Genomic DNA, 97,025 nt, shown 5'->3' on the forward strand with positions numbered 1-97,025 from the left:
AGGGATCGCGACGCAAATGTGTCCGACCCGACGCCGCTGATCTGGAAATACAGGCCCGAATAGGGCTCGATGAAGCGCTGGTCGGCGGGTGGGCGGTTGAAGCGCACTTCGCCATCCGGCCCGATCTCCGACGCAGCGATCATGGAGTTCAGAACAAACACCAGTTGCTTGTCGAAATTGTCCACGATCGACCGCGACAGGACGCGATCGAGGGCGAAACCGCCGAGCAGCAGCAAGGCCGCGATCCACGCCGCAGCGACGACGATCATGCGCCGGGTGAGCGAACGCGGCCGTTGCACCCGCGACGCGCGCCCGGCGGTCGGCTGAACGTCAGCCGCCGCCGTCACCGGGGCGGCGTGCTCGTTCAACGGCCGGGATCCTCCAGGCTGTAGCCGAGGCCGCGAATGGTGGTGATGACGTCGGCGCCAAGCTTCTTGCGGATGCGGGTCACGAACACTTCGATGGTATTCGAGTCACGATCGAAATCCTGATCGTAGATGTGCTCGATAAGCTCGGTCCGGCTGACCACCTTGCCCTTGTGGTGCATCAGGTAGGACAGCAGCTTATATTCCTGCGCCGTGAGCTTCACCGGCTCGCCGTTCAGAGTGACCTTGCCCGAACGCGTGTCGAGCCGGACGTCGCCGGCATTCATCTCCGTCGAAGCATTGCCGGAGGCGCGGCGGATCAGCGCGCGGAGGCGCGCGATCAGCTCCTCAGTCTGGAACGGCTTGGCCAGGTAATCGTCCGCGCCGGCGTCCAACCCGGCCACCTTGTCGGACCAGCTGTCGCGCGCCGTCAGCACCAACACGGGCACCTTCATGCCCTCCTTACGCCAGCGGTCGAGCACGGTCAGGCCGTCCACCTCGGGCAGGCCGAGATCGAGGATGATCGAGTCGTAGCTTTCGGTCGAGCCGAGATAATGGCCGTCCTCGCCGTCGGTCGCGAGGTCGACCGCATAGCCGGCGCCTTCCAGGGTGGCGCGCAACTGGCGCCCGAGATTGGGCTCGTCCTCTACGATCAAGACCCGCATATCACCTCTTCTCCCGGCAGGCTGAGCACATGAATGGCCCAACCAGCGCCGCCTGTGATGGTTTCATTGCGGGCGCGCAAGGAGGCAAGGGCCCGTCAGCGGGACTGCCCGAGAACCGCGCCGGTGCGTGCGTCGACGTCCACCCAGATCACCTCGCCGGCGCGCATGAACTTGAGCCGGTAGCGCCCGGAACCGGCGTCGAGCTCTGGTCCCAGATAGTCGGCTCCGCGCATCCGTGGCACGATCAGCCCTTCGATCGTGCGAAGCGAAAGGAAGCGACCTTCCTGCGTTCCTTTCCACGCGCTCATCTGCTCGCGCTCACGCGGGCGTGCGTCGCCCGGGGAGGCGAGCAGGGCGGGGCCGAACGCGGCGAGGAAGAGGAGGATACGCATGGGAATTACGTCTTTCTTGCAACTTGCCCCGGTTCGTAGCCAAGCGGCTTTGAATAGGCCATGAATGTGGCAGGAGGTCCCGCTTCCGGGCGGAGCGGTTGAGCCAAGGCACGGAAAAGGAACGGGGGATGCCAGGAGTCAAGAGCGCAGCACTGGGGATTGCGATTGCCGGCGCCGTGTTGGCCGCCGCTCTCCCCGTTCGCGCCGCCGATCCGCCGCGGGGAATGGAGCCGGTGCCCGCCCGCCGCGCGGACGAAGGCGGCGGGCCTTACCCCAAGCTGGTGATCAGAGGCGCGACCCTGATCGACGGCAGTGGCGCGCCGCCGCGCGGACCCGTCGACATCGTGGTGGAAGGCAATCGCATCGCCGAGATTCGGGGCGCGGGAACCCCTGGGCTGCCGCTCCGGCCCGACCGCGAACCGCGCGGCGCCGCTCGCGAAATCGATGCGACCGGCATGTATGTGCTACCCGGCTTCATCGACACGCACGGCCACAATGGCGATCCGGCCAAGGCGTCCCAGCCGAGCTACGGCTACAAGCTATGGCTCGCGCATGGCGTGACCAGCGTTCGCGGCGTCTCGCTCTATTTCGGCCCGAACAATCCCGCTCTGTCGGACAAGCGGCGAAGCGCCGACAACAGCATCGTCGCCCCGCGCCTGTTCGCTTATTCGGTGCTGGGGGATGCCTGGAGTGGCGGCGATGTCGATACGCCGGAACAGGCCAGGGCGTGGGTCCGCTGGGCCGCCAAGGCCGGCTATGACGGCGTAAAGTTCTTCAACGACAAGCCGCGCGACGTCACCGCCGCGGCGATCGACGAGGCCCGAAAGCAGAAGCTCGGCACGGTGGCCCATCTCGGGCAGAGCGGGGTCGCCGAAGTCAACGCCCGCATCGCAGGCGAGCTCGGCCTCGGCACCGTGACGCACTTTTATGGCCATTTCGAAAGCCTGCTGAAGGACAGCCGCCTGCCCAATTACCCGGCCGGCTACAACATGACCGACGAGCAGGACCGGTTCGCCGAAATCGCCAACTTCACGGGCCAGATCGTGGAGCCGGGCGGTCCGGAATGGCGCGCCTATTTGGAAGGCCAGCTCGCCCGCGGCGTGATCTTCGATCCCACCTTCAACATCTATTCCGCCTCGCGCGATCTGATGCGCGCGCGCAACGCCGACTGGCACGATCGCTATACCCTGCCGTCGCTGTACGACTTCTATCGGCCGAGCCGGGTTAATCACGGCTCCTACTGGTATGATTGGACGACCGCCAAGGAGATCGCATGGCGGCGCTTCTACGGGCCGTACATGCGGCTGATGAACGATTACAAGAATATGGGCGGGCGCGTCACGACCGGCTCGGACCCCGGCTATATCTACCAGACCTGGGGCTTCGCTTATGTTCAGGAACTGGAGATGCTGCAGGAAGCGGGCTTCACACCGCTGGAGGTGGTGCAGGCGGCGACCACCAATGGCGCTCACGCAATCTACGAGCCCAAGGGCGTCGAGCCGCCGATCGGCATCGTTCGCAAGGGCATGCTCGCCGACCTGGTGATCGTCCCGGAGAACCCGCTGCACAACTTCAAGACCCTGTTCGGGACCGGCTTCGAGCGGCTCGGCAGGGACGGCAAGGTCGAGCGTGTGGGCGGCGTGCGTTACACGATCAAGGACGGCATCGTTTATGATCCCAAGGCGCTGCTGGCGGACGCAGCCGCGATGGTGGAGGCGCAGAAGCGGGAGCGGGGACCGGCTCAGCCCTGAGTGAACAGCGCGTCCGACATGAAATGCCGCCGGCACACTGCTACGTAGCGTTCGTTGCCGCCGATCTCGGTCTGCTCGCCTTGCCGCACCGGCTTGCCAGCCGCGTCCAGCCGCATGTTCATTGTGGCCTTGCGGCCGCAGGCGCAGATCGCCTTGATCTCGGACAGGATGTCGGCGAGCGCGAGCAGCCATTTGCTGCCTTCGAACAGATTGGCCTGGAAATCGGTACGCAAGCCGTAGGCGAGCACCGGCACGCCGATCCCGTCGCAGATGGCGGCAAGCTGGAACACCTGATCGCGGCTGAGGAACTGGGCTTCGTCGATCAGCACGCAGGCGAGGCGGCCGCGTTCGTGCTCGCCTTCCACTTGCGCGCGCAAGTCGGTGTCCGGCCCGTACAGGTGGGCCTCGGCTTCCAGCCCGATGCGCGACGCCACCCGGCCCTCGCCGTATCGGTCGTCGATCGCGGCCGTCCACAGCATCGTGCGCATGCCGCGCTCGCGATAATTGAAGTCCGCCTGGAGCAGCAGGGTCGATTTACCGGCGTTCATCGAGGCGTAGTAGAAATAGAGCTTGGCCATCTCGGCTCCCTCCCACGGCGAGCGCGCCGCTTCAATGACCTGTCCGTCGCGCCCGATGCAGGGCTGGTCGATGGTGTGCCCCGCCCGTCGACGCACGTTCCGCGTCGGTCGAGACCCGCTGGCGCCGACCCTGACCGGCAGGCAGTGCCGGAGCGTTGAGTTCGCCTTCAGGAATATGCGTCCGATGTCACCACCAGTTCCCACCGACTCCGACGATCCGCGTCACGTCGCCCACGTGTTCGGGGACAGCTTCGCGAGGACCATCCCTGATCCTGATGCCGCCGTTCTCGAACTGCTTTGTGAACAGCTGGACTCCACTACGGTCGAGGACTGGCAGATGCTGTTCGCCCGCACCTACGCCGCGCCCCGCGGAGCGGCTTAGCGAAGCGTTCGCTCGCTATCCTCTTGCGGCCAGGGCAGCACGTGCCGGCCGTCCGGAGCAGCCGTGAAGCTGGTCTGGGTGGGGTAGGCGAGGCGCAGGCCGGCCTCTCCGATGGTGTCGAGCAACTCGGCAATGATCGCCGCGCGCGTGCGGAAGAACAGGTCGTAATCGGGGCTGGTGAAGCGGAGCTCCGCTTCGAAGTCGAGGCTGGAAGGGGCGATCCCGATCAGGCCCGCGCGGACGAAGCCGACATGCTCGTGGCGTTCCGCGGTCGTGCGGACCAGATCGGGCAGCCGAGCGATCACTCCGAGATCGGTCTGATAGACGAATGCAAGCTTCAGCAGGATGCGGCGCTGCGCGATCGCGCTCTGGTTGAGCAGGATCTTGTCGAGCAAGATGGCATTGGAGACCACGATCTCCTCGCCCTCTACCGAGCGGATGCGCGTGCTCTTGAGCCCGATCTGCTCGACATTTCCTGAAAAGGCGTCGAACTTGATCGCCTCGCCGCGGCGAAACGGCTTGTCGAGGATGATGGCGAGCGCGGCGAACAGGTCCTTGAACACGCCCTGCGCGGCAAGGCCGATCGCGACGCCGCCAATGCCCAGGCCTGCGACCAGGCCGGTGACGTTGACGCCGAGATTGTCGAGGATCAGCACCAACGCGATCAGGAACAGGGCGACGCTGACCAGCCCGCGGATAAGGCCGAAAGCGGTTCCGAACGTGCTGGCCTGTTCGGCCTCGCCGATCCGGTGCTGGAGCAGACCGAGGATCAGCGCGCGCGCCCAAACGGCGCCTTGCAGCACGGCCGCGATCGTGAACAGGATGTCGATCGCCCGGTCGATGGTGCGGGGCAGCGTGGTGAGTTCGGCGACCACTTCGATCGCGCACAGGATGATGAACGTAATGCCGGTCTTGGCGAGCACGCGCCCGACCAGGTTGCGCCACTTGAGGTTCTCGCTGCGGCCCCGGACGAGCCGGTGCCCGAACGTGCGCAGACCAAGGAGGAGCCCGGCGACGATTGCGCCGGCCAGCAGCGCATAGAACAGGTCGGCCCCGTTCGCCGCGAACCAGCCCGCGCTCTCGCCCAGCATGCGATCGGTCTTCTGACTGACGTTCATGACCGCGTGATTGTCAGGTGAGGCGGCGCGGTTCAAGCCGCTCCGACGCTCGCCTCCAGCTGCGCTCTCACATCCTCGGCGACCTGCGCGTCCGTCTTGCCTTCCGCCTCGGCCCTGGCCTCCAGCTTCTCCTCTTCCTTCGGCAGCGCCTCCAGAAACTCGATCAGCCCGCGCTCATAGGCGCTGAGATACTTGCCGGCCCGCGGCAGCTTGCGCCCGCCGATCGCGCCGGCGTCCTTGGCCGCCTCGATGATCGCCGGATGGACGTAGCTTTTGCGGCTGATCGCGGGCGTATTGCCGAGCGCTTCGGCGACCGGCTCCATCACCGCCTTGAGCTTGATGCGCGGGTTCTCGGCGGCGCGCTTGGCCATCTGCTCGAACGCGATCACGCTGGCGCCCCAGGTGCGGAAATCCTTGGCAGTGAAGTCGTCGCCCATCGCGTCCTTGATGTACGCGTTGACGTCACCCGACGTGACCGGCTTGATCTCGCCGTCCGGCGTTACGAACTCGAACAGATGCTGGCCGGGAAGGTCCTGGGTACGTTTCGCGATGCGGGCGAGGTTGCGGTCGGTGACGGTCACGACGTGCTTGACGCCGTGCTTGCCCTTGTAGCTGAGCTTCAATTTGCCGCCCTCGACCTTGGCGTGGCGATTGCGAAGGGTGGTCGCCCCGAAGCTCTTGCCGGACTTTACATATTCTTCGCTGCCGACCCGCATGTGCGTCTCGTCGATCAACTTGACGACGGCCGCGAGCACCGTGTCGGCCGCAAGCTTCCGGCCGGTGATGTCTTCCTCGATCTTCTTGCGAAGCTTGGGCAGCGCGTGACCGAATTTGGCCAGCCGCTCATATTTGGCGAGTTCCCGAGTGGCGCGGAAATCGGGATGGTAGCGATATTGCTTGCGTCCCTTGGCATCGAACCCAACGCCTTGAAGATGGCCGTTCGGATCGGCGCAGAACCAGCAGCGCTCGTAAGCCGGCGGCATGCCGAGCTTGTTCAGCCGCTCGATCTCGGCACGGTCGGTGATGCGTTTCCCGTCGGGGCCGTAATAGCCCCAGCCCAGCTTCATCTTCTTGCGGGTGATGCCGGGTGCTGAATCATCGACATAGTTGAGCATGGAGCGCTAATCGCGCGCGCCGCCGCTTCGTTCCGGTCAGGTTTTGGTGAGAGGCCCCGCGCGCCCTGCAAGGCTGTGGCGAGACCCGTAGAGCAGGTAAATGACGAGCCCGACACCCTGCGCCACGAGGAAGTAGAGCTGCGTGGTCTGTGGCAAGCTGTAGAAGAGGTAGGCGCAGCCGAGGATCGCGACCAGCCCCACCACCCAGGGCAGCGGCGTGCGGAATGTGCGGGGCGCGTCGGGCGCGCGGCGGCGCATGATGAGCATGCAGAGGGCGACGGCGATGAAGGCGGTGAGGGTGCCGGCATTGGCGAGCGCGGCGAGTTCGTCGAGCGGGATCAGCCCGGCGAGGATCGCGACCAGCACGGCCGTGAACAGCGTGATGCGCACCGGCGAGCCGCGGTCCGACACTTTGGCAAGGCTGCGCGGCAGCAGCCCGTCGCGCGCCATTACGAAGAAGATGCGGCTCTGCCCATAGAAGAAGGCGAGGATCACCGTTGGCAGCGCGATCACGGCGGAGGCGGCGAGGTAGGTCGCGGCGCCGGGCTGGTCCAGCTGGCGCAGGATGAGCGCAAGCGGCTCGGGGCTGTTGGCGAAGCGCTGGTAGCTGACTGCCCCGATCGCGGCGGCCGCGACCGCCATGTAGATCAGCACACAGGCGAGCATGGAGCCGACGATCCCGATCGAAAGATCGCGGGCCGGGTTCTTCGCCTCCTCGGCGGCGGTGGCGATCGCGTCGAAGCCGTAAAAGGCGAAAAAGATGATCGCCGCCGCGGCCATCACTCCGACCTCTGCGCCGGGCGCGCCTGAGGCAGGGAAGCCGAACGGCATGAACGGCTGGAAGTTGGCGGGATTGAAGTACTGGAAGGCGATGAACACGAACACGACCAGCGCCGCAATCTTCACCAGCACCAGCACCGCGTTCAGAGTGGCGCTCTCCTTCGTGCCGAAGATCAGCAGGCCGGCGACCACGGCGATGATGAAGATGGCCGGCAGGTTGACGATTCCGCCCAGCGCAGGACCCTGCATCAGCTCCAGCGGCACACCGAGCGAAGCCTGCAGCAAAGGTGCCGCATAGCCCGACCATCCGACCGCGACCGCGCTTACCACCAGGCTGTATTCCAGGATCAGGCTCCAGCCGACGATCCAGGCGAGCAGTTCGCCGATCACGACATAAGTGTAGGTGTAGGCGCTTCCCGACGCCGGGATCATTGTCGCCATCTCGGCATAAGCGAGCGCGGCTGCCGCGCAGATGATGCCGGCAATGGCGAAAGAGAGGATTACCGACGGCCCGGCCTTGGCGGCGCCGACGCCGATCAGCGTCAGGATGCCGGTGCCGACGATCGCTCCCACCCCGAGCGCGACGAGGTGCGGCCAGGACAGGGTCTTCCGCAGCCGGTGCTCAGCCGGCATGTCCTCGTGCGCAACAACCGTCTTGCGTGCATTCCAATGTTTCACGTCGGCGCCGCTCCCATCGTTTTTCCGCATCATGGCGCGGGGCCATGGGCGCGTCGAGACAATCCTTGCGGCCGCAGCGGCGCGGGCGCATGCTGGCGCCCATGTCTGCCGAGCGGATCGCGAAATGCGCGTGCGGGGCGGTGCAGGTCGCCTGCAAGGGCGAGCCGGCCCGCGTGTCGGTCTGCCATTGCCTCGATTGCCAGCGCCGGACCGGGAGCGCCTTTTCCTACAATGCGACGTTCGCGGCCGAACAGGTCCGGATGGCGGGAAAAGTGAACAGTTTCACGCAGCTGGGCGACGAGGGGCGCTGGGGCCGCCACTCATTCTGCCCAAGCTGCGGGCGCACGGCCTATTACGAGATCGAGGTGCGGCCGGGCATGGTGACCGTGCCGGTGGGCAATTTCGCCGATCCCGATTTCCCGCCTCCAACCGTATCCGTCTATGGCGAGCGGCGGCACCGCTGGGTCGGCATCAACACCGATCAGCCGATCGAGGAGGCTTGAGCGACGCGCAAGGGCGGCTCCGGCGAGGAGTCACCCCTTTGGGCGCAGCGTCGCTCAGCGCCCGAGCGCGATTGTCGTCGGGGCCGGTTGCCGAGCCGAAGCCGTGGCCCGCTCGACCTGCGCCTGGGCAAGGCCGCGTGCCTCGACGCTACAGCGCCGGATTGCGTTGGCGCCGGCCAGGTCGACCGTCGACGCATCTCCGCATGCCGTGTTCACGGCTTGCCGGATGCGCCCGTCGAGCTTCGCCCGGTCGGACGCGCGGCTGAGATCGAGATCGGCGATCTGCACGCGTTCTTTCGCCTGCTCGGCGGGGCCCGCGGCGAGAGCCGGAGTGACAAACAGAAGCGAGCCGACAAGCCCGAAAGTTGAGGACGTCTTCATCTCGGATACTCCTTGAAGATGGGACGTCAGCGCTGGCGTGCCCTTCAGATACACCGGCAGATCAGTTTCAACTAACAACGATATTGCGCACCTATTCTGCAGAAGTGCAGAATGCGGCGTGGCTCGGGGGAGGGTAGAAGCGGCGCCTATGTTCGACTGGAACGACCTTCGCGCATTTCTCGCGGTTGCGGAAACCGGAAGCACGCTCGCCGCCGGCCGCGCTCTGCGGGTCAGCCAGACCACGGTAGCGCGCCGGATCGCAGCGCTCGAGCAAGCGCTCGGCCTGGTGCTGTTCGAGCGCAGGCAGGCCGGATATCTTCTGACGCCCGGGGGCGAGGCGCTGCTGCCCCGCGCAGAGGCGGTCAAGGCAGCGGCGGGCGTGTTCGCCGATGCAGTGTCGGGCCAGGCCCGCGAGAGTGGCGGAACGGTGCGCCTGACCACCCACGATATCTACACGCTCACAATCCTGCCGCCGATCCTTCGCGGTCTGCACGAGGCGCATCCCGGCATTCGCATCGAACTCGACAGCAGCGAGCAGATCCGGGATCTGGCCTCTGGTTTCGCCGATGTGGCGCTCCGCAGTACCCTCCAGGCCAAGGGGGCGGCCTGGTGGGGCGCCGCGTCGCACCCGATCCATGGACGGTCTTTTGCAGCCGCGACTATGCCGCCCGCCGCGGGGTTCCCCGGTGCCGCTCCGACCTACGCGCGCACGACCTGATCGGCGGCGGCGGTCCCGGAGTTGGCCCGCTTTATCAGGCCTGGCTGCGCAAGAATGACCTGGAGAACGCGGTGATTCTCGAGCAAGGCTCGGTCACCGGGCTCTTGGCGAGCGTGCGCTCGGGTCTAGGCATCGCCGTGCTGCCGAGCTTCGTCGCGCGCCAGGAGCCGGACCTCGTCCAGTGCTTGCCTCACGACGAAGAGGATGGAGTCGAACTCTGGCTGCTCACGCACGAACGGATGCGCCACACGCCCCGCGTCCGCATCGTCCTCGACTTCCTGTATGAGCGCCTGCGGTCGCTCGCCGCCAAAGCCCCGCCGCTGAACGGCACAAGGGCCGGCGGACGGTCCCAGACCGCTTAGCCTTCCTGCAGGCGGATCAGCCCCGCTTGCGTCGCGCGAAAGCCGCATCGGCGGTAAAGCGGCTCGAGATGCGGCTCGTAATCGACATGGAGCCAGGTCAGCCCGCGCGCTTTCGTCTGCGCAACAGCCGCTTCGATGAGGCGGGTGGCGATGCCCTGGCGCCGGTGGTCCGGGTGAACGCTGGTATCGAGCAGAAAACCGTGCTCGCCGCCGTCCCACGCGACGTTCAGGAACCCGATCAGCCGATCTTCAAAGTAGGCGCAGACATGAAGAAGGCTCCGCGCCAGCACCGCGTCGAAGTTGAAGCCGGGCGGTTGGCCCCATGTCGCGATCCAGAGTTGCTCCAGCTCCGCATCGGCCGGGAACGGGCTCAGCCGTATCCGCTCCACTAATAATCCTTCGACACGCGCACGTTGACGCCCTGCCGGCCCGCCGTGCTGATGCTCGACAGCAAAGAAAGCCAGCGCGTGATCTGATATTCGATGCGGGTGGCGGAATAGCCGCGGCCGTCGGTGATCACCTCGACATAGACCTGACGGCCGAGATATTTCCCGGCCGCGATCGAGGTGCCCTGGCCGGTGGCGATGTCGGCGGGGAGGACGCGCAAGCGATCGAGCCCGACCGCGCTGCGCACGCGGTTGATCGGGTCCAGATACCCGCCCGTGTCGTTGAGCGAGGCGACGGCGGCGGCGAGCTGCAGCGCCTCGGGTGCGGACAGGTTGGTGATCGAGGTGCCGAACAGGAGACGGCTGAGCAGCTCGTCCTGGGGAAGGGCAGGCGTGCTGGTGAACGCGATCTCGGGCTTCTGCCCGCGCCCGGTGACGCGGATCTGCGCGTTGAGGCCCTGGATGCCGCCCTCAGCGACGATGTCCAGGATCGGATTGGGCGGGCTCTCCCCCGCGAAGCGGATCGTCCCGCGTTCGAGGTCGAAACGGCGGCCGGCAAAGTCGTAGCTGCCGCGGACGAGCTCGGCACGGCCGGTGATCGAGGGCGCGGTCACCAGGCCGCCGATGCGCAGGTCCGTGCCCCATTCGCTGGTGATGCCGAGGCCCGTCACCGAGAGACGCGCGCTAGACTGTAACCCCAGGTCTAGGCGCCAAGGCTCGGCCCGGCGCGGCGCGGGCGCGTCGTCCTCGCGCCGATTAAGCTCGCGGACGGGCAGCCGCAGCACCTGCGCCGCCGCCGTCGCGCTGCCGAGCTTGAAGCTGCCGCTGTCGAGCCGGAGATTGCCGGATATGACCCCGCTGCCTCCGCCTGCGCGGATGCGCAGCGGACCGCTCACCTGCGCCTTGAGGTCGTCGCGGTCGATCAGCTGCGCGGCGCGGGTGTCGATGATCAGGTCCATGCCGAGGCCGCGCGCGGCGGAGAGGTCGAATGCGCCGCGCCCCGAGACGGCCCCGCCGCGCTTGGTCGCACCCACAAAGCGATCGATAACCAGCTGTGAGCCGCCGAACCGCCCCTGCGCGGCGAGGTTCTCGACGACGGTGCCGGTCACCGGGCTTTCCAACCTTGCGCGCTCCGTCCTTAGCGACCCCCGTATCTGGGGGTCGTTGAGCGTGCCGCGCGCGTCGGCGCCGACCGCGACCGGGCCGCTGAAGTCGATCAGCTCGAGGCCGGTCAGCCGCCACAGGGTGTCCGCCGGGCCATTGTAGCGAAGTTGAGCGAAGAGCGGCGCTCTCGCGAGCCGGTCGGCCAGGCTGCCGCTGACGCCGATCGGCGCAAGGCGCGCCTGTGCGCGGCCGATCGTGCGGCCTTCGCTGACCGCGATCGCCCGCATCGCGGCGTTGCCGCCGATCATGCGGGCATTGACCCCGATATCCACGGGACGGGAGGAGAGAACGAGGCCGGAGCGGCTGAGCCCGCGCACCCGGACGTTGGCCTCGCCGGCCGGCTGCGCCCCGTCAGCCTGGCGATAGCTAAGCGTGCCCGAAGCCACGCCTCCGAGCGCCAGCCGCGGATAGAAGATGTCGAGCACCGACAGCGGCATCGCGGCGAGGCGGCTGTCGAACTCGGTGCGGTTCGGGGCGAACAGTCCGCCGACCGTGGCACTGCCGCCGGCGAAGGCGAGCGAAGCGGGGGCGAGCCGCCAGCCCGCGCCCTCGCGGGTGAGGAGGGCAGGGGCGGTGAGCCGGATCGGGCGGCGGTCGACGGTGCCGGAGCCGCTCAGGCGCACGCGGTCCGGCGTTACCTCGGCCACCGTCCGGAAGGCGAAGTCGCGGACGCGATTGCCGGCGAGATTGGCGCGGACCTGGCCCACGCCGCCGCGCATGCTGGCCTGCGCGTCGATCCGGGCGAGGGTAAGGCCGGCGGTGCTGAGGTCCCGGGCCGAAAGCGTGCCCTCGATCGAAGTCGCGCCTGGATTGAGCAGCATTACGCCGTCGAGCTTGCCGCTCCGGATCGCGATCGCGGGCGGGCCGGTCAGACGGGCGTTATCGGCAACAAGGTGCGCCTCGATCCGCTGGATCGTGCCGACGGGCGAGAAGAGAAGAGGTCCACTGAAGCCCGATCCGGCCAGATCGAGCCGGCCCGTGAATCCGCCCGAATCCGATCGCAGCGTGCCCGTCGCGTTCACGCCGGAGACGTTGAGGTTGGCGACCTGGATCAGGGCGGCCGCGCCGCGCGGGAGCAGGATCGCGCCGCGGGTGGTGAACGGCCCCAGCTTCGATCCGCCCGCCGCGCGATAAGCGAAACCGCCCGCCGTCGGATCGAGCTCGAGCAGTACGTTCGCGAGGCCGATCGCCGGGTTCGGCCTTTGCAGCCGGATCGCCATGCGCGGCCGTTCGATGCGCCCGTCGAGCCGCATCGCGAACGGGCCGTACTGGCCCTGTCTTCCGGATCCTTCGAAGAAGAAGGTGCCGTCCACCCGGCGGAAACCCGTTCCGGCGATGCGGATATTGGGCGCGACAAGGCGCAGGTTGGAGAAGCGAACGACCTTGTCGTTGCCGCGCACGAGGTCGGTCTCGATCTGCGGCAGACCGCCTGCCAGCCCGGCGAGGAAGCGGTTGTCGAACCTGCGCACCCAAGCCCGCCCGCGCCCGGTCACCAAGGTGCCGCGTCCGCTCGGATGGCGCACGACCTTGAGCTCCGTCAGGACATCGACCAGGCCAAGGCCTGGGATGAGGTAGCGGGTCAGCCCGCCCGACAGGATCACGTCGAAACGGCCATCAACGAGATCGACGAACAGGCTCGCCTTCCCGTTGAGCTTGTCGGAGGTGACGACGAGGCCGTCCCCCGTCAGCTGCCTGGGGGTGAGCTTGAGCGATCCCTGCACGCGCAAATTGGCGAGGATGCCGCCGGCGACATCGCCGACGCCGGTGACGCGCTGGGCCGTAAGCAGCAGCGGGACGGTGACGGGGGCCTTCGACCAGCGTCCGCGCCCTTCGGCGCGCACGCCTTCGAAGCCGGTGCGCTCGAACGCGACCCGTTGCGAGGTCAGGCGATAAGCGAAGCCGAACCGGTCGAAGCCGCCGTCGAGCAGCATCGTCAGCCGCACCTTCTCGCCCGTCATGTCCGGGAACAAGGCCGGCGGGCGGAGCAGGTCGAGCCCGATCGCGATCTTCCGGAACAGGCTGCGGCCAAGATCGACCGCGCCGCGCGCCTCGGCCTTGAGCGAGGGGGAGCGCAGCGACAGGCGGCCGTGGAGCACGCGATCGGCGAAGGTCGCTTCCGAGCGCACCTGCACGATCGGCGCGGTCAGCCGGGCTTTCTTGCCGGTCCAGAACTGGGCCGGAGCGATAGCGCCGGACAGGGTGTAGCGCCCATCGCTCGCGCGCAGCTGGAGGTTGGCGGTGCGTTTCCCCGAAAGGTTGAGGGCGCCGGTGCCGGCCCAAGCACGCCAGCTGCCTTCCCCTTGCACCTGCAGCGCCACGGCGCGGCGGCTGCCGAACAGGGCGGGCACGACACCGCCTTCCGGGCTGGCGAGCCTCAGGTCGATGTCGAAGCGGTTCCGGTCTGGCTCGGCATCAAGCAGCAGGGCCAGGCGATCGCCGCCACCCGTGACCGCCGCGTTCAGTCTCACCAGCGCACGGCCCGAGCGAATGTCCGCCTCGCCTTGCACCCGCGCGATGCGCCGTTGCCCGATCAGGCCCGGCTCCAGCCGGAGCTGTGCGATCTCGAGCCGGCCGATGCGAATGTCGAAGTCCGGGAGGATCGGCCGCGGCTCCCTGCTCGGCCGCAGCTTCGGCGCGCGGTGCAGCACGACGAGTTCGGACGAGAACCGGTCGATGACGAGTTTCTTGTTCAGCCACGCGCGCGGCTGCCAGTCGAGATCTATCGTCGGGCTGTGCGCAAACAGCCCCTGCGGGTCCGAAAGGCGCACGTCGCGCAGCCGCGTCCCGCCCCAGATCGATCCCTCGATCCGGCCGATCCGGATGCGAAGCCCGGAGGAAGGCGCCTGGTTGGCGATCCGCTCGGCGATGAAGCGGTGTCCCGCGTCGGTATCCAGATAAGCGACGAACCCCGCCGCCGCGATCAGCGCCAGCAGCAAGAGACCAAGCAGCGCCTTGAAAACACGCCCCGGCCAGCGCCTGCGCCGGATCGGCCCCGCCGCTTCCGTTTCGCTTTCGAAGCGGCCGGGCGTTTCGTCGTTCAAAGCCCTCTCCCCTGCGGGGAGAGGGTTGGGTGAGGGGGCTCGGCGATAGTGAGTGTTCTCGGATTCAGAACCCACTCGCCCCAGCCCTCTCCCCCCAGGGGAGAGGGAGCAAAGGAGCGCCGCTCCGACATTTCAGAAGGCCTGCCCCAGCGAAACATAGACCGCCACGCGCGGATCGCCGCTGCGCCGGCTCAAGGGCGTGCCGACATCCACTCGGATCGGGCCGAAGTTGCTGTGATAGCGAACGCCGATACCGGCCCCGAAGCGCAGTTCGTCGAGGCGGGGCAGGGGGGATGTGTAGATGTTGCCCGCATCGATGAAGGGCACCACTCCGAACGGCCCGCCGATCCGGACCCGCGCCTCCAAGGCAAACTCCGCCAGGCTGCGCCCGCCGATCGGATCGTCGAACACCGGATCGCGGGGGCCAAGCCGCTGGAAGCCGTAGCCGCGCACCGATCCGCCACCACCTGCATAGAAGCGCCGGGATGGTGCGATCCGGTCCCGGTCCGCGCCGAAGATGGTGCCAAGCCGGGCGCGGGCGGCGATCGTCACGGTGTCGCTGACGGGCTGATAGAAGCTGCCGTCGATCTGCGCCCTTGTATAGCCGAAGGTGCCGCTCTGCAGCGACAATTCGGGCGAGACGCGGCCCGCCAGCCGGTAGCCGCGGGTCGGATCGAGCAGGTCGTTGGAGCCGTCATAGCTGAGCGTCGCCGGCACCGCCGCGATGAAGAAGGTGCGCCGCCGTGTCATTGCGAGGTCGATGTTCACGTCCCGCTCGTCGGACGCGAGGAGATCCGCGCCGAGGCTCCAGGTCCATCTTTTCTGCCAGATGATGTTGGTCTGCCGCTCGATCCCGACGCCGACCAGGAAGGTGCGGGCATCGAAAGCGTCGCGATCGATGTTGCTGGCCGCGACATTGGCGGTCAGCACCTGGTCGCGCTTGCGGAAGTTGTTCCGCCGCAGGGAGACTCCGAGCAGTTGCTCCTCGGTGCCCAGTACACCGCGGACGCGGACCGCGCCCTCCGGGGGGAGCAGGTTGCGATGCTCCCAGCTGAGCTCGACTCGCGCTCCCTCGCCAGTGCCGTAGCCTGCCTCTCCGGCGACGGTGCGCATCGGCGCGGGCTCGAGTCCGACCGCGATGTCGACCACTTCGCTGCCCGGCCGTGCGACCGGCCGCAGGTTGACCACCGACACGAGCCCGGTTGCGACCAGCGCGCGGCGCAGATCCTCCAGCCGCGGGGTTTGGAAGCGCTCGCCGGGATCGAAGCGAGCGATGGTCTGGATGTGCTCGGCGCTGAACAGCGGGCGGCCTTCGACGATGATCCGGCCGAACTGGCGGGCGCCGTTCGGCTGCACGGGCAGGACCAGGCGCGCCGTCCGCGCCTGGTGATCGACGACGATGTCGAGCGCGCCGACATCGGCGAAGGCGAAGCCGCGCTGGCCAAGCTGGGCCCTCAGCGCCGCTTCGCCCGCAGTGACGGCGGCGGCGTTGACCGGCGCGCCCGCTTCGATGCCGAAGCTGCGGCGCAGGATCGTCGCTTCGGACCCTGCGCCATCGAGGCCCGGCAGGCTGACTTCCGCGAAACGGTAGAGCGGCCCGGGTTGCGCCTGGAGCTGGACCTGGACGGCGTTGCCCCCGGCTGTGCCCGAGACCTCCGTCGTCACCTGCGCGTCATAATAGCCGTAGGCGCGGAGCAGTTCGGCGAGCAGGTCGGCGTCCTGGCGGGCGCGCCGGTCGATCTGGGCGGCATTGGCGGGATCGTCGCGATTGGCCTGCAAGGTGGAGAGCGTGTTGAACTGGGCGAGAAGGTCGCCGCTCCCGACCGATTCGAGCCCGGTCAGCGCAACCGTGTAGCTGCGTTCCGCGCCGGCATCGGCGATCGTGGTCGTGGGCGTGTCGGCGATCGCCTCGCCTTCCTGCTGCTCCATGTCGGGCCAGGCCACGCCAAGGTCGGGCAGCGGATCGAGCGGCGCCGATGGGTCGAGTTCCGGCAGCGGCGGCAGCGGTCGCGAGGGATCGAGCGGCTCGTCAACCTGGTCGAGCTCCGCCTCTTGCGCGCGCGCGTCCTCCGGCCAGAGAAAAAAGGCAGCGGCAGCCAACGCGGCGACCATAGGGGCACTCCGCAAAGTCGTACTTTGCGGAGTGGGCCCACGAGGTTCCCGCAATGTGATAATTTGCGGGGGGCACCGAGGCCGCCCGCCCGCGACTTGCAACATCCTGCCAAGTTACCCGCCCGACATTTACCACGCCAGAACAGATTGGCGGCAGGTTCGATCGAACAGCAGGTTAGTGCACTGATCCACTCGGCTCGTCGGACCTCAGCATCTCGATCGTCCGCTCGATCTGCCGCCAGCGGCAGAAATGGATGACGTTCCCCACCGAGCGGCTGTGGCTGGCGCGTGAGGCCGCCTCGATCAGCGCATGTTCGCCGAAGCGGGACATCAACTCGGTTGCCTCTTCCAGGCCCGCCCGATCGACATGGACATGATTGTGCAAGAACACGACTCCCTTCCCCTTGGCCGCGCGTCTTAGGCCCGGGCCGGTTGTCGATTTGCCCCAAGCTTAATCTGAATCGCGCATTCACCAGAGCGGTGGCGAGAGCGGCGCGAAGCTGGCATGGCGCCGGTCATGAAGGCGCCCGCACCCAAAGCCCGCCAGGCGGGAGGCATCCTGCTCGCTCTCGGCCTAATGCTGGGAGCGGTGACCGGGGTTGTCCTGGGTCAGCCCAGCGCCGGCCTTCTGATCGGCGGAGGTATCGGCGCCGCGCTCGCGTTCCTGCTCTGGTGGCGAGATCGCTGAACCACTCTCGATTGCCATCGCGTCAGATGCTCGGGCGCAAGAACCTCGAATCACGCAATCCGCTTGCCCGCCCATAGCACCCGGCCGACGATGTCGATCGAGGCGGGATCGCAGTCGGGCCAGCTTGGATAAGCGGGATTGTCGCTCGTGATCGACAGCCGCGCCGAACCGGGGTGTCGGCAGAGGCGCTTGACGAGGAGAGCGCCGTCGCGCCGCAGCACGTAGACGCCGTCGCGCAGTCGTCCGGCGCCGTCGGCATGGTCAACCAAAATCTCGTCGCCATTGCCGAGCAACGGCGCCATCGAATCGCCCCGCACCTCAATCAAAGACAGCTCGCCGCTCCCGCCGATCCGGCGGAGCCAGCGCGGATCGAAGGCGACATGGCCGCGCGACCGTTCGCCGGATTCGAGCGCACCCGGGCCGGCCGAGGCCTCGACATCCAGCCGGGGTACCGGGATTGTGTCGCCTGCCGCAGCCGCAGCCGGGCCGCCCAGCAGCGCCTCGTCGATCCCGAAATAGCGGGCGAGCACGCGCCGGTCCGCCTCCGCGAGTCGCTTGGGCGTTCCGCGCTTCACGAATTGCTGAACATAAGCCGCGTTACGCCCGATCAGGCGGGAGAGACCCGCATAATCCTCCCGTCGCTCACGGATCAGCCCCTCGAGGACGGCGCGCGGATCGGCTTCGGCCATGAGTGCTCCTACCGATAGGAAAAATCCTAGACAAGTAGGAAATCTCCGGCAACTCGGAACATAGCACGAACAATCGAGTCGAACAGGAGACCTGACATGCAGTTGCTTCGCCGCATCGAGCGGTATCTGAAAGCGAGCGGCACGGCCGCGACGCGCTTCGGCCGGGAAGCCGTGCGCGATCCGCGCCTGGTGCACGATCTGCGCCGCGGTCGCGAGCCCGCGGCGATCTGCGCGCGAGTCGCGGCCTATATCGACGGGCGGCAGCAAGCCGATCGGGTGCAGCCGTGAACGCGCCCGGACGCGATGCCACCAAGGCTCTGCTGCGCGCGCTGCGCTCAGCGTTCGACCCAGTGAACTTCATGAACGTCGAACGCGTCCAGAGCCGGGAATGGGCCAGCATTACCTTCACCGGCGCGCGTCACGAGGTCACGATCCGCTTGGACGGAAACGGCGCGGAAGCCGCCGCCGATCGATTTGCCGAAGGGCTCGAAATGGCCGAGTTCCGTCTGCGAGGCCACATCCTCGCCGACATCGTCCTGACCGCACGGGAGAAGACAGAGGCAGGGGTACGCCTCCACCTTGAGGCGCTAACAGTAGAAGATGGATGATAGGCGACCGCGCGGCTAAGGCGGTGTCGACCCGCCATGAACATCCCACGCTCCCTTTCGCTGCTCGCCGTCGCTTCCCTGCTCGCAAGTTGCGGCGGGCCCGCTCAGCCAGGCGACTACCAGCCCGAGATCCAGGCCGAGGAACGCGAGCTCGGCGCAGAGCAGCATCCGCAGCTGCTGGCACAGTTCGGCGGAGCCTATTCCGCGTCGGAGGCGCGCTATGTCGCCACACTCGGCGAGCGGCTGGCCGTTGCGGCCGGGCTCGAAGGCCAGTGCACCTTCACTCTGGTCAACAGCGATGTGGTCAACGCTTTCGCGGTTCCCGGCTGCTACATCTATGTCACGCGAGGCCTGATGGGCATCGTCAACAGCGAGGCGGAACTGGCCTCCGTGCTCGGCCATGAGCTCGGCCACATCGTCGGCGATCACAGCGAGCGCCAGCAGAAGCGCGGTATTTGGCGGGAACTGGGCGTGCTCGCCGTGGGGCTGGTCACCGGTTCTGAGCGGCTGACGGAAGTGGCCGCCCGCGCCGCGGGGCTGTTCAGCCTGCGCTACTCCCGCCGGCAGGAATATGAAGCCGACGATCTCGGCATCCGTTACCTGCGCGCAATCGGCTACGATCCTTTCGCCGCGGCCGACATGCTGGGCGCGCTCGGTCGCCACGAGCGGTTCATGACAACGACCAGCGGCCGCGATGAAGCCAGGGGCGTTCCCGAATGGGCGCGCACGCACCCGCTGACGGAGAACAGGGTCGAGCGGCTCCGCGGCGCCGCGGCCGCCACCGGCCTCCGCGAGGATGCGCTGCCAGAGAACGAGGTCGGCTACCTTCGCGAGGTCGACGGGCTGCTTTACGGCGACGACCCGCAGCAGGGCTTCGTGCTCGGCCGCCGCTTCGCCCATCCCGTGATGCGGATCGGATTCGAGGCCCCGCCCGGTTTCACGCTCACCAACAGCCCACAGGCGATCCTGATCGATGGCCCCGACGGTGTGCGTGGTCAGTTCGGCGGCGGCGCGCTCGGCCCCGACGGGCTGGACGGCTATGCGGCCCGGGTCATCCAACAATTGCTGGGCAACGCGCCCGCCGAGGTCGGCACGGCCGAGCGAGTGAATGTGAACGGCGTTCCTGCGATCGTCGTGCCGGCGCGCGTTGCCGGGCGGCAGGGCTCGGTCGACTTGTCGCTCGCCGCCTATGCGGGTCCGGGTGGCGGCGCTTACCACTTCATCATGGTGTCAGGGCCGGGCTCCGCCGGCGCGGAGGCGTTGGGCGCGCTGTTCAACTCGTTTCGCCTGCTCTCGCCCGAGCAGGTGGCCGGCCTTCGGCCAAGGGTGATCCGCGTCGTGCCGGTCCGCCTCGGCGACACGCCGGAGGTCTTCGCCCGCCGGATGGCGAGCGATCACCAGCTCGAGCAGTTCCTGGAGCTGAACGGCCTCGCCGCCGGCCAGGCGCTCCGGCCCGGCTCGGCGGTCAAGATCATCTCGTACCTGTAGCTTAGCTGCGCTTGGACATCCGGGTGAGATCGTCCAGCGCCGTGCGCAGCCGGTCGTCCGCGCCGCGATTGCCGCGGGGTCTCGCGGAGCGCCCGTCGCGCTTGCGGCGGATCAGCCCGCCTTCCAGCCGCGTGGACAGCTGGTCGAGGCTCGGCTCCGGTGAGTTCGCCACGTCCTCGACCCTCTCGGCTTCCGCTTGCTGCGCCCAGAAAGGCAGGATGGCGTGGGCGTCCGGAGCGGGGCTTGCATCGATGTCCTCGATCTGCTCGCTCTCGGGATATTCTTCGGCTTGCGCCGCAACGCCTTCGGGCAACCAGAAAGGCACGTCCGTCGACTCGGCCTCGATCACCGACTCATGTGCCTCGGCCGTTTCCGGCTCGCTTTCCTCCGCCTCGTCGAGGAGCAGCTCCTCCTCTTCGGCTTCGACAACTTCGCTCGGCGCCTGCAGGAAGCTTGGGGCAGGGCGCTCCCACTCCGCTTCGAAGTCGACATTCTCGACGACCGACACGTCGATCGGTTCGCCGCGTTCGTCGCTGGGCACGGAGTCGAGCGGGATGCCGAAGTCGGTCGCTGCCCGGAGCGGGTGGCGCGCTGGAGCATCCGGGTGCGCGTCGGCCCGACGCAGCCGGGGCGGCTCGTTCGAGAATTCTTCTGCAAGCGGTTTGCGCGCTGCCGGCGCCTTCCCGAGCGCGCGGAGCAGCAACCAGACGAGGCCGAACGCGGCAAGCGCGGCGACCGCTACGAAGCCGAGCCGCGCGGTCTCCCCAAGCGGCGGCTGAGCGGCCGGAACCAGGCTCGGCAGTCCGGTTGCGCCGACCAGCCGTTCGAACAGGTTCGCAGGCATCGCGAAGGCAAAGAAGCCTACGGACCCCCCCGCCAGCGCCGCCATCGGCACATCGAGTGCGCTGCCGCGAGTCTTGGCAGGAGGTGTTTTCGTGTTTTCAGCCATGGATCAGCGCCTTGCCGGTCATTTTTTGGTAAGCCGGGGCGTAACGGGAAATGTTTGACGACCAGTTACGTTCGCGCTCGACGAACCGCCGCGCCACGTCGCGGCGAGCCTCCCAGCCCGCCCGATCGGCGAAGAGGCGGTCGAGCGCGTCGGCCAGCGCGGCCGGATCGCTTGGCGGGAACAGAGTGCCGGTTACGCCGTCCTCGATCAGCTCGCGGTGGCCGCCGACGTCCGACGCGGCCACGAGCTTGCGCTGTGCCATGGCTTCGAGCGGTTTCAACGGGGTCACCAGCTCGGTCAGCCGTATCGCTTTGCGCGGATAAGCGAGTACGTCCATCAGGCTGTAGTAGCGTTCGACCTCCTGGTGCGGCACCCGCCCGATGAAGTGAATGCGCGAAGCCGCCGGTGAACCCGCCGCCTGGAGCTTGAGCTTCTCTTCCATCGGCCCTCCGCCGACCAGGAGCAGGTGAGCAGCCGGTCGCCGCTCAAGGAACAGCGGCATCGCGGCGATCAGGTCGTCCAGCCCCTCATAATCGTAAAAGGAGCCGATGAAGCCGACAACGTCCGCACCGGCCAGGCCAAGTCTCTCGGCGAACGCCAAATCGGGTGCCGGCGGACTTCCGAAAAGGCCGAGATCGACGCCGTTGGGGGAAACGATGATCTTCTCCGCTGGGATCCCGCGCTGAACCAGGTCGTGCCGAAGTCCCTCGCAGATGACCGCGACGGCGTCGGCCCGGCGCGCCGCATAGGTCTCCAGAGCGCGGGTGAGGTGGTAGCGGGGCGAGCCTTCGCTCCCAGTGCCGTTCCCCACCGCCGCATCCTCCCAGAATGCACGAATCTCGTAGAGCAGAGGGAGCCGGTGGCGGCTTGCCACAGGCAACGCCGCGAGCGCATTCAGCACCGGCGAGTGGGCGTGCAGCTGATCCGGCCGCCATTCCCGCACGAGCTGGTCGAGTCGTTTCTCCAGCGCCTTGATTTCCCGCCATTCGCGGAGCGGCGAGGGCCCGCCAGCCGGCTTTGGGGTGCGGAAGAAGCGGATGCCGTCCACATCTTCCGGGTTGAGCCCATCGTGGCTGTGGCGGACGCCGGTGAGGCAGGCCACCTCCCACCCGCGGGCGAGTTGGGCCTTGACGATGGCGCGGGTGCGGAAGGTGTAGCCGCTGTGCATCGGCAGGCTGTGATCGAGAATGTGTAGGATGCGCATGCGGCATGCTCTGCCACGGCAGCCTTAACGCCCCGTCAACCGGCCCGCTGTACAAGCGCCTCTGCGTGACCAGTAACGTCATTGCGAGCGTAGCGAAGCAATCCGGTGAGGTGACTGGCTCCGGATTGCTTCGTTCCCGCAGTTGCGCCTGGGAAGCGCCGGCTGCGCATCGTCGTCGGCTGCTCGGGCGCGCGGGAGCTTCGGACGCATGATCGACAATTTTGCGCTTGGGCTGACTCACGGGCTGCTGCTCCTCACCGCTTGGCGGCTGCTGTCCCGCCCCGATCTCGACGACTCCTCTGCGGCGGAACCAGCTCCAGCGCCCAAGCCGGAGCGCGGTTTCGGCCTGAAACAGGCGAAGCCGGACTAGATGCGCGACCTCGCGTTCATCGGTTTCCTGCTTGCGCTGATCGGGCTCGGGCTGAAGCGCCCGTTCCTGCTCGTGCTGGCTTACGCCTATGTCGACATCGTCGCGCCGCAGCGGCTCAGCTACTATCTGCTGAACGCGGTCCCGGTCTCGATGATCATGGCGGGGCTGGCGATCGTCGGCTGGCTCCTCGCCGACCACAAAAAGGGGCTGAAGTTCACCTTCCGCCAGGGGCTGATGATCCTGCTTCTGCTCCACGCCGGCGCCACCACCTGGTATGCCGACTTCCACCTCGATGCGATGGGGAAGTGGGACTGGGTGTGGAAGGCGATGGTCTGGGCGATCTTCCTTCCGCTCACCCTCCGGACGAAGCTGCGGATCGAGGCTTATCTGCTGTTCATCACGCTTTCGGCCGCGGCGATCATCATTGTCGGCGGGATCAAGACGGCCGTCTCCGGCGGCGGTTACGGCGCGCTCAACCTGATGGTCGACAACAATAGCGGGCTGTATGAAGGCAGCATCATCTCCACGGTATCGATTGCGCTGATTCCTGTGATCCTGTGGCTGGCGCGGTTCGGCACGATCTTCCCGCGCGACTGGCGCGTCCGCCTGTTCGCCTACAATCTGGTCTTCGCCTGCCTCCTGATACCGGTCGGCACATCGGCGCGGACCGGGCTGATCTGCATCGCCGCACTCGGCATCCTGATGCTTCGGGATGCTAAGAACCGGTTCGGCTACATGGCAGTGGTTGCGATCGGGCTGGCGATCGCCGTGCCGATGTTGCCCGAGCGCTTCACCGACCGGATGAACACGATCCAGACCTACAAGGCGGATAGCTCAGCTTCTACACGCATCGCCGTGTGGAAGTGGACCTGGGACTATGCCCAGGGAAGGCCGCTCGGGGGCGGCTTTGAAGCCTACAAGCAGAACAAGCTGCGGATGGACCTGGTCTCGACGCAGACCACCGGCTCCGTCGAGGTAGTCCGGACGGACGTAGTCGAGGACAAGGCTCGCGCCTACCATTCGAGCTATTTCGAGATGCTCGGCGAACAGGGCTTCCCCGGGCTCATCCTGTTCCTGCTGATCCACGTGATCGGCCTGACCCGCATGGAAGTGCTCCGCCGGCGGTTCCGCCACGCGGAAGGCGAGGAGGCGTGGATATCCCCGCTCGCCACCGCGCTCCAGCACGCGCAGCTCGTCTACCTGGTCGGGGCGGTGTTCGTCGGCATCGCCTGGCAGCCTGTCATCTACATGCTGCTTGGCGTGCAGATCGGGTTCGACGTGCTTGTCGGTCGCCGCGAGCGGGTGAGAGCGCCATGGGGGCGCAAGCCGGCTGCGCCGCAACCGGCTTGAGCTGAAGTCCGCTTACTCAGGAGCTGTAGTACATATCGTATTCGACCGGGCTGGGCGTCGTCTCCCAGCGCATCTGCTCTTCCCACTTGAGCTCGATATAGGCGTCGATCTGGTCGTCGGAGAACACGTCACCCCTTGTGAGAAAGGCGCGATCGTTCTGTAGCGCGATCAGCGCCTCGCGCAGTGAGCCCGCCACCGTCGGTACGTTGACCAGCTCGGCGGGCGGCAGGTCGTAGAGGTTCTTGTCCATCGCCTCGCCGGGATGGATGCGGTTCTGGATGCCGTCCAACCCCGCCATCACCAGCGCCGAATAGGCCAGGTACGGATTGGCGAGCGCGTCGGGGAAGCGGCACTCGACCCGCTTGGCCTTCTCGCCCGCGCCATATGGGATGCGGCAGGAAGCGGAGCGGTTGCGGCTGGAATAAGCGAGCAGCACCGGCGCTTCGAAGCCCGGCACGAGGCGCTTGTAGCTGTTGGTGGTGGGGTTGGTGAAGGCGTTCACCGCCTTGGCATGGTGGATGATGCCGCCGATGAAGAACAGGGCGGTCTCGCTGAGGCCCGCATAGCCGTTGCCTGCGAAAAGCGGCTTGCCGCCGTTCCAGATCGACAGGTGGGTGTGCATGCCCGATCCGTTGTCGGACTTGATCGGCTTGGGCATGAAGGTCGCCGTCTTGCCGTAGGCGTGGGCGACCATGTGCACGACGTACTTGTAGATCTGCATCCGGTCGGCGGTCTGGGTCAGCGTCCCGTAGGTGAGGCCGAGCTCGTGCTGGCCGGCGGCGACCTCGTGATGGTGCTTGTCCATCGGCAGACCCATCTCGATCATGGTCGAGACCATCTCGCCGCGTATGTCGACTGCGCTGTCGACCGGCGCGACTGGAAAGTAGCCGCCCTTGGCGCGCGGCCGGTGGCCGAGATTGCCGTTTTCGTACTGCCGGCCGGTGTTGGTCGGCAGCTCGATATCGTCGATGCGGAAATAAGAGGTGTTGTAGCCGTCCTCGAAGCGCACGTCGTCGAACATGAAGAACTCGGCTTCGGGGCCGACATAGATGGTGTCGCCGATGCCGGTGTTCTTGACATAAGCCTCGGCCCGCTTCGCGGTGGAGCGCGGATCACGGGCGTAGAGTTCGCCGGAGGCCGGATCGACAATGTCGCAGAACAGGATCAGCATCGGCGTCGCGCTGAACGGATCGACATAAACCGCGTCGAGATCGGGCCGCAGGATCATGTCCGATTCGTTGATCGCCTTCCAGCCTTCGATGGACGAGCCATCGAACATGAAGCCGTCGGTCAGCTGGTCCTCGTCGATCAGGCCGGCCACCATCGACAGATGCTGCCACTTGCCCTTGGGATCGGTAAATCGAAGGTCGACCCACTCGATCTCCTGTTCCTTGATCATGTCGAGGATGGTGTTCGCGTCGTTCGCCACTGTTCGAATCCTTTGATCAGGTGTTGGACAGCGTCATCGGCGGCTTAGGCGCAGGCCGTCCAGAGCCCGCGCGCCGTGGGTGAACATTTCACGTGGGCTGATTTTCAGAATGCGCGGCGCTGGGCCGAAATCAGCATGCGCAGCAGCATCGCAACCGGCCGCGGCACGCCCACCTTGCCTTCCAGCCACAAGCTCACGGCCGACCGGCTCACCCCGATCGCGAAGGCAAGGTCGTTCTGGGTTCGGTAGCCAAGCGTACGCATCGCCGCTCGCAGTTCATCCGGGGACATCGAGGCTTTCAGATCGTCCACCAACCTGCCTTAACCAGAAGTCGGCGGGCGATGCCAATGTCCGCTATTCGCCCCTGCCGGGAGCAACCGACGGTTCGCCGCGTTGGGAGCAATCGAACTTTGGAGATGAAGCAATGAGCGGATCGAGGCGCGACAGTTCGGACGGAACGCGAGGCGGACCGGTGCATGGCCGCGGCGGCAAGTCGGTCGACGACAACAAGAAGAGCGGAGGCGGCCACGGCAAAGGTAGCGGCGGCAACGACAGCAACGCCCATCCGCCCGGCGGCGGCCCAAGCTAATCGGCGCGATCGGCGGGCTTACAGCGCGTCCGAGCCCTGTTCGCCAGTGCGGATGCGGATCGCATCCTCGACAGGGTAGACGAAGATTTTGCCGTCACCGATGCGGCCGGTGCGGGCGGCGTTGGCGATCGCCTCGACCGCACGAGGGGCCAGGCTGTCTTCAACAACCAACTCCAGCTTCACCTTGGGGAGGAAATCGACGACATATTCGGCGCCGCGATAAAGCTCGGTATGCCCCTTCTGGCGGCCAAAGCCCTTGACCTCGGTAACCGTCATTCCAGACACCCCGATGTCATGCAGCGCTTCCTTGACCTCATCCAGCTTGAACGGCTTGATCACGGCTTCGATCTTTTTCACCCGGAACCTCCGTTGAGAAGCTCAAACATAAGGAGCAGGTCGGAGCAGGCAAGCGCGGCAACGTTTCGGCGTCCTCACGCTTCTGCTAAGAAATGCCCTGAAGGAGACGAACATGCGCAAGCTGTTGCTCGGGATCGCGCTATGCGGGCTTGGTGGATGCGCGATGCTGCCGCGTGGCGGCGGTCCGGCTCCGGGCACGGAGCTGATCGGCCGCAGCGCCCGACTTGTCACCAACAACGGCCAGGCGTCCACCTTGCGCTTCGAACCGCGTGGCCGCGTCCGAGCGCTGTTCGGAAAGAACGAAGTGGCGGGCCGCTGGTGGACCGCGAACGAGCGGCTTTGCTTCGAATGGGGTGGTCAGGCGCGCACCCGCGAATGCTGGCCGTATCGAACGCCTTTCCGGCGCGGCCAAGCCCGTGGCGTCACCAGCGATCGCGGTAATCGGGTGCAGGTGACCTTGCTTTAGGCTGCCGGCAGATAGGGCGGCTTGTGCCAGCCTTTTGGACTAAGCGTGAAGATCTCGCACCCGGTGTCCGTGATGCCGATCGAATGCTCGAATTGAGCTGAGAGCGAGCGGTCGCGGGTGACGGCGGTCCAGCCGTCCTCCAGCACCTTGCAGGTAGCCTTGCCGATGTTGATCATCGGCTCCACCGTGAAGAACATTCCGGGCCGAAGCTCGGGTCCGGTGCCGGGCTTGCCGGCGTGTACCACCTCGGGCGCATCGTGGAACAGCTGACCCAGGCCATGGCCGCAGAAGTCGCGAACGACGCTATAACGATTCCGTTCGGCGTGGCTCTGGATCGCGTGGCTGATGTCGCCGAGCATATTGCCCGGCTTGGCCTGCTCGAGGCCCAGCATCAGGCATTCATAGGTGACGTCGACCAGTCGCCGCGCCTTCACAGGGACATCGCCGACCAGATACATGCGGCTCGTGTCGCCGTGCCAGCCATTCAGCACCGGAGTTACGTCGATGTTGACGATATCGCCATCCTTGAGCGGCTTGGGGCCGGGTATTCCGTGGCAGACGACATGATTGATAGAAGTGCAGCTGCTCTTCATGTAGCCGCGATAGCCGAGCGTCGCCGGGTGCGCCCCGGCATCGCTCATCAGCTTGAAGACGAGGTCGTCCAACTCCTGGGTCGTCACCCCGGGCACGACATGAGGCACGAGCGCATCCATGATCTCGGCCGCCAGTCGCCCCGCTGCGCGCATGCCGGCAAAGCCCGCCGGCCCGTGCAGCTTGATCGAGCCGCTTCGATGAGCGGGCGCGGTCGCATCATAGCGGGAAATCGTCTGATACTCGGTCATGGCTGGGCGATATAGCGAGGTCGATCCACGCCAACAACGCCGCGGTACTCAGGCTTCTTCACAACCCGTCGCCGGACCTGACGCAGAAGCTGACTGAAGTTCAGAATGACGCGCCGAAGGAGACTGGGTAGAGCCGCGATCATGACTGACGAACGGATCTGGACGGCCGAACGGATCTGGACGGCTGGCCTGCTGGTGATCGGCGACGAGATCCTGTCCGGGCGCATCCAGGACCGCAATGTCGCGCCGATCGCCACCTGGCTCAACATCCAGGGCATCCGCCTTGCCGAAGTTCGGGTCGTCGCAGACGTGCACGAGCGCATCGTCGCCGCGGTGAACGCGCTTCGTTCCGAGAACGATTATCTGTTCACCACCGGTGGCATCGGGCCGACCCATGACGACATCACCGTCGACGCGATTGCGGCCGCCACCAACGTTGACGTGGAGGTGCACCCGAGGGCGCGGGCGGCGCTGGAGCGCTATTATGAAACGCGCGGCGGGATCACCGAGGCGCGCCTCCGCATGGCCCGTGTGCCGGCGGGGGCAAGCCTGATCGAGAACAAGATGTCTGGGGCGCCCGGGATCCGGCACGGCAACATCTTCATCCTCGCCGGGGTGCCTCACATCGCGGCGCTCATGCTGGACGCGCTTTCCGGCACGATCGAGGGCGGCAAGCCGCTGGTCTCGCGGACAGTAGGCGGCTGGGTGCCGGAAAGCGAGGTCGCCGAATTGCTTCGCGACGCGGAGCGGGCGCATGAGGGCGTCCAGATCGGCAGCTATCCGTTCTTCCGGGAAGGGCGGGTCGGCGCCAATTTCGTCGTTCGCAGCACGGATCAGCCCGTGCTCGATGCCTGCGTCGACGATCTGGTCGCTCGTCTGGAGGCGCAGGGGCTCGATGTGATCCAGGGCGGCGTCTAGGCCATCGGCGGTCGGCGCGCGGGCGAGCATCGGCAGCGCTAGGGTCCGAGGACACGAATACGTCCACAAGCCCGAGAAAGTGCGCCTCTATTTGTCACAAAACGGCCGCGAGCGGTGCCTACTCGGTGATGTGGCGTATGAAGATGGTTGCCTATTATGGCATCGGCGTATCCGCAAAAGCGTAGTCACCTAGCGCATTCTAACTTCTGAGTGCGAAAGCGAGCACCGCCAAAGGAAAACCGGTCTTACGGCCAAGCGAGCGTAGGCCGATCAGTGGGCGGACCCGCATGGTAACAGGAGAGCGGGTGAAGGGAATCGAACCCTCGTCGTAAGCTTGGGAAGCTTCTGCTCTGCCATTGAGCTACACCCGCGCCCTTCCTTGCGCTTGCCACAAGCGAGCCGGGCCGGTCAATCGGGCTTGCTCCCGCCATCGCTTCTCAGCAAAGACGAAGGGCAGAAGTGGAGAAGCGAATGGCGCGGGTATTGCCGGCGGAGGGAGCGTGGGCAGGGCGGCTTGCTTGGCTGGCACTGGCGCTCAGCGTCGGCGCGGTTCTTGCAGCTCTGATCGGCGCTGTCGGAAGCGCGCAGGAGGCGTGGCATTTCCGGGTCGGCTTCGCGGTCCTGCGCTATTCCTTCTTCATCGCCATCGCCGGGGGCGTGCTTGCGGTCGCGGCGATCCTGCTGATGCGCGATCGGCCGCGTCCGCGGCGGCGTTGGGCGATTGTGCTCGCACTGCTCTTCGGGTTCGGCTTCGCCGGCTATGTGGGCAAGCAATATGTCACGGCGCGGACCCTGCCTGCGATCCACGACATCAGCACCGATCTGGAGGATCTGCCCGAATTTCGTGCGCTTCCCGTCAGGGCCGACAATCTCGAGAATGTTCCGGTCGAAGGGAGGCCCGCGCTGGCAGCGATGGAGCCGGAGGAGCGCTGGAAGGCGCTGCACCGCGAGGCCTATGGCGACTTGGAGCCGATCAGCGTACCCTGGAGCGTGCGCGAGACGATCGGGCGCGCCCAGACGGTGGCCGAGAAGAATGGCTGGGAGATCGTCCATTTCGATCCGGCGCGGGGAACGCTGGAGGCGACCGATACGACACTCTTCTTCCGCTTCAAGGATGATGTGGTGATCCGCGCCCGGCCCGATCCGGAGAGGAAGGGGCGAACGCTGGTCGACATGCGCTCGATCTCCCGAATCGGCGGCAGCGATGTCGGGACCAACGCGCGCAGGATTCGCGAATATCTGAAGGATCTGCGGCAGAGCTGATACGCGCGCCGAACCAAGTGCCGCGCCGATTGTTGAACGGTCCCATGACCCGACTTTTCCATGTCTCCGATCTGCATTTCGGCCGCGAGGACCGCCAAGCGGTGCAGTGGTTCGCGGACACCGTGCGCGCCGAGATGCCCGATGCGGTAATCTGCACCGGCGATCTCACCATGCGCGCGCGCAGCCAGGAATTCGAAGCAGCCGCGGCTTATCTAGAAGCGATGCCGGTGCCCGTGACGGTGGAGCCCGGAAACCATGACCTGCCTTACTACAATCCGGTCGACCGCTTCTTTCGTCCTTACCGGCGGTTCGGCCGGGTCGAACGCCTGATCGAACGTCCGCTGGACCTGGAGCACGTCACCATCGTGCCGCTCAAAACCACCGCCCGATTTCAATGGCGGCACAATTGGTCGTGGGGCGTGGTCAGCCGCGGCAGCCTCAGGCGCGCGCTGCAAAGCTTGAGCGAAGCGCCGACGGACAAGCTCAAGATCATCGCATGCCACCACCCGCTGGTCGACAAGGAAGGATTGGAGTCGCAGGGCCGGACCTTGCGGGGCGACGACGCGCTGCAGGCGCTGGCCGAGGCGGGCGCCCATGCGACCTTGTCCGGGCACGTCCACGATCCATTCGATCTCGAGCATCTGATCGCCGGACGGACGATCCGCACCATTGGCGCGGGCACCTTGTCGGAGCGGGTCCGCGCCACGCCGCCGTCCTTCAACGAGCTCAGGATCGATGCGGACCTGACGCTGCATGTCGAGCACCGGATGATGGGAAAGCCCCGTCAGGAGCCCGCCCACCCTGGACCGCGCGCAGGGAAGGCCAGCGCCGCCTGAAGTGCGAAGGGGCAAGCAGGCGTGATATTCGAAGGTACGACCTGTACGCGTGCACGGCGCCGCTCAGCGGGAACTCCGATGACACGTTGTACGCTCGGTGCTCGGATCGAGAACTCGCGCTGCCCATTAGGCTGATCTCGCGAGCCGAAACGGCGTGATCTGAGATCGCGCACGGCCCTCTTTGCTCTCCCGGCGAGCCTCCGGGCCTAGCGGTGCGGGGGGCACAAAGAAAAGGCCCCGGATCTCTCCGGGGCCTCTCGTTCCGTGATCCAGCCGAAAGTACCACTTTCGGCTGATCTCTTTAGCGCTTGGAGAATTGGAAGCTGCGGCGGGCCTTGGCGCGGCCATACTTCTTGCGCTCGACCACGCGCGGGTCGCGGGTCAGGAAGCCCTCGCGCTTTACGGCGGTGCGCAGCGCCGGCTCGTAACGGGCGAGCGCCTGGCTGATGCCGTGGCGGACCGCGCCCGCCTGGCCGCTGAGGCCGCCACCGCTGACCGTCGCAACCACGTCATATTGACCGCGGCGTTCGGCCACGTCGAACACTTGGTTGATGATCAGGCGCAGCGTCGGCCGGGCGAAATAGACTTCCTGGTCGCGCCCATTGACCGTGATCTTGCCGGTGCCGGGCTTCAGCCAGACACGGGCGACCGCGTCCTTGCGGCGGCCGGTGGCATAGGCGCGGCCCTGCTTGTCGAGCTGCTGCTCGCGCAGCACCGCCTGCATCTGGGGACCTTGGGTCGACCGGCCGTCATCCTCGGAGCCGGGGATAGGCCCGGCCGCAGCGGGCGCCGGTGCATCGGAATCCGGCGCATCGGAAGCCGGCGTGGGTGCCGCCGCCGGAGCCTGAGTCAGCGCGGCGAGATCGGAAAGGGACTGGCGATTGTCGGACATTACGCGCCCACCTTGTTCTTGCGGTTCATGGCCGCGACGTCGAGAAGTTCGGGACTCTGGCCGCCATGCGGATGCTCGGCGCCAGCATAAAGGTGCAGCGCGCGCATCTGGTCGCGGCCGAGCGGACCGCGGGGGATCATGCGCTCCACCGCCTTTTCGAGAACGCGCTCGGGGAAGCGGCCGGCCAGCACCTTGTCGGCGGTGACTTCCTTGAGGCCGCCCGCATAGCCGGTGTGCTTGTAATAGGTCTGCTGCTGCAGCTTCTTACCGGTGAAGCGGATCTTCTCGGCGTTGATCACCACGACATGGTCGCCGCAGTCGACATGCGGGGTGAAGCTCGGCTTGTGCTTGCCGCGCAGGATGTTGGCGATGATGGTGGCGACGCGCCCGACCACCAGTCCGTCGGCATCGATCAGATGCCATTTCTTCTCCACCTCGTGCGGCTTGGCCGACTTGGTGGTCTTCATCAGCGCCTTCATGGGGCTCTCGACCTCTTGTGAAATGAACTGCGCCGCCCGATGACGGGGCGGCGCTGCTGACGGGCAAATGACATTCGCTTCCGGGAAAGTCAAGATTTCGGCTGGTTTAACGAGCGGTACTATATTACCTCACGTGGGTTGTTCTCCGTCTCGGTCTTCACCCACTGTTCGAAAGCCGGAAACGTCCGCTCGATCGGCCAAGCGACGGCGGCAGGCACGTCATAGCTGTGAAGTTCGCTCAAACGCTCGATCAGCCGCTCCGCTTGGGCCGTCGACGTCTTGAACAAGGCCGCCACCTCGGTCGCCTGCTCGATCGCTCCTTCCCAATGGTAGATCGAGCGGCAGGGCCCGAGGATGTTGACGCAGGCTGCGAGGCGCCCTTCGACCAGTATGCGGCCGATCCGCTCCGCTTCCTCCATGTCGGGAAAGGTGGCGTAAACGCTGGCGATCCCGCTCATGCGGGGCGCTTGGCGCCGAGGGGATGAGCGGTTGCGATCACCGTCGCGATAAGCAGAGCCGCCATTCCCTGGTGAGCGACGGCGACCGCGAGTTCAACGCCGGTCAGCAGGGTGGCTATGCCAAGCACGATTTGCACGATCACGGCGCCGATCATCAGCAGGGCCGGGGCGCGCACGCCGCCTCCCCATGCGATCCGGGCCAGCACGAAACAGGCCGCGGCAACCAGCAAGGCAAGCCAGCGATGGATGAACTGCACCACGATCGGGTTGTCGGCAAGGTTCACCAGCAATGGCTGGAGCATCGGGGTTGCCGAGGGAAACCATTCCTCGCCCATCTTGGGCCAGCTGTTGAAGGCATAGCCGGCGTCAAGACCGGCGACATAGGCGCCGAACATGATTTGGAGGCCGAGCAGCGAGAGCAGCCATGCCGCGGCGACCGGCAGCTTGACCGGACGCGCATCGGCGTTGCGCTCCAGCCTCAGCAAGTCGAGCGCGGTCCAGATCAGAAGAGCGAAGATCAACAGCGCCAACATCAGATGCACGGCCAAGCGGATGTGGCTAACCTCCGGGCGATCGACGAGCCCGGAGGCGACCATCCACCATCCGATTGCTCCCTGAAGGCCGCCGAGCAGCAGCAGGACGCTGAGCCGCCAGCCATAGCCGGCCGGGATGGCGCGTTTCAGAGCGAACCAGGCGAGCGGGATGGCAAAGGCGAGGCCGATGCCGCGGCCCAGCAGCCGGTGGAGATATTCCCAGAAGAAGATCTCCTTGAACTGGGCGAGCGACATGCCCGCATTGACTTGTCTGTATTCGGGGCTCGCCCGATAAGCCTCGAACTCAGCCTGCCAGTCCTGCTCGTTGAGCGGGGGGATGGCGCCGGAAATGGGCTCCCATCGAACCATCGACAGGCCGGATTCCGTGAGTCGGGTGATCCCGCCCACCACGACCATCAGGAACACCAGCGCCGCCATGAGCAGCAGCCAGTTCGCGATCGCGGCCGGTCGGGGCAGCAGCGCGGAAGGCGCCGCGGGAGTGCGTTGTGCCTGAGAAGCCATCACGGCGGCGATATGGAACCAGGACGCCAGAAATCCAATCGCAACTTTTTGGGCTATGTGATGTTGTAACTTCCCGGATCGCTTCATATAGGGGGTCTATGTTCGCGGGCGCAGTCAGGGTGGGTACGATCGACCGGGTGGGCATTGCCCTTTCCGGCCTGTGCGTCGTGCATTGCCTGACCAGCGCGATCATGCTGGCGGTGCTCGCGTCCGCGGGCGGCATTCTGGTCGATCACCGCATCCATGCGATCGGGCTGGTGCTTGCGATCGTGCTCGGCATGGTGGCGCTCGGACGCGGGATTGTTGAACATGGGTTCATGATGCCGGCTGCGATCGGCGGGCTGGGTCTGGGCGTGATGGCCGGCGCACTGACTTTGCCGCACGACAGCGGCGAGGTTGTTTACACGATTGTTGGCGTTGCGATCCTAGCGCTCGGCCACGATCTCAATCGGCGCGCGGTGGTCTAAGGCGCCGCCGCGCCCGACTGCCTTGTTAACATGCCGTTCAGCGCCTAATTTGGTGGCCATGGGCCATGTTCATCACAATCACGAGGGCGAGGCGCTGACCGTTGCCGCCAAGGCGGGCATGGAAAAAGCAGGCGAGCAGTGGACGACGATGCGCGCCGCCGTGTTCGATGCGCTGGCAAGCTTCAGCCAGCCTGCTTCGGCATATGACATCGCCGAGAAGGTCTCGCAGGCGCAGGGGCGCCGCGTTGCCGCGAACAGCGTCTACCGGATTCTGGACCTGTTCGTCGGGGCGAACCTCGCCCGCCGGGTCGAGAGCGCCAACGCTTATGTCGCTAACGACCATCCCGATTGCCTCCACGACTGCATCTTCCTGATCTGCGATCAGTGCGGGCAGACCACCCATCTCGACGACGACACCCTGGCGGGCGGGGTCAGGGCCGCGGCGCGACAGGCCGGCTTCGCGCCCGATCGTCCGGTGATCGAAGTGCGCGGCCGCTGCGGCGAGTGCGAAGCCGCGTAGGGCCTCGTTCAAGGCGGATTAGATTATATCCGATTTGGACTGAACGATTGGCCCTTTTGGCGGCGGCATTCGGGCCACAACGCACATCCCACGCGGGACGGATCAGCACCTGCCGCGCCGAGCAGTCCCTGGAAAACCACGTCCGTAAGAAAATTGTAACAATCTCCGGCTCTTGCCGGGGAAGGGCGTCGTCAGAGAATTGTCCGTTCTGGACTATTTCGCCCAGCGCTCACGCCGTTAGGGCGGCAAGCTTTCCGCGGGAGCAATCGGGGCGGGCGATCGGCTTGGTATGAGGGGCAATCTGGCGCATGATGAGCTGGCTATGGTCGACTATGCCCGCGCCGCGCGTTTATTGCTTCTGGCCGACAGCCCCCAAACCCGAAACTCAGTGGAGGCCGCTGCCGAACTGGCTTCATGTCGGGTTGTTCCGCTTCCACTGAGCGGCTGGACCGATGGCTCGGACGAGCTTCCGGGCTTCGATGCCGTCTTCCTGAGCATCGACGCTGCCGATGAGGGCGGCGCGGAGCTGCTCTTGGACCGCATCGTCCGTCAGACCGGCGCGCGCACCCGGTGCGTGATCGAGGCTCCTCTGGAACTGATCGACCTGGCTGCGAGCCGGGCATGGGGGCCGGCGGTGCTGCACGTGTCGAACCCGAGCGACGGCGAGCGCGCCGAAGCTGTCGCATGGGCGATCAAGCGCGAGCCGGAGCGGCTGCACGACAGCGGCAGGGGTGCGTCAAGGCTTCAGCAGCTTAGCGAGGAGGCGAGCCGGATCGCGAGCGCGCTGGCTTCGCTCTCGGAGTCCGAGGCGCAGCGCGAGATCGGCCAGGAGCGGCCGATTGACGCCGCTCGCGTACGGGCGATCATCCGGGCGCGGCGATTGCGTGACCAGTTCCTCGGTGCGGACTTGTTCGCCGATCCCGCCTGGGACATGCTGCTGGACCTGATGGCGGCGCGGCTGGAAGGGCAACGCGTTCCCGTGTCGAGCCTGTGCATGGCGGCGGCGGTGCCGCCCACGACGGCGCTTCGCTGGATCAAGGTATTGTCCGAGCAGGGGATATTCGTCCGAACCGCGGACCCGCAGGACGGGCGTCGCATCTACATCGAGTTGGCCGACGAGATCGCGGCCGCTCTGGACGCCTATCTACGGGCCGCACAACGGATTTCGCCGATCATCTTCTGAGCTTGCTCGGCGAGGGCGCAGGTGGCAAGCGGGCCGGGACTCATCGGGCGCTTAGCTCAGTTGGTAGAGCATCTCGTTTACACCGAGAGGGTCGGCGGTTCGAGCCCGTCAGCGCCCACCAATCCCTCAGAGCCATCCGAGCAGGAATAGGATGAGGAGCGTGATTGCCGCGGATAGCGCGATCGAGCCGACGCAGCCCAGGCGGTTGGAAAAGAAGAAGAACAAGCCTGGCCTCCGAACGGTTGTGGCGCCAGATGCAACGGAGGAGGCGGCAGTTGGTGCCCGGAACGGGCGAGCCGGACGGGGGATAGCACTACGATGACAACCGAACTGACGGTGCTCGCCTGGGGCTGCATCCTGGCGATCGTTCACATCTTCGCCGCTGTTCGGGTCAAGACGCGCCAATATGGCACTCGGTGGAACATGGGTGCGCGGGACGAGGAGCTGCCGCCGCCCGAGCCGATCGTCGGGCGCCTTGCCCGCGCGCAGGTCAACTTCTTCGAGACGTTCCCGATCGCAGCGGCCGCCATCCTGCTTGTGTCCATCACGGGGCGCACCGATGGCTGGACGGCGGCCGGGGCGATCCTCTGGCTCGCGATGAGGATTCTTTATTTGCCGGTGTACGCGCTGGGCGTCCCCAAGGTGCGAACCTTGATCTTTCTTCTGAGCGTCGCCGGGATCGGGTTGATCCTGCTGCCCGTGCTGCTGCCCTAGAGGCTGCGGATCAATCGGACTGCCACGGCCGCCCACGCAGGGTCCGCTACGACGAGCTGGCGCTGCCCGCTGCCGAGCGGGAGGACGTGCAGCTTGCCCTCCTCGCGTCCGATCAGCCGGCCGAACAGGAAGCGCCCGGCCGGGCGTGGGAGCAGCACGTCGCGGTTCATCGCGCGTCCGAACTGGTCCGGTCCGAGCCGGGTGAGCCAGATCTCGTCGCCGCTGCGATAATCGCCGATGCCGGAAGCGACATTGATCGCGACCAGTCCCGGCTCCGGCTTGGGCGTAACGACCACGCCGGGCCGGCGCGGGGCATGAGCGCCGTCATGGTCGAGGATGGCCGCGATCGGCACGTCTTCGCGATCGGGCAACTGGACGAGATCGGCCGCCTCCACCCCGAGCGCCCTGGCGATGCGATTGAGCCAGCCCACCGATACGGTGCGCGTGCCGGTCTCAAGCCGTCCGATCGTCTGCGGCGTGGTGGGCGGATCGCAGCGGTCCGCGACGTCCTGCAGGGTCAGCTTCTTGGCGCGGCGCACCTCGCGAATACGCGTGATCATCCGAGTCTCCCTGAACCTGATCGGTTATTTCCTTTCCTACAGCCTGCCCTGAATGGCAAGTGCAAAGCGAATCGAGCGGGGGAGAGATGACGCGCAAGGAACCCAACAGACTGCTGGTCGAGCGGCCGCTGCCGCGCGACGGACAGATGCGCTCAGGGCTGGCAAAGGGCGCGCGGACGCCCCGCTCAGTCACCGTCAACATGGTTGAGTCGCCGTTGGGCTGGCTCAAGTCGCGCGGCCTTGTCACCCAGCGGCAGTTCGATGCCGGCGACCGTTTGCGGGAGGATTGGGAACGCGCGCAACTCAGCCCATCGGTTACGATGCGGTGGGACGCTTCGCCGCTCGGCAGCTCCCGGCAGGCGACCCCGCGTCTGCTCGACCCGACGCAGAGCCAACTCGCTGCAAAGGACCGCTTCGAGAACGCGGTCGCGGCAGTCGGGCCGGGGATGAGCGACATCCTCTGGCGGGTCGTCTGCGCAGGCGAAGGGATGCGCGAAGCCGAGCAAGCGCTCGGCTGGCCGGCGCGGGCCGGTAAGCTCGTGCTCGGCCTTGCGCTCGATCGGCTCGCCGACTTCTACCGGATCGGCTGAGCTACGCCGTTTAATGCGATCTTACGCCGCGAAGGCGTAGGCGGCTTTGCGGTTTCGGCTGTGACTGCCTCCGCCGCTGATCGCGTCCACGAGCGGAAGCGCCGTGGAGCAGAAGCCGCATTCGGCAAGCTGCCGGCCGACATACCAATGCGTGCGGCCGCAGCCGGGGCAATGATTGACCTGGTTGGGCCGATACACGGCATGGTAGCCACGGGAGGCGACTTCGTGCGGGAAGAGAGTGCTGCTGGCGGACGCGGATGACGTGAACATCGACCTTACTCCCTGTTGTGTTCTGGCCGTAACGATCCGTGACTCGGTTTTCTCCACCACGGGAGTCGAGATTTGGCGACTGTGATTCGCAAGCCACAGATCGGCCGCGCAATGGCCTTTTCCGATTGCTGGGCGCGGGTGCGCGGCCTAGGCGTTCGGCCATGGTCGCGGGATCGATCCATGTCGGCGTCGGCGGCTGGGACTATGAGCCCTGGCGCGGAACCTTCTACCCGCCTGGCCTGCCCAAGGCCCGCCAGCTCGAGCATGCCGGGCAAGTTCTGACCGCCACCGAGATCAACGCGACGCACTACAAGCTGCAGAAGCCGGAGACTTTCGAGCGCTGGGCCAAGTCCGTCCCGGACGGCTTCAAATTCGCCGTCAAGGCCTCGCGTTTCTGCACGAACCGCAGGGTGCTGTGTGAAGGCGAAGAAGGGATTGCCCGCTTCTGCGCGCAGGGGCTGACCGCGCTGGGCGACAAGCTCGGCCCGATCCTGTGGCAATTCATGGGAACCAAGAAGTTCGAGCCCGACGACTTCCGGGGCTTTCTCGAGCTCCTGCCGCGGGCCCAGGACGGCGTACCGCTCCGGCACGTGGTCGAGCCGCGCCACGACAGTTTTAAGACGCCGGAGTTCGTCGAAATGGCGCGCGGCGCCGACGTCGGCATCGTGTTCGCCGACAGCGCCGACTACCCGCTGATCGCGGACGGGAGCGGGGGCATCGTTTATGCCCGGCTCCAGCGCTCACGGGCCGAGCTGCCCAACGGCTACTCTGACGAGGAACTCGATCGCTGGGCGGAAACGGCCAAGATCTGGGCAAGGGGCGAGAGCCCACCCGACTTGCCGTACCTCGCCGATCGCGCGCCAGGTGGTCCGCGCGAAGCATACATCTTCTTCATCTCGGGCGCGAAGGAACGCAATCCGCTCGCGGCTCGCACCTTGATCGAGCGGCTATGAACCCGCTCTTCGCCACGCTGCCGACGTCGATCTTCGCGCACACGTCGCAGCTTGCGGCGGAGCATGACGCCGTCAATCTAGGGCAGGGCTTTCCGGATTTCGGCTGGCCTGAGGACGTGGTTGAACGTGCGGCGGCGCTGCTGCGCGAGGGTCCGAACCAATATCCGCCGATGCGGGGGCTGCCGGTGTTGAGAGAAGCCCTGGCGGAACACTATCGCCAGCACCAAGGCGTGGCCTGCGCCGTCGATGACATCACCATCACGTCCGGCGCGACAGAGGCGCTCGCGGCGGCGATCCTTGCGCTGGTCTCTCCGGGTGAGGAGGTCGTGCTCTTTCAGCCGCTCTACGACGCCTACCTGCCGATGGTGCGCCGGGCGGGCGGGATGCCCCGGCTGGTCACCCTGACGCCGCCGGACTGGCGCATCACGGCCGAGGCGCTCGATCGTGCGATCGGGCCGAAGACGCGGCTCCTGATCTTCAACAATCCCCACAATCCAACCGCGCGCATGTTCGACGATGCCGAACTCGCGCTGGTGGCGCAGGCGTGCGTGCGCCACGACCTGATTGCCCTTAGCGACGAGGTTTGGGAGCATGTCGTGTTCGGGGGCCGCGCGCATCGCCCCTTGTCCACGCTGCCCGGCATGGCCGAGCGCACGGTCAAGGTCGGGTCAGCCGGCAAGATTTTCTCGCTGACCGGCTGGAAGGTGGGCTGGATCCTGGCGCCCGCGCAGCTCGCCTCGCCCATCGCCAAGGCGCACCAATATGTCACGTTCGCGACCCCGCCCAATCTTCAGGGGGCCGTCGCCTATGGGCTCGGCAAGGCCAGCGATTACTACCTGGCGATGCGAAGCGCGTTCGAGCATGCCCGGGACGCGATGGTAGGCGCCCTACGCGCCGGCGGCTGGGCGACGCTTGCCGCCGAGGGCACTTATTTCGTCTGCCTGGACCTCGCCGCATCGGGGATAGAAGCCCAGGACGTGACCTTCTGCGAACGAGCCGTCCGTGAGGCGGGCGTCGCCGCGATTCCGGTCTCGGCCTTTTACGACACGGAGGCGTCGTCGAACGTCGTTCGCCTCTGCTTCGCCAAGCAGCCCGGGACCATCGCCGAGGGTGTGGAGCGACTCAGCGCCGCGCGCGACCTCTTCTGATCCCGGGGATCGTGCCGAAGACCCGCTTTCGCGGGGCTCAGGAGTGAACCATAGGGGCGCCATGAATCAGAACTTCAGTTCCCCCGCCGAAGCCGCTGCCCTGCTGGATCGGCTCGGCGTGGCCGCCCCGCAAGGCGATCTCGTCAGCCACTCCCCCGTTGACGGCCGGGCGATCGGGGCGGTGCGTTCCGCCTCCCGCGACGAGGTAGCGGCCGCCGCCGAGCGAGCGCAGCAAGCATTTCTCGCCTGGCGGATCGTGCCGCCGCCCCGCCGCGGCGAGCTGGTCCGGCTTTTCGGCGAGGTTCTGCGCGAAAACAAGCAGGCGCTCGGCGCGCTGGTGAGCCTCGAGGCCGGCAAGATACTCCAGGAGGGGCTCGGCGAGGTCCAGGAGATGATCGACATTTGCGACTTCGCGGTGGGGCTGTCGCGCCAGCTTTACGGCCTGACGATCGCCACCGAGCGGCCAGGCCATCGCATGATGGAGACCTGGCACCCGCTGGGCGTGGTCGGCATCATCTCCGCGTTCAACTTCCCGGTCGCGGTGTGGGCCTGGAATGCGTGTCTCGCCTTCGTCTGCGGCGATGCGGTGGTGTGGAAGCCGTCCGAGAAGACGCCGCTGACGGCGCTCGCCGTGCAGACGCTGTTCGAGCGCGCGGCAGAGCGCTTCGGCGATGCGCCGGCGGATTTGTCGAGTGTCGTCCAGGGCGGCCGCGAGGTCGGCGAGGCGTTGGTCGACCATCGGCTCGTCCTCCTCGTCTCCGCGACCGGCTCGACGCGCATGGGCCGCGAGGTTGCCCCCCGCGTATCCGCGCGGTTCGGCCGGACGTTGCTGGAGCTGGGGGGCAATAACGGCATGATCGTCGCGCCGACGGCCGACCTCGAGCTTGCGGAACGCGCGATCACCTTCGCGGCCGTCGGGACGGCCGGGCAACGCTGCACGACCTTGCGCCGTTTGTTCGTGCATCGCGACCTCTACCACCGGCTGGTGCCGCGCCTCCAGGCGACTTTTTCCGCGGTCACCGTCGGCAATCCGCTCGATGCTGGAACCCTGGTCGGGCCGTTGATCGACGAAGGCGCCTTCGACGCGATGCAGGCGGCGCTGGCTCAGGCACAGGCGGAAGGTGGCCAGGGGAGTGGAGGCGAGCGCCTGCACGCGGAAGCCTTCCCGGACGCCTTTTACGCGCGCCCCGCAATCGTCGAGATGCCGGCGCAGAGCCCCATCACCATGCGGGAGACCTTCGCGCCGATCTTGTACGTGATTACCTATGACGATTTTGGAGCCGTGATTGCCGAGCACAATGCGGCGCCGCAGGGCCTGTCCTCCTCCATCTTCACCAACGATCTGCGGGAGGCCGAGCTGTTCATGGGTCCGGCCGGCTCCGACTGCGGCATCGTCAACGTCAATATCGGGCCGTCGGGCGCCGAGATCGGCGGCGCGTTCGGCGGCGAGAAGGAGACGGGCGGCGGCCGGGAAAGCGGCTCGGACGCGTGGCGGGCCTATATGCGGCGCGCAACCAACACGGTGAACTACAGCCGCGACCTGCCGCTCGCCCAAGGCATCGACTTCAAGATCCGGGGCTGATCACCGGCAGGCCCGCCAACCCCATTCGCCGCGGTCGGCCTGGTCGAAATGGAAGTGGTCGCGGTGCGCAGCGTTGTAGTCGGGGGAAAGCACAGTCGCGAAGAGCGGACAGGCGCCGTCGCGTATCTCGCGGAGGAACGCGGCCTTGTGATCCTGATCCTTCCAGTCGCCCAGCACACTGATCCGGCGCCCGTCCTCCAGCCGAAAGGCTGCGATGTCCAGAGCGTTGGCGGTAGCGTGTTCGCTCCACGGAGCGTCCGAACGGCCCCGCATGCGTCGGCACTCGTAGCTTCCCCAATGCTCGATTCTCTCGACCTTAGTGCCGAGATGGCGGATCGCGGCCGGCTGGACGACGTGCCACTCCCACAAAGCGAGCGCCGCCGCGACCGGGCAGCTGGTGCCGAGATCCGCCGGCGCATATGCCACGTCGAGGGCGCCGCCGGCCCGCAGGCGCACGGCGTTCCGATAGCCGCATTGAGCCCCGTCCGCACGCGCCGGCAGGGCGACGAACCTCACGCCGGCCCGGCGCAGCAAGGCCCGGCACTGCGGCCCTTCGCCGTTCAGCGCAGCGAGCTTGCGCCCGGTAAAGGCGCCGATCGGCTGGGCGAGATCGAGCCTGGTCCAGGGCATGTCCTCCGGATGCTGGCGCGCATATCCGTAGAGCAGCAGGCCCCCAAAGGCGATCAGGCCGAGCAGCAGCAGAATCTTGAACGCGCGAAGCATCTTTTCGCCTGACGTTTGACCGGTTGTTAGGGTTGCCTGCCTAGAGGTCGTTTCCGGTGCCGATCAGCCGGAAAGACCTATGAACACCATTCGCCTCAATGCACGCAGGATCGAGAAGCCGTGGGGGCGGCGCGACATTCCCGCCATCTTCGGTTCCGCGACGCCCGATGGGGAACCGGTCGGCGAGGTCTGGTTCGAGGATCCGCGCGGAGGCCGGCCCGAACTCCTCGTCAAATATCTGTTCACCTCGCAGCCGCTCTCCATCCAGGTTCATCCGGACGCCGCCGCGGCCGACCCGCTGGGTTACCCGAGCGGCAAGGACGAAGCCTGGCTGGTGCTGGATGCGGAACCCGAGGCGAAGATCGGGATCGGCCTGCGCGATGAGACGGACGCGCAAAGTCTCAGGGAAGCGGCGACGGACGGCTCGATCGAGCGGCTGGTCGATTGGCACCCGGTCGCTGCCGGTGACAGCTTCTATTCTCCTGCCGGAACGGTCCACTCGATCGGCGCGGGGCTGAGCCTGATCGAGGTCCAGCAGAATGTGGACGTGACCTTCCGGCTCTACGATTTCGGCCGCGCGCGCGCGCTGCAGCTCGACGCCGCCCTGGCGGTGGCGCAGCCCGGCCCCTACACTCAGCCGCTCCAGCCCTATGTGCTGACGCCGGGGCGGGAAATCCTGGCCGATGGACCCGCTTTCGTGCTCGAGCGCTGGCGCGGCCCCGGCGCGGGGATGCTGCAGGTCCGTCCGGGCAAGCCGCTCTGGCTGGTCGGCGTCGGCCGCGGCGGACGGCTTGACGGCAAGAAGATCGAAGCCGGTTCAGCCTGGCTGGTCGAAGGCAGTGTCGAACTGGTGGCGGAGCCGCGCTCCGACCTGCTGATCGCCTATCCCGGACGAGGTTTGCGCAGCTTCGCCGCCTTCGCCTGGGAGACGCCCTCAGTCCTAGATTTCCGGCGTCGGCGCTTCAGGGACTCGCCGAAGGGCCTCAAGAAAGCGGGGTAGCCGTTGGTGCACTCTAGCGGGATCAGAAGCGCCTGGCCGTTTCCAGCGGCTCGGCGGTAATTGGATAACCGAGGTCCTCCGGGATGCACAACCAGCGGCTTCCCTCGCGTTCCTCAATCCAGGGCACCACCTTGCGCACGGGATGACGAATGGCATCCGCGCTCGCCTCATCCAGCGAACCGAAGCGGGCGAGCCGTTCGAGGTTGCGCCGGGTGGGGAAGATCGCGCGGGCCCTGCCTGCGGATATCTCGTCCAGCACGTCCGCAGCGCCCGCCCAGAGCGTGCGAACGGCCTCCGCCGGGGCGGCGCTCGCCTCCTGACAGTCAGTCGGTGCTTCAGCGAGGAAGAAGAAGGTGTCGAAGCGGCGCGCTTCCTTGAAGTTCGGGCACCAGCGCGCGAAGGGGGTCAGCACATTCAGATCGAATTGCAGCCGGTAGGCTTCGATCAATGCGGAAAAGGGCACCCCCTCGTCCAACTCCTGGCGAACCTGGCTGACAAGCTCGGGCGTGATGGGGCCGGACAGGGCAGGGCACAACCCGGTTTCCTCGATCGTCTCCCGAATGGCTGCCACTCGGGCGGGTGCGTGGTCCAAGCCGTTCCCGATCTTCTCGGCGACAAGCCAATCGTCGGCATCGATCCGGCCCCCCGGAAACACCAGGGCGCCGGCCGCGAACGCCATGTTCGCCGTGCGCTCGATCATCAGCAGCTCGGGCGGGCCCGCGGCGGCGGGGCGCATCAGGACCAGAGTTGCGGCCGGGATTGGCGGATCATCAATCAATCCGCGTCACCTTAGGCTGGCTTGCCAGCCGAAGCCCCGTCAGGGGCGAAGGCTGGTGGAGCTGAGGGGAATCGAACCCCTGACCTCTGCAGTGCGATTGCAGCGCTCTCCCATCTGAGCTACAGCCCCGCGCCTCTTTGGGCGAGGCGCTCAATAGCCGCGCACAGCCGCTTAGGCAATCGCGCTTTTGCCTCTCAGGGCTGGCCGCTCGTGTGCGCGGATCGCGCGACGAAAGGGGGTTCGGCCCCGGAACGAGCGGCTCCGTTTCTTCGTTTCCTTTCCGGATCGCGCGCGCGGGAATTCCGCGCGTCTTCTTGCAGCGAGCCGGTGTGAAAAGGAGAATTTTCATGGGCTACGAACGTGACCGCGACGACCGCTTCCGTGGGCGAGGCGAAGACGAGAACCGATGGCAGGGCAACCGCTACGAACGGGAAGGCGGCAGCTTTGGCAATTGGGGCAGCAACCGGAGCCGCGGCGACTGGGAAGATCGCGACCGCAACAATGCAGGCCGTGGACCGGGCAGCGATGACCGCGGCTTCTTCGAGCGTGCCGGCGAGGGGGTCCGCTCCTGGCTCGGTGGCGACGACGATCGGGGCGGCTCCGGGCGCGATCGCGGACATGATGAGGGCCGCGGCAACTGGAATCACGATCGTGGGCAGGACCGCTCGCGCTTCGAAGGCGCTGGCGGCCAGGGCGGCGGTGGCGGCTATGCGGGCGATCGCCAGGCTTCGGCCGGCGGTGGCGGCGGCGGTGCCGCCGACACGTGGGGCGGCTCGGGCTTTGGCGGGCTCGATGACAATGGCCGGCGTTTCGATCGGATCGATGCAGGCAGCACCGGCACGCAGGGTGCGCATCCCATGTCTTCGCCAGTCGACGCCGGCTACGGCACGGGCGGCGGCATCGGCGCATCCGGCGGGATGGGCGGTGGCAGCTCGGCGCGTTCGGCGGCGATCATCCGCCAGGCCGAGCAACAGCAAGGTGGCCAGTCCGACTATCACGGCCAGCAATATGGCCAGCAGCGCAGCCAGCAATCCGGCTCCGGTCAGCAGTTCGGTTCGGGGGGCGCGCAGCACCATCATGATCACCATTATTCCGAATGGCGTCAGCGGCAGATCGACGAGCTCGACCGCGATTATCACGAGTACCGGCAGGAGCATCAGTCGAAGTTCGAGCAGGAGTTCGGAGGCTGGCGGCAGAAGCGGCAGTCTCAGCGCCAGCTGGTTGGCCGGGTGACCGAGCAGATGGAAGTGCTGGGCTCGGATGGTCAGCGTGTCGGCACGGTGGACAAGGTGGCGGGCGACCGTATCATCCTCACCAAGAATGACGAGAATGCAGGCGGCATGCACCACAGCATTCCCTGCTCCTGGATCGACACGGTCGAGGACCGGGTGACGCTCAGCAAGTCGGCCCAGGAGGCAATGAACGCCTGGACCAACGAGGACCAGAACCGCGCCTTGTTCGAGCGGCCGGACCAGGGCAGCGATGGCCCGCACGTGCTGAACCGCAGCTTCTCCGGCACGTACGAGGAGAAGAAGGACTGAGCTGTTCGGCAGCTTGGAGCGGGAAGGCCCGGCGGGAGACCGCCGGGCCTTTTCTTCATATCGCCAGCTTCCATTTCCTTGTCGTTGCCGCAAAAGGCGGGAGCCCAGTCCGGCTCCGCGCCTTCGAGCTGTCTGGTTCCCGCCTTTCGCGGGGATGACGAGGAGAGATCATGAACAAGACCCGCGCCTGGCATCTCAAGTCCCGCCCGACCGGCATGCCCCACATCGGCAATTTCGAGCTGATGGAGTCGGATCTGCCGCCCCTCGAAGACGGCATGGTGCGCGTTCGCAACGCCTGGCTCTCTGTCGACCCCTATATGCGCGGGCGCATGAACGACGTGAAAAGCTATGTGCCGCCCTTCCAAGTCGGCGCGCCGCTGCAGGGTGGGGCGGTCGGCAAAGTGGTCGAGAGCCGTGCGCCCGATCTGCAGCCCGGCGACACGGTCTTTCACATGCTCGGCTGGCGCGAGGAGGCTGTCGCGCCCGCGGGGGCCTTCAACAAGGTGCCGGCGATGGGAGTGGGCGACGAGCAATGGCTCGGCAATCTGGGCCTCACCGGCGCGACCGCTTATTTCGGTCTACTCCGCACCGCCGACGCGAAGGGGGGCGACGTCGTGTTCGTGTCGGCAGCAGCTGGCGCGGTCGGTTCGGCCGTGGTGCAGATCGCCAAGGTCAAGGGCATGACGGTGATCGGCTCGGCAGGCGGGCCGGAAAAGTGCGCCTGGGTGAAGGAACTCGGCGCCGATGCGGCGGTCGACTACAAGGCCGGGCCGCTCGTAAAGGCGCTTCAGGCGGCCGCTCCGAAAGGCATCGACGTCTACTTCGACAATGTCGGCGGAGACCATCTCGACGCCGCGTTCGCCACCGCGCGCAACAACGCCCGCTTCGCCATCTGCGGCATGATCGACAGCTATAACGGTGGAGAGCCGGCCTCCTTCCGCTACATCATGCGGGTGATCTCGGCGCGGATCAGCATCAAGGGCTTCATCTACACTGACTATATGTCCGAGATGAGCCAGTTCTACGCCGAAATGGGCGGCTGGATCGCGGCCGGTCAGGTGAAAAGCCGTGAGACGGTGAGGGCAGGCTTGGAGGCCACGCCCCAGGCGTTTCTCGACCTGTTCACCGGCGGCAATACGGGCAAGATGCTGGTCAAGTTGTGAGCGCGACCGTGCGCCTGAACGACGGGCGCGAGATGCCGCTGCTCGGGCTCGGCACCTGGCAGCTGCCGGACGAGGACGCGTCCGCTCTGGTCCGCACCGCGATCGAGGCCGGCTATCGGCTGATCGACACCGCGGCCCTGTATCGCAACGAGCGCGGGGTTGGGGAAGGCGTGCTTGGCGCCGAGGGCGTCTGGATCACAACAAAGGTTTGGAATAGCGATCATGGTGCCGACCAGACCCGGCGCGCAGTCCGGGAAAGCCTGGATCGGCTCGGTGTGGGCTCGATCGATCTTTACCTCATCCATTGGCCGGCGCCGCGCGCCAACCGCTTCGTCGAAACCTGGGCGACGCTGCTCGAGATGCGAGACGAGGGCCTGCTCCGCTCGATCGGAGTGTCGAATTTCAACATCGATCATCTCGAGCGGATCGAGCGGGAGACCGGCGTGATCCCCGCGGTAAACCAGATCGAGCTCCATCCCGGTTTCCAGCAGCGCGCGCTCGCCGAATATCACCGCGCCAAGGGCATCGTCACACAAAGCTGGAGTCCGCTCGGGCAGGGCAACCTGCTGCGGGAGCCGCGCATTCTCCATCTGGCGGAGAAGCACCGCGCCGGCGCCGCGCAAGTGATCATCGCCTGGCACATCGCCCAGGGGTTCAGCGCCATCCCGAAATCCGCCAGCCCCGAACGCCTCCGGGCGAACCTCGGCGCGCTGGGGTTGCGGCTGGATGATGAGGACATGGCCGTGCTCGCCGCTATGGATGATCCTCAAGGCCGGGTCGGCCCGGACCCGCTTCACTTCGAATAACTCAGGCGAGCGCCTTTGCGCGCTCGCCGATCGCCCGCAGGTCCTCCACGAAGCGGGCATATTCCTCTTCCTGCCGGTCTTGAACCCTAAGCAGGAAGCTCGGGTGGACGGTGACCCAGGTCTCACCTCCGTCCGCGGCGCGATGCGGCTTGCCCCGCATCGCGCCGATGGTCACCGTCTTGCCGAACAGCGAGCGCGCGGCGGTGGCGCCGAGCGCGACGGTGACGGGCGGCTTGATCAGCACGCGCTCCTGATCGATCCACCAGCGGCAGGCGTCGATCTCCGGCCCGCCCGGCTTGGAATGGATACGCCGCTTGCCGCGCGGCTCGAACTTGAAATGCTTGACCGCGTTGGTGACGTAGGTGGTGGAGCGGTCCACGCCCGCTTCGCCGAGCGCACGGTTGAACAGCTGGCCGGCGGGGCCGATGAAGGGGCGGCCGGCAAGGTCCTCCTGATCGCCCGGCTGCTCGCCGACGAACATGATGTGTGCGTCGAGCGGGCCCTCGCCGAACACGGTCTGGGTGGCTGGGCCGTAGAGCGAGCAGCGCGTGCAGGCCTTGGCGTCGGCGAGCAGCGCTTCCCAAGCGCCGAGCATGTTGCCGCCGGGCTGGAGCGCGCGTTCAGCCTGACGGGCCTCCGCCTCGCCCGCGAGCGCCAGTTCGAGGTCGCGACCGCTTTCCGGGATCGCCTTGCTCCGTGAGCGCTCCACCATCTCCAGCTCCCTGCCTCTCGCACCTGCGATCAACTCCCCAACCAACGCGGTTTCGGGCATGTTTTTCCAGTATTTCTTGGGCATCTCCTTGGTCATGGCCTTGATCTTCAGCCGCGCCGGATTGAAAATGGACGCATAATAAGTCTTCCAGGTCTCCTCGATGGGATCGCCGTCCGGCGCATCGGCGCGGGTCGCGCCCGGGCTCTCGGTCAACCTCTCGCAGTCCCAGTGAATGCAAAGCTCAGGCGTCAGGATCGACCAGCGCATCACGGCGAAGCGACGGACGAAGAAGCCGGCCTCGCGCCGCACGATGTGATTGTCCGGCTCGAACCAGGCGACCATGCGGACGCCGCCGTCGTCTTCGACCTCCCGGAACCGAACAAAGGCATGCATCTTGTGCGCGTCGCGGCGCACCTCCTTCGCCATGCGCTCGAGCCGCTGCACGAGCGGATCGGCGCGGTCCTCCATCGCCTGGCGGTTGTCGCGGATGCGGCAAAGGAGGGCGTAGAGCAGGCCGAAACGTTCCGGCTCGCGGTGGCAGACGACGAGTGCAGCCAAGTCGAGGAAGGGTTTCGGGACGGAGAAGGTGGGCCGCGTTGGCGGCGGCAGCTGTTGCGCGCCTCCGAACAGGCTGCGGATTGCGCCGACCGCCCAGTCCACCTGCGACGGCGGGACATCGGCCAGCGCCAACGCACGCGCCGCCTCGCGCCAGCCGTCCAGATCGTCCTCCGCTTCGAGCCGAACCACGAGCATCAGGCGGCGAACAGCTCCATCTGTTCCACCTTCGGCTTGAGCTGCTGAGCCAGATCGGCGCGGTCTGTCAGCAGGGTCGGGCGCCAGCCGTCGGCGACGATGAACGGACGCACCTTGACGACGGAGACCGTCAGCCGCGCGACATCGTCCAGGCTCAGCCTCCGCCAGCGACGGGAGGTCAGGATGCGGTCCACCGCCTTCACGCCAAGGCCGGGAATGCGGAGCATCAGCTCGCGCGGTGCGCGATTGATGTCGACGGGGAACTGGCCCCGGTGCTTCAGCGCCCAAGCGAGCTTCGGGTCGATGTCGAGCGGGAGCATGCCGCTCTTGTCCGTCGCTTCCGCGACTTCGGCCGGCTTGAAGCCGTAAAATCGCATCAGCCAGTCGGACTGGTAGAGCCGGTGCTCGCGCATCAGCGGCGGCCGCTGGAGCGGCAGAACAGCACTGGCGTCCGGAATGGGAGAGAATGCCGAGTAATAGACGCGGCGGAGCGAGAAGCGGTCGTAGAGCAGGCTCGCCTTGGCGACGATCGCGCTGTCGTTGGCGTCGTCTGCTCCGACGATCATCTGCGTGGATTGGCCCGCGGGCGCGTAGGTCGGGGCGGACTTGAAGCGCTTCTTGGCGTCCTTGCCGTCCTCGATCGCAGCCTTGAGCCCGCCCATCGCGCCTTCGATCTGCTTGCCGTCCTTCTCGGGGGCGAGCCGCTTCAAGCCGGCGTCGGTCGGCAATTCCACATTGATCGAGACGCGATCGGCGTAAAGGCCGGCCTTGTGGACCAGCTCGGGATCGGCATCGGGAATGGTCTTGAGGTGGATATAGCCGCGGAACTCGTGGCCATCGCGCAAGGAGCGCGCCACCTCGACGATCTGCTCCATCGTGTAATTGGACGAGCGAATAATGCCGGAGGAGAGGAACAGGCCTTCAATGTAATTTCGCTTGTAAAAGGCGAGGGTGAGCTCAACCACCTCCTCGGCCGTGAAGCGGGCGCGGCGCACGTTCGAGCTTTTGCGATTTATGCAATAGTGGCAGTCAAAAATGCAGCTGTTTGTCAGCAATATCTTCAATAGCGAGATGCAGCGACCGTCCGGAGCGTAGGCGTGGCAAATGCCCATGCCTTCGGTCGAGCCGATCCCCTTCGCATCCGTGCTGTCGCGCTTGACAGTGCCGGAGGAGGCGCAGGACGCGTCATATTTGGCCGCGTCCGCCAGGATGGCAAGCTTCTGGCGTGTGTCGAGCTGAGCCATCGGTTCTACTTATGTTCGCAGGCGCCGAAAGTCCAGTCAGCGGGCGGAAAGTCCTTGTATCCAAGGCATATGCGCATGAGGTCCGCCCCGGGGAACGGGCTACGCAGTGCGTCCAAGCTTGGCCAGGTTAGGCGCAAAGCTGCAGGACAGCCTTTCCTGTTGGGCGCGGCTTCGGTAGCGGTGAAGCTGAACAGCTACGCCAGGAGAGCCGATGCCCAGCCAAACCGATCGCCCGGCCTCTAACCCCGGACCGAGCCCGTCCGGGCGCGATGGTTTCGAGCGGCGGGTGTTCCGCGCAACCGTGATCGTCCTGGCGACGCTCGCCGCGGCTTACCTGATGTGGACCTTGGTCGATCTGCTGTTGCTGCTCTTCGCCTGCGCGCTGGTGGCGATGATCCTGCTCACGATCACCAACTGGCTTCGTATCCGGACGAGGCTTCCGTTCGCGGTGTCGCTCGGCCTCACGGTCCTTCTGTTGCTGGCGCTGATCGGGGGCGCCTTCGCGTTCTTTGGCACGACCATGCAGACCGAGTTCACCGAACTCGCCACGCGTCTGCCCGCCGCCTGGGCTAATGTGCAGGCGCGGCTCGCGGAATCCCGCATCGGCGCCGCGATCCTGGAGCGGGCGCAAGGGCTTGCGCCGAGTGGCCAAACAATCGTCAACGCCGTCACGACCGCGCTCGCAACCGTGGGCGGGGCGCTGTCCGGACTCGTGCTGGTGCTGATCGGCGGCCTCTACCTTGCAGCCCAGCCGACCCTCTACGCCGGCGGCGTCATGCGCATGATTCCGACCGCGGCGCGCGAGCGGACGGCCGAAACGCTGGATGCGATCAGCGTGTCGCTCAAAAACTGGCTGAAGGGTCAAGCGCTCGGCATGCTGTTTGTGGGCGTCGGAACCGGGCTCGGGCTCTGGCTGGTGGGCGTGCCGGCGGCCTGGGCTATCGGGCTGGTCGCCGGGCTGGCCGAGTTCGTGCCTTATCTTGGCGTGCTGCTGGCCGGAATACCGGCCGTGATCCTCGGCTTCGGGCAGGGTACGGACACCGGTCTGTGGACGATCGGCGTGCTGATCGCGGTGCAGCAGCTCCAGGGCAACCTCGTCATGCCCTTGCTGCAGAACAAGATGGTCGATCTGCCGCCCGCCGTCACCATTTTCGGCATCATCGCGGCAGGCATCCTGTTCGGCGTTCCCGGCGTGCTGCTGGCGACGCCGCTCACCATCGTCGTGTTGGTGCTGATCCGCCGGCTGTATCTCCATGAGGACAAGCACGAAATGCTGGCGAGCGCAGAAACGGCCGCGCCGCCGCCGACGATCGTCGATCCGGATCGGGCAGCAAGCTAAGCCGCGGCTCAGGCCGGCAGCGGCTCGGCGTCCGATTGATCGAAGCGGCGGCCGATGAAGAAGCGGAAGAGCATGAAGGCGACCAGGCCGACGGCGGCGCTTGCGACGTGGAGCAGCCAGAAGGTCGGGGTGTCGAGGCTCGAATAAAGCTGGCCGACTTCCCCGACGATCTTGTTCGCGGCAAAAAAGCCGAGATAGTAGAGGCCGATCACGGTGGCGTTGATCTGCCGCGGCGCGATCTTCGAGAACAGCGCGAGGCTCACCGGCAGGATGCAGGCGAAGCCGATGCTGTTGACCAGGTGGAACATCAGCGGCCAGAACAGGCCGATCTTGCCGTCCCCTTGGGTAAGCGCCGCGATGTAGAGGCACAGTCCTCCCGCGATCGTGAAGAAGCTGCCGATGATCATCTTGCCGAGCTCGTCGGGCTCGCGGCGCTTGGTCCCGTACCATTTGAAGAAGGCGGCGACCGCGACCAGCATCGCAAAGCTTAGAGTTGCATCAATGGTGACCATCCAGCTCGTCGGCAGCGTGGTGCCGAAGAAGGTGAGCTGGAAGTGCTGGTCGGCCCAGATCAGATAGGCGTTGAAGATCTGCTGGTTGGTGAGAAGCGCGATGGCCATGGCCGGGATCAGCAGGACCAGTGCCAGCACGCGCGTTTTCTCGTCGCGGGCGAGTCCCCGCGTGAGAAGGAAGTAGAGCGGCACCAGGGCTGCCAGAGCGACGAAGATGCCGGCGACGAACACCACCCCGATCACGGCGACCACCACGAGGCTGGTCACCGCGATCGTGCCAGCAGTCTTGGCGGGGCCGATCGCTTCGCTTTCGCCCGGTTCCACGGGAAGGTGAGGGCGGCCGGCAAGGAAGATCAGGACGCCGAGCACCATCACGATGCCGGCGGTGCCGAAGCCGTAATGCCAGCCGACCTTCTCGCCGAGCGTGCCGGCGACGAGCGGAGCGGCGATCACGCTGACGTTGATCGCGATGTAGAAGATCTGAAACGCCATCGCGCGGCGCAGATCGTTGCTCCCATAGAGCGCCCCGACCTGGCTCGCAATATTGCCCTTGAACAGGCCGACGCCGATGATCAGCGCCAGCAGGGCGAACAGGAAGGCGCCTTCGAACGCCATCAGGAAATGCCCGATCGACATGACCACCCCGCCGGCGAACAGAGCGATGCGCCGGCCGGCGAAGCGGTCGGCGATGACGCCGCCGAGGATCGGGGTCAGGTAGACGAGCGAGCTGTAGTCGCCGAAAATGGCGGAGGAGAGCGGCTGGCCGCTGAGCCCCTCATAATGCCAGCTGCGCAGCCAATTGAGCCCGACGACCCCGTCCATCCGCTCAGGCACGAGCAGGTACTTGACCATGTAGAGGGTCAGCAGCGTCTGCATCGAATAGTAGGAGAAGCGCTCGCAGGCTTCGATGAAGCTGAGGTAGCCGAGGCCTTTCGGGTGGCCGAGGAAGGCGCGGTCGTTGCCGTCGGCGGCGATGTCGAGTTCAGGCGTGGCTTCTGCGACGGTCATGCGGTTCTCCGGCTGGAGCGGGCAGGTTAGCGGGAAAGTGCCCGCATGCCAGCCCTGCTGTCGGCGGGTCTCAGAAGCCGATTTGTCCGAACGCTGCGGGCTTGGCGCGGACTTCCGCTTCAAGCAGGCGGAGGATCATGGACGGCTCAGCGGCGGAGGTGAAACGCAGCTGGCGAGCGACGACGGCGAAGTCGCCGGGCGTGAGGCCAGCGATTTGGGCAAGCACGGGCGGCGGATCGGGCGCGAAGAAACGAGTCCAGGCGAGCGCCGAACGTTCGGGCCCGAGCGCATCAAGGCTGAGCTTGAACACGAAGCGCCGCATCGCCGCCGGGTCGAGCCGGTGGGGGTGGTTGGTGGCGGCGATGAAGGGGAGGGGATGCTCGTCCATCCAGGTAAGCAGCTCGTTGACCTGCGTCCGCTCCCAGCTGTGCCGCGCGTCGGCGCGGTCGAGGAGCAGCGAGTCGGCTTCGTCGAACAGCAGGACCGCGCCGTCGGCCCGTGCCTCGGCGAACGCGGCGGCGATGTTCGCCTCGGTACCGCCGACCCACTTAGAAAGCAGGTCCGACGTGCGCTTGACGAGCAACGGCCGGTCGAGCCGGTCGGCGAGATGCGCTGCAAGCGCGGTCTTGCCGGTGCCGGGCGGACCCGCCAGCAGCAGCGACATATCGGTTGGAGCGCCCGGGGCGGCGATCCGCGCGACAAGGTCGGGAATGGCGGGATCGCTTTCGAACAGATCAAGGTCGAGCGGCGCGGCCGACCGCATCGCAGGCAGATCGCCGCCGCCGCGCAGCCCGGCGAGCAGCGAACGGGCGACGACCGGCACGTCTTCGGCCTCACCGCCGGCCAATATCGCGGAGCGGATGGCGGCGCGGGCGATGCTGCCGCTCGCCGCTTCCCCAGCGACCAGGGGCTGCAGTTCGACGGCTGCATAAGGCATGGCCGCCTCGGCTGCGATGCGGGCGACGATACGCGCGCGGCTGCGGGCCGAGGGGTGCTTCATCGCGAGCACGTAGCTCATCCGGCGCATATGCGCGGGGTCGACTTCGTCGAGGCTGTTGCTGGTCCAGATCGTCGGGACCGGATTGGCTTCGAGCAGGCGGTTGACAAACAGCTTGGAGCCGGCGCGGTTCTGGCTCGCGCCGGTGCTGGGCGGCGCCAGCAAATCCTCCATCTCATCGAACAGCAGCACCGAGTCGGTGCGGCGGGCGAGCAGGCGGTGGGCGCGCTTCAGCGCATGCAGCCGGTCGAACCGGGTCGGCTCCTCGCCATCCTCGTCGGCCTCACCGACCGCATAGAGCCGGGCTCCGGCGGTTCCCGCGAGTGTGCGGGCGAACTCGGTCTTGCCGGTTCCGGGCGGTCCGTGGATGAGGATGTTGACGCCCTCAGCCTTGTCCGCGAGCGCTCCGGTGAGAAGGCGGCGCAGGAAGCCGAATGGCTCGCGCTGATCGGCGAAGGCCTCGGGCGGGAGGCTCGGCTCCTGCCGGATACCGGCCAACGCCTCGGTGAGTTGGTCCTCGTCGGTGACGCCGCGGTCGAGCAGGCGGTCGAAGCGCCAACTCAGGTCGAGGTCGATCTGGCCGGAGCGGCTGACCTCAATTTCGAGGAGGCCGAGCAAGACGGGCGAACTGCGGCGCACCCGGCCGGCCGCCGCCGATGGCTCCTCTCCAGCAAGGATGCCCGCGAGGAGGAGCAGGTCAGCGTCGGCTTGAACCAGGCGCAGGCGCAGCGCGGCGATGCGCGGTAGCCTTTGGAGCGCGACCGCAGCGCGGAGTAGGGCCGCGTCGAACGGATCGAGCGCGAGCAGCCGCGCCACCGCCTGCGCCGTCGCGAGCAGGCTCGGCTCACCGCCGTCATCGCCAAGTTCGCCCGAAAGGGCTGGCAGTGCGTCCCAGCCTTTCTTCCAGAACTTCTTCGTTTGCGGCAGGTGCGGCCAGAGGTGGCCGCGATGCTCCTCGATCCAGGCGAGCACGCTTTTGGCGGCGCCGCTGGATCCAGGACACAAGCTATGCAGCAGCGGCAGCAATTGCCGCAGCATGGTTTTCTCGCCCATGAGTCACCCGTCTCAGACCGAAGCGCACGCGCGACGGCCAGCATCATCGTCATTGGTGGGATGTCGCGCCGCCGGGTCCGGCCCGGCGGCAAGCGCGACTAACGCTTGGGCGAGGTCCGGACGGAGGCGGGCTCGAGCCCCGATCTGCGTTCGATGTTGAACACGGAAAGTCTCCGTCTCATGGGGCGGAATTGCCGCTGAGGAGCGCGCCTCTATGCGCGCCGGCGGTGCATGTCAAGATCATTGCCGTCCCGACATGAAAAGCCGGCCGGGAAGGCTCCTTCCCGGCCGGATATCGCCGCGGGGGATTGCCAGCCCCGCGGCGACGGGGACGGCTTCTCGATGACGTGGGCGCCGCATCGCCGCCATCGCAAGTCGGCGCAGGCATCGGCTGGTGCGGCGAAGGTGACGGGCGTCGACCAAAGGGACGTCAGGCGCGACGAAGGCGCGGGTCAGGCGCCTTCGTCGTCGAGCGTGAAGCCGATCTTCAGCGTGACCTGGTAGTGCGCGACACGCCCGTTCTCTATGTGGCCGCGCGTTTCCTTGACCTCGAACCAGCCCAAGTTGTGGACCGTCGCCGCCGCGCGTTCGACCGCCTTCTCGATCGCGTCGGAGATGCTGGTCGTGGAACTGCCGACGATTTCGATGATCTTGTAGACATTGTCACTCATGGGCGCGCTTCTCCTGGTCGAACGGAAGGGAGAACGGGGCCGAGCCCAATTCGTTTCAGCCGGGCTTGTGCGGCGCGGCCATGCAATGTCATCTCGCTCCTCAAGGAGAATGAGATGCGCCCGTTCCTGATTGCCCTGCTGCTCGCCTCGGCCGCGCCGGCCGCAGCGGCGCCCGCCGATGATCTCAGGCGGTTGCTAGACGAGCATTATTCCTGGCTGCTGCGCGAAAATCCGGTCGCCGCGACGCGGCTCGGTGTGCGCGATCATGATAGTCGCATCGAAGATATCAGCCCGGCGGCGAGGAACCGGCGGGCGGCGCAAGCCGCGGCCTTCCTGAAGCGGCTCGACGCTATCCCGGCGGCTCAGCTCAGCGCGGCGGACCGGACCAACCACGCCATATTGCGGCGCTCGCTCTCAGAGACGGTAGAGGCCAATCGATACGGCCAGCGCAGCATGCTGTTCACGACCTATTATGGGTGGCACCAGGGCTTTGTCGGGATGGCGACCGGACTGCCGTTCCGCACCGGTGCGGATTACCGCTCCTACCTTCGACGGATCGCACAATATCCGCAGCTCAACGACCAGGCGCTCGCCATCACCAGCGAGGCGGTGCGGGGCGGCTATGTGCTGCCCTGCTCGGTGCTCGGCAATTACGAGAAGAGCATCTCCGGTGTCATCGTGGAGGACGCGGCCAAATCGCGCTTTTACGAACCGTTCACGCGCGCCCGCCCCGCCGATTTGGACGAGCGCGAATGGGCGGCGATGCAGGCCGAGGCGCGCACGACGATCGGCCGGGTGATTAATCCAGCCTACGCCAAGCATGCCGGCTTCTACCGTGCCAACTACCTACCGAAATGCGCCAAGTCCGACAGCATCTCCGCCCAGCAGGGCGGGGCGGACTATTACGCCTTCCGGGTGCGCGAGGAGACCACAACCGATCTGTCGCCGAACCAGATCCACGAGATCGGCATGCGCGAGGCGCGGCGGATCAGGGCGGAAATGGACCGGGTGTCACGCCAGGCGGGGTTCGCCAGCCGCGAGGCGTTCATCCAGGATTTGCGCACCAATCCTGTCCACTATGCCAAGACGCGCGAGGAGCTGCTGGAGGCGACGGCGATCGTCACCAAGACAATTGACGGCAAAATGCCCAGCCTGTTCGGAATGCTGCCGCGGCTGCCCTACGGCCTCCGCGCGATCCCCGCCGAAACAGCGGAAGGAACGACGACCGCTTATTACAGCTCAGGCTCGCCCGAAAGCGGGCTTGCGGGGACTTATTACGTTAATACCTCCAAGCTGAATCAGCGGCCGCTCTGGGAGATACCGGCGCTCAGCCTGCACGAAGCGGTGCCGGGCCACCATCATCAGATCGCGCTTCAGCAGGAGCTCGACTTGCCGCCCTTCCGGCGCAATTTCTCGAGCTTCACGGCCTTCACTGAGGGCTGGGGGCTCTACTCGGAGAGTCTGGGGCAGGAGATGGGCCTGTACGATACGCCGGCCAAGAAGATGGGCCAGCTTTCCTACCAGATGTGGCGGGCGGCGCGGCTGGTGGTGGACACGGGCATTCATTCGAAGGGCTGGGACAAGGCTCGCGCGGTCGCCTTCATGCGCGAATGGACGGCTCTCAGCGAGGCCAACATCGACGCCGAGGTGAACCGCTACATCAGCTGGCCGGGCCAGGCCTTGGGCTACATGATCGGCAACATCCGCATCCGCGAACTGCGCTCGGAGGCGGAGCGGGCGCTCGGGGCGAAATTCGACCTGCGGCGCTTTCACGACGCGGTGCTGCTGCAGGGCTCCGTGCCGCTCGACGTCCTCGAGCAGCAGGTGCGGGAGTGGATCGCGGCGGAGCGGCGGCGGGCGTAGAGGGTATTCGAAATCAAGCTGAACATGTTCCGTCGGCCCGGACTTGATCCGGGCCAGGGCTGTCTGCTGACGGTGGTGCTCGAGGAGGTTAGCCCTGCCCCGGATCAAGTCCCCGGGGCGACGATGACTTGCTAAAGTAATCTGGACCCTAGTTGTTCGGCGTCGTCGCCCCTTGCTGCTTGCCGTCCATGCCGACGCGGCTGCGGTTGATCTGCTGTTGGAGGCAGCCGCTGGCGCCGCCCGGGCCGCTCGGTGAGCAGCTGCCGATGCCGGTTGCGGCGGCTTCGCGGGCCTCCTGATCGCGGCCGAGATTGCTGCGCACGGCGGGCGCTTCGGGATTGCGCGTGGTCTGGGGAATGCGATAGCGCTCGCTCTCGGGTCGGCGGGCGCAGACGACGATCTCGCCTGTCCCTCGCGGGCACGGATCGTTGCCGTAGACGATCACTCGGCGGACTTCCTGGCGCTGGCGATCGGCGCGCGACTGAGCCTCGACCGTGGCCGGGGCAAGCGCCGCCAGCAGGACGAGCGCGGCAGAAATGGTGGAACGCATGTTGCTACTCCGGAACTGTTTCCGGGAAAGCGGACGACGGCGCCGAACGGTTCCGGGCCTATTCCTCGCCTTTGGCGCGGCGCTCGTCTTCCTCGGCCTGTTCGTCGATCTTGCCGAGGCGCTCCTGACGGGCGGCTTCGATCAGACGGTTCCAGCTGACCGCATCACGGCCGCCGCGCTCGGCGCGATAGGCGTTGGCGAGCTCTGCGAAGCAGCCGCTGGCTCCGCCGGGGCCTGAGGGCGAGCAGCTCTGAATGCCGGTGCGGCCGACATAGGACAGTTCGATCGCCTGATTGGCCCAGCTGTTGTTGGCGGGCCGGCCGGTGTCCCGAAGGTTTTCCGGAATGCGATACCGGTCGTCGTCGGGGCGACGGGCGCAGACGGTGATCACCTCGTCCGTGCTGGCCGGGCACGGATCGTCACCATAGACGATCAGCTGGTTGATCTTCGGATCGTTCGGGCCGGCGGCGGTCTGAGCCGAGGCGGGAGCAGCGACAGCGAGCAAGACGACTCCGGCGGCGAAAGCGAGCTTCATGGGTCAGATCCTCTTGGAAAGGGCAATTGCGGCGCGGCAGCCGGCGCGAATGACGGCGGACAGGACAGGATAGCCGAACGTGCTCTCCGCGCCATGTTGGAGCGCGGTGTCGCGATGTTCGAGCTCTTCGGCCTGGAACTCGGCGATGGTGGCGCCGAGGTCAGGCTCGTCGTCGCCGAGCGCGCGGCGCTGCTCGGAATAATGCTTGTCGATCTCGGTCTCGACGGCGGCGGTGCAGGCCATTGCGGCGGCGGGGCCGATCAGGGCGGTCGCCGCGCCGAGCCAGTAGCCGGCGACGTCCCAGAGCGGATGGAGCGCCGTGGGGCGAATGCAGCGCTCGACCATCATCTGGTCGAACGTATCGAGATGCCGTTTCTCCTGCAGCGCCATATGCTCGATCAGGCGGGAGGTGGGGTGACGGGGCCCGAGCACGGCGAGTTGGCCGGCGTAGATGCGGGTGGCGCCATATTCGCCGGCCTGGTCGACGCGGATCATCGAAGGCAGGTCGGCACGGCCGTCGCCGGGCCGCCAACGTGGGGGCGCGGCGCTCATGCCGTCTCCGCTTTGGGTCGCTTCAGGCTCAACCATAGGATCCCCAACGCAGCAGAGATGGAAAGGATCGCGTTCCAGCCGGCCATGGATATGCCGAGGAAGGTGAATTGCACCTGATCGCAGCGGATCAGCGGCGCCGCCATGATGTCGGCGAGCACGTCCGCGCTTGACCCTCCGCCACCCGTCGACGAGCATTGCGTCAGGCCCTCGAAGATGCCGAGTTCGACCCCGGCGTGATAGACGCCGATGAGGCCACTGGTGAGGATCGCGAACGCGGCCAACCACACCATCGAGCGGCCACGATCGGGCGCTCGTCTCATCGCAAGAGCGATTAGCGCGAGTGCAACCGCGACGTAATGCGGCCAGCGCTGCCAGTGACACATCTCGCACGGGTGCAGCCCACCCAGATATTCCGACCCGAGCGCACCGGCGAGCAAAGCTGCGGGCACGAACAGCGCGAGCAGCCTTGCTTTGTCCAAACCCGTCACCCTGGCACCTCCGCCTGCCGCTACTAGCCTATCGGCCGGTGAAGCTGCAAACAGGCTGAACGTGATTCAAGGAGACCCAGGTGGCGCGAGGCCGGGATTGGAAAGCGCTCGGCTGCGCCGGTCTGGTTGGTGCTCTGATCGCGTTTCCGGTAGGGGTGACGGTCTCCCGAAGCGGTTCCGTCCGGGTCCCGAACGCCAGAAGGCGGTCGCTGGGCAGCGCGCACCCGTGTCACGTGACATGTACTCGCCGGCTGTGCTGAACGACCCTTATGTGGTCGATCAGCAGGTCAAGGTCGTGGAGGCGCTGGAGCGAAGCTGCCGCGAGCTGCGCGAGCATTGTGAAGAGGCTCGGGCCGCTCGGCAGCGGATCGAGGAAGTCAGCGACTAACTGCTACCGTAGACGCCCCGGCCGAAGCCGGAGCGTATAACTCAGCGCGAACCCGTCTTGGGCGCACCGCCTGCGGCCGCCTGCTGAACCTTCCCGAGCCGGCCGATCGTCTGCAGCGCGTAGTGGAGCTGGTAGTCGGTGATGCCCTGCTTCTTGAGCTGATCGGCCGTCATCGCGAAGCGCGGATCGGGCTTGCCGTCATCCTGGACGACCGCATCGTCGACCTTGACCTCATTGATCAGGTGACGGCGCAGATCGGCCTCGCGGAACTTGGGTCGCTCCTTGTAGTCGGGGTCGGACAGCTGCGGCACGGCGATGTCCGGGGTGATCCCGCCTTCCTGCACCGACTTGCCGGACGGCGTGAAGTAGCGCGCGGTGGTGAGGCGAAGCGCGGTCTGGTTGGTGAGCGGCAGCAGTGTCTGGACGGAGCCCTTGCCGAAAGTGCGCTCGCCCATCACGATTGCGCGGTGATGCTCCTGGAGCGCACCGGCGACGATTTCGGCGGCCGAAGCGGAGCCCGAGTCGACCAGCACGATCACCGGGAGGCCATGGGCCGCATCGCCCGGACGGGCATAGTAACGCTCGATGTCGCCCTTCTTACGGCCGCGCTGGGAGACAACCTCGCCACGCTCCAGGAACACGTCGGACAGTCCGACAGCCTGGTCGAGCAGCCCGCCGGGATTGGACCGCAGGTCGAGGATATAGCCGAGCGGGCGGCCGCCGAGCGACTTCTCGATCGCCGCCATGGCGGCGATGGTGTTGTCGGTCACACCCTTGTCGAAGCCGTTGACGTTGATGATGCCGATCCGGTCCTTGATCTCCCACTTCACCGTCTTGAGCTCGATGATCGCGCGGGTGAGGGAAACGTCGAACGGCTTGTCTCGGCCGGGGCGGACAACGGTGACCTTGATCGAGGTGCCGGGGCGGCCACGCATTTGCTCGACCGCTTCGTCGAGAGTGCCGCCGTAGAGAAGCTTGCCTTCCAGGTGCGTGAGGTAATCGCCGGCCTTGATACCGGCGCGGTGGGCGGGGGTGTCCTCGGTCGCGGTGATCACCTTGACGGTGCCGTCCTCCATCGTGACCGACAGGCCGAGGCCGCCATACTCGCCTTCGGTGGTCGTCATCAGGCTCTTGAAGCCCTTCTCATCGAGATAGCTGGAATGCGGGTCGAGCGCGTTCAGCATGCCGTCGATCGCGCCGCGCAGCAGGGTCTTGTCGTCGACCTGCTCGACATATTCTGAGCGGACCCGCTCGAACACGGTCATGAACTGTTCCAGCTCGCGATAGGTGCCGACATCGACGGCGGCGAAACCGGCGGTGGCGGCAGGAACGATCGCCACCGCGGTGACCAGGCCGAGCGAGCGGAAGAAATTGGAAGGCATGCGCGAGGGTCCTGTGAAGGAGGGCTGTGCGACGGACACTTATCTTGTTTCTAGCAGCGCGAAAAGCAACCGCGCGTGAATAGACAGACCTTACAACTCTTTCCGGAACGGTCCCATCTGGTCGAGCGCGGCGATGTCCTCGAAGACGGCGCGGCGCTCGGCCTCGAGATAGTGAGCCACCGCGCGGCGAAGCGCGGGATCGGCGAGGTAATGGGCCGAGTAAGTCGGGACGGGGCGGTAGCCGCGGCTGAGCTTGTGGGCGCCCTGCGCGCCGGCTTCCACGCGCTGGAGGCCGTGTGCGATCGCGAAGTCGATCGCCTGGTAGTAGCAGATCTCGAAATGAAGGTTGGGCACTTCGGCGACGGAGCCCCAATAGCGGCCGTAGAGCGCATCGGCACCGATCAGGTTGAGCGCGCCTGCGATCGGCTCGCCATCATGGAGCGCAAACACGAGCAGCAGGCGGTCCGCCATGCGCTCCCCGAGAAGGCTGAAGAAGGCACGGGTGAGATAGGGGCGGCCCCATTTGCGGGCGCCGGTGTCCTGATAGAAGACCCAGAAGGCGTCCCAGTGCCGCTCGCTGATGTCGGCACCCGTGACACGCTCGACCGTCAGGCCGTCGAGCGCGGTCGCCCGCTCCTTGCGGATCGCCTTGCGCTTGCGTGACGAAAGAGTGGCGAGGAATTCGTCGAAGCTCCCGAAGCCCTGATTGTGCCAGTGGAACTGGCTATCGATCCGGATCAGCCACCCCGCCTGCTCGAACAGCGGCACCTCATCTTCGGCGATGAAGGTGGCGTGGGCGGAGGAGAGGCGATTGTTGGCGACCACCTGTTCGGCGGCGGCAATGAGGGCAGGGGATAGGCTCGGGTCGCGGCAGAGCAGGCGGCGGCCGGGCACCGGCGTGAACGGCACCGCGATCTGGAGCTTGGGATAGTAACGCCCACCCGCACGGCCATATGCGTCGGCCCAGGCGTGATCGAACACATATTCACCCTGGCTGTGGCTCTTGACGTAAGCCGGCGCGAGCGCGGCCGGGCGTCCCTTGGGGCCATCGATCAGGATCGGCGCCGGCTGCCAGCCGGTCCGGGCGGTGGCGCTGCCGGATTTCTCGAGCGCGGACAGGAAGGCGTGGGATAGGAACGGGTTGTCCGTTCCCGCGCAGGCATCCCAGGCCGCAGAGTCGATTCGGGACACACCTGCGGCGACGCGCGCCACGACCTCGCGATCACTCACGATGTGAAGATCCCGGACGTGTCATTTACTCCGCTCATCCTGAGGAGCCGCTGAGCGAAGTCGAAGCGGCGTCTCGAAGGACGAACGACAGCGATCCTTCGAGACGGGCCTTCGCCGAGCTCAGTCCCTCCTCAGGATGAGCGAGGTGGAGCTCGTGGATGATCTGGTCGGCATGAAGTCGCGCCTTGGCCTGGTCCGCGGCGCTGCGGCAGGTCCAGGTGAACACCGGCAGGCCCCGCGCGCGTGCGCGGCTGGCGAACGGGGAGGGCAGATCGCGAATGTCGTAGGCGAGGAAGTCGGGCCGGGCGCGCCAGAGCGCAAGGCGGCGGCGCAGTCCCCCGCGGCGCCGCTTGCCGGCTTCGGTGACGACCAGCCCGCTCGTGATGCGGGGGGCGTGGCGGGCGAACCAGCGGCCGACCTCCGGATTGAAGGACATCACGCCAACCGGCCCTAGGTAGCCGTCGAGGGCGCGGAAAGCCGAGAGGCACAGCGCACCGACCTGCGGGTCAGGCGCCTTGACCTCGATCAGCAGCGGCACGCGGCCACGGATCAGGGAGAGGGCGGTGGGGAGATCCGGGATGGTCTCGCCGTCCCCGTCGCGGAGTGGGATGGAGGTGAGTTCGGCCGCAGTGCGGACTGCAATCGGGCCGCGCTCTCCGGTCAGCCGGTCGAGTTCGGCGTCATGGAAGACGATCGCATGTCCGTCGCGGCTGGCGCGAACGTCCAGTTCGACGCCGTGCCCCGCCTCGATCGCCGCCCGGAAGGCGGCGAGGCTGTTCTCCGGCCGGCCGGGCCCGTGCAGGCCGCGATGCGCGAACGGGAGCGGCTTCAGGCCTTCAACCCGCCTCGGGCGTGGAGCCGGGGCGAGCGCCTCGTCAATCCGGCTTGATAGCGACAACCGCATCGATCTCGACCGCGGCGCCGAGCGGAAGCACGGGTACGCCGACCGCGCTGCGGGCGTGGCGGCCGGGTTCGCCGAATACGTCCTGCATCAGCTCGGATGCACCGTTTGCGACCTTGGGCTGATCGGTGAACTGAGGCGCGCTGTTGACGAACACGCCGAGCTTCACGATCCGTTCGACCTTGTCGAGGCTGCCGAGTGCGGCCTTGATCTGGGCCAAGAGCATGATGCCACAGGCACGCGCGGCGGTGACGCCATAGGCAAGATCGCGATCCTCTCCGAGCCGGCCGGTCATCACCGCGCCGGCATCGAACGGCAGCTGGCCGGAGATGTGGAGGAGATTCCCGGCGCGCACCGCGGGCACGTAGGCGGCGACTGGGACGGCGGGTTCAGGAAGGGTGATGCCAATCTCGGCAAGGCGCTCGGTGATGCTCATGGGCGCTGGCGTAAGCACCGCGCGAGAGCTGGGGTCAAGCCTGTGGCGGACCCTGAACGAAGCGGGCGAGGATCCAGTCGGTGGCTGAATCCCAATCGTCGATGCGGACGTGGGCGTGCGGTGCTGGCGGCGTGTGAGCAGCTACGCGCGGCTCTGCGACCATGTGCAGGCGCCACACGTCAGGCGCGTGCTTGGCCACGGATTCGTGATGGACGGGAAGGTCGTCGACGAAGACGGTGGCGCTGGGGCGGAGCTCTTCGATCAACTCGAGCACCGGCCGGCCCTTGCCGCCGCGGTTGCAGAGTACGCGGTGGCGGATGTCGAAGGCTTCGAGCTGCTCGACCCGGCCGGCTTGATATTCGTCGCCGATATTGGTGAGCACGACGATGTCGGCTACCTCGCCTATGCGGGCGAGCGCCTCGGCCGCGCCGGGCACGACATTCTGGCGGTGCATCTCAGTGTCGAAGAAGCCGTCGAGCAGGGGCCAGACCCGCTCGACCCCGACGCGTGCACCGGTCCCCTTGTCCGTCAGCGCATCAGCGAAGCCCGGCGCGGACAGATCGAAACGAATCGCATGCGCTTCGTCGAGCCATTCCGCGAAGTGGCTCACCATGTGCAGCAGCACTTCGTCGCAATCCGAGATGAGGAGAGGACGGCTCATCCTTCGAGCACCCGTCGCGCATCGACCAGCTTCGTTGGGGTGACATCCAGCGCGTCGGCGCAGGCGACGAGGTCCGGCTCGTGCGCTTCGAGGAAGCCCAGTACGGCCGCGAGGAGGGTGGGGTCGTCGAGCCGGGTGCGCAAATCGTCCGGCGTGAGGCCGGTCAGCGCGAGCAGGCGGGCGGCCCGGTCGCCCTCCTGAAGCGTCCAGCCGAGTGCGGAGAGGCCGAGCGCGGCGGCCCGGTCGATTGTTTCGGGATCAGTCATCGCCTAAGGCGGCCCGGTGGGACAAAAAATCCTCGTTGTCGAGGACAACGAACTCAACCTGAAACTCTTTTGCGAGCTGCTCCGCGCCCACGGCTACCAGGCCGAGCCGGTCCGCGACGGCCGCGAGGCAATGGTCCGCGCGCGCGAGTTCAGGCCGGACCTCATAGTGATGGACATCCAGATGCCGCATATCAGCGGGCTGGAGTTGATCGAGCAGATGAAGGGCGATGGGGAGCTGAACCCGGTCCCGATCATGGCGGTCACGGCTTATGCGGCCAAAGGCGACGAGGAGCGGATCCGGGACGCCGGGGCGGAAGGCTATGTGTCGAAGCCGATTTCTGTGATGCGGTTCGTGGAGGCGGTTGCGGCATTGCTCGCGGCGGCGGAAACTCGCCATCTCACTCGCGTGACCCTGGACGAGATCCAGCGTCCATCCTCGACCGAAGGTGAAGGGGAGGTGGACCCCAGATCAAGTCCGGGATGACGGTCCAAATCCTAGCGGCTTCGGCGCGTCACTTGATCTTGGCTTCCTTGAAGTCGACGTGCTTGCGGACGACAGGGTCGTATTTGCGGAAGGTCATCTTCTCGGTGATGTTCCGCGGATTCTTCTTAGTGACGTAGAAGAAGCCCGTGTCGGCGGTCGAGACGAGCTTGATCTTGACGGTAGTCGGCTTGGCCATGTCAGCCTCTGTTCGAACTGGATTGAAACGAGAAAAGCGGCGCCGAACGCCGCTCTTGGGCGCCTCCTGCCGCGCCGAGCGTCCGCTGTCAAGGCGGGCGCGCGTTAACCGGGATGTAACCATCTTGTCCCATGCTGCGGACGGGCGAGAGCGGAGTTTCGGTGATGCGCGCGGAACAGGATGCGATGATGCTGGTGCGGGCCGATCTTTGCGAACGGCTCGAGACGCTGCGAATATTGTCCGGGCGCCAGCTCGGGCGCGACTTCGACGTTGCCGTGGCGGGGGTTCGCCAGCTTGCGGCCGCCTACGGCTTGACGCCGGTGGTGAGGCTTGCCGAAGCGCTGGAGCGGGCCGGCCGCCCCGGCGGGCCGGGCGCATGCCCGCGCGCGCTCTACCTTGATCGCCTGCAGGACGCGATCGGCTGCACCCGACTGGACGAAGCGGCCGGCCAGGCGATGATTGCGTCCGTTTCCGTCCGCTTCGCCTGACGCCCGGCCTGGAGTGGATGCCCTCCTCACCAGCTTCCTGCTCGCTGCACTCGGCGAGTGGGGCGACAAGACGCAGCTGCTCGTGCTGCTGTTCGTCGCTCGTTACGGCAAGCCGCTTCCGGTTCTAGCCGGGGTTGCGGTCGGCGCGCTCGCCAATGCGCTGCTCGCATCGGCGGGAGGCCTGCTCGTCCACGACTTCATCACCTTGCGTGCGATCTCACTGCTTGTCGCGGTGGCTCTGTTTTACGCCGGGGTAGCCGGGCTGATGGGCCGGTCGCGACCCGATGACGCGCCCCAATGGCGCACCGGGCTGTTCCTCACCACCGCGATCTGCTTCTTCCTGACCGAGTTCGGCGACAAGACGCAGTTCCTGACGTTCGCGATCAGCGCCCAATATGGCGTGCTGGTGCTTCCTGCGCTCGGCGCCACACTGGGCGTGCTCGCCGCGTCGGCTCCGGCCGCATTGATGGGCGCGAAGTTCGAGGCGGCACTGCCGGTGAAGGGGATCCGGATCGGCGCCGCGATCCTGTTACTGCTCGCCGCCTTCGTGGTCGCAATCAACGCGCTGCGGCTGGTCTAGCGGGGCCGAGGGTCAGCAGCCACATCTCCGGCTCCGTTCCGAAGCGCAGCGGAATGCCGCTCGTGCCGAGGCCCGCACCGACGACCAATGTCTTTCCGTCCTCCCGGATCAGCCCGCAGGCGTATCGCGTGCCGTACTTCGACATCGTTTTGGGCGGCCCTATCAGCGGCAGCGAGATTTGGCCGCAATGCGTATGCCCGGCCAGCATGAGCGACATGCTAGTCGGCACGTCCGGGAACGGATCGGGGCTGTGGCTGAGGAGCAGCTTGGCGCCGCCCAAGCGCCGTAGCCGGGCCAGGGTCCGCGGCAGGTCGGCGCGACCGGTGAAATCGTCGTCAAGGCCTCCTACCGCGACGGGGCCGATCCGCACGGCGTCGTTGGCGAGGACGGTTACTCCTGCGGTCCGGAGTGCGGCCACAGCGCCGGGCGCGTCGTACCAATGATCGTGATTGCCGAGTACGGCGATGGACCCGAGCCGAGGACGCAATCCGCCCAGCGGCTTCAGCGCCACTGCCATTGTATACGGTCGCTGCCCCAGGCGTTTCTCGCTGATCAGATCGCCCGCGATCAGCACCAGATCGGGTTTCAAGCGATTGATCTGCGCGACGATGCGCTCCAGCCGCTCCGGCGGCATGTCCGGTCCTTGGACGTGAATGTCTGAAATCAGCACGAGCCGGACGGGCGGAATGGCGGCAGGCCAATCGGGCATCGCGATGTCGGCGCGGCGTACGGCAGGGTCGGCGGTCGCAACCGAGTAGCACCAGGCCAGCAACCCGAGCACGAGCAGGAACGCGGCGACAAGGGTTCGGCGGAGCATCGAGGTCCTATTGACCATTCCGCGCCCCGGCGCACGTGGCGCTTCGGTCAAGTCGGCATGCAGAATCGTTGCAGCCGTGGATACCGGAGCCGGTCGGGTCGTTACGGCTGCGATGCGCGACTTCTCGCAATTGCTCGATGCGCTCGTCTACACACGTTCGCGCAACGCGAAGCTCAAGCTGATCGGCGATTATCTGAAGCGGACGCCCGATCCGGACCGCGGCTACGCACTCGCTGCACTGACCGGCGGGCTTGACCTAGCGGCGGTCAAGCCCGCGCAGATTCGGGCGATCACGGAGGAGCGGGTCGATCCGACGCTCTTCTACATGAGCCGCGATTTCGTCGGCGACTTGGCCGAAACCGTCTCGCTGCTCTGGCCCAAGCGGATCGACGAACCGGCGGAGATCGACGACGGCACCTTGCGGATCGGCGCTGTGGTCGAGCGACTGCGCTCGCTCGGCCGCTCGGAAGCCCCGCAGGTGCTCGCTCATATGCTGGATCACCTGGACGCAAGCGGCCGCTATGCTTTGCTGAAGCTCGCGACTGGGGAGCTTCGGATCGGCGTCAGCGCGCGGCTCGCCAAGCTTGCGCTCGCCCAAGCGTTCGAGCTCGACGTCGATGCGGTGGAGGAGGTGTGGCACGGGATCGGGCCGCCCTACCTGTCACTGTTCGCCTGGGCGGAAGGGAGGGGCGAGCAGCCGACTGCAAGCAACGTGCCGGTGTTCCGGCCCTTCATGCTCGCGCACGGCCTGGAGGAGACCCGCGTTTCGCTGGGGGATTATGCGGCGGAATGGAAGTGGGACGGCATTCGCGTCCAGATTGTCGGCATCGGCGGGCAGACGCGCCTCTACAGCCGGGCAGGGGACGATATCACGCGCAGCTTCCCGGAGGTCGCCGAAGCTTTCGGGGGCGAGGGCGTGCTCGACGGCGAACTGCTCGTCAAAGGCGAGTTCCAGGGCGCGGCTGACGCGCATGGCGGAGCGGCCGCCAGCTTCAACGCGCTCCAGCAGCGGCTCGGGCGCAAGGTCGTCAGCGCCAAGACGCTGAGCGACTATCCCGCGTTCGTGCGGCTCTACGATCTGCTGTTCGACGGCCGGGAGGATATCCGCCAGCTGCCCTGGTCCGAGCGGCGCGCCCGGCTCGAGGCGTTGCTGCCGCGGCTCGACCCCGACCGGTTCGACCTTTCGGCTCTGGTGGAGGCGGACAACTTCGAGCAGCTGGAGGAGATGAGGGCCGGCGCTCGCGATGCCTCGATCGAGGGCATGATGCTGAAGCGGCGCGACAGCCCCTATGTCGCCGGCCGCCGGGTCGGGCTCTGGTACAAGTGGAAGCGGGATCCGCTCACCGCCGATTGCGTGATGATGTATGCGCAGCGTGGCAGCGGCAAGCGCTCAAGCTTCTATTCCGACTACACGTTCGGCTGCTGGACGGAGGACGGCGAACTGCTGCCCGTCGGCAAGGCCTATATGGGCTTCACCGACGAAGAGTTGATGTGGCTCGATCGTTATGTGCGCAACCACACGGTGCAGCGCTTCGGGCCGGTGCGCGAGGTCGACAAGACGCTCGTCCTGGAAGTCGCGTTCGACTCGGTTCATGAGAGCAAGCGGCACAAGTCCGGACTGGCGATGCGCTTCCCGCGGATTTCCCGAATCCGCCGGGACAAACCCGCCCATGAGGCGGACCGGATCGAGACCCTGCGGCGAATGGCCTCCTGACCGGCGCCGGGCCGATCAGGAGGAAAAGCCTAGGCCTTGGCGCCAAGCTTGCGGCGGGCGACCAGGGCGGCCGCGGCGGCGCCAAACAGAAGCATCATCGGCGGAGCGGGAACCGGAGTTCCCGGAGGCGGAGGATTGCCGCTGGAGCCGCCGCTCGACGAGGAGGTGCTGCTGCTCGAACTGGTGCTGCTCGAGGTCGAGGTGCTGTTGCCGCCGAAGCTGCTGGAGCCGCTGCTGCCGCTCGATCCGGAGGAGGCGCTGCTCCCCGAACTTCCGCTGCTGCCGCTCCCGCCACTTCCGCCGGAAGACGAGCTGCTGCTCGAGGAGGAACTTGAAGACGAGCTGGAACTGGAGCTGGAGCTGGAGCTGGTCGAGACGTTTCCGCTGGAGCTGGACGTGGTGGACACGTTGCCGCTGGAGGTGGAGCCGCCGCTGGTGGACGTTGATCCGCCGCTGGTGCTGGAGGTAGTCGAAACGCCGCCAGTGGAGGTCGAGGTGCCGCCGCCGCCGGTCGACGTGCTGGTCGACGCGGTGAAGATCGCATTGCCGCCCGCGCCGCCGAAGAAGCCGCCGCTGAAGAAGCCGCCGCCGAAGCCGGGGCCGACGAAGCCGCCGCCGACCACCACCGGAACGCCTCCGCCGCCGCTCACGACGCCGCTGGGCGGCAATGGCGGCGGGGCATAGGCTAAGGGCGGCGCGGGCGGGGCCGGATAGGTGAGCGTCCGGGTGGTCGTGACCGTTTTGCCGGGCTTGACGATGCAGGAGGCTTGTTCGACGCGGGGAACGCGCTTGATCCGCTTCACGGAGACGCGCTTGCTGTCCATCGTGCGCGCCTTGGCCATCTTCACGATCGCGGGCCGGGCAGGCGGGTTTTCCGCCATGTGAATGGCGCCGCCCCCAATGATTGCGCCGCCGACGGTGCAAGCGCACAATTTCGCCAAAGCCATCTTGACCGACATACCGAGCACCCTGTTTTGCCGGAGGCTGGAAGAAGAGATGTTTCCGCCGCCAAGCTTCCTATGTGCTCGCAGCAAATCCTCAAGACGGCTCCGAGTTCAAGCGCGTTAACCATGATCTTAGGGTTAAGAGGCCGGGTTGAGGCCGGTTCGGGAACTTCTGTCCCACATAGGAACAACGCTTGAGCAGCTTTGAACTCAGCTGTCGGAATGCTTGACAGTCAAGGTCCGTGCCCGACCTCTTGCCGACCGTTACTGACCCGTACTGCCGGCCCGAGTCGCACCCGAGGCGACTCGGAACCAAGGGTCCACCCGCCGGGATAAAAATGTCACGTCCGGCTGGAAATCGGGAACCATTTTAAATCGGCTTTTGAATGGCTTGTTCACAGCCCTTGAGATGCGTATAGGCGCCGTGGGGCAAGCGCCGACAAATCCGTCTCCAGAACGGGCGGCGCGGGAAGGTAGCGGACCGGAACGCTTACCGCTGGTCCGCGGATAGGAGCGGAGGGGTTATGGCAACGGCATTAAGCGGAATATTCGAGTCGCATCATAGTTTGATGCGCGGCGGGCCGGTCGAGGCATTCTACCGGCCAAGCGCGAACGAAGAATTCATGAACCCGCTGCAGCTTTCTTATTTCAGGCAGAAGCTGCTCAACTGGAAAGAGGACATCATCCGCGAAGCGCGCGATACGATGGCCCAACTCAAGAGCGGCCCGATCCGTGAGGCGGACCTCACCGATCGCGCCAGCAGCGAGACCGACTGGGCGATCGAACTCAGGACCCGCGACCGCCAGCGCAAGCTCATCGCCAAGATCGACGCGGCGCTGCGCCGCATCGACGAAGGTGAATATGGCTTTTGCGAAGTGACCGGCGAGCCGATTTCGCTCGGGCGGCTCGAAGCGCGCCCGATCGCCACCATGACGGTGGAAGCCCAGGAGCGCCATGAGCGCCAGGAGCGCGTGTCTCGCGACGACTGAGGCGGATGGGAGGCGGCTGATCGGCTCGCCTCTCAGCCTTCCTGCTTCGGCGGCGTCCTGAGTGCGCGGTTCGTTGGCTCCGAGTGGCTGAAGCGACCGCGGCCGATGGCCAGAGATGGGCAAGGGCCGTGCTCGTGTGGCAGGAATGAGAGCCTGTTCCGGACCTGCCCCCGTGATCTGGTCTTTTTCATCTTCGGTTCAGGCCGAGATCGGGATATCTGAGCGATATGGCTGACCCATCCCGAACCCGCCGCCCCGGCCGCAACCTGCTGGCCCGGCTGGCGATGCTGTTGGCCTTGAGCTTCTCCGCGTTGATTCAGCCGGCCGCGGCCCAGTCGATCCTGCGCGATGCCGAGACCGAGGACCTGTTCCGGGACATGTCGCGCCCGCTCATCGAGGCGGCTGGCTTGCGGCCAGAAAATGTCGAGGTCGTGCTGGTCGGTGACAACAGCATCAACGCGTTCGTCGCTGGCGGCCAGATCGTCTACATCCATGCCGGGCTGCTCGCCGCCGCCGACAACGCCAACGAGGTGCAGGGCGTGATCGCCCACGAGCTCGGCCATATCACCGGGGGCCATGTGATCCGCTTCGGAGAGGGCGCAAAGGCCGCGACGGGGATCGTGCTCCTGTCGCTGCTTCTCGGAGCTGCGGCCATGGCGGCGGGGGGCGGCGAAGCGGGCGCCGGCATCATGGCCGCCGGCCAGCAAGCGGCGATGAACAAGTTCCTGGCCTTCAACCGGGTCCAGGAATCTTCGGCCGATCAGGCCGGCGCGAGCTTCCTCAACAAGGCGGGGGTCACCGGCAAAGGTTCGCTGTCCTTCTTCAAGAAACTGCAAAACCAGGAATTCCGCTACGCGATTCCACAGACCGACGATTACCCGCGCACCCACCCGTTGAGCGGCGATCGCATTCAGGCGCTAGAGGAGGTGTACCGCTCTGTTCCTTCCTGGGACAAGGCGCCCGATCCGAAGCTGGAAGAGAGATTCCAGCGGGTGAAGGCGAAGCTGGCAGGTTTCACCGACGATCCCAAGCGGACGCTGGTCAAATATCCCGAAACCGACAAGACCGTGCCGGCGCGCTACGCACGGGCTTATGCCTGGCACAAGAGCGCTTACCCGGATCGCGCGAACGCGGAGGCCGATGCGCTGCTGCAGTCCAGCCCGCGCGACCCTTACTTCCTCGAGCTCAAGGGCCAGATCCTGCTCGAATCCGGCAAGCCGCGCGAGGCGCTCGAATCGCTTCGCCAGGCGATCACGCTGGCCCCCGACCAGCCGCTCATTTCCGCCCTCTTCGGGCACGCCCTGATCTCGACCGAAGAGCAGGGCAATTTCGAAGAAGCCAAGAAGGTGCTCCGCTCCGCGATCGTTCGCGACAACACCAATCCCTTCGCTTGGTACCAACTCGGCATCGTCTATGACCGGGAGGGCGATATCGCGCGTGCATCGCTCGCCACGGCCGAGCGCTACAATCTCGAGAACAAGCCGCAGCTGGCGCTCGCCAATGCCGAGCAGGCGATGCTCGGAATTCCGATGGGCAGCCCCGATTGGGTGCGTGCGCAGGATATCGCGCTCGTTTCGCGCTCGGCGATGAACAAGGACAAGAAGCGCGGTGCGAACCGCTGATCCCGGCCTGAAGTTGGTCAGGTAGGTGGCGATCTCCGCTTCACGTGGCCTGCTGGCTGTTGCCGGCGCGACCGGCATCCTGCTCGGGGCCGCCGGCATGGCTTTCTTGGCCGGGCCGTTCGGGGCCGAGCGCGACCAAGCCAAGGTCGAGGGGATCGTCCGCGATTACCTGCTGGCCAACCCTGAACTCGTGACGGAGGCCCAAGCGAGGCTGCAGGAGCGCGAGACGGCCAAGCTGATCGAGGCCAACCGCGCGCTGATCGAAACGCCGTTCGGAAGCGCCTGGGCAGGCGCGGCGGACGGGGACGTCGTGCTGGTCGAACTGTTCGACTATGCCTGCGGCTATTGCCGCCAGAGCAACGCCGATGTCGAACGGCTGCTCGCCGAGGACAAGAAGCTGAAGGTGGTCTGGCGCGAATGGCCGGTTCTGGGCCAGGACAGCCTTGCCGCCGCCGAAGCCAGCCTCGCCGCTGCCGAGCAGGGCCGCTTTCGCCCCTTCTTCGACCAGCTGTTCGGGCAGGGACGGCCGACCGCGCCCGCGCTTCAGGCGGCACGGAGCAAGACTGGGGTCGAGGCCGCCGGCGCCCAGCCTCGCTACCGGGCCGAGATCGAGAAGAATTACGAGCTTGCTCGGCTGATTGGAGCGACCGGCACACCCACCTTCATCGTTGGAGACAAGGTGCTGCAAGGAGCGGTCGGATATGAGGCCCTCAAGGAGGCGATCGCCCAAGCCCGTCGATCATAGGCTAAGCTGGTGCTTGGGGAGCGCCCTTGAAACCCTGCGCGACCACATACCATTCCGAGGAGCCCTTGCGGCTGGCCGGCGGCTTGGCGTGTTTCACGGTCGCGAAATTCTTCTTGAGCGCCGCGACAAGGTCGTTATCCGCCCCACCCGCCAGCACCTTGGCGAGATAAGCCCCGCCCGGTCGCAATATCTCGGTGGCGAACAGGAGACCGGCCTCGACGAGGGCCATCGTCCGCAGGTGATCGGTCTGGGGGTGTCCGACGGTGTTGGCGGCCATGTCGGACAGGACGAGGTCCGCCGGCCCGCCGAGCGCTTCGCGGAGCCGTTCGGGGGCGGCTTCGTCCATGAAGTCCATCTGCAAGATGGTGACGCCGTCCAGCGGGTCGGTGGGCAGCAGATCGATCCCGACCACGGCTGCGCCGGGCGACGTTTTCCGCACCACCTGGCTCCACCCGCCGGGCGCGATGCCGAGATCGACGACGCGCTTGACGCCCTTCAGCAGCCCGAACCGCTCGTCCAGCTCCAGCAGCTTGTAGGCCGCGCGCGAGCGATAGCCTTCCGCCTTGGCGCGCTTCACGTACGGGTCGTTGAGCTGGCGCTCGAGCCACTTGGTCGAGCCCACCTTGCGGCCCCTGGCCGTCTTCACCCGGGTGCGAAGCCCGCCACCGCCGCGCCCGCTCTCCCCGCTCATATCTTGTGCCCGTCGCGCGCCATTAGCGAGCGAAGGATGCCTTCACGGATGCCGCGATCCGCGACGCCGAGCGTCTTGGCCGGCCAGATATCCATGATCGCATCGAGGATCGCGCACCCCGCCACCACCAGGTCCGCGCGTTCGAGCCCGATGCAGGGGAGGGCGGCGCGCTCCTCCAGCGACATGCCCGACATCATCCGGCTGATCTCGCGCATCGATTCGGCCGGTACCATCAGCCCGTCCACCGCGCGGCGATCGTAGCTCGGTAACGCGAGATGGACGCTGGCGAGCGTCGTCACCGTGCCGCTGGTGCCCATCAGCCGGATATTCTCCTTGTTGGCGGGAAGGAGTTCGGCGAAGCGGCGAAAGGCGTGGCGGACCCGCTCGCGCATGCGGCCGAACGCAGCGATCCGATCGGCCGTGTCCTTGAGGTCGCGGCTTTCGCTTTCCGTTAGCGAGACGACGCCCCACGGCGCGCTCCACCAGCTCTTGATGCGCGGCACCGCGGTTCCGTCCGTATCGACGAGCACGAGTTCGGTCGAGCCGCCGCCAATGTCGAAGATCAGCGCCGGCCCGTCGCCGGGCTCGAGCAGCCTGTGGCAGCCGAGCATCGCGAGACGCGCTTCTTCCTCCGGCGCGATGATGTCGAGCGCGATGCCGGTTTCGTTGTGGACTCGTTCGACGAAATCCCGGCCGTTGACCGCGCGGCGGCAGGCCTCGGTCGCGACCGAGCGGGCGAGCGACACCTTGCGCCGCCGCAACTTGTCCGCGCAGATTGCGAGCGCGCCGAGCGCCCGCTCGATGGCCGCATCGCTGATCCGCCCGCTCGCGGCCAGTCCTTCACCCAGCCGAACGACGCGCGAGAAAGCGTCAACGACCACGAAGCCGTCCTCCGCCGGCCGCGCGATCAGCAGGCGACAATTGTTGGTGCCAAGATCGAGCGCGCCATAAGTGTGCCGGGGAAACCGCCGGGCATCCGCCGGGCGGGGCGGGACCGCATGAGGCGGAGTCGAAGCCGGGACTTCCGGCGTTGTGACGGCGCTTTGCGCCATGCTCTTCACACTCTTATGTTCTCGTGCGGACGGCGGTCTTCGCCGGCCTTGACTTGCCCATAAAGTACACCGGGCGATTGTTTCGGGCAAGCGCGGTTCGGTTGACAGCCTTTGCCCCGCCGCCTATCTCGCCGGCCCGCGCTGCCCGATCGTCTAATGGTAAGACTACGGACTCTGACTCCGTCAATCGAGGTTCGAATCCTCGTCGGGCATCCAGGCTTTCTCGGCCTCCCAGCACGGATCCCATCCCGGCTCCGGCCCGAACCGTTCGGCGAGGAAATCTACGATCGCGCGGATGCGCGCTGTGCCCGCGCGGCCGGGCGGCATCACGGCGTGCAGGCCGACTTCCGGCAGGGGATAGCCGCGGAGGAGGACCTCTAGTTCGCCGGACCTGATCGCGGCTGAAGCGATGAAGTTTGGGAGCTGTACGACCCCGAGGCCCGCGATGGCCGCTTCCTTGAGCAGGTCGCCGCTATCGGCGCGCATCCTCACTGTGCCAGTCACCTGCTCGGTGCGGTCCCCGACCTTGAACCGGAATTGCTCGGACATCGCCAGGTTGGCGTAGTAGAGTAGATCGTGGCCGTTGAGGTCTTGCGGCTGCTCCGGCCGACCTTGCCGCTCCAGGTAAGCAGGGCTGGCGAGAACTGACGCGCGGACGGAGGTCAGCTTACGCGCCCTCAGGTTCGAATCCGGCAGTTTACCTATTCGGATCGCGAGGTCGAACCCACCAGCAATCAGGTCCACGCGCTTGTCGTCCAGCGAAACGTCGAGCTCGATCTTGGGATGTCGCTTTGCGAAGTCGACCAGGGCCGGGGCGAGGTGCCGCGTCCCGAAAGAGATCGGAGCGGTCATCCGGATCGGGCCGGCGACCTGCGTGACAGCGTCCGCCACCACCTCCTGCGCCGCTTCCAGCTCGGCCAGGATGTTGGCGGCGCGGGCGAAGTAGGTCTGGCCGATATCAGTCGGGCTCGCCCCTTGCGCGGTCCGCGTGAGCAGCCTTGCGCCAAGCTGCTCCTCGAGCCGCGCCACGCGTCGGCTGACAATCGACTTGGAGATGCCCATCCGCTCCGCCGCCCGCGCAAAAGCGCCGGTTTCCGCCACCCGCACGAAGGCGAGGACGTCCATGATGTCGACTGCAGAGCGTTCCATATCGTGCAACACCATGATGCGGGGCGTTGACCTACGCGCGACACCAATAACCGCCTATCTCCTGACGGACAAGGAGGACGCTCATGACCAAGGTTCTGATCATCGACAGCGCCGCGACCGGCGAGAAGTCGGTATCGCGCAAGCTCACGAACGAATTTGCCGAGCAGCTTCGCAGCCGCGAGCCCCGCGCCGAAATCATCCGCCGAGATGTCGGCCGCGCGCCCATTCCCCACCTCACAGAGGAGACGGTCGGCGCGATCCGCGGCGCGCCGGGCGATACCGAGGCCGCTGCCGCGGCGCTGGCGCTGTCCGACGCGCTGATCGCCGAACTCAAAGGAGCGGATCTGATCGTGATCGGCGCGCCGATGTACAATTTCGGCATGCCCTCGACGCTCAAGGCCTGGTTCGATCATGTCCTGCGAGCCGGCATCACCTTCCGGTATACGAGCGGCGGTCCCGAGGGGCTGGTCCGGGGCAAGCGCGCGATCGTGATCGAGGCGCGGGCGGGTCTGTATAGCGAGGGTCCGGCGGCGGGAATGGATCATCAGGAGCCGCACATCCGCACCCTGCTCGGCTTCATGGGCGTCACGGACGTGACTTATGTGCGCGCCGAGAAGCTGGCCTTTGGACCCGAAGCTGCCACCGCCGCGATTACCGAAGCGATCGAACAGCTGGACGGGATCGCTCAAACCGAGTTGGCGCTGGCCGCCTGAACATCGAGAAGCAAGCCGCTCCGCCCGCTGCCGGGGGGAGCGGGAAAGGAGGATAAGATGATCGACGTGAGACCCTTCCGCACGCTCGGCGCTGCCGACCATGGTTGGTTGAATGCGCGCCATCACTTCTCGTTCGCCAATTACTACGATCCGTCCCGCATGAGCTGGGGCGCGATCCGGGTGTGGAACGATGACGAGATCGCCGCCAAGTCCGGCTTTCCGCCTCACCCGCACGACAATATGGAGATCATCACCTACGTCCGTAAAGGCGCTATCACCCACCAGGACTCGATGGGTAATCAGGGCCGCACGGAAGCCGGAGACGTTCAGGTGATGAGCGCGGGCACGGGCGTTCGCCACGCCGAATATAATCAGGAGGACGAGCAGACCACGCTTTTCCAAATTTGGGTGATGACCGACAAGCGCAACGCGGAGCCGAGCTGGGGCGCCAAGAAGTTCCCGAAGGGCGCCCGCGCGGGCAGCTTCATCACACTCGCCAGCGGGTTCGAGGGCGACGCCGACGCACTCAAGATCAACGCCGCCGCGCGCGTGCTCGGCGCCACGCTAAGTCAGGGGGAGGCTGCCGAGCTCCAGCTCGAGCCCAGCCGCCACGTCTACCTGGTCGCGGTGGGCGGCGCGATCGAGGTGAACGGCAAACGCGCCGAGCCCCGCGACGGCGTCGCGATCACCGGCGAGCAGCGAGTCACGATCAAGGCCATCGCCGATGCCGAGATCGTGCTGGTCGACGCACGGTGAGTCACGATCCTCCCCGGGACGGGGAGGGGGACCCGCCGCAAGCTGGTGGAAGGGGCTTCGAGACCCGCAGTGCGCGTGAAGGGCCCCCTCCACCACGCCGCTTCGCGTCGCGGTCCCCCTCCCCTTACCGGGAGGATCTAAAACTCAGATCAGTTTGATCTCGCGAAGGCGCTGCATGAGGAAATCGTGGGAGCTGATCGGCTCTGGGTAACGGTTCGGGTTTTCGGCCGTGACGCAGTTCGGCAGCGTCTCGATCACATAATCCGGCGCAAAGTGCAGGAAGAAGGGGGTCGAGTAGCGGGAGAAGCCCCGCCGCTCGGCCGCGGGATTGACGACCCGGTGCGAGGTGGACGGCAGCACGTGGTTGGTGAGGCGCTGCAGCATGTCGCCGATATTGACCACCAGCGCGCCCGGCGGCGGGTTGATCGGCAACCAGCGCCCGTCGCGGTCGAGCACCTCCAGTCCCGCTTCCTCAGCGCCCAGCAGCAGGGTGATGGTGTTGATGTCCTCATGCGCGCCCGCCCGGACGCCCGGCGCGTCCGCCGGAACGGGAGGATAATGGAGCAGGCGCAGCACGCTGTTTCCGTCCTTCACCGTCGGCTCGAAGAAGCCGTCCTCCAACCCGAGGTCGCGGGCGATGGCGCGCAGCACCTTGCCGCCCATCGCGTCCAGCGCATCGTAAAGCGCCAGCAGCTTATCGCGAAAGTCGCCGATCTCGGCCGGCCAGACATTGTCCGCCATAACCGCTCGAAACGGATGCCCCTCCGGCAGTTCGCGGCCGACGTGCCAGAATTCCTTGAGGTCGACGTGGCTGCCGCCCTTTGCGGTCTCGATGCCGAATGGGGTGTATCCCCTAGCCCCGCCGCCGCCAGGCATGTGGTAGCGCCGCTTCACTTCGTCCGGCAGCGCGAAGAACGCCTTTGTGCGGTCGATCGCCTCTTCGATGACCGGTTCGTCGAGCCCGTGATCGGATAAGACGGCGAAGCCGTAGCGCCTGAAGGAGCCGCCCAGCGCTTCGGCGAAATCGGCAAAGTCCAGGTCGTAGCGCGACATGGAGACCGGCTCGATCCCCGGCAGAAGGGCGGCGGCGGAAGTCGACATAAGCGTTCCCTTCGAAGCAGCGGCAGGCGCCGTGCGGTCCGGCTGCCGGATACCCACTGGGTCCGGGCGGTGCAACTGGACCGCTCGATCACGTCTCCTCGGTTTGTGACACTTTTTTTACCTTTTGTTTCACTTCCCCTGTTCTGCGCAGTTGCGGCATGCTATGCGCAAAACCGCAGGTGTTCGAACTCGACTCAATGTTCGGATCGGGCCCGCTTTACTTTGAATTGACTTGGGCTGGCGCGTCGCGCGTCAGAGCACGGGAGTGTTGTAGTGATGCCAAGCGAAAATGGCAGCGGCGCCGCGATGCGGTCTCCAGGCCTCGGCAAGATCGCGCAGCCGTCCCTCGCCGGGCTTTTCGGGCAGAGCAAGAATGCGGCCGATCTGGATCTGAACGGCGAGGTCGCCCGCGGGCCAGATATCAGGGCGTCCTTCGGCGAACAGCAAGTAGATCTCGGCGGACCATCTTCCTATGCCTTTGACGGCCACAAGCTGAGCTATCGCGGCCTCGTCAGCTTCAGCTAAGTTCTCGAGATCCAGCCGGCCGGACAGCACCTCTTCGGCCAGGCTGCGCGCATAGCTTGCTTTCTGCCGGGACAAGCCTGCAGAGCGAAGCTGCTCGTCGGTTGCGGCCAGGATGCCGGCGGGCGAGGGCTCTCCGACAATCGCCAGCAGCTTGCTCCACAAGGCCGCGGCCGCCTTGACGCTGACTTGCTGGCCGACGATCGTGCGCAGCAGCGTCAGGAAACCTCGCTCTGCGCTCCGCGGCTCCGGATTGCCCGCTTGCCCGAGCGCCGCGGCAAAGGCCGGCTCGCGGCGGGCAAGCTCGTCCAGCGAGGCCTTGAGCTCACCGGCCGCTATTCCCATGCTCCGTCCACCCGCTTGAATCGAAGCGGGCCGCCTAGCATATCGCGCCCGGCTCGCACTCCCGTTTTCAATCCCGAAGGACCTACCCCGATGGCCAACCTGACCGTCGTCACGCGTGACGGCACCGAAAAGAGCGTTCGGGGCGAGGAGGGCCTGTCGGTCATGGAAGTGATCCGCGACAACGGCTTCGACGAGTTGCTTGCGCTGTGCGGCGGCTGCTGCTCGTGCGCCACCTGCCATGTTCATGTCGACGAGGAATGGCTCGGCGCGCTACCCCCGATGAGCGAGGACGAGGACGACCTGCTCGACAGTTCGGACGCGCGCCAGGCGAACAGCCGCTTGTCGTGCCAGCTTCGCTTCACGGCCGCCTTGGACGGCATGCGAGTCCAGATCGCGCCGGAAGATTGAGTTCGCCTTTCAAAGCCGGAGCCCGGCGCTAAGCAGAGGCGTCAAACAGGACAGAGAGGCAGCGCGATGGATTTACAGAAGCTTGTCGACGACGTTCTGAAAGACGTGGAAGTCTATCGCGGGCATGGCGAGGTCGCCTCGTACATCCCGGCGTTGAAAGCCGTTGATCCACGCAAGCTGGGCATTGCCGTCGCGGCGGAGGACGGATCGGTTTATTGCGCCGGAGACGCCGAAGAGCCTTTTTCGATCCAGAGCATTTCCAAGGTCTTCATGCTCAACCTCGCGCTCGACCACGTCGGTGCGACGCTGTGGAACCATGTCGGGCGGGAGCCGTCGGGCTCGCCCTTCAATTCGATCGTCCAGCTCGAGGCGGAGAAGGGCAAGCCGCGCAATCCGCTGATCAATGCCGGCGCGATCGTGGTTTGCGACAATGTCATGAACCACGGCACCGCCGATGAGGCAGTATCGGAGATCCTGGACTTCATGCGCGAGCGGGCCGGCGACGCCAGCGTCGCGATCGACGCGAATGTGGCGCAGTCGGAGAACCAGGCCGGGTTTCTCAATCGCAGCCTCGCTTACTTCGTCTCCGCGTTCGGCAATCTGCGCAATCCCGTCGAGGACGTGCTTTCCATCTACTTTCGCCAATGCGCCATCGCGATGAGCTGTCGGCAATTGGCCCGGGCGGCGCTTTACCTCGCCTTTGACGGCAACGATCCGGTCACCCGCGACGCCGTTACCATCTCCTCCCGCGCGCGGCGGATCAACGCGCTGATGCTGACCTGCGGCCACTATGACAATAGCGGCGACTTTGCCTACCGGATCGGGCTGCCCGGCAAGAGCGGCGTCGGCGGCGGCATCCTGACGGTGGTGCCCGGCTTCGGCACGGTCGTGGTCTGGTCGCCAGGGCTCAATTCGGCCGGCACCTCGCTTGCCGGCGCCGCTGCGCTGGAAAAGATGGTCGAGCGCACCGGCTGGTCGGTGTTCGTCTAACTTCCCGTCATTCCCGCGAAGGCGGGAATCCCGCTTCTTGTTGGTATGCAGGAGGAAGCGGGACCCCCGCCTTCGCGGGGGTGACGGGGTAGTAGCAGAGGGGTCAGTCCACAGCCGCTGGAGACGTTTCCGCAGGTGCTTGCTCCAGCATCGGGAATTTGATCCCGAGCTGATCGAGGTAGGTCGGGTAGCGGGCGGGATCGTAGTAAAATTTGCTGAGCTCGGGCTTGAAGCGGGCCATGATCTGCGCGTTCTTTTCGATTGGCGGTTTGTCCGCAGCCCCGATCATGGGGGCGTATTTCTGGTCTTTGGTCTGCACGTTGACGAAGTAATCCTTCGCCGCCTGCCTGAGCTTGGGCTGGGTGAGCAGGTCTAGCGTCGTCATCGCGACCACCTTGGCGCCCGCGACCACGCCCTTGTGCGCGATCGGCGTCGCCATCGCGATCGCGTTGGACCAGTTGTGGCCGGGCAGTTCGGGTATGTTGGACGGGTAACGGATGGTGATCGTCGGCACGACCCAGGAGACGTCGCCGATATCATCCGAGCCGCCGCTCTTGGGCTCGGCCGCCGGCGGCTCCAGCTTGCTGAGCTTGGTTGCGAGCCCCTCCTGCTTCTTGGAAGCGACGTTCTTCTGGACGAGTTTGGCGAAGGCCTGCTCGCCATCGGTCCAGCGCGGCAGGCCCACCGCCTGGATGTTGGCCTGGGCCGCCTCGGCCAGCGGCCGGTTGAAGTGGCGCGGCGCGGCGGTGCCGACGATGCGGCGCTTGACGGTCGTGCCGCTCATTCGCGCTGCGCCCTCGGCTATTTCGTTGCCGAGTTCGAAATTGCTGCGGATGCCGGCGAAATCCTGCTCGCGGAAGTAATACCAAACGGTCGCCAGCGACGGCACGACATTGGGCTGGTCGCCGCCGTCCGTAATGACATAGTGGGAGCGTTGCTCGGGCCGCAGATGCTCGCGGCGCATGTTCCAGCCGATGTTCATCAGCTCGACCGCGTCCAGCGCGGAGCGGCCGCGCCACGGCGCGCCGGCGGAATGCGCGCTTTCGCCGCTGAACGTATATTCGACCGAGACCAGGCCGGTGCCGTTCGATTGTCCCCAGGCGGTCTCGAGATTGTCGCCGACATGGGTGAACAGGACGGCGTCGACAATCTTGAACAGGCCGTCGCGCACGAAATAGGCCTTGGCGGCGACCAGCTCTTCGGCGACACCCGGCCAGAGCATCAGCGTGCCTGCGATCTTGTCGCGCTGCATGAGCTCCTTGACCGCGAGCGCGGCGACGATGTTGACCGCTTGGCCGCTATTGTGCCCCTCACCATGGCCCGGCGCTCCCTCCACGAGCGGCTCGCGCCACGGCACGCCGGGCTTTTGCGACGCCTTGGGAATGCCGTCGATGTCGCTGCCGAGCGCGATCACCGGCCCGCCGGCGCCCTGGCTCCATCGCGCGACCCAGGCGGTGGGAAGGCCGGAGGTGCCGCGTTCGATCGTGAAGCCGTTCTTCTCGAGCAGCTCGGTCAGGTAACGCGCGGTCTCCACCTCCTGGAAGCCAAGCTCGCTGAAGCTGAATAGCGAATCGTTGATCTCCTGGGCAAGCTTGGCTCGGCTCTCGACGCCCCGCGTCGCCTGCGCTTTCAGCCCGGACGGAGCCGCCGCCGCGGGAGCTGCGCTCATCAGCGCGACCATGGCGACCACAATTCCTGCTGTTTTCATCGTCTTGTTCTCCGATCCGGTGAGATCATGGGCGATCGACGCGCGGGACGCCAGCGGGAGCCGTCGCACCCCGTCCGTCTGGCGAATGCCGGCGATCTGGCGTAGCCTGCGCCAAACAAGCGGGGGTGAGCATGGCACGGCTTTCTGTTCATATCGCGGCTGCTTTGTTCGCGCTGTCGAGCACCACCGCGGTCGCGCAAACCGCGCCACCTGGCGAACTGTCGAACGATGCTCGTCCGCTCAGCTACCGGATCGATCTGACGGTCGATCCCTCCAAGGAGCGCTTCTCCGGCAAGTCGACGATCGAGATCCAGGTCACGCGCGCGACCGATACGCTGTTCCTGCACGGCAACGAGCTCAAGGTGACGCGGGTGCAGGCGGCGAGGGGACGGGCAGCGCCGATCTCGGCCGCCTACTCGCAGCCGCTGACCACCGGCGTCGCACAGCTCAAGTTCGCGCGGCCGCTGACGCCGGGGCGCTACACGCTCAGCTTCGATTACGACGCCCCCTTCCGGACGGGGGCCGAGGGCCTTTACCACGTGAAGGTCGGCGAGGACTGGTATGCCTGGACCCAGATGGAGCCGCTCGATGCGCGGCGCATGTTCCCGTCCTTCGACGAGCCGCGCCACAAGGTGCCGTTCACGACCAGCATTACCGCGCCGGCTGGGCAGAAAGCCTATGCCAACACGCCGCTGGTGCGCTCTACCCCCGCCGCGGGCGGGATGGTGCGCCACGAGTTTGCGCCGTCCAAGCCGCTGCCAACTTACCTGGTCGCGATCGCGGTCGGGCCGTTCGACGAAGCTACGGCGACCGTTCCGGCCAATGCGGTTCGCCGGACCCCGCTGACGCTGCGCCATATCGCAACCAAGGGCCAGGCGCCGCGCCTCGGCTACGCCCTGGCCGAGACACCGCGCATCCTGAGCATGCTCGAAGATTATTTCGGCATCGCCTATCCGTACGAGAAGCTCGATCAGATCGCCTCTCCAATCATGGGCGGAGCGATGGAGAATGCCGGGCTCATCACCTATGACGACACTCTGCTTCTCCTCGACAAGGATGCGCCGCCGAGCCAGCAGCGCGGCTTCGGCAACGTCGTCGCGCATGAGCTCGCCCACCAATGGTTCGGCAATCTCGTCACGCCACGCTGGTGGGACGATATCTGGCTGAACGAGAGCTTCGCCAGCTGGATGGGCGACAAGGTCGGATCGCAATGGCGTTCCGATCTCGGCATCGCGGGCAACCAGCTCCAAGGCGCACTTGGTGCGATGAACGGCGATTCGCGCGCGGTCGGCAGACCGATCCGCCAGCCGATCGCGCGCAACGAGGACGTCAACAGCGCTTTCGACGGCATCACCTACGCCAAGGGCGGGCAGGTGCTCGAGATGATGGAGGCCTATCTCGGCCCGGACGTGTTTCGCCGCGGCGTACAACGGCACCTCAAGCGCTTCCCATACGGCACCGCCACGGCCGAGGACTTCTTCCAGTCGATCGGCACGGAGGCCAAGGACCCGCGCGTCATCGCCGCCTTCCAAAGCTTCGTTACCCAAAAGGGCGTGCCGCTGATCAGCGTCCGCCCGGCGGCGGGAGGCGGAGTGACGCTCTCTCAACAGCGTTATCGCCCGATCGGAGTCGAGGCGCAGGCCGGGCAGCGCTGGCTGGTGCCGGTCTGCCTCCGAGGCGCGACTGGCCGGCAATGCACCTTGCTGACGGAGGCCTCTGGGACCGTGCGTACCCCCGGAGCCGGTTGGGTGATGCCGAATGCCGGAGCGGCGGGCTATTATCGCTTCGATCTCGACCAGGCCGGATGGGAGCGGCTGATCGCCGCCGCGCCGCAGCTCACCGGCGACGAAGCGATGGCGCTGGCGGACAGCGCCTATGCCTCGTTCGCCGCTGGCCGGACCAGCTTCGTCCAGGTGCTGGCGGCCGCGCGCGCACTGAGCAGCCATCCCGAGCGCCTTGCTGCCGTCTACATTCCCGGCCAGCTGACCGGCCTTGAAGAGACGGTGCTGAACGAGACTGACCGCAAGGCCTATCAAGCGCTGATGCGCGATCTCTTCGCGGCGCGACTTACCGGCCTCGGCCTGGATCTCAGGCGCGGAGCCTATGCAAAGGACGGGGCGGAACGACGGCAGCTTCGCCAGACGCTGCTCGGCTATGTCGCCGGCGAGGGCCGCGACCCGGCTTTGCGGGCGCAACTGATCGCAGCCGCCGAAGCCTCACTCGCCGGAGATGAGGGTGCGCTCGATCCCTCGTTTCGTGCCCTTGCCTTTGCGGTCGCCGTGGAAGACCGCGGCGAGCCCTTCATGAACCGGCTGCATGAGCAACTGATAGGATCGCAGGATCCGCTGTTCCGCCGCAATGCCGCTGCCGCGCTTGGCACGTCCAATCCGGCCCTGACGACGCGCGTACTGGCCCTCTCGCGCGATACGCGGTTGCAGAACCTGGAGCGGCTGACGATCCTGTTCGGATTGTTGCAGACTGCCGGAACGCGCGATGCCGCGTTCGCCCATGTAATCGGCAATTTCGAGGAGCATCAGAAGCTCACGACCGGCTTCGGAAACGCGCTGCTCGGAATCGGCTCGGGCTATTGCAGCGCGGCGAAGGCGGACGAGGTCGACGCGGCGCTCAGGCCACGCCTGGCCAGCGTCGGAGGCGGCGAGCTCGACCTCGACCGCTCGCTCGGAGCGATCCGGCAGTGCGCCGCTCTAAAGGCCGAGAAGGGGGCGGAGATCAGCGCCGCGCTCGCGGGGGGATGATTGCATTTTGTGCAAGCAGCTACCCATAAATTGTATCCGGAGTTGAGGCCCGAGTAAGCGCCTGAGTTCCTACATCAATCTTGCCATCGGGGAGCCCGGCAAGAATCATGACGGACGGCGACACCGCACTGCTGCTGGCGCGAATCCAGTTCGCGTTCACGATCAGCTTTCACTTCATTTTCCCGGCTTTCTCGATCGGGCTGGCGAGTTATCTCGCCGTGCTGGAAGCGCTCTGGCTGAAAACCGGCCGCGAGGTGTTCCTCAACCTCTTCAAATACTGGCTGAAGATTTTCGCCATCGCCTTTGCCATGGGCGTCGTCTCGGGATTGGTGATGACCTACCAGTTCGGCACCAACTGGTCGGTCTTCTCCGACCGCGCGGGACCGATCATCGGCCCGCTCATGGCCTATGAAGTGCTGACCGCCTTCTTCCTGGAAGCAGGCTTTCTAGGTGTCATGCTGTTCGGGCTCGATCGCGTCGGCAAGAAGCTCCACTTCCTGGCCACCTGCATGGTCGCGGTCGGCACCGCCATCTCCGCCTTCTGGATCCTGAGCGTCAACAGCTGGATGCACACGCCGGTCGGCTGGGCGCTGAACGCGCAGGGGCAGTTCGTGCCGGCCGCGCCGTGGATCGAAATCATCTTCAATCCCAGCTTCCCGTACCGGCTCGTTCACACCGTTATCGCCGCGTATCTGACCACCGCGCTGGTGGTTGGCGGGGTGGGGGCCTGGCACCTCCTGCGCGGGCAGAAGAACGAGGGCGTGCGCACCATGTTCTCAATGGCGATGTGGATGGCTGCGATCGTCGCGCCGATCCAGATCGTAGTCGGCGACTTCCATGGCCTCAACACGCTGGAGCACCAGCCCGCCAAGGTGATGGCGATGGAAGGCCATTACGAGAACCACCCGGATGGCGCGCCGCTCGCTTTATTCGGAATCCCCGACGATGACGAAGAGCGGCTGAAATATGCGCTGGAGATCCCGAAACTCTCGTCGCTGATCCTGAAGCACGAGCTCGATGCGCCGATGCAGGGCCTGAAAAGCATCCCCAAGGCCGAGCGGCCGCCCGCGGAGATCATTTTCTGGTCGTTCCGGGTGATGGTTGGCCTGGGCTTCCTGATGCTCGGGCTGGGCCTCTGGAGCCTGCTTGCACGGTTCCGCAAGCGGCTGTTTGACTGGACCTGGCTGCACCGCTTCGCGCTTGCGATGGGCCCGGCCGGGTTCGTCGCGGTCATCGCCGGCTGGATCACCACCGAAGTCGGCCGCCAGCCCTGGGTGATCTACGGTCTGATGCGCACGGCGGAGGCCCGCGCGCCGATCGCCGCGCCGGCGGTCGCGACGTCGCTTGCGGTCTTCGTCATCGTTTACTTCATCGTGTTCGGCATCGGCACGCTCTACATCCTGCGGCTGATGCACCATGCGCCGCACCATGGCGAGACGAGCCCGGCCCAGGCGCCGATCCGCACCGCGGGTATCACGCCTTCAACCTCGATGCGCCGCCCGCCCGGTGGCGCGGATGAGCGGCCGGACCTGACCGAGGAGGCGCAGTGATGGACCTGACGATCGTCTGGGCGCTGATCCTCGCCTTCATCGTCGCCATGTACGTCGTGATGGACGGGTTCGATCTTGGCATCGGCATCCTGTTCCCGCGCTTTGCCGTCGGCAAGGAGCGCGACATGGCGATGAACAGCGTGGCGCCGATTTGGGACGGGAACGAGACCTGGCTGATCCTCGGCGGCAACGGGCTCTTTGCCGCTTTCCCGATCGCTTATGCGATCATCCTGCCGGCGCTGTATGCGCCGCTGATCGCGATGCTGCTCGGCCTGATCTTTCGGGGAGTCGCGTTCGAGTTTCGTTGGCGCGATCCCGGTCATCGGCGGTGGTGGGACGCCGGCTTCTTTCTCGGCTCGCTGGTCGCGACCTTGGCGCAAGGCATCACGCTTGGAGCGCTCCTGCAAGGCATCACGATCGAAGGGCGTGCTTATGGCGGCGGCTGGTGGGATTGGCTGACGCCGTTCAGCCTGCTGGTCGGCGCAAGCATCGTGGTCGGCTACGCGCTGCTCGGCGCCTGCTGGCTGGTGTGGAAGACGGAAGGACCGCTTCACGATCAGGCACGGCGCTACGCCTTGTACCTGCTGCCCGCCCTGCTCGTCGCATTTGGCGCGGTCAGCCTCGCGACGCCGTTCCTCGAAGGAAAATATTACGAGCGCTGGTTCGAAACTCCTGGTTTGTACGTCGCAGTGCCGATGCCGCTGCTGGTGCTGGTGACGGCCTGGGGCGCGTGGCGCGCGCTGCGGCAGGGGCGAGATCATGCGCCATTCCTGTGGGTACTGGGTCTGTTCGGCTTGTCGCTGCTTGGGTTGGGCGTCTCGATCTGGCCGGATGTGATCCCCGGGCGGGTGTCGATCTGGCAGGCGGCCGCGCCCTATGACAGCCAGCTCTTCATGCTGGTCGGATCGGCGGTGCTGATCCCGCTCATCCTCGCCTACACCGCCTGGTCCTATTACGTGTTCCGCGGGAAGGTCGGTGATGAAGGTTATCATGAACATTGAAGCGCCCGGCCCGCTCTGGCGCAGGCTCGCCTGGTTTGTCGGGCTGTGGGCCGCGAGCGTCGCAGCGCTCGCGGTCGTTGCTTATCTGATCAGGAGCGTGATCGCCTAACGGGGGATCAAAGCCAGCCTTGCAAGCGGTACCATTCCGCGGTCGCCTTGAGCGCCGTGGGAGTTCGAACCTGCGGGGCCCACACATCGGGCGGGGGGCGCCGCTCCGGCCGGACCACCCAGTCGGGATGGCAGAAATAGCTAACCCGGTCCGCCGTCAGCTTGGCGCGGTCGCGGCGAACCAGCCGGTCGATCCCGGCCGCGCCCTTCAGCACCAGCTTCGGCAGCGCAACCGTCGTGGCGCGCTTGCCGTAAAGGCGCCCTAAGGTCCGCGCGAAGTGCCGGTTTCCCCAGCCGTCTTCGCGCCCGTCATCGGGCTCGTAGGTGGCACCGACGGTCTCGGGCGCGTCGATCACGGCCAGCATGAGGCCGCACAGATCCTCCACGTGAATGACGGAGAAGCGGCCCTTCGGCGGCAGTGCGACGAAGCCGCGCTTGGCCATCCGGAACAGCTCCAGCGTCTCGCGGTCGCCGGGGCCGAACACGGCCGGCGGGCGGATGATGGTCCAGTCGAGACCGGAGTCGGCGACGATCCGCTCCGCCTCGGCCTTGGACCAGCCATAGTCGGACAGGTCGGGCTCCCGCGCCGCGAGGGACGAGATGTGGATGAAGCGAGGCACCTCCGCGTTGCGCGCGGCATCGAGCAGAGTGGCCGTGCCCCGTGCGTTGACCGCCTCGAATGCCTGGCGGCTGCCGCTGATCAAGCCCGCGATATGGATGACTGCGTCGGCGCCTTCGACAAGCCGGGCCAGGCTGTCCGGTCGGTCGAGCGCGCCCTCGACCCAGCTGATCCCGGCCTCGTTCGCCCGCGGTGTCCGGGTCAGCGCCCGCACCTGATGCCCGGCGATCAGCGCCGCGCGGAGCAGATGCTCCCCAACGAACCCGGTTCCGCCCGTGATCGCGAGCACGGCCATCAGCGTTTCACAACGGCGACCATTCGGGCGCCTCTTCCGCTTGCACGGCCTTTGCCGGCCCAAGCTTCTCTAGAATCGCGTCCAGCACCTCGGTCGAGCCCTGTCCGGTCGCGCCGGAGAGGCGCAGGGGAGGGTGCCCGCACGCCTCCTCCAGCTCAGCGGCGAGCGCGTCCACAAGCTCCTCGTCCAGCGTGTCGATCTTGTTGAGGGCGACCACCTCCGCCTTCTCGGACAGGTCGGCTCCATAGGCGTCGAGCTCGCCGCGCACTGTCAGGTAATCGTTGGCGACATCCTCACCATTGGCGTCGACCAGGTGAAGCAGCACCCGGGTGCGCTCGACATGGCCGAGGAAACGGTCGCCGATGCCGGCGCCCTCGGCCGCGCCCTCGATCAGGCCGGGAATATCGGCCAACACGAACTCGCGCTGGCGATGCCGGACGACCCCGAGTTGCGGGTGCAAGGTCGTGAACGGATACGCGCCGACCTTTGCCTGCGCGTTGGTGACCTGGTTGAGAAAGGTCGACTTGCCTGCATTGGGCAACCCGACCAGCCCCGCATCGGCGAGCAGCTTGAGCCGGAGCCACACCCACATCTCTTCCGCAGGCCAGCCGGTGCCGTGCTGGCGCGGCGCGCGATTGGTCGAAGTCTTGTAGCTGGCGTTGCCCCGGCCGCCGTCGCCGCCGCGCAGGAATATCTGGCGCTGCCCGGGCTCGGTGAAGTCGGCGAGGACGTGCTCCTTGTCCTCGGACAGGATCTGGGTGCCGACCGGGACCTTGATGACCAGATCGTCGCCGCCGGCGCCTGTCTGGTTCTGCCCCGCGCCGCCCTTTCCGCGCGGCGCCTTGAAGTGTTGCGTGTAGCGAAAGTCAATGAGGGTGTTCAGGCCCGGCTCGGCGACGAAGACGATGTCACCACCCTTGCCGCCATTGCCGCCGTCGGGCCCGCCATATTCGATGAACTTCTCGCGCCGAAAGCTGACGGCGCCCGGGCCGCCTCCGCCGGACTTCAGGTAAATCTTCGCTTGGTCGAGGAAATGCATGGGCTGGACTTAGGAGGCTCAGTCCGGCTTCGCTACCCCGGCGGCACGGATCAGCTGCTCGCGGGCAAGCTCGCGCGCCTTCTCGCGCGGCAAACCGAGCGCGGTCGCCATTGGGCCCCCAAGCAGCGAGTCGCCCAATGCGGCGAGGACGAGCCACAGGGTGGTCTCGTGCACCGGGCGATCCTCGTGCCCCTCGCCAAGCTGGTCGACGAGGTCATGAATCGACTCCAGGATCGGGTTCAGCGCGTCGCGATTGCCGGAAATGATCATCCAGGCTGCAAGTGCACCCGCCCCTTCCTGATCGAACGCGTCGAAGGTGCGATGGACGATCTCGCGCGGGTCCGTCTCGCCCTTGCGCGCCCGCTCCACCGCTTCGGCGATACCAGCCGTCACCCGGTCGCCGATATGCCGGGCGAGCTCGGCCTGCAGCCCCGCCGCCGAGCCGAAATGATGAAGGAGGTTGGCGTGCGTCTTGCCGATTTCCGCGCTCACGGCCTTCAAAGTCACGGCCTGCGGGCCCGCCTCGATCAATAAGCGGCGAGCGGCTTCCAGCGCCTGCGACCGGCTTTGTTCAGGGCTTAGGCGGGCACGTACTATTGACATCGATGTCAGTATGTTCCAGTCGGGGAGGACCGGGAGATACAGCATGGCGCGCGAAACGACACCCTCCGACCTCACCATCACGCCCCGCGACCGCCGCTTCGGCCGGGGCGACCGCACCGAGCGCTGGTGGATGGGCGGGGATCCTGTGGCAACCGCACTTTACAACGCGCTTTCGGCGACCTTCCCGAAGGGCGAGGCCTTCTTCGTCGAGAGCGTGCGCAAGTTCCGCGACGGCGCCGATCCTAAGCTGGCGGGCGAGATCAAAGCCTTCGTGACGCAAGAGGTGATGCACAGCCGTGAGCACGTCGCCTTCAACAAGCGCGCGCATGAGGCGGGCTACGACCTGTCTCCGCTCGAGCACCGCGTCGACTGGCGCTTGGATTTCGTCCGGTCCAAGCCGCCGATCGCGAGCCTCGCCGCGACCATGGCGCTGGAGCACTTCACCGCCATCCTCGCGCACGAGCTGCTCCGCGATCCACGGCATCTTGCGCAGGCGGATGCGGAATCGGCCGCTTTGTGGCGCTGGCACGCGATCGAGGAGATCGAGCATAAGGGCGTCGCCTACGACACCTGGCTGCATGCAACGCGGGACTGGCCGCGGCGCAAGCGTTGGCAGGTCAAGGCCAAGGTGATGCTGCTCGTCACCCGCAATTTCCTGGTCGACCGCACGATCGGTGCGCTCGAGCTGCTTCGCCAGGACGGCCTTACCGGCCCCAAGGTCTGGGCGAAGCTGTTCTGGTTCGCGTTCGGCCGGCCGGGGATGATGCGCAAGGTGTTCGCCGCCTGGGCGAGCTTCTTCATGCCGCGCTTCCACCCCTGGAACCACGACGACCGCGCGTTGATTGCGAGTGCGGAGCGGAAGCTCGCACTGGCTTAGCCCCTCTCCCATTTCGGGAGAGGGAGGGGCCCGCTCGCGAAGCGAGTGGGAGGGTGAGGGTTCGGAGGTTTGCGGCGAACCTCAGCCGCTGTCACCCTCACCCAGCTCCGCCTAAGCTCGCGAAAGAGGCTCGCTAAGGCTGCGCAACCCTCTCCCCTAAAGGGAGAGGGGCATGAATCAGGCCGCCACCATCTCCGATGCGTTCTCGAAAGCGAGGTGGCTTGCCGCCTCCTCCTGCAGGCCGAAGTCGAGCTCGAACAGGCGACTGAGGGCCGGCTCACCCCGGCCGACGCTGAAGCGGGGTGCGATCACGCCAGTGGGTCGAAAGCCAAGCTTCTCCAGCACCCGTCCGGAGGCTGGATTGTCGAGGAAGTGCCCGGCGTGGAGGCGCGGTAGGCGGAGGCTGTCCCTGGCCAGCTTGATCACCGCGCGTCCCGCTTCGGTTGCATAGCCGCGACCCCAGAAAGGCCGCGCAATCCAGTAGCCGAACTCGCGGTTGCCATCCGGCGTCCGCCCGAAACCGATCGAGCCGACCAGCCGGGTCTCGCCCGGCATTCTCCGGAAAATCAGGAAATTTCCGTGATCCGGCTTTCGCTCGGTCGCGAGAAACGCCACCGCGTCCTCGAGGCGGTAGGGCCACGGCGCGCTGGCGAGATTGCGGATGACACGCTCGTCGGCGATCCCGTCGAACAGGGCAGGGGCGTCCTCCGCCCAGCCCGGCCTCAGCAGCAGTCTCTCGGTCCTCGCGAACACCGCACTTCCCCTTGGCTCTGCGTCGCCATGCCGTTCCTGTTTACGGGCCGGCGACAGTTTCGAGGGAGAAATGAAAAAGGGAGAGGGGGCGGCCCCCTCTCCCTCTTGATGGTTCTCTGCTGAGATCCCGAGGGGCCGTCCCTTTGCGGACGACCCTGATCGTCCGCTATTCCGCCGCTTCTGTGGTAGGCATGTCCACGCACACGAACTTGCGGCCGAGCTTGCCATCTCGGAACGCGACGCGGCCGTCGGTCAGCGCGAACAGGGTATGATCCTTGCCCATGCCAACGCCGGCGCCCGGATAATATTTCGTGCCGCGCTGACGCACGATGATGTTGCCGCCCACGACGCTCTCGCCGCCGAACTTCTTCACTCCCAGGCGACGGCCGGCCGAGTCACGACCGTTGCGCGATGAACCGCCTGCTTTCTTATGTGCCATCTCGAACTGCCTTCGTGTCTTCGATTACTTATTCGGAATCGTTCTTAGACGAAACCGGGCTGTCTGTCATCGGGCTCTCTGCACCGTCTACCTTCAGCGGCTCGGCGATATGCGCTTCGGTGTCGGCCGGCGCCGCGGGAGCCTTGGCGGCACGCCTCTTGGGAGCCTTGGCTTCGGGAGCGGTGTCGACCGGGGTCGCCGCAGCCTGCTGCTCAGGCGTAACCTGCTGCTCGGGCGCGGGCTGTGCCTCGGCAGCAGCCGGGGCACGCTCGATCTTGTGATCGCCGATCGCGGTAATGCGCAGGATCGTGTGCTGCTGACGATGACCGTTCTTGCGGCGGTAATTGTGCCGGCGCCGCTTCTTGAACACGATCACCTTCTCGGCCTTGGCCTGGGCGATGATCTCGGCAGAAACGGTCAGCCCATCGGTCGACTGCAGGTCCGAACCGCTGCCCGCAAGCAGCACGTCGCCCAGCGACACGGTCTCGCCCGCCTCGCCGGCGAGCTTTTCAACGACGATCTTGTCTCCGGGGGCAACGCGATACTGCTTGCCGCCCGTGCGCACGACTGCGAACATGGCTTAACCTATACCTTTATGCTGTCCACGCGTTCACGGCCACGGCCAACCCCGCGCGGGAAACCGGGCTGCTACATGGGGGCGGGAAGAGTGTCAACATTGCCGCCGGTCAATGGCGATGCTCGCGCCTCAGCTGATAACGGCCCCCGGTGAAATCGGTAAAGATGCCGGAGATCGCCGGGTGATCGATCGGCCCGCCTTCATCGTCCGCAAGCAGATTCTGCTGGCTGACATAAGCAACGTAGCTGCTTTCCGAGTTCTCTGCGAGCAGGTGATAGAAGGGCTGGTCCTTACGAGGCCGGATTTCCTCCGGGATCGCCTGGTACCATTCCTCGGAATTGGCGAAGACGGGGTCGACATCGAAGATCACACCGCGGAATTCGAACAAGCGGTGTCGAACCACATCGCCGATCGAGAAGTGCGCGTGCGCGATCGGCGGGGCGGAAACGGGGTCGGCCGCGAACGGCATGTCATGGCGTGGCATATCGCTCTCCAATTTAGGGCCAAACGCGCGGGGAGCAAGGAAGGGCGCTCCCGATGCACTTGCGCGATGCTCCGCCGGTGGTTTAGAGCGCCCGCCTCATCGACCCGCCCCGCTGCTCGCGGGGCTTCGGACCGATCTCGTGCGGAGAGGTGGCAGAGTGGTCGAATGCGGCGGTCTCGAAAACCGTTGTGCGGGCAACCGTACCGAGGGTTCGAATCCCTCCCTCTCCGCCATTACCTGTCCATCACCGTCCATTCCTGACCTTAGAAACCTATGTTTTCCGAAACCTGTGCCGATCAGCGAGCCGAGGCAGATGCCGTCGATCAATTTTCTCTTTGAAAAGAAAATGAGCAGGAGCGGACCCCAGGAAAAAACCTGAAGAAACGACGACAGGGTGGTTGTGAACGGAACCGACCCGCTGCGCACCGCTGCCTCACCAACACGATCGCATTCGCGACCACGACAAACTCTTGTTAGCCCAGGAAATGTTGATCCAGGTCACTCCAGCCGCTTTCTAGCACGGGAAACAGAACACCGGGTCTGACCCGTGGTCGACCTCCCGCAATCCGACCCATCCTACCGGCACGTCGTAAAAGGAAAGCGGATTGCGGCTCGGTAGCCGTCATTCGTGGGCCCAGCGACCAGCTTACCCCGGACGCCATAGCGATTTCGCAGGCGTTCCCGGGTGTTGTTGATCCCGATGCCGGTGCTGTGGCGTGACGGCAAGTGACCCGGGACCGCCGGGTCGCCGAAGCTGGCGCTGTTGGTCACCGTCAGCACCAACTCGCGATCCTCGCGCACGGCCGCCACGGTGACATGGGCAGGACCCTTCACTAGCGACACTCCGTGCTTGATCGCATTCTCCACAAAGGGCTGGAGGATAAAGCTGGGCACAGCGGCGTCGACCGTGTCAGGCGCGACGTCGATGTCGATCTCGAGCCGCTCCCCAAAGCGCGTCGCCTCGATGCTGAGATAGGCGTCGATCGCGTCAATCTCCTGGCACAGCGGGACGTCTGCCATCGGGTCTGCGTTCAGCGAGCCGCGAAGAAAGTCGCACAAGCGCCCCATCATCTCCTCCGCCTCGCTTTTGCGATCGAGCGCGACGAGACTAGAGATCGAATTCATCGTGTTGAAAAGGAAGTGCGGGTTGAGCTGAAGCCGCAGAGCCGCCGACTGCGCCCTAGCCGCCGCCGCTTCGGCCTCGGCCGCGCGCGCCGCATTGACTTCGGCCGACCGGCTGGCCCGCGCGGCCCACAGCAAGGTCAGGGCCAGACAGAAGGTCCACAGGTTGAGCACGCCGGCGGTTGAGATTCGCTGCGGAGTGATTTGGAGTGCCCACGTCTGCCAGGTCGGAAAGAACGCGAGCGCCACGTAGCGCGTCCAGTAAAGATCGAACAGCGCTTGAACTGCGGTTGCGCTCAAGGTCGCAAGCAGCAGCAGAGACGCGCGAACAGTCCAACGGAACCGCTCCATGCGCGCCCTTAGCATATCGATCGCTTCGGTCTGACAGACGCCCAGCACCAGCATTGGTATCGACGCCACCAGGCTCATTCCTGGCGCGGACCGGTTGACCAGAAACGCGACGATGTCGACCAGCACGTAGCCGAAGAACCAGATGACGATGGCGGGACCGACAGCTGTGCTCCACAGCTTGACCCGCACTCGTTCGAGGAGATCGGCGCTGTTCAACTGCGACGGCCGGGAATGCAGCGCAGCAGCCGCCCTTCGGCGTCGAATTCAGGCCAGCGCACGGCTGCTCCCATCTTCACCAGTTCGCAATTGACGTCGACGCCTGTGAGGTTGGTGCAGAAGGCGTCGACGCGGTCGCGGTAGCCGTCGCGCGACAAACAGTTCATGCGGGCGCCTGCAACGCGAGTGAGCACCGCCCTCGCTTCCTGCCAGTTCATCTCCGGACAGCCTTGCGCGATACGGCAATTCCCGTCCCCGTCGCGCGCTTCTATGCCGCGCAGCCGCACCTGAACCTGCCGGCCCGATTGATCTTGTTCCTCACAGATTACCGGGCCGTCTCCGTCCATCACCTTGACCACCGTGCACGGAAACCGGCGGCCGGTGGAGGTGTCGACCGTTTCTATTCCGGGTCTGCCCAACATGCTGGCCGCGATGAAGACAATGGCCGCGAGGATAACCGTCGTCACCATCAGGAGATGGATATCCAAACGGCGCAGCCATGTTTCGGTAAGTGTCTGAGCCACTCCTGCCCCCATCCGCCTGTGGTACCGAGCCCCCGCCGATCATCGTAAGCGTGAACGTCAAAGGGCTCAATATTCTCTTGCGCCCCCGATTTGTGAGGAAGCAAAGGGCCCGGCGTCGTGCGAACGGCGGTGTTTCTGGTCTTGCGACGCATGGGCGCCTTAGCCGCTAGCGCAACGCCGCTGAGGATGGCAGACTTCGGGGGCGAATGTCTTCCTTGGGTCGAAAGCGGACATTCGCGGGCGTTCCTGGCAGAGAAAAGCGCCCCAGCCGCTAAGCGACGGCGCTCCAATGTTCACCAATAGGGACGGTTGAACCGGTGCCTGGATGGCGCGACACGGCGGTGCGGCAACCCAGCCCCCGGTCACGTCAGCCGGTGAGGCGAGGCCGGTGATCGCCGCGACGCAGAAGAGAGCCTTCTTCATCGTTCCCTCGGTGGCGGAGCTTGGGTGAACGGGAGCTTGAATGCTCTCGTTGGATCGGGAGCATTACCTAACGTCAAACGGACGCACCACGAGCACGCGAAGGTCCTCGGTCGGCCGCCAATTGGCGTGTCGCACCTCGAACTGTGTTGGACTGATTCTCCGTACGCCCGTCCCGCAGAAGCTGACGATGTTGCGCGGGTCGCCCTTGTCCACAACGAGGCGGAACTTGCGAATGGGCGAGCGCCAGTTTGCTCCTGTTCGCAGTATGTAGCCGAACCGCAGCTCGCTCGGGCTGCCATTATCGCCGGCTTGGC

Annotated in this window: 105 protein-coding genes, 5 tRNA genes and 3 pseudogenes; 51 read left to right on the forward strand and 62 right to left on the reverse strand. The window is 66.3% G+C overall.

The window, feature by feature from the left end; all coding sequences use genetic code 11:
* The 3 genes and pseudogenes from VF631_RS05525 to VF631_RS05535 all read right to left on the reverse strand — a co-directional run.
* Positions 1-368 (reverse strand): annotated as a pseudogene (locus VF631_RS05525) (histidine kinase); the annotation flags it as partial.
* Positions 365-1,030 carry a response regulator transcription factor gene (locus VF631_RS05530; protein WP_431849281.1) on the reverse strand — a complete coding sequence of 222 codons (666 nt, stop codon included), beginning with the start codon at positions 1,028-1,030 and terminating at the stop codon, positions 365-367. The pseudogene VF631_RS05525 and the gene VF631_RS05530, both read right to left, overlap by 4 nt.
* Positions 1,031-1,125: 95 nt before the next feature.
* Complete coding sequence (locus VF631_RS05535; RefSeq protein WP_431849282.1) at positions 1,126-1,422, reverse strand: hypothetical protein; 297 nt, start codon at positions 1,420-1,422, stop codon at positions 1,126-1,128.
* A 128-nt stretch (positions 1,423-1,550) separates the two neighbouring features.
* Here VF631_RS05535 and VF631_RS05540 point away from each other — a divergent pair, with 128 nt between their 5' ends.
* Entirely contained in the window at positions 1,551-3,173 is a 1,623-nt protein-coding gene (locus VF631_RS05540) for an amidohydrolase family protein (RefSeq protein ID WP_431849283.1), read from the forward strand.
* Here VF631_RS05540 and VF631_RS05545 read toward each other — a convergent pair.
* The gene (locus tag VF631_RS05545; protein ID WP_431849284.1) at positions 3,164-3,751 is read right to left on the reverse strand and encodes a thymidine kinase; all 588 of its coding nucleotides are present in this window, start codon (positions 3,749-3,751) and stop codon (positions 3,164-3,166) included. The two genes, VF631_RS05540 and VF631_RS05545, sit on opposite strands and share 10 nt — an antisense overlap.
* Before the next feature lie 184 nt (positions 3,752-3,935).
* On the opposite strand from VF631_RS05545, the gene VF631_RS05550 reads away from it, so the two are divergent.
* Positions 3,936-4,133 (forward strand): hypothetical protein, encoded by a 198-nt coding sequence (locus tag VF631_RS05550; protein ID WP_431849285.1) that lies wholly within the window; start codon positions 3,936-3,938, stop codon positions 4,131-4,133.
* Here VF631_RS05550 and VF631_RS05555 read toward each other — a convergent pair.
* From VF631_RS05555 to VF631_RS05565, 3 genes are read right to left on the reverse strand one after another with little or no spacing between them, the layout of a single operon-like run.
* A complete protein-coding gene (locus VF631_RS05555) occupies positions 4,130-5,251 on the reverse strand; it encodes a mechanosensitive ion channel family protein (RefSeq protein ID WP_431849286.1) in 1,122 nt (373 codons plus the stop codon). The genes VF631_RS05550 and VF631_RS05555 overlap by 4 nt on opposite strands.
* Positions 5,252-5,283: 32 nt before the next feature.
* Complete coding sequence (locus VF631_RS05560; RefSeq protein ID WP_431849287.1) at positions 5,284-6,366, reverse strand: DNA topoisomerase IB; 1,083 nt, start codon at positions 6,364-6,366, stop codon at positions 5,284-5,286.
* 36 nt (positions 6,367-6,402) lie between these two features.
* Positions 6,403-7,779 (reverse strand): amino acid permease, encoded by a 1,377-nt coding sequence (locus VF631_RS05565; RefSeq protein ID WP_431849384.1) that lies wholly within the window; start codon positions 7,777-7,779, stop codon positions 6,403-6,405.
* Positions 7,780-7,925: 146 nt separating this feature from the next.
* On the opposite strand from VF631_RS05565, the gene VF631_RS05570 reads away from it, so the two are divergent.
* On the forward strand, positions 7,926-8,327 hold the full coding sequence (locus tag VF631_RS05570) for a GFA family protein (protein ID WP_431849288.1): 402 nt from the start codon (positions 7,926-7,928) through the stop codon (positions 8,325-8,327).
* 54 nt (positions 8,328-8,381) lie between these two features.
* Here the strand turns inward: VF631_RS05570 and VF631_RS05575 are convergent, their stop codons facing one another.
* The gene (locus VF631_RS05575; protein WP_431849289.1) at positions 8,382-8,708 is read right to left on the reverse strand and encodes a UrcA family protein; all 327 of its coding nucleotides are present in this window, start codon (positions 8,706-8,708) and stop codon (positions 8,382-8,384) included.
* A 148-nt stretch (positions 8,709-8,856) separates the two neighbouring features.
* Here VF631_RS05575 and VF631_RS05580 point away from each other — a divergent pair, with 148 nt between their 5' ends.
* Positions 8,857-9,426, forward strand: coding sequence for a LysR family transcriptional regulator (locus VF631_RS05580; RefSeq protein ID WP_431849290.1), 570 nt, complete (start codon positions 8,857-8,859; stop codon positions 9,424-9,426).
* Positions 9,318-9,788: a LysR substrate-binding domain-containing protein gene (locus VF631_RS05585; protein ID WP_431849291.1), complete on the forward strand. Its 471-nt coding sequence runs from the start codon at positions 9,318-9,320 to the stop codon at positions 9,786-9,788. The genes VF631_RS05580 and VF631_RS05585 overlap by 109 nt, the downstream gene beginning before the upstream one ends.
* Here the strand turns inward: VF631_RS05585 and VF631_RS05590 are convergent.
* The 4 genes from VF631_RS05590 to VF631_RS05605 form a co-directional block, all read right to left on the reverse strand.
* On the reverse strand, positions 9,785-10,177 hold the full coding sequence (locus VF631_RS05590) for a GNAT family N-acetyltransferase (RefSeq protein ID WP_431849292.1): 393 nt from the start codon (positions 10,175-10,177) through the stop codon (positions 9,785-9,787). The two genes, VF631_RS05585 and VF631_RS05590, sit on opposite strands and share 4 nt — an antisense overlap.
* On the reverse strand, positions 10,177-14,379 hold the full coding sequence (locus VF631_RS05595; protein ID WP_431849293.1) for a translocation/assembly module TamB domain-containing protein: 4,203 nt from the start codon (positions 14,377-14,379) through the stop codon (positions 10,177-10,179). The genes VF631_RS05590 and VF631_RS05595 overlap by 1 nt, the downstream gene beginning before the upstream one ends.
* Positions 14,380-14,511: 132 nt before the next feature.
* Positions 14,512-16,491: an autotransporter assembly complex protein TamA gene (locus tag VF631_RS05600; protein ID WP_431849294.1), complete on the reverse strand. Its 1,980-nt coding sequence runs from the start codon at positions 16,489-16,491 to the stop codon at positions 14,512-14,514.
* Between the two features lie 175 nt (positions 16,492-16,666).
* Positions 16,667-16,876, reverse strand: coding sequence for a hypothetical protein (locus tag VF631_RS05605; protein WP_431849295.1), 210 nt, complete (start codon positions 16,874-16,876; stop codon positions 16,667-16,669).
* Positions 16,877-17,008: 132 nt separating this feature from the next.
* Here VF631_RS05605 and VF631_RS05610 point away from each other — a divergent pair, with 132 nt between their 5' ends.
* Positions 17,009-17,179 (forward strand): hypothetical protein, encoded by a 171-nt coding sequence (locus tag VF631_RS05610; protein WP_431849296.1) that lies wholly within the window; start codon positions 17,009-17,011, stop codon positions 17,177-17,179.
* Positions 17,180-17,229: 50 nt separating this feature from the next.
* On the opposite strand, the gene VF631_RS05615 is transcribed toward VF631_RS05610, so the two are convergent.
* A complete protein-coding gene (locus tag VF631_RS05615; RefSeq protein ID WP_431849297.1) occupies positions 17,230-17,868 on the reverse strand; it encodes a S24 family peptidase in 639 nt (212 codons plus the stop codon).
* Positions 17,869-17,964: 96 nt separating this feature from the next.
* Here VF631_RS05615 and VF631_RS05620 point away from each other — a divergent pair, with 96 nt between their 5' ends.
* The 3 genes from VF631_RS05620 to VF631_RS05630 are packed head-to-tail and all read left to right on the forward strand — an operon-like array spanning position 17,965 to position 19,964.
* Positions 17,965-18,156: a hypothetical protein gene (locus tag VF631_RS05620; RefSeq protein WP_431849298.1), complete on the forward strand. Its 192-nt coding sequence runs from the start codon at positions 17,965-17,967 to the stop codon at positions 18,154-18,156.
* The gene (locus VF631_RS05625; RefSeq protein WP_431849299.1) at positions 18,153-18,476 is read left to right on the forward strand and encodes a hypothetical protein; all 324 of its coding nucleotides are present in this window, start codon (positions 18,153-18,155) and stop codon (positions 18,474-18,476) included. Before VF631_RS05620 ends, VF631_RS05625 begins: the two co-directional genes overlap by 4 nt.
* A 36-nt stretch (positions 18,477-18,512) precedes the next feature.
* Positions 18,513-19,964, forward strand: coding sequence for a M48 family metalloprotease (locus VF631_RS05630; protein WP_431849300.1), 1,452 nt, complete (start codon positions 18,513-18,515; stop codon positions 19,962-19,964).
* 1 nt (position 19,965) lies between these two features.
* Here the strand turns inward: VF631_RS05630 and VF631_RS05635 are convergent, their stop codons facing one another.
* Together VF631_RS05635 and VF631_RS05640 are read right to left on the reverse strand one after the other, a co-directional pair.
* Positions 19,966-20,913 (reverse strand): hypothetical protein, encoded by a 948-nt coding sequence (locus VF631_RS05635; RefSeq protein ID WP_431849301.1) that lies wholly within the window; start codon positions 20,911-20,913, stop codon positions 19,966-19,968.
* Positions 20,906-22,117, reverse strand: coding sequence for a TIGR04063 family PEP-CTERM/XrtA system glycosyltransferase (locus VF631_RS05640; RefSeq protein WP_431849302.1), 1,212 nt, complete (start codon positions 22,115-22,117; stop codon positions 20,906-20,908). The genes VF631_RS05635 and VF631_RS05640 overlap by 8 nt, the downstream gene beginning before the upstream one ends.
* 208 nt (positions 22,118-22,325) lie before the next feature.
* Here VF631_RS05640 and VF631_RS05645 point away from each other — a divergent pair, with 208 nt between their 5' ends.
* The gene (locus VF631_RS05645) at positions 22,326-22,487 is read left to right on the forward strand and encodes a hypothetical protein (protein ID WP_431849303.1); all 162 of its coding nucleotides are present in this window, start codon (positions 22,326-22,328) and stop codon (positions 22,485-22,487) included.
* On the forward strand, positions 22,488-23,837 hold the full coding sequence (locus tag VF631_RS05650) for a putative O-glycosylation ligase, exosortase A system-associated (protein WP_431849304.1): 1,350 nt from the start codon (positions 22,488-22,490) through the stop codon (positions 23,835-23,837).
* Between the two features lie 16 nt (positions 23,838-23,853).
* Here the strand turns inward: VF631_RS05650 and glnA are convergent, their stop codons facing one another.
* Positions 23,854-25,236, reverse strand: coding sequence for a type I glutamate--ammonia ligase (gene glnA / locus VF631_RS05655; RefSeq protein WP_431849385.1), 1,383 nt, complete (start codon positions 25,234-25,236; stop codon positions 23,854-23,856).
* A 134-nt stretch (positions 25,237-25,370) separates the two neighbouring features.
* On the reverse strand, positions 25,371-25,577 hold the full coding sequence (locus VF631_RS05660) for a helix-turn-helix domain-containing protein (protein WP_431849305.1): 207 nt from the start codon (positions 25,575-25,577) through the stop codon (positions 25,371-25,373).
* A gap of 113 nt (positions 25,578-25,690) precedes the next feature.
* Between VF631_RS05660 and VF631_RS05665 the strand changes: the two genes are divergently transcribed.
* Complete coding sequence (locus VF631_RS05665) at positions 25,691-25,855, forward strand: hypothetical protein (RefSeq protein ID WP_431849306.1); 165 nt, start codon at positions 25,691-25,693, stop codon at positions 25,853-25,855.
* A gap of 18 nt (positions 25,856-25,873) precedes the next feature.
* Here the strand turns inward: VF631_RS05665 and VF631_RS05670 are convergent, their stop codons facing one another.
* Positions 25,874-26,212, reverse strand: a complete 339-nt coding sequence (locus VF631_RS05670; protein ID WP_431849307.1) for a P-II family nitrogen regulator — start codon at positions 26,210-26,212, stop codon at positions 25,874-25,876.
* Positions 26,213-26,324: 112 nt separating this feature from the next.
* Here VF631_RS05670 and VF631_RS05675 point away from each other — a divergent pair, with 112 nt between their 5' ends.
* Complete coding sequence (locus tag VF631_RS05675; RefSeq protein ID WP_431849308.1) at positions 26,325-26,678, forward strand: hypothetical protein; 354 nt, start codon at positions 26,325-26,327, stop codon at positions 26,676-26,678.
* Here VF631_RS05675 and map read toward each other — a convergent pair.
* On the reverse strand, positions 26,675-27,520 hold the full coding sequence (map, locus tag VF631_RS05680; protein WP_431849309.1) for a type I methionyl aminopeptidase: 846 nt from the start codon (positions 27,518-27,520) through the stop codon (positions 26,675-26,677). The two genes, VF631_RS05675 and map, sit on opposite strands and share 4 nt — an antisense overlap.
* A gap of 141 nt (positions 27,521-27,661) precedes the next feature.
* Here map and VF631_RS05685 point away from each other — a divergent pair, with 141 nt between their 5' ends.
* The gene (locus VF631_RS05685) at positions 27,662-28,438 is read left to right on the forward strand and encodes a competence/damage-inducible protein A (protein WP_431849310.1); all 777 of its coding nucleotides are present in this window, start codon (positions 27,662-27,664) and stop codon (positions 28,436-28,438) included.
* A 300-nt stretch (positions 28,439-28,738) separates the two neighbouring features.
* On the opposite strand, the gene VF631_RS05690 is transcribed toward VF631_RS05685, so the two are convergent.
* Positions 28,739-28,809: transfer RNA gene (locus VF631_RS05690), tRNA-Gly, on the reverse strand.
* A 100-nt stretch (positions 28,810-28,909) separates the two neighbouring features.
* On the opposite strand from VF631_RS05690, the gene VF631_RS05695 reads away from it, so the two are divergent.
* Positions 28,910-29,701 carry a DUF1499 domain-containing protein gene (locus tag VF631_RS05695; RefSeq protein WP_431849311.1) on the forward strand — a complete coding sequence of 264 codons (792 nt, stop codon included), beginning with the start codon at positions 28,910-28,912 and terminating at the stop codon, positions 29,699-29,701.
* Positions 29,702-29,745: 44 nt separating this feature from the next.
* Positions 29,746-30,537, forward strand: coding sequence for a metallophosphoesterase family protein (locus VF631_RS05700; RefSeq protein WP_431849312.1), 792 nt, complete (start codon positions 29,746-29,748; stop codon positions 30,535-30,537).
* 301 nt (positions 30,538-30,838) lie between these two features.
* Here the strand turns inward: VF631_RS05700 and rpsI are convergent, their stop codons facing one another.
* The 4 genes from rpsI to VF631_RS05720 form a co-directional block, all read right to left on the reverse strand.
* Entirely contained in the window at positions 30,839-31,429 is a 591-nt protein-coding gene (gene rpsI / locus VF631_RS05705; protein ID WP_431849313.1) for a 30S ribosomal protein S9, read from the reverse strand.
* The gene (rplM, locus tag VF631_RS05710; protein WP_431849314.1) at positions 31,429-31,908 is read right to left on the reverse strand and encodes a 50S ribosomal protein L13; all 480 of its coding nucleotides are present in this window, start codon (positions 31,906-31,908) and stop codon (positions 31,429-31,431) included. The genes rpsI and rplM overlap by 1 nt, the downstream gene beginning before the upstream one ends.
* 119 nt (positions 31,909-32,027) lie before the next feature.
* Positions 32,028-32,366 (reverse strand): divalent-cation tolerance protein CutA, encoded by a 339-nt coding sequence (gene cutA, locus VF631_RS05715; protein WP_431849315.1) that lies wholly within the window; start codon positions 32,364-32,366, stop codon positions 32,028-32,030.
* Positions 32,363-33,421: a COX15/CtaA family protein gene (locus tag VF631_RS05720; RefSeq protein ID WP_431849317.1), complete on the reverse strand. Its 1,059-nt coding sequence runs from the start codon at positions 33,419-33,421 to the stop codon at positions 32,363-32,365. Before VF631_RS05720 ends, cutA begins: the two co-directional genes overlap by 4 nt.
* Before the next feature lie 98 nt (positions 33,422-33,519).
* Between VF631_RS05720 and VF631_RS05725 the strand changes: the two genes are divergently transcribed.
* The 5 genes from VF631_RS05725 to VF631_RS05745 all read left to right on the forward strand — a co-directional run bounded on the left by VF631_RS05725 (position 33,520) and on the right by VF631_RS05745 (position 36,305).
* Entirely contained in the window at positions 33,520-33,888 is a 369-nt protein-coding gene (locus VF631_RS05725; RefSeq protein ID WP_431849318.1) for a MerC domain-containing protein, read from the forward strand.
* 58 nt (positions 33,889-33,946) lie between these two features.
* On the forward strand, positions 33,947-34,408 hold the full coding sequence (locus VF631_RS05730; protein WP_431849319.1) for a Fur family transcriptional regulator: 462 nt from the start codon (positions 33,947-33,949) through the stop codon (positions 34,406-34,408).
* Positions 34,409-34,796: 388 nt separating this feature from the next.
* A complete protein-coding gene (locus VF631_RS05735; RefSeq protein ID WP_431849320.1) occupies positions 34,797-35,591 on the forward strand; it encodes a hypothetical protein in 795 nt (264 codons plus the stop codon).
* Between the two features lie 45 nt (positions 35,592-35,636).
* Positions 35,637-35,712, forward strand: a tRNA-Val gene (locus VF631_RS05740).
* 197 nt (positions 35,713-35,909) lie between these two features.
* Positions 35,910-36,305, forward strand: coding sequence for an MAPEG family protein (locus VF631_RS05745; RefSeq protein ID WP_431849321.1), 396 nt, complete (start codon positions 35,910-35,912; stop codon positions 36,303-36,305).
* On the opposite strand, the gene VF631_RS05750 is transcribed toward VF631_RS05745, so the two are convergent.
* Positions 36,302-36,865, reverse strand: a complete 564-nt coding sequence (locus VF631_RS05750) for a helix-turn-helix domain-containing protein (protein WP_431849322.1) — start codon at positions 36,863-36,865, stop codon at positions 36,302-36,304. The two genes, VF631_RS05745 and VF631_RS05750, sit on opposite strands and share 4 nt — an antisense overlap.
* An 86-nt stretch (positions 36,866-36,951) precedes the next feature.
* Between VF631_RS05750 and VF631_RS05755 the strand changes: the two genes are divergently transcribed.
* On the forward strand, positions 36,952-37,455 hold the full coding sequence (locus VF631_RS05755) for a DUF6456 domain-containing protein (protein ID WP_431849323.1): 504 nt from the start codon (positions 36,952-36,954) through the stop codon (positions 37,453-37,455).
* Positions 37,456-37,476: 21 nt separating this feature from the next.
* On the opposite strand, the gene VF631_RS05760 is transcribed toward VF631_RS05755, so the two are convergent.
* Positions 37,477-37,725 carry a hypothetical protein gene (locus VF631_RS05760; RefSeq protein WP_431849324.1) on the reverse strand — a complete coding sequence of 83 codons (249 nt, stop codon included), beginning with the start codon at positions 37,723-37,725 and terminating at the stop codon, positions 37,477-37,479.
* A gap of 161 nt (positions 37,726-37,886) precedes the next feature.
* On the opposite strand from VF631_RS05760, the gene VF631_RS05765 reads away from it, so the two are divergent.
* The 3 genes from VF631_RS05765 to amaB all read left to right on the forward strand — a co-directional run bounded on the left by VF631_RS05765 (position 37,887) and on the right by amaB (position 41,408).
* Positions 37,887-38,678 (forward strand): DUF72 domain-containing protein, encoded by a 792-nt coding sequence (locus VF631_RS05765; RefSeq protein ID WP_431849325.1) that lies wholly within the window; start codon positions 37,887-37,889, stop codon positions 38,676-38,678.
* Positions 38,675-39,826: an aminotransferase gene (locus VF631_RS05770; protein ID WP_431849326.1), complete on the forward strand. Its 1,152-nt coding sequence runs from the start codon at positions 38,675-38,677 to the stop codon at positions 39,824-39,826. Before VF631_RS05765 ends, VF631_RS05770 begins: the two co-directional genes overlap by 4 nt.
* Before the next feature lie 61 nt (positions 39,827-39,887).
* On the forward strand, positions 39,888-41,408 hold the full coding sequence (gene amaB, locus VF631_RS05775; RefSeq protein ID WP_431849327.1) for an L-piperidine-6-carboxylate dehydrogenase: 1,521 nt from the start codon (positions 39,888-39,890) through the stop codon (positions 41,406-41,408).
* On the opposite strand, the gene VF631_RS05780 is transcribed toward amaB, so the two are convergent.
* Complete coding sequence (locus VF631_RS05780; RefSeq protein ID WP_431849328.1) at positions 41,409-42,131, reverse strand: extensin family protein; 723 nt, start codon at positions 42,129-42,131, stop codon at positions 41,409-41,411.
* Between the two features lie 79 nt (positions 42,132-42,210).
* Between VF631_RS05780 and VF631_RS05785 the strand changes: the two genes are divergently transcribed.
* Complete coding sequence (locus VF631_RS05785; RefSeq protein ID WP_431849329.1) at positions 42,211-43,131, forward strand: class I mannose-6-phosphate isomerase; 921 nt, start codon at positions 42,211-42,213, stop codon at positions 43,129-43,131.
* 22 nt (positions 43,132-43,153) lie between these two features.
* On the opposite strand, the gene VF631_RS05790 is transcribed toward VF631_RS05785, so the two are convergent.
* Positions 43,154-43,909 carry an NUDIX hydrolase gene (locus VF631_RS05790; RefSeq protein ID WP_431849330.1) on the reverse strand — a complete coding sequence of 252 codons (756 nt, stop codon included), beginning with the start codon at positions 43,907-43,909 and terminating at the stop codon, positions 43,154-43,156.
* A 53-nt stretch (positions 43,910-43,962) separates the two neighbouring features.
* Positions 43,963-44,038, reverse strand: a tRNA-Ala gene (locus VF631_RS05795).
* 218 nt (positions 44,039-44,256) lie between these two features.
* Between VF631_RS05795 and VF631_RS05800 the strand changes: the two genes are divergently transcribed.
* From VF631_RS05800 to VF631_RS05810, 3 genes are all read left to right on the forward strand, one after another.
* Positions 44,257-45,450, forward strand: a complete 1,194-nt coding sequence (locus VF631_RS05800; protein WP_431849331.1) for a DUF2171 domain-containing protein — start codon at positions 44,257-44,259, stop codon at positions 45,448-45,450.
* A 170-nt stretch (positions 45,451-45,620) separates the two neighbouring features.
* The gene (locus tag VF631_RS05805) at positions 45,621-46,613 is read left to right on the forward strand and encodes an NADP-dependent oxidoreductase (RefSeq protein WP_431849332.1); all 993 of its coding nucleotides are present in this window, start codon (positions 45,621-45,623) and stop codon (positions 46,611-46,613) included.
* Complete coding sequence (locus VF631_RS05810; protein ID WP_431849333.1) at positions 46,610-47,419, forward strand: aldo/keto reductase; 810 nt, start codon at positions 46,610-46,612, stop codon at positions 47,417-47,419. Before VF631_RS05805 ends, VF631_RS05810 begins: the two co-directional genes overlap by 4 nt.
* A 1-nt stretch (position 47,420) precedes the next feature.
* Here VF631_RS05810 and VF631_RS05815 read toward each other — a convergent pair whose 3' ends face one another.
* Complete coding sequence (locus tag VF631_RS05815) at positions 47,421-48,884, reverse strand: UdgX family uracil-DNA binding protein (protein ID WP_431849334.1); 1,464 nt, start codon at positions 48,882-48,884, stop codon at positions 47,421-47,423.
* The gene (locus VF631_RS05820; RefSeq protein ID WP_431849335.1) at positions 48,884-50,128 is read right to left on the reverse strand and encodes a putative DNA modification/repair radical SAM protein; all 1,245 of its coding nucleotides are present in this window, start codon (positions 50,126-50,128) and stop codon (positions 48,884-48,886) included. Before VF631_RS05820 ends, VF631_RS05815 begins: the two co-directional genes overlap by 1 nt.
* Before the next feature lie 211 nt (positions 50,129-50,339).
* Here VF631_RS05820 and VF631_RS05825 point away from each other — a divergent pair, with 211 nt between their 5' ends.
* The gene (locus VF631_RS05825) at positions 50,340-51,467 is read left to right on the forward strand and encodes an AI-2E family transporter (protein WP_431849336.1); all 1,128 of its coding nucleotides are present in this window, start codon (positions 50,340-50,342) and stop codon (positions 51,465-51,467) included.
* Positions 51,468-51,475: 8 nt separating this feature from the next.
* On the opposite strand, the gene VF631_RS05830 is transcribed toward VF631_RS05825, so the two are convergent.
* From VF631_RS05830 to VF631_RS05840, 3 genes are all read right to left on the reverse strand, one after another.
* Positions 51,476-52,987 (reverse strand): peptide MFS transporter, encoded by a 1,512-nt coding sequence (locus VF631_RS05830; protein ID WP_431849337.1) that lies wholly within the window; start codon positions 52,985-52,987, stop codon positions 51,476-51,478.
* Between the two features lie 70 nt (positions 52,988-53,057).
* A complete protein-coding gene (locus tag VF631_RS05835) occupies positions 53,058-55,037 on the reverse strand; it encodes an AAA family ATPase (RefSeq protein WP_431849338.1) in 1,980 nt (659 codons plus the stop codon).
* 452 nt (positions 55,038-55,489) lie between these two features.
* Positions 55,490-55,708 (reverse strand): dodecin, encoded by a 219-nt coding sequence (locus VF631_RS05840; protein ID WP_431849339.1) that lies wholly within the window; start codon positions 55,706-55,708, stop codon positions 55,490-55,492.
* Between the two features lie 114 nt (positions 55,709-55,822).
* Here VF631_RS05840 and VF631_RS05845 point away from each other — a divergent pair, with 114 nt between their 5' ends.
* On the forward strand, positions 55,823-57,571 hold the full coding sequence (locus VF631_RS05845) for a DUF885 domain-containing protein (protein WP_431849340.1): 1,749 nt from the start codon (positions 55,823-55,825) through the stop codon (positions 57,569-57,571).
* Between the two features lie 148 nt (positions 57,572-57,719).
* On the opposite strand, the gene VF631_RS05850 is transcribed toward VF631_RS05845, so the two are convergent.
* Genes VF631_RS05850 through VF631_RS05865 form a run of 4 tightly spaced genes read right to left on the reverse strand, consistent with a single transcriptional unit; the run spans position 57,720 to position 59,696 of the window.
* The gene (locus VF631_RS05850; RefSeq protein ID WP_431849341.1) at positions 57,720-58,121 is read right to left on the reverse strand and encodes a hypothetical protein; all 402 of its coding nucleotides are present in this window, start codon (positions 58,119-58,121) and stop codon (positions 57,720-57,722) included.
* Positions 58,122-58,179: 58 nt separating this feature from the next.
* Positions 58,180-58,656: a hypothetical protein gene (locus VF631_RS05855; RefSeq protein ID WP_431849342.1), complete on the reverse strand. Its 477-nt coding sequence runs from the start codon at positions 58,654-58,656 to the stop codon at positions 58,180-58,182.
* Positions 58,657-58,659: 3 nt separating this feature from the next.
* Positions 58,660-59,208, reverse strand: a complete 549-nt coding sequence (locus VF631_RS05860) for a demethoxyubiquinone hydroxylase family protein (RefSeq protein ID WP_431849343.1) — start codon at positions 59,206-59,208, stop codon at positions 58,660-58,662.
* On the reverse strand, positions 59,205-59,696 hold the full coding sequence (locus VF631_RS05865) for a disulfide bond formation protein B (protein ID WP_431849344.1): 492 nt from the start codon (positions 59,694-59,696) through the stop codon (positions 59,205-59,207). The genes VF631_RS05860 and VF631_RS05865 overlap by 4 nt, the downstream gene beginning before the upstream one ends.
* A 226-nt stretch (positions 59,697-59,922) precedes the next feature.
* Here VF631_RS05865 and VF631_RS05870 point away from each other — a divergent pair, with 226 nt between their 5' ends.
* Positions 59,923-60,084 carry a hypothetical protein gene (locus VF631_RS05870; protein ID WP_431849345.1) on the forward strand — a complete coding sequence of 54 codons (162 nt, stop codon included), beginning with the start codon at positions 59,923-59,925 and terminating at the stop codon, positions 60,082-60,084.
* A 41-nt stretch (positions 60,085-60,125) separates the two neighbouring features.
* Here VF631_RS05870 and VF631_RS05875 read toward each other — a convergent pair whose 3' ends face one another.
* The 6 genes from VF631_RS05875 to VF631_RS05900 all read right to left on the reverse strand — a co-directional run bounded on the left by VF631_RS05875 (position 60,126) and on the right by VF631_RS05900 (position 64,960).
* A complete protein-coding gene (locus VF631_RS05875; protein ID WP_431849346.1) occupies positions 60,126-61,466 on the reverse strand; it encodes a S41 family peptidase in 1,341 nt (446 codons plus the stop codon).
* A gap of 90 nt (positions 61,467-61,556) precedes the next feature.
* Positions 61,557-62,696, reverse strand: a complete 1,140-nt coding sequence (locus VF631_RS05880; protein WP_431849347.1) for a GNAT family N-acetyltransferase — start codon at positions 62,694-62,696, stop codon at positions 61,557-61,559.
* A gap of 34 nt (positions 62,697-62,730) precedes the next feature.
* Positions 62,731-63,600, reverse strand: coding sequence for a glycerophosphodiester phosphodiesterase family protein (locus VF631_RS05885; protein ID WP_431849348.1), 870 nt, complete (start codon positions 63,598-63,600; stop codon positions 62,731-62,733).
* Positions 63,572-64,033 carry a RidA family protein gene (locus tag VF631_RS05890; RefSeq protein ID WP_431849349.1) on the reverse strand — a complete coding sequence of 154 codons (462 nt, stop codon included), beginning with the start codon at positions 64,031-64,033 and terminating at the stop codon, positions 63,572-63,574. The genes VF631_RS05885 and VF631_RS05890 overlap by 29 nt, the downstream gene beginning before the upstream one ends.
* A gap of 34 nt (positions 64,034-64,067) precedes the next feature.
* On the reverse strand, positions 64,068-64,694 hold the full coding sequence (locus VF631_RS05895) for an HAD family hydrolase (protein ID WP_431849350.1): 627 nt from the start codon (positions 64,692-64,694) through the stop codon (positions 64,068-64,070).
* Positions 64,691-64,960, reverse strand: a complete 270-nt coding sequence (locus tag VF631_RS05900; protein ID WP_431849351.1) for a DUF3572 domain-containing protein — start codon at positions 64,958-64,960, stop codon at positions 64,691-64,693. Before VF631_RS05900 ends, VF631_RS05895 begins: the two co-directional genes overlap by 4 nt.
* A gap of 16 nt (positions 64,961-64,976) precedes the next feature.
* Here VF631_RS05900 and VF631_RS05905 point away from each other — a divergent pair.
* A pseudogene (locus VF631_RS05905) lies at positions 64,977-65,336 on the forward strand (response regulator); the annotation flags it as partial.
* 136 nt (positions 65,337-65,472) lie between these two features.
* On the opposite strand, the gene rpmG reads toward VF631_RS05905, so the two are convergent.
* Complete coding sequence (gene rpmG, locus VF631_RS05910; RefSeq protein ID WP_431849352.1) at positions 65,473-65,640, reverse strand: 50S ribosomal protein L33; 168 nt, start codon at positions 65,638-65,640, stop codon at positions 65,473-65,475.
* A 164-nt stretch (positions 65,641-65,804) separates the two neighbouring features.
* On the opposite strand from rpmG, the gene VF631_RS05915 reads away from it, so the two are divergent.
* Complete coding sequence (locus VF631_RS05915; protein ID WP_431849353.1) at positions 65,805-66,128, forward strand: hypothetical protein; 324 nt, start codon at positions 65,805-65,807, stop codon at positions 66,126-66,128.
* 13 nt (positions 66,129-66,141) lie between these two features.
* Entirely contained in the window at positions 66,142-66,708 is a 567-nt protein-coding gene (locus VF631_RS05920) for a TMEM165/GDT1 family protein (protein WP_431849354.1), read from the forward strand.
* Here VF631_RS05920 and VF631_RS05925 read toward each other — a convergent pair.
* Positions 66,686-67,525, reverse strand: coding sequence for a metallophosphoesterase (locus VF631_RS05925; RefSeq protein WP_431849355.1), 840 nt, complete (start codon positions 67,523-67,525; stop codon positions 66,686-66,688). The genes VF631_RS05920 and VF631_RS05925 overlap by 23 nt on opposite strands.
* A gap of 112 nt (positions 67,526-67,637) precedes the next feature.
* Here VF631_RS05925 and VF631_RS05930 point away from each other — a divergent pair, with 112 nt between their 5' ends.
* From VF631_RS05930 to VF631_RS05950, 5 genes are all read left to right on the forward strand, one after another.
* Positions 67,638-69,239: a cisplatin damage response ATP-dependent DNA ligase gene (locus VF631_RS05930; protein WP_431849356.1), complete on the forward strand. Its 1,602-nt coding sequence runs from the start codon at positions 67,638-67,640 to the stop codon at positions 69,237-69,239.
* A 135-nt stretch (positions 69,240-69,374) separates the two neighbouring features.
* Positions 69,375-69,923 carry a hypothetical protein gene (locus tag VF631_RS05935; protein WP_431849357.1) on the forward strand — a complete coding sequence of 183 codons (549 nt, stop codon included), beginning with the start codon at positions 69,375-69,377 and terminating at the stop codon, positions 69,921-69,923.
* An 829-nt stretch (positions 69,924-70,752) separates the two neighbouring features.
* Positions 70,753-71,172, forward strand: coding sequence for an RNA polymerase-binding protein DksA (dksA, locus tag VF631_RS05940; RefSeq protein ID WP_431849386.1), 420 nt, complete (start codon positions 70,753-70,755; stop codon positions 71,170-71,172).
* A gap of 227 nt (positions 71,173-71,399) precedes the next feature.
* Positions 71,400-72,794 carry a M48 family metalloprotease gene (locus VF631_RS05945; protein ID WP_431849358.1) on the forward strand — a complete coding sequence of 465 codons (1,395 nt, stop codon included), beginning with the start codon at positions 71,400-71,402 and terminating at the stop codon, positions 72,792-72,794.
* A 25-nt stretch (positions 72,795-72,819) separates the two neighbouring features.
* Positions 72,820-73,539 (forward strand): DsbA family protein, encoded by a 720-nt coding sequence (locus VF631_RS05950; protein WP_431849359.1) that lies wholly within the window; start codon positions 72,820-72,822, stop codon positions 73,537-73,539.
* Position 73,540: 1 nt separating this feature from the next.
* Here the strand turns inward: VF631_RS05950 and VF631_RS05955 are convergent, their stop codons facing one another.
* The gene (locus VF631_RS05955; RefSeq protein WP_431849360.1) at positions 73,541-74,230 is read right to left on the reverse strand and encodes an RlmE family RNA methyltransferase; all 690 of its coding nucleotides are present in this window, start codon (positions 74,228-74,230) and stop codon (positions 73,541-73,543) included.
* A complete protein-coding gene (locus tag VF631_RS05960) occupies positions 74,227-75,282 on the reverse strand; it encodes a Ppx/GppA phosphatase family protein (RefSeq protein WP_431849361.1) in 1,056 nt (351 codons plus the stop codon). The genes VF631_RS05955 and VF631_RS05960 overlap by 4 nt, the downstream gene beginning before the upstream one ends.
* A 142-nt stretch (positions 75,283-75,424) precedes the next feature.
* Between VF631_RS05960 and VF631_RS05965 the strand changes: the two genes are divergently transcribed.
* A tRNA-Gln gene (locus tag VF631_RS05965) sits at positions 75,425-75,498 on the forward strand.
* Here the strand turns inward: VF631_RS05965 and VF631_RS05970 are convergent.
* Positions 75,466-76,431, reverse strand: coding sequence for a LysR family transcriptional regulator (locus VF631_RS05970; protein WP_431849362.1), 966 nt, complete (start codon positions 76,429-76,431; stop codon positions 75,466-75,468). The genes VF631_RS05965 and VF631_RS05970 overlap by 33 nt on opposite strands.
* An 83-nt stretch (positions 76,432-76,514) precedes the next feature.
* Here VF631_RS05970 and VF631_RS05975 point away from each other — a divergent pair, with 83 nt between their 5' ends.
* Positions 76,515-77,144, forward strand: coding sequence for an FMN-dependent NADH-azoreductase (locus VF631_RS05975; protein ID WP_431849363.1), 630 nt, complete (start codon positions 76,515-76,517; stop codon positions 77,142-77,144).
* A 57-nt stretch (positions 77,145-77,201) separates the two neighbouring features.
* Positions 77,202-77,900, forward strand: a complete 699-nt coding sequence (locus VF631_RS05980; RefSeq protein ID WP_431849364.1) for a pirin family protein — start codon at positions 77,202-77,204, stop codon at positions 77,898-77,900.
* Between the two features lie 144 nt (positions 77,901-78,044).
* Here the strand turns inward: VF631_RS05980 and VF631_RS05985 are convergent, their stop codons facing one another.
* Together VF631_RS05985 and VF631_RS05990 are read right to left on the reverse strand one after the other, a co-directional pair.
* Positions 78,045-79,001, reverse strand: a complete 957-nt coding sequence (locus tag VF631_RS05985) for an isopenicillin N synthase family dioxygenase (protein ID WP_431849365.1) — start codon at positions 78,999-79,001, stop codon at positions 78,045-78,047.
* 252 nt (positions 79,002-79,253) lie between these two features.
* Complete coding sequence (locus VF631_RS05990) at positions 79,254-79,868, reverse strand: DNA-3-methyladenine glycosylase family protein (RefSeq protein ID WP_431849366.1); 615 nt, start codon at positions 79,866-79,868, stop codon at positions 79,254-79,256.
* A gap of 90 nt (positions 79,869-79,958) precedes the next feature.
* On the opposite strand from VF631_RS05990, the gene VF631_RS05995 reads away from it, so the two are divergent.
* Together VF631_RS05995 and VF631_RS06000 are read left to right on the forward strand one after the other, a co-directional pair.
* Positions 79,959-80,276 (forward strand): 2Fe-2S iron-sulfur cluster-binding protein, encoded by a 318-nt coding sequence (locus VF631_RS05995; RefSeq protein ID WP_431849367.1) that lies wholly within the window; start codon positions 79,959-79,961, stop codon positions 80,274-80,276.
* Positions 80,277-80,342: 66 nt separating this feature from the next.
* A complete protein-coding gene (locus VF631_RS06000; protein WP_431849368.1) occupies positions 80,343-81,266 on the forward strand; it encodes a glutaminase in 924 nt (307 codons plus the stop codon).
* A gap of 103 nt (positions 81,267-81,369) precedes the next feature.
* Here the strand turns inward: VF631_RS06000 and VF631_RS06005 are convergent, their stop codons facing one another.
* Positions 81,370-82,974, reverse strand: a complete 1,605-nt coding sequence (locus VF631_RS06005) for an amidohydrolase (RefSeq protein ID WP_431849369.1) — start codon at positions 82,972-82,974, stop codon at positions 81,370-81,372.
* Positions 82,975-83,105: 131 nt separating this feature from the next.
* Here VF631_RS06005 and VF631_RS06010 point away from each other — a divergent pair, with 131 nt between their 5' ends.
* The 4 genes from VF631_RS06010 (at position 83,106) to VF631_RS06025 (ending at position 88,390) form a co-directional block, all read left to right on the forward strand.
* Entirely contained in the window at positions 83,106-85,730 is a 2,625-nt protein-coding gene (locus tag VF631_RS06010; RefSeq protein WP_431849370.1) for a M1 family metallopeptidase, read from the forward strand.
* Between the two features lie 107 nt (positions 85,731-85,837).
* Entirely contained in the window at positions 85,838-87,280 is a 1,443-nt protein-coding gene (locus tag VF631_RS06015; protein ID WP_431849371.1) for a cytochrome ubiquinol oxidase subunit I, read from the forward strand.
* Positions 87,280-88,281 carry a cytochrome d ubiquinol oxidase subunit II gene (gene cydB, locus VF631_RS06020; protein ID WP_431849372.1) on the forward strand — a complete coding sequence of 334 codons (1,002 nt, stop codon included), beginning with the start codon at positions 87,280-87,282 and terminating at the stop codon, positions 88,279-88,281. Before VF631_RS06015 ends, cydB begins: the two co-directional genes overlap by 1 nt.
* Entirely contained in the window at positions 88,271-88,390 is a 120-nt protein-coding gene (locus tag VF631_RS06025) for a DUF2474 family protein (RefSeq protein WP_431849373.1), read from the forward strand. Before cydB ends, VF631_RS06025 begins: the two co-directional genes overlap by 11 nt.
* 7 nt (positions 88,391-88,397) lie before the next feature.
* Here VF631_RS06025 and VF631_RS06030 read toward each other — a convergent pair whose 3' ends face one another.
* From VF631_RS06030 to VF631_RS06040, 3 genes are read right to left on the reverse strand one after another with little or no spacing between them, the layout of a single operon-like run.
* Complete coding sequence (locus tag VF631_RS06030; RefSeq protein WP_431849374.1) at positions 88,398-89,303, reverse strand: NAD-dependent epimerase/dehydratase family protein; 906 nt, start codon at positions 89,301-89,303, stop codon at positions 88,398-88,400.
* Positions 89,304-89,310: 7 nt separating this feature from the next.
* Positions 89,311-90,342 (reverse strand): GTPase ObgE, encoded by a 1,032-nt coding sequence (gene obgE, locus VF631_RS06035; RefSeq protein WP_431849375.1) that lies wholly within the window; start codon positions 90,340-90,342, stop codon positions 89,311-89,313.
* An 18-nt stretch (positions 90,343-90,360) separates the two neighbouring features.
* A complete protein-coding gene (locus VF631_RS06040) occupies positions 90,361-90,945 on the reverse strand; it encodes a TetR/AcrR family transcriptional regulator (RefSeq protein ID WP_431849376.1) in 585 nt (194 codons plus the stop codon).
* A gap of 43 nt (positions 90,946-90,988) precedes the next feature.
* Here VF631_RS06040 and VF631_RS06045 point away from each other — a divergent pair, with 43 nt between their 5' ends.
* The gene (locus tag VF631_RS06045; protein WP_431849377.1) at positions 90,989-91,822 is read left to right on the forward strand and encodes a metal-dependent hydrolase; all 834 of its coding nucleotides are present in this window, start codon (positions 90,989-90,991) and stop codon (positions 91,820-91,822) included.
* 177 nt (positions 91,823-91,999) lie between these two features.
* Here VF631_RS06045 and VF631_RS06050 read toward each other — a convergent pair whose 3' ends face one another.
* The 4 genes and pseudogenes from VF631_RS06050 to hspQ all read right to left on the reverse strand — a co-directional run bounded on the left by VF631_RS06050 (position 92,000) and on the right by hspQ (position 94,075).
* Positions 92,000-92,575, reverse strand: a complete 576-nt coding sequence (locus VF631_RS06050) for a GNAT family N-acetyltransferase (protein ID WP_431849378.1) — start codon at positions 92,573-92,575, stop codon at positions 92,000-92,002.
* Between the two features lie 166 nt (positions 92,576-92,741).
* Entirely contained in the window at positions 92,742-93,014 is a 273-nt protein-coding gene (gene rpmA, locus VF631_RS06055; protein WP_431849379.1) for a 50S ribosomal protein L27, read from the reverse strand.
* 244 nt (positions 93,015-93,258) lie between these two features.
* Positions 93,259-93,591, reverse strand: a pseudogene (gene rplU, locus VF631_RS06060) (50S ribosomal protein L21); the annotation flags it as partial.
* A gap of 109 nt (positions 93,592-93,700) precedes the next feature.
* A complete protein-coding gene (gene hspQ, locus VF631_RS06065) occupies positions 93,701-94,075 on the reverse strand; it encodes a heat shock protein HspQ (RefSeq protein ID WP_431849380.1) in 375 nt (124 codons plus the stop codon).
* Between the two features lie 143 nt (positions 94,076-94,218).
* Between hspQ and VF631_RS06070 the strand changes: the two genes are divergently transcribed.
* A tRNA-Ser gene (locus VF631_RS06070) sits at positions 94,219-94,308 on the forward strand.
* Positions 94,309-94,651: 343 nt separating this feature from the next.
* On the opposite strand, the gene VF631_RS06075 is transcribed toward VF631_RS06070, so the two are convergent.
* The 3 genes from VF631_RS06075 to VF631_RS06085 form a co-directional block, all read right to left on the reverse strand.
* Positions 94,652-95,764 carry a sensor histidine kinase gene (locus VF631_RS06075; protein ID WP_431849381.1) on the reverse strand — a complete coding sequence of 371 codons (1,113 nt, stop codon included), beginning with the start codon at positions 95,762-95,764 and terminating at the stop codon, positions 94,652-94,654.
* Entirely contained in the window at positions 95,761-96,288 is a 528-nt protein-coding gene (locus VF631_RS06080; RefSeq protein ID WP_431849382.1) for a thermonuclease family protein, read from the reverse strand. The genes VF631_RS06075 and VF631_RS06080 overlap by 4 nt, the downstream gene beginning before the upstream one ends.
* A gap of 486 nt (positions 96,289-96,774) precedes the next feature.
* Positions 96,775-97,025: DUF4424 family protein (locus VF631_RS06085; protein WP_431849383.1), on the reverse strand; the 251-nt coding region annotated here is incomplete at its 5' end.

Origin of the sequence: Allosphingosinicella sp., from assembly GCF_036387615.1 — a bacterium.
Taxonomy (GTDB): Bacteria; Pseudomonadota; Alphaproteobacteria; order Sphingomonadales; family Sphingomonadaceae; genus Allosphingosinicella.

Excerpts from the sequence above, each read along its gene's own strand:
- VF631_RS05700 (WP_431849312.1), top strand. The coding sequence starts at position 29,746 with ATGACCCGACTTTTCCATGTCTCCGATCTGCATTTCGGCCGCGAGGAC.
- VF631_RS05530 (WP_431849281.1), bottom strand. The coding sequence starts at position 1,030 with ATGCGGGTCTTGATCGTAGAGGACGAGCCCAATCTCGGGCGCCAGTTG.
- VF631_RS05630 (WP_431849300.1), top strand. The coding sequence starts at position 18,513 with ATGAACATCCCACGCTCCCTTTCGCTGCTCGCCGTCGCTTCCCTGCTC.
- VF631_RS05945 (WP_431849358.1), top strand. The coding sequence starts at position 71,400 with ATGGCTGACCCATCCCGAACCCGCCGCCCCGGCCGCAACCTGCTGGCC.
- VF631_RS05695 (WP_431849311.1), top strand. The coding sequence starts at position 28,910 with ATGGCGCGGGTATTGCCGGCGGAGGGAGCGTGGGCAGGGCGGCTTGCT.
- VF631_RS05915 (WP_431849353.1), top strand. The coding sequence starts at position 65,805 with ATGCGCGCGGAACAGGATGCGATGATGCTGGTGCGGGCCGATCTTTGC.
- VF631_RS05855 (WP_431849342.1), bottom strand. The coding sequence starts at position 58,656 with ATGAAGCTCGCTTTCGCCGCCGGAGTCGTCTTGCTCGCTGTCGCTGCT.
- VF631_RS05975 (WP_431849363.1), top strand. The coding sequence starts at position 76,515 with ATGACCAAGGTTCTGATCATCGACAGCGCCGCGACCGGCGAGAAGTCG.
- VF631_RS05895 (WP_431849350.1), bottom strand. The coding sequence starts at position 64,694 with ATGAGCCGTCCTCTCCTCATCTCGGATTGCGACGAAGTGCTGCTGCAC.
- obgE (WP_431849375.1), bottom strand. The coding sequence starts at position 90,342 with ATGCATTTCCTCGACCAAGCGAAGATTTACCTGAAGTCCGGCGGAGGC.
- VF631_RS05830 (WP_431849337.1), bottom strand. The coding sequence starts at position 52,987 with ATGACCGTCGCAGAAGCCACGCCTGAACTCGACATCGCCGCCGACGGC.
- cydB (WP_431849372.1), top strand. The coding sequence starts at position 87,280 with ATGGACCTGACGATCGTCTGGGCGCTGATCCTCGCCTTCATCGTCGCC.
- VF631_RS05645 (WP_431849303.1), top strand. The coding sequence starts at position 22,326 with ATGATCGACAATTTTGCGCTTGGGCTGACTCACGGGCTGCTGCTCCTC.
- VF631_RS05550 (WP_431849285.1), top strand. The coding sequence starts at position 3,936 with ATGTCACCACCAGTTCCCACCGACTCCGACGATCCGCGTCACGTCGCC.
- map (WP_431849309.1), bottom strand. The coding sequence starts at position 27,520 with ATGACCGAGTATCAGACGATTTCCCGCTATGATGCGACCGCGCCCGCT.
- VF631_RS05635 (WP_431849301.1), bottom strand. The coding sequence starts at position 20,913 with ATGGCTGAAAACACGAAAACACCTCCTGCCAAGACTCGCGGCAGCGCA.
- VF631_RS05925 (WP_431849355.1), bottom strand. The coding sequence starts at position 67,525 with ATGCTCCGCCGAACCCTTGTCGCCGCGTTCCTGCTCGTGCTCGGGTTG.
- rpmG (WP_431849352.1), bottom strand. The coding sequence starts at position 65,640 with ATGGCCAAGCCGACTACCGTCAAGATCAAGCTCGTCTCGACCGCCGAC.
- VF631_RS05650 (WP_431849304.1), top strand. The coding sequence starts at position 22,488 with ATGCGCGACCTCGCGTTCATCGGTTTCCTGCTTGCGCTGATCGGGCTC.
- VF631_RS05760 (WP_431849324.1), bottom strand. The coding sequence starts at position 37,725 with ATGTTCACGTCATCCGCGTCCGCCAGCAGCACTCTCTTCCCGCACGAA.
- VF631_RS05970 (WP_431849362.1), bottom strand. The coding sequence starts at position 76,431 with ATGGAACGCTCTGCAGTCGACATCATGGACGTCCTCGCCTTCGTGCGG.
- VF631_RS06045 (WP_431849377.1), top strand. The coding sequence starts at position 90,989 with ATGGCGCGCGAAACGACACCCTCCGACCTCACCATCACGCCCCGCGAC.
- VF631_RS05840 (WP_431849339.1), bottom strand. The coding sequence starts at position 55,708 with ATGAGTGACAATGTCTACAAGATCATCGAAATCGTCGGCAGTTCCACG.
- VF631_RS05765 (WP_431849325.1), top strand. The coding sequence starts at position 37,887 with ATGGTCGCGGGATCGATCCATGTCGGCGTCGGCGGCTGGGACTATGAG.
- VF631_RS05675 (WP_431849308.1), top strand. The coding sequence starts at position 26,325 with ATGCGCAAGCTGTTGCTCGGGATCGCGCTATGCGGGCTTGGTGGATGC.
- hspQ (WP_431849380.1), bottom strand. The coding sequence starts at position 94,075 with ATGCCACGCCATGACATGCCGTTCGCGGCCGACCCCGTTTCCGCCCCG.
- cutA (WP_431849315.1), bottom strand. The coding sequence starts at position 32,366 with ATGAGCGGGATCGCCAGCGTTTACGCCACCTTTCCCGACATGGAGGAA.
- VF631_RS05745 (WP_431849321.1), top strand. The coding sequence starts at position 35,910 with ATGACAACCGAACTGACGGTGCTCGCCTGGGGCTGCATCCTGGCGATC.
- VF631_RS05565 (WP_431849384.1), bottom strand. The coding sequence starts at position 7,779 with ATGCCGGCTGAGCACCGGCTGCGGAAGACCCTGTCCTGGCCGCACCTC.
- VF631_RS05820 (WP_431849335.1), bottom strand. The coding sequence starts at position 50,128 with ATGGCTCAGCTCGACACACGCCAGAAGCTTGCCATCCTGGCGGACGCG.
- VF631_RS05640 (WP_431849302.1), bottom strand. The coding sequence starts at position 22,117 with ATGCGCATCCTACACATTCTCGATCACAGCCTGCCGATGCACAGCGGC.
- VF631_RS05610 (WP_431849296.1), top strand. The coding sequence starts at position 17,009 with ATGAAGGCGCCCGCACCCAAAGCCCGCCAGGCGGGAGGCATCCTGCTC.
- VF631_RS05885 (WP_431849348.1), bottom strand. The coding sequence starts at position 63,600 with ATGCGGTTGTCGCTATCAAGCCGGATTGACGAGGCGCTCGCCCCGGCT.
- amaB (WP_431849327.1), top strand. The coding sequence starts at position 39,888 with ATGAATCAGAACTTCAGTTCCCCCGCCGAAGCCGCTGCCCTGCTGGAT.
- VF631_RS06040 (WP_431849376.1), bottom strand. The coding sequence starts at position 90,945 with ATGTCAATAGTACGTGCCCGCCTAAGCCCTGAACAAAGCCGGTCGCAG.
- VF631_RS05815 (WP_431849334.1), bottom strand. The coding sequence starts at position 48,884 with ATGCTCGTGGTTCGGCTCGAAGCGGAGGACGATCTGGACGGCTGGCGC.
- VF631_RS05560 (WP_431849287.1), bottom strand. The coding sequence starts at position 6,366 with ATGCTCAACTATGTCGATGATTCAGCACCCGGCATCACCCGCAAGAAG.
- VF631_RS05980 (WP_431849364.1), top strand. The coding sequence starts at position 77,202 with ATGATCGACGTGAGACCCTTCCGCACGCTCGGCGCTGCCGACCATGGT.
- VF631_RS05620 (WP_431849298.1), top strand. The coding sequence starts at position 17,965 with ATGCAGTTGCTTCGCCGCATCGAGCGGTATCTGAAAGCGAGCGGCACG.
- VF631_RS05860 (WP_431849343.1), bottom strand. The coding sequence starts at position 59,208 with ATGAGCGCCGCGCCCCCACGTTGGCGGCCCGGCGACGGCCGTGCCGAC.
- VF631_RS05750 (WP_431849322.1), bottom strand. The coding sequence starts at position 36,865 with ATGATCACGCGTATTCGCGAGGTGCGCCGCGCCAAGAAGCTGACCCTG.
- VF631_RS05930 (WP_431849356.1), top strand. The coding sequence starts at position 67,638 with ATGCGCGACTTCTCGCAATTGCTCGATGCGCTCGTCTACACACGTTCG.
- VF631_RS05875 (WP_431849346.1), bottom strand. The coding sequence starts at position 61,466 with ATGCCTTCCAATTTCTTCCGCTCGCTCGGCCTGGTCACCGCGGTGGCG.
- VF631_RS05985 (WP_431849365.1), bottom strand. The coding sequence starts at position 79,001 with ATGTCGACTTCCGCCGCCGCCCTTCTGCCGGGGATCGAGCCGGTCTCC.
- VF631_RS05960 (WP_431849361.1), bottom strand. The coding sequence starts at position 75,282 with ATGGCGCAAAGCGCCGTCACAACGCCGGAAGTCCCGGCTTCGACTCCG.
- VF631_RS05535 (WP_431849282.1), bottom strand. The coding sequence starts at position 1,422 with ATGCGTATCCTCCTCTTCCTCGCCGCGTTCGGCCCCGCCCTGCTCGCC.
- VF631_RS05545 (WP_431849284.1), bottom strand. The coding sequence starts at position 3,751 with ATGGCCAAGCTCTATTTCTACTACGCCTCGATGAACGCCGGTAAATCG.
- VF631_RS05995 (WP_431849367.1), top strand. The coding sequence starts at position 79,959 with ATGGCCAACCTGACCGTCGTCACGCGTGACGGCACCGAAAAGAGCGTT.
- VF631_RS05600 (WP_431849294.1), bottom strand. The coding sequence starts at position 16,491 with ATGGTCGCCGCGTTGGCTGCCGCTGCCTTTTTTCTCTGGCCGGAGGAC.
- VF631_RS06030 (WP_431849374.1), bottom strand. The coding sequence starts at position 89,303 with ATGGCCGTGCTCGCGATCACGGGCGGAACCGGGTTCGTTGGGGAGCAT.
- VF631_RS05555 (WP_431849286.1), bottom strand. The coding sequence starts at position 5,251 with ATGAACGTCAGTCAGAAGACCGATCGCATGCTGGGCGAGAGCGCGGGC.
- VF631_RS05580 (WP_431849290.1), top strand. The coding sequence starts at position 8,857 with ATGTTCGACTGGAACGACCTTCGCGCATTTCTCGCGGTTGCGGAAACC.
- dksA (WP_431849386.1), top strand. The coding sequence starts at position 70,753 with ATGCGCGGCGGGCCGGTCGAGGCATTCTACCGGCCAAGCGCGAACGAA.
- VF631_RS05780 (WP_431849328.1), bottom strand. The coding sequence starts at position 42,131 with ATGCTTCGCGCGTTCAAGATTCTGCTGCTGCTCGGCCTGATCGCCTTT.
- VF631_RS06010 (WP_431849370.1), top strand. The coding sequence starts at position 83,106 with ATGGCACGGCTTTCTGTTCATATCGCGGCTGCTTTGTTCGCGCTGTCG.
- VF631_RS05890 (WP_431849349.1), bottom strand. The coding sequence starts at position 64,033 with ATGAGCATCACCGAGCGCCTTGCCGAGATTGGCATCACCCTTCCTGAA.
- VF631_RS05575 (WP_431849289.1), bottom strand. The coding sequence starts at position 8,708 with ATGAAGACGTCCTCAACTTTCGGGCTTGTCGGCTCGCTTCTGTTTGTC.
- VF631_RS05770 (WP_431849326.1), top strand. The coding sequence starts at position 38,675 with ATGAACCCGCTCTTCGCCACGCTGCCGACGTCGATCTTCGCGCACACG.
- VF631_RS05990 (WP_431849366.1), bottom strand. The coding sequence starts at position 79,868 with ATGGGAATAGCGGCCGGTGAGCTCAAGGCCTCGCTGGACGAGCTTGCC.
- VF631_RS05805 (WP_431849332.1), top strand. The coding sequence starts at position 45,621 with ATGAACAAGACCCGCGCCTGGCATCTCAAGTCCCGCCCGACCGGCATG.
- VF631_RS05665 (WP_431849306.1), top strand. The coding sequence starts at position 25,691 with ATGAGCGGATCGAGGCGCGACAGTTCGGACGGAACGCGAGGCGGACCG.
- VF631_RS05835 (WP_431849338.1), bottom strand. The coding sequence starts at position 55,037 with ATGGGCGAGAAAACCATGCTGCGGCAATTGCTGCCGCTGCTGCATAGC.
- VF631_RS05900 (WP_431849351.1), bottom strand. The coding sequence starts at position 64,960 with ATGACTGATCCCGAAACAATCGACCGGGCCGCCGCGCTCGGCCTCTCC.
- VF631_RS05955 (WP_431849360.1), bottom strand. The coding sequence starts at position 74,230 with ATGAGCGGGGAGAGCGGGCGCGGCGGTGGCGGGCTTCGCACCCGGGTG.
- VF631_RS05685 (WP_431849310.1), top strand. The coding sequence starts at position 27,662 with ATGACTGACGAACGGATCTGGACGGCCGAACGGATCTGGACGGCTGGC.
- rpmA (WP_431849379.1), bottom strand. The coding sequence starts at position 93,014 with ATGGCACATAAGAAAGCAGGCGGTTCATCGCGCAACGGTCGTGACTCG.
- VF631_RS06025 (WP_431849373.1), top strand. The coding sequence starts at position 88,271 with ATGAACATTGAAGCGCCCGGCCCGCTCTGGCGCAGGCTCGCCTGGTTT.
- rpsI (WP_431849313.1), bottom strand. The coding sequence starts at position 31,429 with ATGTCCGACAATCGCCAGTCCCTTTCCGATCTCGCCGCGCTGACTCAG.
- VF631_RS05730 (WP_431849319.1), top strand. The coding sequence starts at position 33,947 with ATGGGCCATGTTCATCACAATCACGAGGGCGAGGCGCTGACCGTTGCC.
- VF631_RS05845 (WP_431849340.1), top strand. The coding sequence starts at position 55,823 with ATGCGCCCGTTCCTGATTGCCCTGCTGCTCGCCTCGGCCGCGCCGGCC.
- VF631_RS06015 (WP_431849371.1), top strand. The coding sequence starts at position 85,838 with ATGACGGACGGCGACACCGCACTGCTGCTGGCGCGAATCCAGTTCGCG.
- VF631_RS05785 (WP_431849329.1), top strand. The coding sequence starts at position 42,211 with ATGAACACCATTCGCCTCAATGCACGCAGGATCGAGAAGCCGTGGGGG.
- VF631_RS05800 (WP_431849331.1), top strand. The coding sequence starts at position 44,257 with ATGGGCTACGAACGTGACCGCGACGACCGCTTCCGTGGGCGAGGCGAA.
- VF631_RS05570 (WP_431849288.1), top strand. The coding sequence starts at position 7,926 with ATGTCTGCCGAGCGGATCGCGAAATGCGCGTGCGGGGCGGTGCAGGTC.
- glnA (WP_431849385.1), bottom strand. The coding sequence starts at position 25,236 with ATGATCAAGGAACAGGAGATCGAGTGGGTCGACCTTCGATTTACCGAT.
- VF631_RS06005 (WP_431849369.1), bottom strand. The coding sequence starts at position 82,974 with ATGAAAACAGCAGGAATTGTGGTCGCCATGGTCGCGCTGATGAGCGCA.
- VF631_RS05720 (WP_431849317.1), bottom strand. The coding sequence starts at position 33,421 with ATGGCTTCTCAGGCACAACGCACTCCCGCGGCGCCTTCCGCGCTGCTG.
- VF631_RS05725 (WP_431849318.1), top strand. The coding sequence starts at position 33,520 with ATGTTCGCGGGCGCAGTCAGGGTGGGTACGATCGACCGGGTGGGCATT.
- VF631_RS05825 (WP_431849336.1), top strand. The coding sequence starts at position 50,340 with ATGCCCAGCCAAACCGATCGCCCGGCCTCTAACCCCGGACCGAGCCCG.
- VF631_RS05755 (WP_431849323.1), top strand. The coding sequence starts at position 36,952 with ATGACGCGCAAGGAACCCAACAGACTGCTGGTCGAGCGGCCGCTGCCG.
- VF631_RS05540 (WP_431849283.1), top strand. The coding sequence starts at position 1,551 with ATGCCAGGAGTCAAGAGCGCAGCACTGGGGATTGCGATTGCCGGCGCC.
- VF631_RS06000 (WP_431849368.1), top strand. The coding sequence starts at position 80,343 with ATGGATTTACAGAAGCTTGTCGACGACGTTCTGAAAGACGTGGAAGTC.
- VF631_RS05615 (WP_431849297.1), bottom strand. The coding sequence starts at position 17,868 with ATGGCCGAAGCCGATCCGCGCGCCGTCCTCGAGGGGCTGATCCGTGAG.
- rplM (WP_431849314.1), bottom strand. The coding sequence starts at position 31,908 with ATGAAGGCGCTGATGAAGACCACCAAGTCGGCCAAGCCGCACGAGGTG.
- VF631_RS05850 (WP_431849341.1), bottom strand. The coding sequence starts at position 58,121 with ATGCGTTCCACCATTTCTGCCGCGCTCGTCCTGCTGGCGGCGCTTGCC.